Origin of the sequence: Arthrobacter sp. MA-N2 (genome assembly GCF_000517125.1) — a bacterium.
Classification (GTDB): domain Bacteria; phylum Actinomycetota; class Actinomycetes; order Actinomycetales; family Micrococcaceae; genus Arthrobacter; species Arthrobacter methylotrophus.
This window is the reverse complement of record NZ_KI912155.1, coordinates 1,426,694-1,542,036: the sequence shown is the minus strand read 5'-3', so window position 1 is coordinate 1,542,036 and position 115,343 is coordinate 1,426,694. Positions and strand designations below refer to the sequence as shown.

The 115,343-nt window shown below is 62.8% G+C and carries 93 protein-coding genes, 1 tRNA gene, 8 pseudogenes and 1 riboswitch (1 of these 103 cut by a window edge); of the genes and pseudogenes, 57 read left to right on the top strand and 45 right to left on the bottom strand.

The genetic code is table 11. The features are described from left to right. The 4 genes from A3M3_RS0107810 to A3M3_RS24220 all read right to left on the bottom strand — a co-directional run. Positions 1 to 265: the beginning of a winged helix-turn-helix domain-containing protein gene (locus A3M3_RS0107810; protein ID WP_028265872.1), read on the bottom strand. Its footprint begins 605 nt before the window's first position; 265 of the gene's 870 nt are visible here — the first part of the coding sequence; its start codon is at positions 263 to 265; its stop codon lies beyond the left edge, outside the window. Positions 266 to 814: 549 nt separating this feature from the next. Continuing rightward, a complete protein-coding gene (locus A3M3_RS24225) occupies positions 815 to 1,807 on the bottom strand; it encodes a sensor domain-containing protein (protein WP_051423012.1) in 993 nt (330 codons plus the stop codon). Then, complete coding sequence (locus A3M3_RS0107800; protein WP_197023150.1) at positions 1,804 to 2,622, bottom strand: alpha/beta fold hydrolase; 819 nt, start codon at positions 2,620 to 2,622, stop codon at positions 1,804 to 1,806. The genes A3M3_RS24225 and A3M3_RS0107800 overlap by 4 nt, the downstream gene beginning before the upstream one ends. A gap of 246 nt (positions 2,623 to 2,868) precedes the next feature. After that, on the bottom strand, positions 2,869 to 3,735 hold the full coding sequence (locus A3M3_RS24220) for a hypothetical protein (RefSeq protein ID WP_051423010.1): 867 nt from the start codon (positions 3,733 to 3,735) through the stop codon (positions 2,869 to 2,871). A 391-nt stretch (positions 3,736 to 4,126) separates the two neighbouring features. Here A3M3_RS24220 and A3M3_RS0107790 point away from each other — a divergent pair, with 391 nt between their 5' ends. From A3M3_RS0107790 to A3M3_RS24205, 6 genes are all read left to right on the top strand, one after another. Then, a complete protein-coding gene (locus A3M3_RS0107790; RefSeq protein ID WP_028265870.1) occupies positions 4,127 to 4,867 on the top strand; it encodes a response regulator transcription factor in 741 nt (246 codons plus the stop codon). 13 nt (positions 4,868 to 4,880) lie between these two features. Beyond that, positions 4,881 to 6,356 carry a sensor histidine kinase gene (locus A3M3_RS0107785; protein WP_028265869.1) on the top strand — a complete coding sequence of 492 codons (1,476 nt, stop codon included), beginning with the start codon at positions 4,881 to 4,883 and terminating at the stop codon, positions 6,354 to 6,356. Between the two features lie 162 nt (positions 6,357 to 6,518). Beyond that, a riboswitch (cyclic di-AMP (ydaO/yuaA leader) is annotated at positions 6,519 to 6,691 on the top strand. A 2-nt stretch (positions 6,692 to 6,693) separates the two neighbouring features. Further along, positions 6,694 to 7,431: a hypothetical protein gene (locus A3M3_RS27935; protein ID WP_028265868.1), complete on the top strand. Its 738-nt coding sequence runs from the start codon at positions 6,694 to 6,696 to the stop codon at positions 7,429 to 7,431. A 139-nt stretch (positions 7,432 to 7,570) separates the two neighbouring features. Next, entirely contained in the window at positions 7,571 to 8,998 is a 1,428-nt protein-coding gene (locus A3M3_RS24215; RefSeq protein WP_081736730.1) for a bifunctional glycosyltransferase family 2/GtrA family protein, read from the top strand. Next, complete coding sequence (locus tag A3M3_RS24210) at positions 8,995 to 11,052, top strand: ArnT family glycosyltransferase (RefSeq protein ID WP_035741498.1); 2,058 nt, start codon at positions 8,995 to 8,997, stop codon at positions 11,050 to 11,052. The genes A3M3_RS24215 and A3M3_RS24210 overlap by 4 nt, the downstream gene beginning before the upstream one ends. A gap of 6 nt (positions 11,053 to 11,058) precedes the next feature. Further along, entirely contained in the window at positions 11,059 to 13,128 is a 2,070-nt protein-coding gene (locus A3M3_RS24205) for an ArnT family glycosyltransferase (RefSeq protein WP_081736729.1), read from the top strand. 7 nt (positions 13,129 to 13,135) lie between these two features. Here the strand turns inward: A3M3_RS24205 and A3M3_RS0107760 are convergent, their stop codons facing one another. The 3 genes from A3M3_RS0107760 to upp form a co-directional block, all read right to left on the bottom strand. Beyond that, the gene (locus tag A3M3_RS0107760) at positions 13,136 to 13,813 is read right to left on the bottom strand and encodes an HAD-IA family hydrolase (RefSeq protein WP_028265867.1); all 678 of its coding nucleotides are present in this window, start codon (positions 13,811 to 13,813) and stop codon (positions 13,136 to 13,138) included. Positions 13,814 to 13,867: 54 nt separating this feature from the next. Beyond that, positions 13,868 to 14,245 (bottom strand): VOC family protein, encoded by a 378-nt coding sequence (locus A3M3_RS0107755; protein ID WP_028265866.1) that lies wholly within the window; start codon positions 14,243 to 14,245, stop codon positions 13,868 to 13,870. A gap of 116 nt (positions 14,246 to 14,361) precedes the next feature. After that, a complete protein-coding gene (gene upp, locus A3M3_RS0107750; RefSeq protein ID WP_028265865.1) occupies positions 14,362 to 14,997 on the bottom strand; it encodes a uracil phosphoribosyltransferase in 636 nt (211 codons plus the stop codon). Positions 14,998 to 15,020: 23 nt separating this feature from the next. Here upp and A3M3_RS0107745 point away from each other — a divergent pair, with 23 nt between their 5' ends. Beyond that, a complete protein-coding gene (locus A3M3_RS0107745; RefSeq protein ID WP_028265864.1) occupies positions 15,021 to 15,530 on the top strand; it encodes a nucleoside deaminase in 510 nt (169 codons plus the stop codon). Between the two features lie 17 nt (positions 15,531 to 15,547). Here A3M3_RS0107745 and A3M3_RS0107740 read toward each other — a convergent pair whose 3' ends face one another. Together A3M3_RS0107740 and A3M3_RS24200 are read right to left on the bottom strand one after the other, a co-directional pair. Continuing rightward, on the bottom strand, positions 15,548 to 16,522 hold the full coding sequence (locus A3M3_RS0107740) for an IS481 family transposase (RefSeq protein ID WP_028264771.1): 975 nt from the start codon (positions 16,520 to 16,522) through the stop codon (positions 15,548 to 15,550). A gap of 93 nt (positions 16,523 to 16,615) precedes the next feature. Beyond that, the gene (locus tag A3M3_RS24200; protein WP_231497206.1) at positions 16,616 to 17,743 is read right to left on the bottom strand and encodes a TDT family transporter; all 1,128 of its coding nucleotides are present in this window, start codon (positions 17,741 to 17,743) and stop codon (positions 16,616 to 16,618) included. Between the two features lie 119 nt (positions 17,744 to 17,862). Here A3M3_RS24200 and A3M3_RS24195 point away from each other — a divergent pair, with 119 nt between their 5' ends. The 3 genes from A3M3_RS24195 (at position 17,863) to A3M3_RS0107720 (ending at position 19,559) form a co-directional block, all read left to right on the top strand. Continuing rightward, positions 17,863 to 18,819, top strand: coding sequence for a LysR family transcriptional regulator (locus A3M3_RS24195; protein ID WP_155854314.1), 957 nt, complete (start codon positions 17,863 to 17,865; stop codon positions 18,817 to 18,819). A 78-nt stretch (positions 18,820 to 18,897) separates the two neighbouring features. After that, positions 18,898 to 19,284 (top strand): VOC family protein, encoded by a 387-nt coding sequence (locus A3M3_RS0107725; RefSeq protein ID WP_028265863.1) that lies wholly within the window; start codon positions 18,898 to 18,900, stop codon positions 19,282 to 19,284. Continuing rightward, complete coding sequence (locus A3M3_RS0107720) at positions 19,281 to 19,559, top strand: acylphosphatase (RefSeq protein WP_035741495.1); 279 nt, start codon at positions 19,281 to 19,283, stop codon at positions 19,557 to 19,559. The genes A3M3_RS0107725 and A3M3_RS0107720 overlap by 4 nt, the downstream gene beginning before the upstream one ends. Before the next feature lie 13 nt (positions 19,560 to 19,572). On the opposite strand, the gene A3M3_RS0107715 is transcribed toward A3M3_RS0107720, so the two are convergent. The 3 genes from A3M3_RS0107715 to A3M3_RS0107705 are packed head-to-tail and all read right to left on the bottom strand — an operon-like array spanning position 19,573 to position 22,269. Next, entirely contained in the window at positions 19,573 to 20,787 is a 1,215-nt protein-coding gene (locus A3M3_RS0107715; protein WP_035741493.1) for a DNA glycosylase AlkZ-like family protein, read from the bottom strand. Between the two features lie 58 nt (positions 20,788 to 20,845). Then, positions 20,846 to 21,241, bottom strand: coding sequence for a 6-pyruvoyl trahydropterin synthase family protein (locus A3M3_RS0107710; protein WP_028265860.1), 396 nt, complete (start codon positions 21,239 to 21,241; stop codon positions 20,846 to 20,848). Between the two features lie 2 nt (positions 21,242 to 21,243). Further along, positions 21,244 to 22,269: a zinc-dependent alcohol dehydrogenase gene (locus tag A3M3_RS0107705; RefSeq protein WP_028265859.1), complete on the bottom strand. Its 1,026-nt coding sequence runs from the start codon at positions 22,267 to 22,269 to the stop codon at positions 21,244 to 21,246. Positions 22,270 to 22,385: 116 nt separating this feature from the next. On the opposite strand from A3M3_RS0107705, the gene A3M3_RS0107700 reads away from it, so the two are divergent. After that, positions 22,386 to 22,475, top strand: a tRNA-Ser gene (locus tag A3M3_RS0107700). A 171-nt stretch (positions 22,476 to 22,646) separates the two neighbouring features. Here A3M3_RS0107700 and A3M3_RS24190 read toward each other — a convergent pair. Continuing rightward, positions 22,647 to 23,669 carry a tyrosine-type recombinase/integrase gene (locus A3M3_RS24190; protein ID WP_231497205.1) on the bottom strand — a complete coding sequence of 341 codons (1,023 nt, stop codon included), beginning with the start codon at positions 23,667 to 23,669 and terminating at the stop codon, positions 22,647 to 22,649. After that, positions 23,656 to 24,279, bottom strand: a complete 624-nt coding sequence (locus A3M3_RS27365) for a helix-turn-helix domain-containing protein (protein ID WP_081736727.1) — start codon at positions 24,277 to 24,279, stop codon at positions 23,656 to 23,658. The genes A3M3_RS24190 and A3M3_RS27365 overlap by 14 nt, the downstream gene beginning before the upstream one ends. Here A3M3_RS27365 and A3M3_RS0107685 point away from each other — a divergent pair. Together A3M3_RS0107685 and A3M3_RS0107680 are read left to right on the top strand one after the other, a co-directional pair. After that, positions 24,278 to 24,481: a helix-turn-helix transcriptional regulator gene (locus tag A3M3_RS0107685; RefSeq protein ID WP_028265857.1), complete on the top strand. Its 204-nt coding sequence runs from the start codon at positions 24,278 to 24,280 to the stop codon at positions 24,479 to 24,481. The genes A3M3_RS27365 and A3M3_RS0107685 overlap by 2 nt on opposite strands. A 93-nt stretch (positions 24,482 to 24,574) precedes the next feature. Then, positions 24,575 to 25,549 carry an IS481 family transposase gene (locus A3M3_RS0107680; protein WP_028264771.1) on the top strand — a complete coding sequence of 325 codons (975 nt, stop codon included), beginning with the start codon at positions 24,575 to 24,577 and terminating at the stop codon, positions 25,547 to 25,549. Positions 25,550 to 25,963: 414 nt separating this feature from the next. On the opposite strand, the gene A3M3_RS0107675 is transcribed toward A3M3_RS0107680, so the two are convergent. Further along, entirely contained in the window at positions 25,964 to 26,167 is a 204-nt protein-coding gene (locus A3M3_RS0107675; protein ID WP_028265856.1) for a hypothetical protein, read from the bottom strand. Positions 26,168 to 26,270: 103 nt separating this feature from the next. Between A3M3_RS0107675 and A3M3_RS0107670 the strand changes: the two genes are divergently transcribed. Beyond that, on the top strand, positions 26,271 to 29,918 hold the full coding sequence (locus A3M3_RS0107670) for a YobI family P-loop NTPase (protein ID WP_028265855.1): 3,648 nt from the start codon (positions 26,271 to 26,273) through the stop codon (positions 29,916 to 29,918). On the opposite strand, the gene A3M3_RS0107665 is transcribed toward A3M3_RS0107670, so the two are convergent. The 6 genes and pseudogenes from A3M3_RS0107665 to A3M3_RS0107640 all read right to left on the bottom strand — a co-directional run. Beyond that, complete coding sequence (locus A3M3_RS0107665) at positions 29,915 to 30,235, bottom strand: hypothetical protein (protein WP_155854313.1); 321 nt, start codon at positions 30,233 to 30,235, stop codon at positions 29,915 to 29,917. The genes A3M3_RS0107670 and A3M3_RS0107665 overlap by 4 nt on opposite strands. A gap of 424 nt (positions 30,236 to 30,659) precedes the next feature. Then, positions 30,660 to 31,282 (bottom strand): annotated as a pseudogene (locus A3M3_RS28795) (amylo-alpha-1,6-glucosidase); the annotation flags it as partial. A 39-nt stretch (positions 31,283 to 31,321) separates the two neighbouring features. After that, a pseudogene (locus tag A3M3_RS29240) lies at positions 31,322 to 31,429 on the bottom strand (DNA cytosine methyltransferase); the annotation flags it as partial. Between the two features lie 179 nt (positions 31,430 to 31,608). Beyond that, positions 31,609 to 35,181, bottom strand: a complete 3,573-nt coding sequence (locus A3M3_RS0107650; protein WP_155854312.1) for an ORC-CDC6 family AAA ATPase — start codon at positions 35,179 to 35,181, stop codon at positions 31,609 to 31,611. A 92-nt stretch (positions 35,182 to 35,273) separates the two neighbouring features. Beyond that, entirely contained in the window at positions 35,274 to 36,458 is a 1,185-nt protein-coding gene (locus A3M3_RS0107645; RefSeq protein WP_028265851.1) for a hypothetical protein, read from the bottom strand. Positions 36,459 to 36,872: 414 nt separating this feature from the next. Then, a pseudogene (locus A3M3_RS0107640) lies at positions 36,873 to 37,259 on the bottom strand (transposase); the annotation flags it as partial. 20 nt (positions 37,260 to 37,279) lie between these two features. Here A3M3_RS0107640 and A3M3_RS24185 point away from each other — a divergent pair. After that, positions 37,280 to 38,423 (top strand): annotated as a pseudogene (locus tag A3M3_RS24185) (IS3 family transposase). Between the two features lie 35 nt (positions 38,424 to 38,458). Here the strand turns inward: A3M3_RS24185 and A3M3_RS24180 are convergent. The 7 genes and pseudogenes from A3M3_RS24180 to A3M3_RS0107590 form a co-directional block, all read right to left on the bottom strand. Further along, a pseudogene (locus tag A3M3_RS24180) lies at positions 38,459 to 39,440 on the bottom strand (ISL3 family transposase); the annotation flags it as partial. A 274-nt stretch (positions 39,441 to 39,714) separates the two neighbouring features. Beyond that, complete coding sequence (locus tag A3M3_RS0107620; protein ID WP_028265848.1) at positions 39,715 to 42,807, bottom strand: Z1 domain-containing protein; 3,093 nt, start codon at positions 42,805 to 42,807, stop codon at positions 39,715 to 39,717. Next, a complete protein-coding gene (locus A3M3_RS24175; protein WP_081736726.1) occupies positions 42,807 to 43,805 on the bottom strand; it encodes a PD-(D/E)XK motif protein in 999 nt (332 codons plus the stop codon). The genes A3M3_RS0107620 and A3M3_RS24175 overlap by 1 nt, the downstream gene beginning before the upstream one ends. A gap of 3 nt (positions 43,806 to 43,808) precedes the next feature. Continuing rightward, a complete protein-coding gene (locus A3M3_RS0107610; protein ID WP_028265847.1) occupies positions 43,809 to 45,371 on the bottom strand; it encodes an ATP-binding protein in 1,563 nt (520 codons plus the stop codon). 2 nt (positions 45,372 to 45,373) lie between these two features. After that, the gene (locus A3M3_RS0107605; RefSeq protein ID WP_028265846.1) at positions 45,374 to 48,664 is read right to left on the bottom strand and encodes a sacsin N-terminal ATP-binding-like domain-containing protein; all 3,291 of its coding nucleotides are present in this window, start codon (positions 48,662 to 48,664) and stop codon (positions 45,374 to 45,376) included. Positions 48,665 to 48,823: 159 nt separating this feature from the next. Continuing rightward, a complete protein-coding gene (locus A3M3_RS24170; RefSeq protein ID WP_035741489.1) occupies positions 48,824 to 49,927 on the bottom strand; it encodes a DNA cytosine methyltransferase in 1,104 nt (367 codons plus the stop codon). A 527-nt stretch (positions 49,928 to 50,454) separates the two neighbouring features. Further along, positions 50,455 to 51,300 carry a DUF5677 domain-containing protein gene (locus A3M3_RS0107590; RefSeq protein WP_028265844.1) on the bottom strand — a complete coding sequence of 282 codons (846 nt, stop codon included), beginning with the start codon at positions 51,298 to 51,300 and terminating at the stop codon, positions 50,455 to 50,457. 853 nt (positions 51,301 to 52,153) lie between these two features. Between A3M3_RS0107590 and mobF the strand changes: the two genes are divergently transcribed. After that, positions 52,154 to 55,708, top strand: coding sequence for a MobF family relaxase (gene mobF / locus A3M3_RS24165; RefSeq protein WP_051423006.1), 3,555 nt, complete (start codon positions 52,154 to 52,156; stop codon positions 55,706 to 55,708). A gap of 515 nt (positions 55,709 to 56,223) precedes the next feature. Here the strand turns inward: mobF and A3M3_RS28445 are convergent. Continuing rightward, positions 56,224 to 56,580 (bottom strand): tyrosine-type recombinase/integrase, encoded by a 357-nt coding sequence (locus tag A3M3_RS28445; RefSeq protein WP_155854311.1) that lies wholly within the window; start codon positions 56,578 to 56,580, stop codon positions 56,224 to 56,226. Positions 56,581 to 56,735: 155 nt separating this feature from the next. Here A3M3_RS28445 and A3M3_RS24160 point away from each other — a divergent pair, with 155 nt between their 5' ends. Further along, complete coding sequence (locus tag A3M3_RS24160) at positions 56,736 to 56,966, top strand: hypothetical protein (RefSeq protein WP_035741487.1); 231 nt, start codon at positions 56,736 to 56,738, stop codon at positions 56,964 to 56,966. Between the two features lie 69 nt (positions 56,967 to 57,035). On the opposite strand, the gene A3M3_RS0107570 is transcribed toward A3M3_RS24160, so the two are convergent. From A3M3_RS0107570 to A3M3_RS24155, 3 genes are all read right to left on the bottom strand, one after another. Further along, complete coding sequence (locus A3M3_RS0107570; protein WP_028265841.1) at positions 57,036 to 58,190, bottom strand: ATP-binding protein; 1,155 nt, start codon at positions 58,188 to 58,190, stop codon at positions 57,036 to 57,038. A 345-nt stretch (positions 58,191 to 58,535) separates the two neighbouring features. Further along, on the bottom strand, positions 58,536 to 58,733 hold the full coding sequence (locus tag A3M3_RS0107565; protein ID WP_155854310.1) for a hypothetical protein: 198 nt from the start codon (positions 58,731 to 58,733) through the stop codon (positions 58,536 to 58,538). 369 nt (positions 58,734 to 59,102) lie between these two features. Further along, on the bottom strand, positions 59,103 to 59,504 hold the full coding sequence (locus tag A3M3_RS24155; protein ID WP_051423004.1) for a winged helix-turn-helix transcriptional regulator: 402 nt from the start codon (positions 59,502 to 59,504) through the stop codon (positions 59,103 to 59,105). A 119-nt stretch (positions 59,505 to 59,623) separates the two neighbouring features. On the opposite strand from A3M3_RS24155, the gene A3M3_RS0107555 reads away from it, so the two are divergent. The 10 genes from A3M3_RS0107555 (at position 59,624) to A3M3_RS0107510 (ending at position 70,152) form a co-directional block, all read left to right on the top strand. Then, the gene (locus A3M3_RS0107555) at positions 59,624 to 60,364 is read left to right on the top strand and encodes an SDR family NAD(P)-dependent oxidoreductase (RefSeq protein ID WP_231497204.1); all 741 of its coding nucleotides are present in this window, start codon (positions 59,624 to 59,626) and stop codon (positions 60,362 to 60,364) included. A gap of 490 nt (positions 60,365 to 60,854) precedes the next feature. Next, positions 60,855 to 61,919, top strand: a complete 1,065-nt coding sequence (gene moaA, locus A3M3_RS0107550; protein ID WP_028265838.1) for a GTP 3',8-cyclase MoaA — start codon at positions 60,855 to 60,857, stop codon at positions 61,917 to 61,919. 19 nt (positions 61,920 to 61,938) lie between these two features. Continuing rightward, positions 61,939 to 62,823, top strand: coding sequence for an AAA family ATPase (locus tag A3M3_RS0107545; protein WP_035741484.1), 885 nt, complete (start codon positions 61,939 to 61,941; stop codon positions 62,821 to 62,823). A 4-nt stretch (positions 62,824 to 62,827) separates the two neighbouring features. Continuing rightward, positions 62,828 to 63,982 (top strand): vWA domain-containing protein, encoded by a 1,155-nt coding sequence (locus A3M3_RS0107540; RefSeq protein WP_081736724.1) that lies wholly within the window; start codon positions 62,828 to 62,830, stop codon positions 63,980 to 63,982. Further along, a complete protein-coding gene (locus A3M3_RS0107535; RefSeq protein ID WP_028265835.1) occupies positions 63,975 to 65,141 on the top strand; it encodes an XdhC family protein in 1,167 nt (388 codons plus the stop codon). Before A3M3_RS0107540 ends, A3M3_RS0107535 begins: the two co-directional genes overlap by 8 nt. Positions 65,142 to 65,232: 91 nt before the next feature. Next, complete coding sequence (locus tag A3M3_RS0107530; protein ID WP_028265834.1) at positions 65,233 to 65,745, top strand: (2Fe-2S)-binding protein; 513 nt, start codon at positions 65,233 to 65,235, stop codon at positions 65,743 to 65,745. After that, a complete protein-coding gene (locus tag A3M3_RS0107525; RefSeq protein ID WP_028265833.1) occupies positions 65,742 to 68,111 on the top strand; it encodes a xanthine dehydrogenase family protein molybdopterin-binding subunit in 2,370 nt (789 codons plus the stop codon). Before A3M3_RS0107530 ends, A3M3_RS0107525 begins: the two co-directional genes overlap by 4 nt. Beyond that, positions 68,108 to 68,962, top strand: a complete 855-nt coding sequence (locus A3M3_RS0107520; protein ID WP_028265832.1) for an FAD binding domain-containing protein — start codon at positions 68,108 to 68,110, stop codon at positions 68,960 to 68,962. Before A3M3_RS0107525 ends, A3M3_RS0107520 begins: the two co-directional genes overlap by 4 nt. Before the next feature lie 21 nt (positions 68,963 to 68,983). Then, on the top strand, positions 68,984 to 69,736 hold the full coding sequence (locus tag A3M3_RS0107515) for an SRPBCC family protein (protein WP_028265831.1): 753 nt from the start codon (positions 68,984 to 68,986) through the stop codon (positions 69,734 to 69,736). Positions 69,737 to 69,873: 137 nt separating this feature from the next. Beyond that, positions 69,874 to 70,152 carry a hypothetical protein gene (locus A3M3_RS0107510; RefSeq protein WP_155854309.1) on the top strand — a complete coding sequence of 93 codons (279 nt, stop codon included), beginning with the start codon at positions 69,874 to 69,876 and terminating at the stop codon, positions 70,150 to 70,152. On the opposite strand, the gene A3M3_RS24150 is transcribed toward A3M3_RS0107510, so the two are convergent. The 4 genes from A3M3_RS24150 to A3M3_RS0107490 form a co-directional block, all read right to left on the bottom strand. Beyond that, positions 70,130 to 70,627: a MarR family winged helix-turn-helix transcriptional regulator gene (locus tag A3M3_RS24150; RefSeq protein WP_051423302.1), complete on the bottom strand. Its 498-nt coding sequence runs from the start codon at positions 70,625 to 70,627 to the stop codon at positions 70,130 to 70,132. The two genes, A3M3_RS0107510 and A3M3_RS24150, sit on opposite strands and share 23 nt — an antisense overlap. A 626-nt stretch (positions 70,628 to 71,253) precedes the next feature. After that, positions 71,254 to 72,450, bottom strand: a complete 1,197-nt coding sequence (locus A3M3_RS0107500) for an NAD(P)/FAD-dependent oxidoreductase (protein WP_028265829.1) — start codon at positions 72,448 to 72,450, stop codon at positions 71,254 to 71,256. 332 nt (positions 72,451 to 72,782) lie between these two features. Then, positions 72,783 to 74,576 carry an RICIN domain-containing protein gene (locus tag A3M3_RS0107495; RefSeq protein WP_155854308.1) on the bottom strand — a complete coding sequence of 598 codons (1,794 nt, stop codon included), beginning with the start codon at positions 74,574 to 74,576 and terminating at the stop codon, positions 72,783 to 72,785. A gap of 494 nt (positions 74,577 to 75,070) precedes the next feature. Continuing rightward, complete coding sequence (locus tag A3M3_RS0107490; RefSeq protein WP_028265827.1) at positions 75,071 to 76,000, bottom strand: LysR substrate-binding domain-containing protein; 930 nt, start codon at positions 75,998 to 76,000, stop codon at positions 75,071 to 75,073. 127 nt (positions 76,001 to 76,127) lie between these two features. On the opposite strand from A3M3_RS0107490, the gene A3M3_RS0107485 reads away from it, so the two are divergent. The 5 genes from A3M3_RS0107485 (at position 76,128) to A3M3_RS0107465 (ending at position 81,628) form a co-directional block, all read left to right on the top strand. Next, positions 76,128 to 77,267, top strand: a complete 1,140-nt coding sequence (locus A3M3_RS0107485; RefSeq protein WP_028265826.1) for a PrpF domain-containing protein — start codon at positions 76,128 to 76,130, stop codon at positions 77,265 to 77,267. Positions 77,268 to 77,326: 59 nt separating this feature from the next. Continuing rightward, complete coding sequence (gene dctA / locus A3M3_RS0107480) at positions 77,327 to 78,667, top strand: C4-dicarboxylate transporter DctA (protein WP_028265825.1); 1,341 nt, start codon at positions 77,327 to 77,329, stop codon at positions 78,665 to 78,667. 321 nt (positions 78,668 to 78,988) lie between these two features. Continuing rightward, positions 78,989 to 79,744, top strand: a complete 756-nt coding sequence (gene aqpZ, locus A3M3_RS0107475) for an aquaporin Z (protein ID WP_081736723.1) — start codon at positions 78,989 to 78,991, stop codon at positions 79,742 to 79,744. A gap of 168 nt (positions 79,745 to 79,912) precedes the next feature. Then, positions 79,913 to 80,830 (top strand): DsbA family protein, encoded by a 918-nt coding sequence (locus A3M3_RS24145; protein WP_051423002.1) that lies wholly within the window; start codon positions 79,913 to 79,915, stop codon positions 80,828 to 80,830. 156 nt (positions 80,831 to 80,986) lie between these two features. Next, positions 80,987 to 81,628, top strand: coding sequence for a dihydrofolate reductase family protein (locus A3M3_RS0107465; protein ID WP_028265823.1), 642 nt, complete (start codon positions 80,987 to 80,989; stop codon positions 81,626 to 81,628). Positions 81,629 to 81,644: 16 nt separating this feature from the next. On the opposite strand, the gene A3M3_RS0107460 is transcribed toward A3M3_RS0107465, so the two are convergent. Together A3M3_RS0107460 and A3M3_RS24140 are read right to left on the bottom strand one after the other, a co-directional pair. After that, positions 81,645 to 82,298: a DUF1254 domain-containing protein gene (locus tag A3M3_RS0107460; protein ID WP_081736722.1), complete on the bottom strand. Its 654-nt coding sequence runs from the start codon at positions 82,296 to 82,298 to the stop codon at positions 81,645 to 81,647. A gap of 1 nt (position 82,299) precedes the next feature. Next, complete coding sequence (locus A3M3_RS24140) at positions 82,300 to 82,902, bottom strand: DUF1214 domain-containing protein (RefSeq protein WP_051423000.1); 603 nt, start codon at positions 82,900 to 82,902, stop codon at positions 82,300 to 82,302. Between the two features lie 333 nt (positions 82,903 to 83,235). On the opposite strand from A3M3_RS24140, the gene A3M3_RS24135 reads away from it, so the two are divergent. The 9 genes from A3M3_RS24135 (at position 83,236) to A3M3_RS0107410 (ending at position 94,869) form a co-directional block, all read left to right on the top strand. Next, positions 83,236 to 84,390, top strand: coding sequence for a sulfite oxidase (locus A3M3_RS24135; protein WP_035741482.1), 1,155 nt, complete (start codon positions 83,236 to 83,238; stop codon positions 84,388 to 84,390). 6 nt (positions 84,391 to 84,396) lie between these two features. Next, on the top strand, positions 84,397 to 84,969 hold the full coding sequence (locus A3M3_RS0107445) for an SRPBCC family protein (protein WP_028265821.1): 573 nt from the start codon (positions 84,397 to 84,399) through the stop codon (positions 84,967 to 84,969). After that, positions 84,962 to 85,354 carry a hypothetical protein gene (locus A3M3_RS0107440; RefSeq protein ID WP_028265820.1) on the top strand — a complete coding sequence of 131 codons (393 nt, stop codon included), beginning with the start codon at positions 84,962 to 84,964 and terminating at the stop codon, positions 85,352 to 85,354. Before A3M3_RS0107445 ends, A3M3_RS0107440 begins: the two co-directional genes overlap by 8 nt. Positions 85,355 to 85,390: 36 nt before the next feature. Further along, positions 85,391 to 86,566 (top strand): cation:proton antiporter, encoded by a 1,176-nt coding sequence (locus tag A3M3_RS0107435; RefSeq protein ID WP_028265819.1) that lies wholly within the window; start codon positions 85,391 to 85,393, stop codon positions 86,564 to 86,566. 103 nt (positions 86,567 to 86,669) lie between these two features. After that, positions 86,670 to 87,293, top strand: coding sequence for a hypothetical protein (locus A3M3_RS0107430; RefSeq protein ID WP_028265818.1), 624 nt, complete (start codon positions 86,670 to 86,672; stop codon positions 87,291 to 87,293). Between the two features lie 85 nt (positions 87,294 to 87,378). Then, a complete protein-coding gene (locus tag A3M3_RS0107425; protein WP_028265817.1) occupies positions 87,379 to 88,107 on the top strand; it encodes a YcnI family copper-binding membrane protein in 729 nt (242 codons plus the stop codon). Between the two features lie 105 nt (positions 88,108 to 88,212). Then, positions 88,213 to 88,863, top strand: a complete 651-nt coding sequence (locus A3M3_RS27350) for a DUF4232 domain-containing protein (protein WP_028265816.1) — start codon at positions 88,213 to 88,215, stop codon at positions 88,861 to 88,863. A 76-nt stretch (positions 88,864 to 88,939) separates the two neighbouring features. Beyond that, a complete protein-coding gene (locus tag A3M3_RS0107415) occupies positions 88,940 to 93,934 on the top strand; it encodes an ATP-dependent helicase (RefSeq protein ID WP_028265815.1) in 4,995 nt (1,664 codons plus the stop codon). Between the two features lie 11 nt (positions 93,935 to 93,945). Further along, positions 93,946 to 94,869 carry an Fpg/Nei family DNA glycosylase gene (locus A3M3_RS0107410; protein ID WP_028265814.1) on the top strand — a complete coding sequence of 308 codons (924 nt, stop codon included), beginning with the start codon at positions 93,946 to 93,948 and terminating at the stop codon, positions 94,867 to 94,869. Positions 94,870 to 94,964: 95 nt separating this feature from the next. Here the strand turns inward: A3M3_RS0107410 and yczE are convergent, their stop codons facing one another. After that, positions 94,965 to 95,585, bottom strand: a complete 621-nt coding sequence (yczE, locus tag A3M3_RS24125; protein ID WP_035742385.1) for a membrane protein YczE — start codon at positions 95,583 to 95,585, stop codon at positions 94,965 to 94,967. Between the two features lie 59 nt (positions 95,586 to 95,644). Between yczE and yczR the strand changes: the two genes are divergently transcribed. Continuing rightward, positions 95,645 to 97,108, top strand: coding sequence for a MocR-like transcription factor YczR (gene yczR, locus A3M3_RS0107400; protein ID WP_028265813.1), 1,464 nt, complete (start codon positions 95,645 to 95,647; stop codon positions 97,106 to 97,108). Positions 97,109 to 97,232: 124 nt separating this feature from the next. Here the strand turns inward: yczR and A3M3_RS0107395 are convergent, their stop codons facing one another. Together A3M3_RS0107395 and A3M3_RS0107390 are read right to left on the bottom strand one after the other, a co-directional pair. Then, complete coding sequence (locus tag A3M3_RS0107395) at positions 97,233 to 97,925, bottom strand: SRPBCC family protein (protein WP_028265812.1); 693 nt, start codon at positions 97,923 to 97,925, stop codon at positions 97,233 to 97,235. After that, positions 97,918 to 98,559: an ArsR/SmtB family transcription factor gene (locus A3M3_RS0107390; RefSeq protein ID WP_028265811.1), complete on the bottom strand. Its 642-nt coding sequence runs from the start codon at positions 98,557 to 98,559 to the stop codon at positions 97,918 to 97,920. The genes A3M3_RS0107395 and A3M3_RS0107390 overlap by 8 nt, the downstream gene beginning before the upstream one ends. A gap of 150 nt (positions 98,560 to 98,709) precedes the next feature. Between A3M3_RS0107390 and A3M3_RS24120 the strand changes: the two genes are divergently transcribed. Further along, positions 98,710 to 100,464: an alkaline phosphatase family protein gene (locus tag A3M3_RS24120; RefSeq protein WP_081736721.1), complete on the top strand. Its 1,755-nt coding sequence runs from the start codon at positions 98,710 to 98,712 to the stop codon at positions 100,462 to 100,464. Positions 100,465 to 100,552: 88 nt separating this feature from the next. Next, positions 100,553 to 101,485, top strand: a complete 933-nt coding sequence (locus A3M3_RS0107380) for an RluA family pseudouridine synthase (protein WP_028265810.1) — start codon at positions 100,553 to 100,555, stop codon at positions 101,483 to 101,485. 148 nt (positions 101,486 to 101,633) lie between these two features. Here A3M3_RS0107380 and A3M3_RS0107375 read toward each other — a convergent pair. Together A3M3_RS0107375 and A3M3_RS0107370 are read right to left on the bottom strand one after the other, a co-directional pair. Then, positions 101,634 to 102,897 (bottom strand): annotated as a pseudogene (locus A3M3_RS0107375) (IS110 family transposase). Between the two features lie 221 nt (positions 102,898 to 103,118). Further along, on the bottom strand, positions 103,119 to 103,646 hold the full coding sequence (locus A3M3_RS0107370) for an O-acetyl-ADP-ribose deacetylase (protein WP_028265809.1): 528 nt from the start codon (positions 103,644 to 103,646) through the stop codon (positions 103,119 to 103,121). A 57-nt stretch (positions 103,647 to 103,703) separates the two neighbouring features. Here A3M3_RS0107370 and A3M3_RS0107365 point away from each other — a divergent pair, with 57 nt between their 5' ends. Continuing rightward, the gene (locus A3M3_RS0107365) at positions 103,704 to 104,327 is read left to right on the top strand and encodes a DedA family protein (protein WP_028265808.1); all 624 of its coding nucleotides are present in this window, start codon (positions 103,704 to 103,706) and stop codon (positions 104,325 to 104,327) included. Between the two features lie 141 nt (positions 104,328 to 104,468). Here A3M3_RS0107365 and A3M3_RS0107360 read toward each other — a convergent pair whose 3' ends face one another. Continuing rightward, entirely contained in the window at positions 104,469 to 104,774 is a 306-nt protein-coding gene (locus tag A3M3_RS0107360; RefSeq protein ID WP_028265807.1) for a hypothetical protein, read from the bottom strand. A 93-nt stretch (positions 104,775 to 104,867) separates the two neighbouring features. Here A3M3_RS0107360 and A3M3_RS0107355 point away from each other — a divergent pair, with 93 nt between their 5' ends. Genes A3M3_RS0107355 through A3M3_RS0107305 form a run of 11 tightly spaced genes read left to right on the top strand, consistent with a single transcriptional unit; the run spans position 104,868 to position 113,617 of the window. Then, complete coding sequence (locus tag A3M3_RS0107355) at positions 104,868 to 105,197, top strand: hydrogenase maturation nickel metallochaperone HypA/HybF (protein ID WP_028265806.1); 330 nt, start codon at positions 104,868 to 104,870, stop codon at positions 105,195 to 105,197. A 3-nt stretch (positions 105,198 to 105,200) separates the two neighbouring features. Beyond that, complete coding sequence (gene hypB, locus A3M3_RS0107350) at positions 105,201 to 106,013, top strand: hydrogenase nickel incorporation protein HypB (RefSeq protein WP_028265805.1); 813 nt, start codon at positions 105,201 to 105,203, stop codon at positions 106,011 to 106,013. Between the two features lie 30 nt (positions 106,014 to 106,043). Further along, a complete protein-coding gene (locus A3M3_RS0107345; RefSeq protein ID WP_028265804.1) occupies positions 106,044 to 107,102 on the top strand; it encodes a hydrogenase expression protein HypE in 1,059 nt (352 codons plus the stop codon). A 30-nt stretch (positions 107,103 to 107,132) separates the two neighbouring features. Further along, positions 107,133 to 108,926 (top strand): nickel-dependent hydrogenase large subunit, encoded by a 1,794-nt coding sequence (locus A3M3_RS0107340; RefSeq protein ID WP_028265803.1) that lies wholly within the window; start codon positions 107,133 to 107,135, stop codon positions 108,924 to 108,926. Between the two features lie 7 nt (positions 108,927 to 108,933). Next, positions 108,934 to 109,878, top strand: coding sequence for a NifU family protein (locus A3M3_RS0107335; RefSeq protein ID WP_035741479.1), 945 nt, complete (start codon positions 108,934 to 108,936; stop codon positions 109,876 to 109,878). Between the two features lies 1 nt (position 109,879). After that, a complete protein-coding gene (locus tag A3M3_RS24115) occupies positions 109,880 to 110,578 on the top strand; it encodes a DUF5947 family protein (RefSeq protein WP_051422995.1) in 699 nt (232 codons plus the stop codon). Continuing rightward, entirely contained in the window at positions 110,575 to 111,228 is a 654-nt protein-coding gene (locus tag A3M3_RS0107325) for a DUF6084 family protein (RefSeq protein WP_028265801.1), read from the top strand. The genes A3M3_RS24115 and A3M3_RS0107325 overlap by 4 nt, the downstream gene beginning before the upstream one ends. Further along, positions 111,225 to 112,652 carry a hypothetical protein gene (locus A3M3_RS24110; RefSeq protein WP_051422993.1) on the top strand — a complete coding sequence of 476 codons (1,428 nt, stop codon included), beginning with the start codon at positions 111,225 to 111,227 and terminating at the stop codon, positions 112,650 to 112,652. The genes A3M3_RS0107325 and A3M3_RS24110 overlap by 4 nt, the downstream gene beginning before the upstream one ends. Continuing rightward, complete coding sequence (locus A3M3_RS29235; RefSeq protein WP_028265800.1) at positions 112,652 to 112,771, top strand: DUF6893 family small protein; 120 nt, start codon at positions 112,652 to 112,654, stop codon at positions 112,769 to 112,771. Before A3M3_RS24110 ends, A3M3_RS29235 begins: the two co-directional genes overlap by 1 nt. After that, on the top strand, positions 112,768 to 113,328 hold the full coding sequence (locus A3M3_RS0107310) for a hydrogenase maturation protease (RefSeq protein WP_231497203.1): 561 nt from the start codon (positions 112,768 to 112,770) through the stop codon (positions 113,326 to 113,328). Before A3M3_RS29235 ends, A3M3_RS0107310 begins: the two co-directional genes overlap by 4 nt. A 13-nt stretch (positions 113,329 to 113,341) precedes the next feature. Next, the gene (locus A3M3_RS0107305) at positions 113,342 to 113,617 is read left to right on the top strand and encodes a HypC/HybG/HupF family hydrogenase formation chaperone (RefSeq protein WP_028265798.1); all 276 of its coding nucleotides are present in this window, start codon (positions 113,342 to 113,344) and stop codon (positions 113,615 to 113,617) included. 1,108 nt (positions 113,618 to 114,725) lie between these two features. On the opposite strand, the pseudogene A3M3_RS28785 reads toward A3M3_RS0107305, so the two are convergent. Further along, positions 114,726 to 114,848, bottom strand: a pseudogene (locus A3M3_RS28785) (recombinase family protein); the annotation flags it as partial. A gap of 5 nt (positions 114,849 to 114,853) precedes the next feature. On the opposite strand from A3M3_RS28785, the pseudogene A3M3_RS24105 reads away from it, so the two are divergent. Then, positions 114,854 to 115,252, top strand: a pseudogene (locus tag A3M3_RS24105) (IS21 family transposase); the annotation flags it as partial. Positions 115,253 to 115,343: the final 91 nt, after the last annotated feature.

The following is a 115,343-nucleotide window of genomic DNA, read 5'->3' as shown; positions in this document are numbered from 1 at the left end:
CAGGGCGGATGGAGCGGTCCGCGGGGGCCAGAACAGGCGTGGGCGCAGTCATCGGCGCGGCCTCGTTGGCAGGAACGGCCCGGAGCTGGCCGTAGGAGTTGGGGTTGTAGCCCTGGGGCACGTAGCCGGGTGCCTGGTTACCGCCCTGCGGTGCGGGCTGCGCGTAGGCCGGGCGGTTGCCGAAGCCGGGACGAAGACCGGCGTTCGACGCGGCCTTATTGGCGTTACGGACAGAGATGTGGACGTATCCGGATGCAACTGACATGGATTGCTTACCTCAGGGTGAATAGCCGTCATCGCGGCTTCGAATGCTGATCTAGTCCCCGCAATGAGATGGGGAGGGGCGCCCGACGCTGGGCAGTGGGCGAATGCCTGAAACTTTTTGGGGTTGAAAGTTAGGCATGCATTCGACAACAGCCCATCGAAGAACCAGCGGGTGCGCTGGCTTCGATCGCTGCGGCTGCAGATGCTGTTGAGTTCTTGTTCACATTTGAAGTGTGCAACGTAACAAAGGGAACATGCAAGTAACAATGGACCAAATGGTCCACATTTTGAGACGAATCGCACTATTGTGCCGCACATCACAATTCACATATTGCTAAATGTGAGCCATCCTCGTTCGTCACAGTGGACGTCTTGACGGCAATATTCGAAGATAATTTTACCAGAATGGCATTTTTTGAATATTAAGTTACGTCACGCGCTTGCCCTTGAATCTCGCGATATGAAACAACCCTTGTCCAATCCTGGAACGGTGTCTCATGAAAATTCCCTGGTAAATCGTCTGCTAGGGCCTTTACAAACGCCCCCAGCCTCACGCCGCGTCGGTGGTTTCCAGCTTCGACCCAGGCCTTGGCTTGGACCGGTACATGTCGGCATCGGCCTCCATGAGGAGCTGCCGCGCCAATTCTTCCCGTGCGTCGGGGAGCATCGGTCTCATCTCGGCTGTCACCGATTGGCCTACCGCGACCTCGACACGCAGCTTGGACTCCCCCACCAGGCACTCCGGATTGAAGCTGTTCAAGATGCGGGAAGCGACCACGGCGATTTCCTCGGGCGGTTCCAGGGCCGGAAGAAGGATGACGAATTCGTCACCGCTGTAGCGCGCGACGGTATCGACGCCGCGGACCGCCCCGGCGAGGCGTCCGGCGACATGGCCGAGGACTTGGTCCCCTGCGGCGTGGCCATAGGTGTCATTGATGTCCTTGAAGCGGTTGATGTCGCAGAACAGCACTCCAACGTACAGGCCGTGCATTCCGGCCCGCTCCAAAGCTTCGTCAAGGCGCGAAGCCAACAACATCCGGTTCGGCAACCGGGTCAGGGCATCGTGCATGGCCTGGTGCCTGGCCTCTTCAAGGAGCTTGGCCCGTTCGGACTCCGATTCTTCAAGCCTACGCAACGTAGCGGCCAGTTCCCGCTCATAGAGTCGCCTTTCGTGAACGCCAAAAACGACGACGACGTTTAGTTCGGGGCCCACCGTTTCCGGGGCATCCGGGGATTCCCGCATTCGGGACACCGCAAGCAGTACCGGCAGCCTTTCCCCGGTGGCGGCGAGAATCTCAACGGCGAGCTCTTTTACCGAGCCCTGGGATTCGATGGCCGGCATGGCATGGGTCAGGAACATGATCCTGTCCCCGGCGGGCAAGAGCGCGAGCAGGTTCATCCCGAGCAACTCCTCCTGCCCGCGTCCGGTCCACCCATACATCGTCCGATTTGCATCGACGATAGTCCCGTCGGGCTGGGTAAGCAGGTAACCGGCTGGGGCTGCCTCGAATATCTGCCGATAGTCCACAGTCCGATCGGTCATGCCGAAGCGCCGAGGTAGTCAAGTAGGGCGTTGGCTGTTTCTTCCGGGGCACTTGTCTGCGGGAAATGGCCGGTCGCGGCAAGCCTGACAAGGACACTCGTGGGCATGCGTTCCTGAAGGTAGGTACCGACGTGTTCGGGAGTGACGACGTCATCGGTGCCTTGGAGGATCAGCACGGGCAATTCGACGTTGGACAACAAATGCCGCACGTCGGAGAGGAAAGCGACGCGGGCAAAGTCGCGCGCAACCTTGGGGTTGATCCGACGGAAGCTGCCCTGCAATTCCCGCCCCAAGTGGGGTGAGGAGGGGACATTCATGAACACAGGGGCCATGGCCTCGGCCCAGACAAGATAGTTGGCGTCCAACGATTCAAAGAGCTCGTCCAGCTCGTGGCTGGAATAACCGCCGAAGTAGCCGTCATCCGGGTGATTCATATAGCTGGGCGAAGCCGTCACCAGAACGAGCCGGGCGATACGCGACTGATGGTCGGCGGTGGCCGCCGCAATGGCCATCATGGCGCCGACGCTGTGGCCGATCAGCGTCACGCCAGTGAGGTCCAGCTCGGCGCAGATCTCCAGGAGGTCGGAAACGTAGGCGTTAAGGCTGGAATAACGGGACGATTCATAAAATGCCTGATCGGACCCTCCCGAACCCATGTGGTCGAAGAGAACCAAGCGATATTGCGCCGTCAGGAAAGGGAGGATCCTGTCCCACATCTTCTGGTCCGTGCCAAAACCGTGGGCGAACATCAGGACCTGGCCGTCCAAGGCCCCCAAGACCGTGACGTTGTGCCGCTCAACCATCGACACGGTCATGGGACCCCCCCCTTTTTCTGTGCTACCGGGCTGACCCGCTTCCGCACTATCCGCACTATCCGCACCGGGATCATCCATGAGCCCACGTCCAGCCTCCTGTCATCCCACTGCGGCATGTTGCCCGAAGCAAGGACAGACTATGAAGGCCTGTGGACAATGCAAGTCACATCGTATCCGGCCTCCGACCTCAGCGCACCATCTCTCCTGGCCGGCCGCCGTAACGCTGTCAACTACGCTCAGTGAGGGTTAGTTGGTGGTGCCCGATCCTTGGGAACTTGATGCGGTGGCAGTCACGATCTGAATGGACTGGGCCGTGTACTTGTCGGATTCCTTGAGCGCAGTAACCCTCACGTTGGATCCGGACTTCACATCGGCAAGGGTCAGAGTCGTGCCAGTGCTTCCGCCTCCGCGTTGCCGCATGCCTTCCGCCACCACGACGTCCGTTCCCAGAGCATAGCTGCGGGTGAATCCATCTCCGCTCTTGACTGTCATGGAGCTTGCCGAAATATCAGTGACCGTACCCAGCTGGCCCGCCATGGTGACGTAGCTGCCGTTCTGGAGGACCACATATTCCGAGTGGACTGCAGCGTTCAGGCCGCCCATGCCCACCCCGAGGCCGCCCGGACCTGCGTTCGTCCCACCTGGGCCACCGAATCCGCTCTGGCCGCCCTGGCCGTTCTGCCCGGCGCCCGGCCCCTGCGCGTTGGTGGTATCAGCTGCCGCGGTCCCGTTTCCTGCAGCATATGCACCTGCTCCTGCCGCCGCAGCGACCACCACCGCGACGCCGCCAACGACGAGCCCCTTCTTCAGGCTCCAACTCTTGAAGAACGAAGGCCGGGGTTGCCCGGGGTTGTGTTGCTGCGGCGCACCCCACCCCACGGCAGGCTGCTGGTTCACCGGCCGCTGCGGCGCACCCCACCCCACGGCAGGCTGCTGGTTCACCGGCCGCTGCGGCGCACCCCACCCCGCGGAAGGCTGCTGGTTCACCGGCGGCTGCGGCGCACCCCACCCCGCGGCAGGCTGCCCAGAATCATCAAGGGGGCGAATCACCGGCTGCGGGTGCCCATTCTCCGGATCGGAGCCAGGTACGGAGGGGTTGTTTTGCTGATCCATGGTGTTCTCCATCGAAGTCGAGATTGTTTGGTGGTGCTTGTTGCTGTCCCCAACAGCGTCGGCCGTTTTGCTGTGCGTTGGCTGTGTCGAACGGCAGGCTTGCCTGTGACCTGCAGCAACGTTGCGTCGGATTCTGCTGGATCATTAGCGGCGAGCGAGCGTCGGGGCCCGCAATCATGCGGATCGCCCGTCTGGGCTGAGGAATGATCCAGCAGAATCCGCCGCAGGCCCAGCTGCAATCCAGCCCGGCCCGCTCCGTATGGCCCCGTAAGAACGCCATCACAGCGCGTTGGACGTACCGTGCCTCTGGACAGCTCGCTAGGCTGGGACTCACAGGGTGCTCACAGCATCGGCTCAGCACTGGCAAAACGGCAGATTGGAGAGTTGTCTCATGGCATCCTCGCACTCCATGACCAACAACCTCCCGCAGCTCAGCCACCCGGACGGTTCCCCCATCCGCGCCCTGGTGGTGGATGACGAACCCAGCCTCGCCGAACTCATGAGCATGGGCCTGCGCATGGCAGGCTGGTCGGTAGCCGTGGCGGGCGACGGTCCTGCTGCGGTCAAGCTCGCCAAGGACTTCCGGCCGGATGTCCTGGTGCTCGATGTGATGCTTCCCGGGTTCGACGGCGTTGAACTGTTGGGCAGGATCCGCGCCTTTGCGCCTGAGGTTCCCGCGCTCTTCCTTACCGCGAAGGACGACGTCCAGGACCGCATCCTTGGACTAGCCGCCGGCGGGGACGATTATGTCACCAAGCCGTTCAGCATGGAGGAAGTCCTGTTGCGCCTGCACCGGCTGGTCCAGCGCTCGGGCGTGGCCGCGATGGACACGGCCGAGCTGGTAGTGGGCGACCTGACCCTCAATGTAGATACCCGCGAGGTCACCCGAGGAGGCGAAGACATCCCGCTCACGGCAACCCAGTTCGAGCTCTTGCGCTACCTCATGGAGAATCCCAAGCGAGTGGTCAGCAAAGCCCAGATCCTGGACCGCGTCTGGGACTACGACTTTGGCGGCCAAGCCAACATCGTTGAGCTCTACATCTCTTATCTGCGCAAGAAGATCGAGGCCAACCACCCGCCCATGATCCACACAGTGCGCGGGGCCGGTTACGTCATCAAGCCGGCCGAATAGCCCGGAGCGCCGTATGTCCGCACTCTCGGGTATCCCCCGCCAATCCGATCATCAGTGGTTCAACCCTTCAACCTGGCATTTGCGCACGCGCCTGATCCTGGTCTCGATGGCGCTCCTCGTCGCCATTTGTGGAGCCGTGGGCGTGGTCAGTTACGCCTCCATGGACCTGTTCCTCACCAAGCAGCTTGACCAGCAACTCGTGCAGGCCTCACATGGCCGGCCGCCCGCTGGTGATCCGAATGGGCGGCCGGATCCTTTGGATGCCCGCGGCCAAAGCATCGGCACGCTGAACGCACGCATTGTCGGCGGGCAAGTGAGCAGCGCCGGGTTCTTGTCCTCCGATGCCACCCGCACGGACTTGTCACTCAACGACGCCGCAGTCCTGTTGGCGCTCCCCCATGATGGGCGCCCGGTGGACCGTACCCTTTCCAATGGTGGCTACCGGCTGGTGGCAACCACTACCCCGTACGGCGACGTGATCATCACGGGACTGCCGCTCGCTTCGAAGGAGGACACCGAGGCTTCGCTCGTGTGGACCATGGTGTTCGTGTCCTTGGGCGGCTTGGTGTTGATCGGGCTCGCGGGAACTGTTCTGATCCGCCGCACCATGCGTCCTCTGGAGCAGCTTTCCGACGTCGCCACGAAAGTGTCTAAGCTTCCGCTCGACGCCGGCGAGGTGGCGCTCGCGGTGCGCGTTCCGGCGTCGGCGGCTCACCCGGGAACCGAGGTGGGCAGCGTCGGCCACGCTTTGAACCTCATGTTGGACAACGTCTCCAATGCGCTCGAGGCCCGGCAGCAAAGCGAAACCAAGGTGCGCCAGTTCGTGGCCGACGCCTCGCACGAGCTGCGCACTCCGCTGACCGCCATCCGCGGCTACACCGAACTCTTGCGCATGACCGAAACGTTCACCGAAGACGGCCGCAAGTCGCTGGCCCGGGTGCAAAGCCAGTCCGAACGCATGACCACCCTCGTGGAGGACCTCCTTCTGCTGGCCCGGCTTGATGAAGGCAAGGCCCCGGTGTTCACCGATGTGGACCTCACGCAGTTGGTGGTGGAGACCGTCAGCGATGAGAAGGTCATGGCTCCCGAGCACGTCTGGCAGCTCAAGTTACCGGACGAGCCCCTCACCGTCCGCGGCGATACCACGCAACTCCACCAAGTCCTGGCCAATCTGCTCTCCAACGCCCGCAAACACACGGAGGCCGGAACCACCGTTGTCACAGGGGTCATGCGCTCGGCCGATGGGAGTGCCGTGGTTACCGTGACCGATAACGGACCAGGCATCCCGCGCGAATTCCAGGGCAGGATCTTCTCGCGCTTTGCCCGTGCCGATGCGGCCCGCTCCGGCTCCGAGGGCACGTCAGGGCTCGGCTTGTCGATTGTGGAATCCATCGTCCAGGCCCACGGGGGTACCGTTGAAGTGACCTCCCGGCCAGGCCGGACGGAATTTGCCGTGCGTCTTCCAGCGGTCAGGACCGCCCTGGCCTGAAGAGAATACAGAAGCGTTCGACGACGGGCGTCCGCGAGCGCAAGTCGACTCACCGGCGTCGTGATCTCCGTTACCCAAATGTGACTTAAGCGGAATCCTCCTGTACCGTCGATGGGTGCGCGGGATCGTTCCTGCCACCGCCGGGTTGGCGCCGAGCTCTGCCCCTCCCCGGTGCCATCAGTCCAGGCAGAGACGGGGGACCCAGGTCTCCGGGCAAGCGCTCATGTTGAGCCGGCCCTAGGGGTGAAGCCGTACCGCCACGATTCCCAGTGGCCACGGCCGGATGACCTCATCCGAATCCGACAGCTAACTCCGCAGGCGTTGAGAGGCAATCATCATGTCTGGTTCCAAGAATCAGTCGCGCCCTGTTGCGCGCCACCGCGGCGAACCTGCCGGAAAAAACAAGTCACGGACCACTTTGCGGCGAGTCGCGGCAAACCTCGGCACCGGCCAGCGGATGGCCGTTGTGGCTGGCGTTGTTGCCGTGTTCATTGGCGCAGGTGCGGCCACCCAAGCCGCCGGTCAAGCCCTCAATGCCCAGGACATGAGCCGGGCTTCCGAATCACGCACGGTACAGCCCTCAGCCACCGCGTCGGCGGCAGCCACGCCGTCGGCGAGCGCTAGCTCCAAGCCGAGCGCCGCCCCGACGCAGTCGCCTTCTGCGGCTCCGAGCACCGGAGCACCCCAAGCACCCGCACCCGCCGCGCCAGCGCCCGCCGCTCCAGCACCGGCCGCACCAGCTGCTCCGGCCGCTCCTGTGGCCGTCGATGACCCCGCCGGTGCCCAGGCCTACGCCGCGAGCGTGCTCTCTTCCTACGGTTGGGGCCCGGGCGAAATGTCCGCCTTGACCACCCTGTGGAACAAGGAATCCGATTGGCGGACCACCGCCACCAACGCCTCGAGCGGCGCGTACGGCATTGTGCAGTCGCTTCCGGGCGAAAAGATGGCTTCCGAAGGCGCCGACTGGCAGAGCAACTACCAGACGCAGATCCGTTGGGGCCTGAACTACATCAAGGAACGTTACGGATCACCGTCTGCGGCTTGGGCCTTCCACTTGGCCCACAACTGGTACTAGACCGGCAATCAGGCACCGATGCGCGCGAGGTCCGTCCCGCCAAGGGGCGGACCTCTGCGCCTTTGACCAGGCACATATCCACAGCCACGTCACAGGTTCCGCCTAAAGCCTTCATATTCGGCCACGGCACTCTGGATACATGACGCTCATCGAATCCACCACAGGAACCTTGAAGGACCCCGCGGTGGTGCCGCCGCGCCTTCCCCACCAACCAAGCACCCCTGCTCACCGTTTCCCCCTCCAACAAGGTGCTGTGCGACGCGCCCCCGTGGACACCCACACCACCATCCCCGTCCTCGATGTCACCATCCCGGTCTTCAATGAGGAGCGCGACCTCGAAGAGTGCCTGCGCAGGCTCCACGACCACTTGCGCGAGTCCTTCCCGCACGGCTTCCGCATCACCGTGGCGGACAACGCCAGCACGGACAGCACCTTGAAAATCGCCGAGCGCGTGGCCAGGGAACTTCCGGAACTAGCGGTGGTCCATCTTGAGGAGAAGGGACGCGGCAACGCCTTGCGCAAGGTGTGGCTCGCCTCGCCGTCGCCGGTCCTGGCCTACATGGACGTGGATCTGTCCACGGATCTCGCCGCACTGGCGCCCCTCTTGGCGCCGCTGATCTCCGGCCATTCAGACCTTGCCATCGGCACCAGGCTGACGCGTAACTCCCGGGTTGTCCGCGGGCCTAAGCGCGAATTCATCTCGCGCAGCTACAACCTGATGCTGCACTCGTTCATGGGAGCCCGCTTCAGCGATGCCCAATGCGGCTTCAAAGCGATCCGGGCCGATGTGGCACAACAGATCCTCCCCCACACCATGGACAACTCGTGGTTCTTCGACACTGAGCTCCTGGTCCTTGCCGAACGGTGCGGTCTCCGTGTCCATGAGGTTCCCGTCGACTGGATCGACGATCCCCACTCCAGCGTGGACGTGGTGCGCACCGCTTTGGCCGACATACGCGGCATGGTCCGGCTCACCCGGGACCTGCTCTCCGGACGTATTCCCGTCCCGGAACTGCGTGCGGCCCTTGCGCGTGGGCCACTCCCGGCGTCGTCGCGTACGGCGGAGCAGAATCCGCGCAGCAGCCTCTTCGGGCAATTGGTGCGTTTCGCCGCCATTGGTGCTGTATCGACCCTCGCCTATGTACTGATCTTCCTGTTGTGCCGTGGCTTTATGGATCCGCAGCTCGCCAACTTCCTTGCCTTGCTCGTCACGGCCATTGCCAACACGGGCGCTAACCGGCGCTTCACTTTCGGCATCCAGGGCGGCAACCCCGCACGGCACCATTTCGAGGGATTGATCGTCTTCGGCATCGGCCTTGCGCTCACTTCAGGAGCGCTCGCGTTAGTGCACAGTACGACGACGCCGGACCGTTGGGGCGAGCTCCTCACAGTAGTCGCAGCGAACCTCGCCGCCACCGCAGTGCGCTTCCTCCTGTTCCGGCTCTGGGTCTTCCGGCAGCCAGCCCGGCCAACAGCGCCAGAGCAGCCAACAGCGCCGGAGCAGCCGGCACCCACCGCACAAGCCACCGCACAAGCCACCGCGCACACAGAAACGGCAGCATCATGACCTCCACGATTACTCCCGCAAGCACGGGAGCCGCCGAGATTCCTGCCGACGAGGCACACGGCCGCCATTCGATAGGACCATCAGCTCCCGGCGGCACTCCGCGCTGGACCCGATACGCTTTTGGCGGGCAACCTCGTTGGGTACGGCCGTCCGCCGCGGGGCTCCTCATAGCTACCGCGTTCCTCTATCTCTGGAATCTCGCGGCCACGGGCTACGGAAACTCCTTCTACGCCGCCGCCATCCAGGCCGGCACCAAGAGCTGGACGGCTTTGCTGTTCGGTTCGCTCGACGCCGGGAATGCCATCACCGTGGACAAGCCGCCGGCCGCCCTGTGGATCCCTGCGCTGGCGGGCCGGATTTTCGGCTTCTCGCCCCTGAGCATGCTGGTTCCCGAGGCGCTCATGGGAGTGGCCGCCGTCGGGCTCCTCTATTTGACGGTCAAGCGCGTATCCGGGCCGGGCGCGGGTTTGCTGGCCGGCGGCGCCTTGGCGCTGACTCCGGTGGCGGCGCTCATGTTCCGGTTCAACAATCCCGACGCCATGCTGACCCTGTGCTTGGTGCTCGCAGCGTACTTCACCACCCGTGCCATCGAACGCGCGGGCTGGAAGTGGCTCGCCGCGGCAGGCGCAGTGGTGGGCCTGGCGTTCCTGAGCAAGATGCTGCAGGGATTTCTGATTGTTCCTGGGCTGGGGCTCGCTTATCTCTGGGCCGCCCCCACCCCGTTGCGGCGCAGGCTGCTGCACCTGCTCGGCGCTTTGGCCGGTATTGCAGTGGTAGCCGGCAGCTACGTCGCCCTCTTCCAGCTCACTCCGGCTTCGGCACGGCCTTACATGGCGGGATCGCAAACCAACAGCTTCCTTGAGCTCACTTTCGGCTACAACGGGCTGTCCCGCATCACCGGCTCGGGTGAAGGCGGCCCTGGCGGCGGTGGCGCTGGAGCACCTGTGGGCGCCTTTGGTGGCGGTGGTGGCGGCAACGCCGGCTTCGGCGGAACTGCCGGGATCACCCGCATGTTTGGCACGAGCTTCGGCGCCGAGGTCTCCTGGCTCCTGCCTGCCGCGCTGATCCTGCTGGCCGCCGGCCTGTGGTTCACCCGCCGGGAAGCGCGTGCATCGCGTACCCGGGCCGCGCTCCTCCTGTGGGGTGGCTGGTTCGTGGTGACCGCGGGAATCCTCAGCTTCATGAGCGGCATCGTCCACCCGTACTACGCGGTGGCGCTCGCACCGGCCATCGCCGCCTTGGTGGGCATTGGCAGCGTTGAGCTGTGGCGTGGCCGCGGGTATTGGCCGGCCAGGATTGTCTTGTCCGTGGTGATCCTCGGTAGTTCAGCGTGGTCCGCGGTTCTCTTGGGCCGTGACGCCTCATGGCTTCCATGGTTGCGCGTCGCGATAGTCGTCCTAGGCGTGGTGGCGGCCGCGGCAATCCTGCTTCGCGTCGACTCGCTGCGCTTTGTCGGTCAGAACTCTGTCGCTCAGAACACGGCCGGCCGGTTCCGGAACGCGGCTGCCGCGGCCGTCGTCGTCGTTTCGCTTCTGGCCGGCGGACTCGGTACTGCGGCGTGGACGCTCGCGACGGAGGCGACCGCGCACTCCGGTTCCATCCCGACGTCGGGTCCCTCCGGTTCCGCCACGGGCGGCTTCGGAAACCGCGCCAGGGGCTTTGGCGGCGGCACTGCGGGCCAATCCGCGGGGCAGGCCGCAGGCGGCCCCGGTTCCGAGGGAACGGCCGACGCCGGGTTGACCGCGCTGCTGACGTCCACCACCACGAAGTGGTCCGCGATCGTCTCCGGCGCCACACAGGCAGCCAGCCTTGAGCTCGCCACGAACACCAACGTGATTGCGCTCGGTGGCTGGAATGGCGGCGATCCCTACCCGACACTGGCACAATTTCAAGACATGGTGACCAAGGGACAAATCGGCTACTACATCGCCGGTGGCGGCATGGGCGGTGGATTCGGCCGGCAAGGCGGAAATTCCGAGGTAGCCGCTTGGGTGCAAGCCAACTTCCAAGCCCAGACAGTGGGCAACTCCACCGTCTACAAGCTGACAAAGTAGATTCCGATGACCACTTCCTCTTCCACAGACACCGGTTCCAAGCCAGGACAGCCCGCTCAGCCGTCGCGATTGCTTGAGCCGGCGCTCCCGGAAGGGCCCGCTCCCCGGGAACCTGGCAGCCTCGGAACAAAGGGCGGACGCCGGAAGCGGGGCCCGCATGCCCTGCGACACCGTCTGGAGCTCGCTATCGTGCTCCTCGCGACGGCGGTCCTGTACCTCTGGAACCTTGGCGCCTCCGGCTGGGCCAACCCGTTCTATTCCGCGGCAGCCCAGGCCGGTTCGCAGAATTGGGCAGCCTGGTTCTTCGGATCGTCCGACGCCGCCAACTCCATCACCGTGGACAAGCCGCCGGCGTCGCTGTGGATCATGGGCCTCTCAGTGCGGATTTTCGGGCTAAGCTCCTGGAGCATCCTGGTTCCCGAGGCACTCATGGGTGTCGCCACCGTATGGCTGCTGTACGTGGCGGTCCGGCGCGCGGCGGCCCCTGCTCTGGGCGATCCGCGGCTCGCGCACCGGGCGGGGCTGCTGGCCGCCGTCGTCATGGCCATCACCCCGGTGGCAACCCTCATGTTCCGTTTCAACAATCCCGACGCCCTGCTGGTGCTGCTCATGACGGCCGCCGGCTACGCCACGCTCCGGTCCATCCAGGAGAACAAGCTCCGCTGGATCCTGTTGGCCGGGGTGTTCCTGGGCTTTGGCTTCCTCACCAAACAACTCCAGGTGCTCCTGGTGGTTCCGGGTTTTGCCGTGGCGTACGTGGTTGCAGCCCAAGGTGGAGTAGGCCGTCGCCTGCTTCGGCTGCTCGGCGCAGGAGCAGCCATGGTGGTCTCGGCAGGATGGTGGCTCGCCGTCGTCGAACTCATTCCCGCGAATATGCGGCCATACATTGGCGGTTCACAGAACAACTCGATCCTGGAACTGACGCTCGGCTATAACGGCTTGGGCAGGCTCAGCGGCGACGAGACCGGCAGTGTTGGCGGGGGCAACGGCTGGGGAGTTCCCGGGCTGCTCCGGATGTTCAACAGCGAGTTCGGCGGCCAGATTGCCTGGTTGCTGCCGTCCGTGCTGCTCCTCGCGGGAGGGCTGCTGTGGCTGGGTCGGCACGCCCCGCGCACTGACGGCGTCCGAGCCTCGGTGATCGTGTGGGGTTCGTGGGTGCTGGTCACCGGACTGGTTTTCAGCTTCATGGCGGGCATCATCCACCCCTACTACGCGGTAGCGCTGGCTCCGGGGATCGCGGGACTCGCCGGTTTGGGCGGGGCGCTTTTGTGGCAGCACCGCGCGCAGCTCGTGGCTGCGGTTCTGCTTGCCGCAGCCGTGACCGCTGCCGGATTGATGGCGTTCGGCCTCCTGGGCAACACCCCGACCTTCGTGCCGTGGTTGCGGTGGCTGGTGTTGTTTGGTGGTTTCGCCGCCGCAGCCGGGCTGCTCGCGGGACGCTTCGGCTCGCCTTTCCTCCAACGCACGACGGCGCTGCTCGCCCTCGCGGCCTCGCTCGCCGGCCCTCTGGCGTACTCCATTTCAACGGCATCCGTACCGCACAGTGGCGCAATCGTCAGCGCCGGTCCCGCCACCGGATTCGGTGGCTTCGGTGCAGGCGGCTTCGGTGGCGGGAATGGTTTCGGTGGTGGGAATGGTTTCGGCCAGAACACGCCGCCTCGACCCCTCCAGCAGCCGGGCACCCAAGGCGGCTTTGGTGGCGCTCGGCAAGGCGGCATGGGCGGATTGCTCGGCGCCAGCACGCCGTCGTCGGAATTGGTTTCCGCGCTGAAAACCGGCGCTGCGAACTACACTTGGGCGGCCGCCGTCGTTGGCTCCAACAATGCGGCCGGTTACCAGCTGACCACCGAGCTGCCGGTCATGGCAGTGGGCGGCTTCAACGGCACGGACCCTGCCCCCACGCTCCAGCAGTTTGAACAGCTCGTGGCGCAGGGCAAGATCCACTACTTCATTGCCAGCGGGACCATGCAAGCCAACAGCGGATCGACCGATCCGGCCCAGATCGCGCAATGGGTGGCTGCGAACTTCCAGGCACAGACCATTGGCGGGACCACGGTGTACGCGCTGGCGGGCTAAGGGGCGGCTAGAACCGGAGCTGGATGACCCGTCGGCCCGAAGCGTCCAGACGGGCTGCGGCAGTAACGGCGGAGTAATCCGCAATCTGCCACAGCCCTTCCGCTGCCTCGCCGCCGGCGTCGCCCACCACCACTGTGGTCATTCCGGCGGCCCGGGCGGCAGCGATCCCAGCCGGGGCATCCTCGAAAACGACGACGTCGGCAGGCTCGGCACCCAACAGCGCGGCTGCCATGAGGTAGCCTTCGGGGTCCGGCTTGCCGCGCGTCACTGCCTCAGCGGTAACAGTGGTCGCTGGCATCTGGAGTCCTGCGGCCTGCATGCGCGCGCCAGCGAGGATGCGATCGGCCGAAGTGACCAGGGCGACGGCGTCGGAAGGCAGGGACTCCAGCAAGTCCGCGGCCCCCGGCAACGCCACTATCCCATCCGTCCGGGTCCGTTCCATCTCCCCGAGTTCCTCGGCGAGCGCATCGAGGTCAGCGCCCTCTGGGGCGAAGCGACGCACCGTGTCCTTGGCCTGGATCCCGTGCGAAGTCCGCAGGATCTCTTCGATGTCCAGGCCATACCGGCCCGCGAATTCGCTCCATACTTGCTCCACGATCGCGGTGGAATCCACCAGGGTGCCGTCCATATCGAAGAGGACTGCCCGGACAGCCAGGGTTTTCACGGCTTCAGCAGAAAAGTTCATGCATCCATCCTGCCTGCCCTGCGGCTCCGCTGCCCAACTCTTACAGTGTGAGTCCTAACCGTTGGGCCGGTGCGGGATGTATTGGACGGCCCATTTGTTGCCGTCCGGATCGGCGAAGTAGACGAAGTGACCCCAGTCCTGGACATCGATGTCGCTGACGTCCACGCCATTGGCCTTGAGCTGGCTGTGGGCCTCATGGATGTCCCCCACCACCATCTGCAGGCTCGGGGCAGTGCCTGGAGGTGCGTCGTTGAGGCCCTCCCCGATGCAGATGGAGCAGGCCGAGCCCGGTGGCGTCAATTGGACAAAGCGGATGCCGTCCATGGGCCGCTCGTCGTAATCGGCGTTGAAGCCCACCTTGTTGACGTAGAAATCCTTGGCGCGGTCCACATCGGACACAGGGACAAACACAAGTTCAAGTTTCCAGTCCATGCGCCAAAGGCTATCCGCGGAGCCCGGAAACCGGTAGGGGCGGTGCACAACGCGGGGTCACTTACGGCCCATGTTGCTGCTCGAATTGGGCCGTAAGTGACCCCGCGTTGACGAGGTTAGCCCGCCACGCCGTACAGGCGGTCTCCCGCGTCGCCCAGGCCCGGCACGATGTAGGCCTTCTCGTTGAGTTTCTCGTCGATCGAGGCGAGGACGATCTTGACGTTGGCTTCGGAAAGCTCTTCTTCCAGCTTGGCCAGGCCCTCCGGGGCGGCGAGCAGGCAGATGCACGTCACGTCCGAGGCACCGCGTTTGAAGAGGAACTTGATGGCCTCGCGAAGGGTGCCGCCGGTGGCAAGCATGGGGTCCAGGACGAAGATCTGGCGGCCGGTGAGGTCCTCGGGCAGGCGCTCGGCGTAGGTGATGATGTCCAGGGTTTCTTCGTCGCGGGCCATGCCCAGGAAGCCCACTTCGGCGGTGGGAACCAGCTTGGTCATGCCCTCCAGCATGCCGAGGCCTGCGCGCAGGATGGGGACCACCAGGGGCGTGGGCTTGGTGAAGGCGGTACCGATCGCCTTGGTGACGGGAGTTTCGATTTCAACCGGCTCGGTCCTGACCTCGCGGGTAGCCTCGTAGGCCAGGAGGGTGACGAGTTCTTCGGTGAGTTGCCGGAAGACCGGTGAAGGAGTGTTCTTGTCCCGCAGAACGGTGAGCTTGTGAGCGACCAGCGGGTGGTCCACGACGAGTGTGCGCATGACTCCAAAACTATCATTGAGGCATGAGCACCAACGAGCCTTATCACGCAGAGCATGCGGCCTGGATGGGCCTGGCCTTGGTCGAGGCCCGCCGTGCCCTCGACACGGAGGATGTCCCGATCGGTGCTGTTGTTCTAGGGCCCGACGGCGGTGTGCTGGGTGCCGGCCGGAACGAACGGGAAGCGCTCGGCGACCCGACGGCGCACGCGGAGATCGTCGCCATCCGTGAGGCGGCTGCTGCGCTGCAGCGCCACGCCCTTGAACTCGGCGAAGGTGGAGACGGTTGGCGGCTGGAGGACTGCACGTTGGTGGTGACATTGGAGCCGTGCGCGATGTGCGCCGGAGCCATCGTGCTGGCCCGGATTCCCCGGGTGGTGTTCGGCGCCTGGGATGAAAAGGCCGGTGCCGCCGGATCGGTGTTCGACATCCTGCGGGAACGCCGGCTCAACCACTGGGTGGAGGTCTATCCAGGCGTACGCGAGGAGGAATGTTCCGAGTTGCTGCGCGACTTCTTCGCGGCCCACCGAAAGTAGCAGCCGTCTAGGTGTACTCAGCCAGTAGGTTGGTTGCACCTGCTGATGGGTGGTTTGCCTCCGAGGCTGCCGTGTGGCCGGTGGTTGTTGTAGAAGTTTAGCCATGGCTGCAGAGCATCCGTGCGCGCTTGGTTGGACGTGAAGGGTTGCCGGTAGGCCCAGCCTTCCTGCAGGGTTCGGTTGAAGCGTTCGGCTTTGCCGTTTTGCCAGGGGTGGCGGGGTTTGATCAGGATGTGCTTCGCCCCCAGTGCGGCCAGCGCCTCCTGGAAGTCGCGGGAGAGCCGGTAGGCAAATGCGTTGTCAGTCATGACCCGTTTCACCGGTGCTCCCTGGGCTGCCATGGCCGTCGCGGCCCGGGTGAGGAATCCGGCGCAGGTAGGGCCTTTCTCATCCGGCAGGACCTCGGCGTAGGCGAAGCGGGTGTAGTCATCCACGGCGACATGGACGTAGTCAAAACCAAGCTTCTGGTCTGAGGAGCGGTGGTTGGCCGGGCTTTGGGACGGGTCGGCCCGCCAGCCCCCGCCGTCCGGGATCCTGCCTAGTTTCTTGACGTCGATGTGGATCATGTCGCCGGGAGCGTCTCGTTCGTAGCGGCGGTCGGTGGCCCGGGAAGCCCGAATCCGTTCCCCGGTCACCGGGTCCAGGTCCCACAACCTGGGCATGGCCGCCCTGGCCAAAATCCGGGAGACCGTCCTGGCGCTCGTGCCGCAGCGCAAGGCCAGGCCCGTTGGCCCTTCACGGCGTTCCACGCGCTGGATAAGGACATCGGCAACGACTTTCGCTGAGGTGGCGTGGGGGCACGACCTGGGACGAGAGCTGCGGTCCTCGAGTCCGTCCCAGCCGTGGGTCCGGTACCTGCTGATCCAACGGTGCGCGCAGGTCCTCGAGATGCCCATTTCCTTGGCCACATGGGCCACTGGACGGCCGGCGAGGACGCGCTCGATGATGATCCGCCTACCGTTGGGAGTCAGGCGGGCATTACGGTGGGACATGAAGACCTCTTAGTCGTTGGCTGTGTGTGGTAACCACCAACCTAAGAGGTCTTCACCTATTCACGATGTAACCAACGTCCTGACTCAGTACATCTAGGCCGCGGCGGCCGCACCCGAAACATTCGCACCGGAAGAAGTCGCACCGAGCGGCGCCTGGAAGAGAACCCCTTTGACGAAACTTCCGTGGAACGTCCTCGCGGCGACCACGGCCCAAGCGGCAAGCAACAACGCGTAGCCCCCGACGGCCATCGCCTCAAAGACGGCCAGATGGGTGTGCGCAGCGAGTCCGTTCAAGCCCGTGACGCACGTCCCAATCGGGAAGGTGAAGGACCACCAGGCCAAGGAGAACGGCAGGCCCCTACGCGCGGTCCGCACCGTGATGACCGTTGCAAGGGCCGCCCACATCAGGGCGAATCCCAAAACAGGCACCCCGTAGAGGACCCCGAACACTTCCAGGGCCGATCCCAGTGGCCCGGATGCCGCCAAGTGCGCATTGGAGCCCAGCAGGTTCGCAGCGGTGATGGACTGGCCCAGCGGTCCCAAGACGATCCACAGGGTAGGAACGGCGGAGGGCGCCAGGTTCTTGTGGACGGCCAGCCGGTACCAAATCAAGGGAATGATGATCAGCGAGGCCATGAGGCTGAGGCCGAACATCGCATAGCAGGCCATGAGCATCGTCAACCGCAGTTGCCCCGAAGGAATGTACGGCAGCAGCAAAGCCCCGGTGGACGCCGAGACCATGGGAGGAACCACCGGCATCAGCCAGCCGCCGAAGGCGTCCGCCGCAGTGACGTTGTGCCGAGTGAACTGCAGGTACGGCACGGCAACAGCGCATGCCAGCCCAAGAACGGTGCCGAGCGCCCACAGTCCGGCATCGATGCCCAGAGCCAGCCGCTCGCCGATTACGTCCTTGCCCAGCAACAAGGTGGCAGCGCCGATGGTGAGCATGGCCATGGGCGGTGCTCCGTAGAAGTGCGCCATGACGGGGTTGTTGTGGTGTTTGCGTGCCGTTTCGCGGTGCCGGACCCAGTGCACCACGGTGGCGGCCGTCAGGAGGATCAAGAGGAGAAAGACCACGCCCCATATGACCGTTGCCGCAACGCGCAAACCGGGGATCTGCACAGGCAGGGTTACGGCTGCAGTGGCGACAATTCCGGTGCCCATGATGCTGGCAAACCAGTTCGGCGTCAGGTTGGCGAAGAGCTCAGAAGGTTTTCCCATGTCATCCATGTTTCCGGTTCCCGGTCCCCCGCAGTAGTGGGCATAGACTTGGCAGGGTACAAGCCGCACTTGTATCTGAACGGTCAATTCTGAATGGTCAATGCCCCAGGAGGGAAGCTGTGCTCAGCCCCAGTGTCCCCGAGCTGTCGGCCCTCGAAATGCTCGCCACGGTGCACGAACTGGGGAGCCTCTCGGCGGCCGGAAAGCAGCTGGGGCTTTCCCAACAGGCGGTCTCTTCGCGCATGCGGGCCCTCGAGGCGCAGATCGGCGCCGCGTTGCTGAACCGCACGCCCCGCGGCTCCACGCTCACAGAATCCGGCGTCTTGGTGGCCGGCTGGGCGGCCGAGGTTCTCGCCGCCGCAGAACGTCTCGACGCCGGAATCGCCTCGATCCGCTCGGACAGTCTCCGCCAGCTGCGCGTCGCAGCGAGCCAGACCATCGCCGAGCACCTCCTGCCCCACTGGCTGGTTGCCTTGCGGCGACAACAGGAGGGCGCCGGCTCCACACCCACCGTCGTTGAACTGACGGTATCCAACAGCGAGACCGCAGCGGCCCACGTCCGTTCCGGCGACGCCGATATCGCGTTCATCGAAAGTCCGCATCTGCCGCCAGGCCTCAGCACGGCCAGCGTCCAAGAGGACGAGTTGGTCCTGGTAGTTTCGCCGCACCATCCATGGGCCAGGCGAAAAACAGCTGTGACCGCCGTCGAACTGGCCGGTACCGGGCTGGTCACCAGGGAACACGGCAGCGGGACGAGGGACGCTTTGGAGCATGTACTTACGGCGGCCGGGGCACCGCCGTCGGCCCCTCCCTTGGTGGAGCTGCCGACGACGGCGGCCGTTCGTTCCGCGGTGGCCGCCGGAACGGCGCCTGCCGTACTGAGTGCGCTGGCGGTACGGGACGACGTCACCCTTCAGCGCTTGGTCGTCGTACCGGTGCGCGGGGTGTTGTTGCGCCGCACGCTGACGGCCGTCTGGCTGGGCGGAAGGATCCCGCCTGCCGGTCCCGCGCGCGACCTCGCGGCGATCGCCGCCCGGCCGCTTCCCGGCGCGACCCCGGCACGGCCACGGACCTAGCCGGCGCTCCGTAGCTCTTGAAATCGCGGGGTGTTGGACGTCAGATGGTCTCAGAAAGCACACCCCACGGAGGTCACCATGACGGTCTCTTTCAACCACACCATCGTCTATGCAACGGACAAGCGCCGCTCGGCGGAGTTCCTGGCCAAGGTGCTCGGACTGCCGGAACCTGAGCCCATGTGGTCCTTCATGACTGTGTCCCTTGACCATGGAGTGGCGCTCGATTTTGCCACGGCGGACCGGCCCATCTCCCCGCAGCACTACGCTTTCTTGGTCAGCGAGGAGGACTTCGACGGAATCTTCGCCCGGATCCAGGCCGGGGGCGTCTCCTACTGGGCGGACCCGGCGCGGACCCGCCCGCAACAGATCAACCACAACGACGGCGGCCGCGGCGTCTATTTCGCGGATCCGGACGGGCATTTCCTCGAAGCGATCACGCGTCCGTATGGATCGGGTTCCGCATGAATTCGCTAGTACGCGTCACGGCCACGGTGACTGGTCGCGTCCAAGGCGTGGGATTCCGCTACTCGACGCTGCACCAAGCCCGGCGGCTCGGGCTGACAGGTGAAGCGAGCAACCTCATGGACGGCTCGGTGCAGGTGATCGCAGAGGGTGACCGTGACGCCGTCGACTCCTTGCTGGGATGGCTGCAGTCCCGCAACGCCCCCGGCCGGGTGAGGCACGTGGATGCGGTTTTCACTCCGGCCACCGGGGAGTTCTCCGGCTTCGATGTGGGCTGAACCCTAGGGAGGCCTAGCCCGCGTTCGCCTCGTCCAGGGCATCGATGCGTTTCTGCCGTGACGCCGGCGAATCCAGGCTGAACGAGCGGAAATCACCCAGGTCCTCGCGGATCCAGGCCTCCACCTCACGGATCCGCTGTGTGACGGCAGCGCTTGGCTTGGCGAAGGTCCAAGCTGCGATCCGTTCCTTGCCCGGATCGTATTGCCACAGACCGATGATCCGCCCCCGATCCAGGATCGGGTGGTCCGACAGGTCTGCCTGCAACGCGAGCGTCGTGTCCAAGACTTTCCTGCCGCGGTCCTCATCGGCCAGCATGTCGGCGGAGTTCCGGCGCAACAGCACCAGGGAGTCCGTCCCGGCCAAGAGGTGAATCTGTTCCTCCTGCGGTGCCTTGAATGCGGAAAGGCGTTCGACGTCGTCGGGCAGCATCCACAGCGGCTCGCCGGCCGCCGTGGTCACTTCGACGGCGTCGACGGCGGTCAACGCTGCCTTGCTCTGGGCGACCGTGAAGCCCGTGAACCATTGGCTCTGCTTGAACGTCGCACCGCCGGTCCACCGCAGATACCGTTCGATCAAGCGTGTGCGGGCGGCGTCGTCGTCGATGGTGCTGGGCGGCAGCGCCCAAGAGGTGTAGGCGTAGCGCTGCTGGTCGAGACGGCCGTTGACGGGGACGCGGCGGATGCGGCCATCGGCTTGCAGGAGGCCTAAAGCGGTGGGCAGGGTGGTTGCCGCACCCTTTTTCTTGCCTTCTTCGCCGAGGCTTCGGACGGATTCGCCGAGCTCGTCCTTGAGCTGTTTGGGGTCCATGGGGTCGCTGGACTCGGTGAGGGTGTGCAGCACTTGCTCTTCGAGCAGGGTGATCTCACCGCGTTCGACGCCGAGCCGTGCCAGGACCCTGAAGGGCGCCACCGCGGCTTCCCGGCCCACTTGCAGACCCCAGGCGAAATCGTTCCGACCGAGGACATAGGTGCATCCGCGGGCCGTGGGGAGTTCGTGGATTTTCAAGTCCGCTACGTCCTGGTCCGCTTCTTCGCGCCCGATCCCGGCGCGGGCGAAGAGCGTCAGGTACGGGTTGGCGCCGCCCACGGATCGGGCCCAGCCGGCGTGGTCCAGGACTTCTTCGGAGGACTTGCCGGCGAGTGAGCCGTCGAGTCCCTGCCTATGCCAGGCCCAGGCGCGGAGCAGTTCCGGGGTGAGCGTTTGTGTGGAAAGCACGGCGGACGTCATGGCCCCATTCTGCACTGTTTGGCCGCCATTTATCGCTGGGTTAGATCGTGCGGAGGAACTACCGTTCGAAAGCCAGGGAATAGCCTGCCCACGCGTCGGGATGTTCGCGGAGAAGGACATCGACGCCGGCGAGCGCACCGCCGTCGTCGCTCTCGCGGACTTTTGCGGCGACCGCCTCGGCGATGAAGCAGGCCAGTACTTCCGTCGTCGTGAGCTGCCCTTCGAAGTCGGGATGCTCGTCAAGGTTCTTGTAATTCAGCCGCTCAAGCACATCGTCCAGGAGGGTTCCGGCAGCTCCGATGTCCAGGACGATGGCGTCGTCGTTCAACTCCGCCCGACGGAACGTCACCTCTGCCACGAGGGTGGCTCCGTGGAGTCCCTGGGCCGGGCCGAACGACTCCCGCGGAAGGCTGTGGGCAATCATGAAGTGCCTGCGCACGGTGAGGCTGAACATCGTTAGTCCTGGTTTCCTTCGCGGGTCGGGGGGTAGTTGATAACACGGCAAAGATCGTCCAATTCGCCATTCTCCAAGCCATCGAAGACCGCGGGTAGCTCCTCGAACGGCGATTCCCCTGTGAGGAAGGCGTCGAACACGGGGTCCCGCAGCAAGGAGACTGCCAACTCGAGCCGCTCGCTTGTGGTCCTACGGTGCCTGCGCGAACGCGCAACCACCCCCACCTGGCTGGCGCGGATGGATAGCCGCCGGGCATGGAAGTCCTCGCCCAATGGCAGGGAAACCGGCCGGTCCCCGTACCAGGACATCTCGATGATCTCGCCTTCGTCGCCCGCCAGCTCCAAACTACGGGCCAGACCTTCGTCCGTGGCCGAGCAATGGAACACAATGTCGCAGTCTTGGCTCGCTTCGCCCGGCAGCACGAAGTCCACGCCCAGGGATTCCACGAACCCGCGCTTCCCCGGATCCGTCTCCACCAGTTGCAAGCGCTCCAGCGGGAAGCCGCGCAGGAGCGCCGCGGTCATCCCGCCCACCAGGCCGGCGCCGACGACGGCGATCCTGTCACCGAGGCGGGGCCCGGCTTCCCAGAGGGCGTTGAGGGCGATCTCGGCGATGCCGGTGAGCACAGCGCGGCGTGCCGGCACGCCGACGGGAATTCGGGTGAGCGATGTGAGCGGCACGACGTAGCGGTCCTGATGCGGGTGCAGGCAGAAGACCTTCTGGCCGATCCAGTCTCGGGGGCCCTCTTCGACAATGCCGACCGACAAATAGCCGAACTTGACCGGGGATGGGAAATCGCCGCTTTGATGGGGTGCGCGCATCTCCTTGGCAATACGCGGAGGAACGCGGGCTCCATGGACCACAAGTTCGGTGCCCCGGCTGACCCCGGAGCACAGGGCCCGGACCAAAGCCTCGCCTTCTCTCGGTGCAGGGAGCTCCTCGCTCCGCAGTTCACCTCGGCAGGGGCCAACCGTCCAGTAGGCCAATGCCGCATGTGTGTCCGCGTTCGCTTGCCGTGTGAAAGTCATCGTGTTTGCGAATCTAGCCCGGCAACTGCGATTGCGGAAGGGAAGCCTACTTATAAGGCGTCTGCCACCCGACCGTTTTGGGGAACGGGCCCCTACTCCGGTACCCTATTTCAGTTGGTGACGTGTCCGAGCGGCCGAAGGTGCAACACTCGAAATGTTGTTTGGTGTAAAAGCCAACGTGGGTTCAAATCCCACCGTCACCGCCACTTGAAAGGCCCCTGCTTCCCTTTGTTTACAAGGGATCGGGGGCCTTTTGCTTTGCCGGAATCAGGGTTTTGGGCACATTTTGCCCACATTCGCCAGGGACACTGCATGGTCCAGGGCGTCCGAAACGCTGTCCAGATCCCCGTCGAACAGGTCCGCGTAGATGTCCAGGGTCATGGCCGCCGAGCTGTGACCGAGCATTCTTTGCACCGCTTTGACGTTCGCGCCGGCTGATACAGCAAAGCTCGCGGCTGATGCCGGAGGTCGTGAGATGTGATTCGTGGCACCCCTGCTCTCTTCACGGCCCCTGCGAACCAGCTCATGTTGTCATCGTGCACGCGTGCGAGGCGGAGGTGATGGCCATTCTCGCCGGGAAACACGAGATCATTTCTGTCCTTGTTCTCACACTGCTGGGCCAGGGGCTCAGCGAGGAATCGCGGGAACGGCACGGTTCGTTTCTTGTGGTTCTTGGGCGTACCTACTTCGATGATCGAACCGACCTGGACCGCGTTTTCTTCGATCACGAATCGCCGCCGCAACATGTCCAGATGTTTGACTCGCAGTCCAGTCGCCTCACCCCATCGCAACCCGCAGTAGGCAAGCACGAGAACCAGAGTCGGATATTTACTGGCTGCGGCGAGTGCATGCACTTGCTCGTGACTCAGGTAGACGTGCGGCTTCTTGATCTTGCGCGGCAAGGTTACGCCCCGTGCTGGATTACTCAATGTTCGACGGTCGCTCACGGCGTCATCCAGAATGGCCGCCAAGACTCCGTAAGCGCGGATTACAAGCGTTGCCCCCTTCGGTTTCCGGGGCGGGATAGCGCTCTGATCCCCCTTCGTCAAGCCTGAGACCCACTGCTGCACATCTGTCTTTCGGATATCAGAGACTGCCGTACCGCCCCACACCGGCAGCACATGATTACGCCAAGCCGACTCCACCGGGCGCAATGAAGATGGCTTCAAATGAGTCTGTCGCGACAACCACGCTTCCCCAAGCGGACCGATCAGGGCCTTTGCGGCTGCCGCATCTATGAACTCCCCGCGGGCCTTGGATACCTCAACGCTGGCGAGGAAGAGCTCGGCATCCCTCTTTGTCCTGAATCCACGTTTCTTGGTCTGTACCCGGTCGGGTTTCCGGTAGCGAACCTGATACCGGCGCCCGGCCCGTGTCTCATAGGGTTCAATCGTTGCCATCGCCGGATTGTTCTTTCGCTGCGTTCTGATCAACCAGAGTCTTGATGATCGCGCTGAGCTCGTCCACTCGTAAATTGAGGTCTTCGAATGTCACGGGACCAATTTTCGTATTCCCTGCCGGGATGAAGTCGGGGCGCAGCCCCCGTACGTAGTCATCACTGCCCACGTCGCCTTCGATCGGCGTTATGCCATCCGCCCATTCCCAAACCCGTACCAGGTCAGCCGGATCAGCTCCGGTGACGGCCACCGGCTCGTCGAGCGACTTGGGAAACAACAGTGCATTTGGGTTCACGCCCAGGACTACCGCCAGGGCCACGAGATCATCAACATCAACCCGCCTAACGCCGGCCTCGATCTTCTGTATTCCGCTCGCGGAAATTTCGTGCCCGACGCCCCTAAGCCTTTGCTGAAGCTCCCGCAGAGTGACATTCCCCCGCAAACGCCTCAGGTTCCGAGCGACGGTCTTGCCGGTTGGACCAATGTCATGTCCTCGCAGCCGCTCTCCGCTATGTACCATATAAGAAACGATACACGCCATATAGACAACAAGCTTAATTAGCCACTTTGCATCTAATATGACGAGGCGTTCACGGAAGGAATGAGGCTTCATGGAATCGGAACTGCTGACCCCGGCAGAGCTGGCAGCCAAGCTTCACAAGACGGCGCCCGCGTTGGCGCAATGGCGCTATAGAGGGATGGGCCCTAAGTTCGTGAAATTGGGCAGCGGCGTCCGCTATCGCGCCAGCGATGTAGAGGCATGGCTCGACGCACAGACACGCTCTCAGACGGGCCAGGTAATCCCTAGCGTCTAGTTGTACTGAGTCAGGACGTTGGTTACATCGTGAATAGGTGAAGACCTCTTAGGTTGGTGGTTACCACACACAGCCAACGACTAAGAGGTCTTCATGTCCCACCGTAATGCCCGCCTGACTCCCAACGGTAGGCGGATCATCATCGAGCGCGTCCTCGCCGGCCGTCCAGTGGCCCATGTGGCCAAGGAAATGGGCATCTCGAGGACCTGCGCGCACCGTTGGATCAGCAGGTACCGGACCCACGGCTGGGACGGACTCGAGGACCGCAGCTCTCGTCCCAGGTCGTGCCCCCACGCCACCTCAGCGAAAGTCGTTGCCGATGTCCTTATCCAGCGCGTGGAACGCCGTGAAGGGCCAACGGGCCTGGCCTTGCGCTGCGGCACGAGCGCCAGGACGGTCTCCCGGATTTTGGCCAGGGCGGCCATGCCCAGGTTGTGGGACCTGGACCCGGTGACCGGGGAACGGATTCGGGCTTCCCGGGCCACCGACCGCCGCTACGAACGAGACGCTCCCGGCGACATGATCCACATCGACGTCAAGAAACTAGGCAGGATCCCGGACGGCGGGGGCTGGCGGGCCGACCCGTCCCAAAGCCCGGCCAACCACCGCTCCTCAGACCAGAAGCTTGGTTTTGACTACGTCCATGTCGCCGTGGATGACTACACCCGCTTCGCCTACGCCGAGGTCCTGCCGGATGAGAAAGGCCCTACCTGCGCCGGATTCCTCACCCGGGCCGCGACGGCCATGGCAGCCCAGGGAGCACCGGTGAAACGGGTCATGACTGACAACGCATTTGCCTACCGGCTCTCCCGCGACTTCCAGGAGGCGCTGGCCGCACTGGGGGCGAAGCACATCCTGATCAAACCCCGCCACCCCTGGCAAAACGGCAAAGCCGAACGCTTCAACCGAACCCTGCAGGAAGGCTGGGCCTACCGGCAACCCTTCACGTCCAACCAAGCGCGCACGGATGCTCTGCAGCCATGGCTAAACTTCTACAACAACCACCGGCCACACGGCAGCCTCGGAGGCAAACCACCCATCAGCAGGTGCAACCAACCTACTGGCTGAGTACATCTAGTCGGCACCGCTCGCGGCCGACCCGATGGGCGCGCCATTGATGCGGACATAGATGCCCGGTTGGGAGACCACCACCATGAACGGCGTCCCCGCGTACGCGCGTCATCGACGTTTAGCTGTATGAACAGACCTCCTTGGGTTGGGATCGCATCCCGGCCTCTCATGCTCGCCGTCCACGCCGCTCAGTCAAGGGCGCGTCCGCGTCACTGCGTGATGGGCCTTCGGCCCACCCTTGACGGTGCGTCAAGGACGGACATAACCGGCCTTTATCGGGATGCGGGCAAGACTGAAATGGTCTAGCGGGCGTACAACTGGATCCGAGCGGAGCGGCCTGCGCGATAGCCAGTTTGTCCGCGATGACCAGCGGATCGGAGGCTCGCCGGCCACAGGGCGGGCCGATCTGTTTCACTGCCCGACGCCAGCGTTGACCCGCTCGGTGATGAGTTCGCGGTCGTATTCGTCGAGGGTGGCGATCCGCGCGGATGGCTGAACGTGCCGAAAGCGTGCGGCCCGAGCTGAGCCTGACGGCGCTGCGGTAAAGGAACGACAGCTTTGGACCGAGCTCGTCAGCGCATGCAGGAACTCGTGGGCGCCAATGTCCTGCAGCAAGACATTCGATCCGTCCTGATCCGTGTCCGCTCGTCCGCCACTTCTTCATGCTGTATGTCGTGACCCCCGGGTAGCATCAGCCATGAATGGGGAAGGAATTTAATTGAATCGTGAAACCTTTGCGGATGGGACGCTAGCACTGCGGAGTCTAGCTCCGGAGTTTGAGGACCAGCACAAGCTGTATGTCGATCTGCTGGTCGATGCGATCGAGAAAATGCCCGCGGTGCGGAACATCGCTTTGACCGGCCCATACGGTACTGGAAAGAGCAGCATCTTGGGAGAGATTGCCAGAAAATACCCGAAACGGGTTGTCGAACTTTCGTTCTCCACGGTTGGCAAGGTACCTGTCAAGGAGCCCGGTAACGAACCCGCTGGAGCGCCGGCGGCTGATGCTGCGAAAACAGCGGACGCAACGCCGACAAATCGGATCGAGAAGGAGATCGTGAAGCAGATCCTCTACAAGGAGGATCCGTCCAGGACCCGGGGGTCGAGATTCCGCCGTATCACCCGTTTCCAGTGGGGACGGCAAGTAGTGTTCGGGCTGACGGTCGGGTTACTTGCTCTGGGTGTGCTGTTCCTGACCGGCCTCGACAAACCGTTCATGACAATAGCGGGCGCCGACACTGCCCTGCTGTGGCTCGCCCATGGCATGCTCTTCCTCCTCCTGTCCGGGTCGGTGGTAGTCATCCGTTGGCTCACCCACAACAGGGTGTTCCTCGATAAGTTCACCGCAGGGCCGGCCACGGTCTCTCTGTCGTCTCAATCATCCAGCTATTTTGACCAGTACCTCGATGAGATCGTCTATTACTTCGAGGTGAGCAAGCGAGACATCGTGGTCTTCGAGGACATCGACAGGTTCAACGATGTGCATATCTTCGAAGCACTCAAGGCGCTGAACACTCTCCTTAACGGCGCAAAGCAGGTCAAACGCCGGCGGCCGCTGAAGTTCATCTACGCTTTGCGGGACAGTGTCTTCGAGAAGATCGGTGAAAGCTCCGGGGACGAAGGTCAAGCGGACGAAGCGAGGGAAGAAATCGAGCGGGCCAACCGGACGAAGTTTTTCGACCTGGTCGTACCCGTTGTACCGTTCATCACCCACCGAAATGCCCGCGACCTCATGGCAGATGACATGAAGGGCACCGGCGTCTCCCGAGACCTAATCAACCTGGCTGCGCGGCACGTTGCAGATATGCGCCTCATCCACAATATGCGCAACGAATACGACGTGTTCGCCAGCAAGCTCCTGAGCTCCACTGAGGACAAGCGCCTCAGCGGTCTCGACGCGGATCGACTCTTTTCCATGATCGTGTATAAGAACGTCCACATGGCCGATTTCGAGAAGATCCGCTTCGGCGATAGTCAACTCGATATGCTGCACGGGGAATGGCGGAAGCTGGTCAGGGAGAACATCGCGCACGAGACGAGCACGGCCCGCGACGCCGCTTCACGGCTGGAAACCCTCAACGCCATTGCTGCTCGGAGCGAACAGTTGGGCGAGCGACTGGAACAGCTCGCCCAAGTGTTGGGCCGGCGCCACCCGAACGGGGAGGCGCGGGCGACGGTCTTGATGGGTGGAGTCGTAGTAGACAGCGCCGGCATCCGTGACGGATCAACATGGACAAGACTGATCACCGAACGCGGCCCGGTGGGGATCCAATTCAACCCTGGCTACCCCGCATACTCCGTGCCCTTCGAACAACTCTCCTCCTTCCTCGGGATCGAGATCGTCCCTGAAGCCTGGAACGAAGCGGACCGGACCGAGTTGAATCGCATCAAAGATGATGCGATTCAACGAACTGACTTCCTCCGCCACAACACGTGGCAGGAGCTCGCAGCGCGACCAGAGTTTACTCTTCCCGCCCGTTCGAATGAAGGGGAGACCTTCCGCGGCATCAGCAAGCGGCTGCTCGGATCAGAACTCGCCCGCCAGCTCGTCGCCAACGGCTACATCAACGACTACTTCGCCCTCTATGTCTCGGTCTACTACGGCAAGCACCTACGCCTCGATGCTCAGAACTACATCGTCCAGCACATCGACAAAGGACAGGCCGACCCTGTATATGTCCTTCTCGGAGATGATGTGGATGCCATCATCGCCGAGAAGGGAGAGGGGGTCCTCCGCGATCCGAGCATGTATAACTGCTCCGTCATGGACCACCTTCTCGAGAATAAGCCAAAGCTCGTCAAGCATCTGTTCGGCCAAATGGGCGCCTGGGGAGAGGCCGAAAAAGCCTTTGGTAGCGAATACCTCGCCCACGGACAACAGCGCCGAAAGTTCATCGAGGGGCTAGTGCCCCTCGTGCCGGCGATCTTCGAATGGCTGGTCGCCGAGGAAGGCGAGCTGACCGTCGTCCTGATCGATGAAGCTCTGCGCAACTGGAGCCCAGGCCTCACCTACAACCTCGGTGGAGCAGTCCGCTCCTACTTCGAAGATCACGCCGCAGAAATCGCCTCCCTCACCGCCGACAAAAAACAGGATGACGCCGCAAAGGCCATGGCGCTGATCGCTGAGAGCGAAGCCGCACTGCCATCACTGAGGGCACTGAGCCCTGCAGCGCTCGAGGTCGCCGCCGACCTAAGTTGCTACAGGATCACTGCCGAGAACCTCCGGTTCCTCGCCGGAGGTCAGGACATTGCGTTGGACCGCCTCCGCGAAACCGCAGAGAACGTCTACCGACACGTGTTGGAGGAGCTCGACCAGTACCTCGCAGTCGTTCACGACGGAGATCGGACCGTTTCTCACCCGGAAGCATTCGCGCAGATCATTCAGGACGTTCACGCGGCCCAGATAGACCAGGACCTTCTCGCAGCGGTCATCCAAGGTGCCGCGGAAGACTGCTTCGTTCCGGACCTGAAGACCGTGCCTGCTGCGGCCTGGGACGCCCTTGCCGGGGATCACAGGACCACGGCAACTTTCGAGAACGTCACCGCCTGTATCGACAATCTGGGCGAAGTCGGTCCCGGGCTCGCGATCCTTCTTCGAAAAGATGTGGCGATTGCCGCGGTTGACGGCACAGACGGCTCCAAGCGAATTGCTCTGGCCATCACGCTGCTGGCTTCGCGGGAGGCCCTTTCGGATCCGGAGCTGCGCGTAGGGCTCGCGAGTAGTCTTGTCGATCCAGGTCTTCACGTCCCGGCAGAAAACATCCAGCCCGAATCAGGAGAACTGATCGGCCATCTCCTTGAACGAGGCGTCATCGCCGACGGACCATCGGCATTCTCCAATGCATTAATGCTCGACTGGTCAACTCGTGAGTCCGCGATCGAAGGCTCGGAGCATTTCGCTGATTACATGAGCCCCGCGATACTCCCCGCCGCCGACCTGCCTTCGCTTTTCGCCAGTGCCCGGATCTCGCCAAACGTGAAGGCCGCTGTACTCGAAAGTCTTGCTGAGTATGCAATGGGCGATGACGGCACAGGGGTCCGCGCTGCTGCTCGATATGCGGAACAGGATCAGGATATCCAGCTCGACTACCCGCAGATCCAACTGGCCACCCGGTCTGGGGTGGAGGACAACACTTTGGTGCGGCTGATGGCTCATTCTCCCGCCCTCACGGAACCGGAGATGCGCGACCTCCTCCGCGGGATGGGCGGAGACTACCCCCTCATCGCCGACCCTGGCAGGGAACGCCCCCTCTTGCCGGACGATTCAGCCCACCTGACGATTCTCAGACGCCTGAAAGACGCCGGAGTTGTCAGCAGCTACCCCCAAGAGGGGGGCCGCCGGAGGGTCCATCGGTTCCACAGCTAGCCAGCACGCCGACGAGAGTCGAATGGTTTTTCTCCGGCACGCCAAGCAGCAATCATAGGCGATTTCCCCCGCGTCTCGTCGATGAGCTGTCCCTCACCGGCCGGACGGCCCAGCGAGACGTGGAAGACATGCTTACTGCCCTCCTTCCCCGCACCGAAGGCAGACCTGGGAATGTCCAGCTCGCTGATGATCGACTCTGAAGCAGCAACAACCTTTTCGCGGAGAAGATGGGATTTACCGGCAGCGACGGGAAGCCGCGGTGCCGGTGGGTTGCCATCCACCACGGGTCCAGCAAGTCGGGCAATGACCACATTCACCTTGCGTGTCGATGGTCCGCGAGGACGGCACCCGGTGGAGCCAGCACAAGGAGTTTAAGTGCGCCCAAGATGTCGGTGCGAGCTGGAGGAGAAGCACGGACTGCGGGTTGCTCGTTCTCCTCACGCCAAGCGCGGCTACAACCCCAAAGAGCGTGAACGCGCCGTCGCCGTTGGTTCGTAAGACGTCTGTGTCGGCCCGTGGATGGGGATTGAGTGCGCTGGCGCCGCCAGTGCGGTCGAGCTGATGCCAGTGTTAAAGTGTGCGGAGACTGACGCTGGTCTCGCGGGCGCGGGCGGCAAGCGGGATCCGGCCCTCGACGTGAAGTCGGCTAACCCTCCAGCGCTCGTGGCCGTTCAGATGGCCTACCGTCGCTGCCACTAGCAGTGCAACACCCTCTAGGGCCCGCAGCCCAAGCTGGATATCCTATTGCTGAGACCGCCCCTGTTCCATAAGATCTGCCACCCATGGCAGGTAACCTCGGCGAGCTGTCATTCCGTCTGGCAATCCCTTGACAGAAAATCCGGACCCGGAAATGTCGATAGTGATTCGGGAGTCGCCCATCGTTGCGTTGGTGATGTGCAGATCTCCATAGGACTCCGGGGAGTACCGGATCCATCCATATTCCGCGCAGGGATACGTCCGGGTCGTATCGCATCAACGTTGTAACAAGCATGATCGGTGCGGTCGCTGCCCAGGCCTGCGGTGAGCACGCCGTAGGATAAGCTACGGGCTCGGTGAACTCCTCCCGACTGAATCCGCAGAACAATTCGGGAAGTCGCTCGTCCGAGAATTCCGCAGCTTCAAGCAACGCCGTGGAGACCCGCTGAGCCTCCGCCTAGTTGATCGCGTTGTCGTGCGGCCACACCGAACCGTTGTGGTAGCTAGCCGGATGGTAGGCCCCATATCGGTAGCAAGTGTGCGCACTCCCCAACCGCTGAACATCTCCGGGGACATTAGTCGCTCGACCACGACTGCGCCTTGTCCTTATCAACGATGCCCGTTGTCAAGCAGTGGCCCATGTTAGAGGCGCATGCATCGAGCGGTCGCACGTCCGGACGGTACGTGTCGAAGACGGCATCAAGCAGCCCCCGGACATTTTCAAGTATCACAGCCTTGGGGCGAATCTCGTCGACAAGATGGATTGCCTTGGGGAAAAGGTTGCGCTCGTCCTCGGCCCCGAGCTGCTTCCCGGCCTTGGAGAAGTGCGGGGTGCACTGACACTGTTACTCACGAACCCGCGACTGAGCGGTCGCTCGCGGCGTACCCCGGAAGGGCCGCCATACGGACACGAAACGTCGGTTATCAAGCGGCGGCTGGAGCAGCGCCCCGCGGTTCCAAGACTCGGGCTCTGACAACTACCGATTCAAGCAAATCAGTGCGCGAGCCGAGTAGAGAGTTCAAAGAGACGCGTCTGTCCTGTTCCATGCGTGAAACGAGACGTGTCTCGATTTAGCGGGATGGAATATAGCACATTCGCGACTCTCGCAACCGAGGCGAATGCTGCGGCGCCTACCGTCTGCATTTTGGTGCCCGTCAGGGCCAGCTCTATGCGATATGCATTGTCGAGGACGTACTGGTCATAGTACTCCATAAGCAGATCATAAGTGGCGGCGGCGTCCATTGCGCTGACCGAACGGAGTTCACCATTCTGGCTCGCAACCAGGTAGTCGCTGATCAAACCCACCGCCCTGCTCTCGATACCCTTCGGCGTGCTGGAATGGGTGGTCCTGACGCCGATGATTTTGTCTGTTGCGATACTCTCGAGTAGCGAGTCGAGCCTACGGTACTTGAGAGTGACGAACGCGACAAGAATTGATCGGAGGGAAGCATCGAGCCATGGCTCACCCACGGATAGCGGGACGAATTCGGTTCCTTCCCCTGGTGTGATCGCATCGAGGTGCTTGAGTGCGTCCGGGAACTTTCCTTCCCCGAGGAGGTCCATTACGGGCTGCAATTCTTCTGGTCGCGGATCGTATGTTTTCGCTGCGCTGTGGACAATGAATACTTGGCGGCGCGTGCTGAGCAGCTCTTTCGTGAAGCAATAGATAAGGGGCTTTGTGAGCGCCGAAACATCTAGGATTACGGGTCCCGGCTGGAGCGATTTCACTGCATCACATACAGCTTCGCTCGGATCAATACGCGAATCGGCGTCGAAGAAGTCAATTTGGTCTGTAAGGGCCCCAACGGCTGCAGCAACGTCAGCTGCATTTCCCTCATCTGCGTACCGTACTAGAAGGAATCGGTTCACCTGAGCGACTCCACCTATGTTGAGCGCGCCTATAGAGCCGGCGGCGCGGTCTTCGAATCCGACGCCAGCGATTATGGTGGCCGATTGCCAGCTAAGCGTGTCGGGTCCAATGGGGAGCTCGTCTATGCTGACCTTGAGAGCTGTCCGCGGCAGATCGGCAGGGGGGTTGGGCATGAGGAGGTCCTCATCGAACAACGCCAGTTGTGTCTGATCATCGCCCACTGGGGGATCAATCGATTCTTCGTCGTTCTCGTCGTCTTCACTGAGGTCACGCAGCCAGCTTTTACCTTTGTCACTCCCCGACTCCGGGAGTGGTGTGAGACCCTCTGAACGGGGTTCCTCAAGCCATCCCGCGACAGAAGCGCCCGTTAGTTCAAATCGATCCCTATTGCTCAATGGTATTTGGAAGTTCAGCCCGAAGAGTTTTCGAAATCGAAGGGCGAACTGGTAGATCGGGGCTCCGTCGACCGCCTTTGACCTTTGCCTAAAGCCGATGATGACATACACACCGTTGTCAACGAGGTTCATGAGCTTTCTAAATGCGGCATTGTCGCTGCTATCGACTTCGACGAAGATGTCGGAGTACTGGCGCAGTCGTTCTCTCTGTTCGAGTTCGCGGTGGCTTGCGTTTGCGAACGCTGCGCTGTGGTTGAAATACCAGGCGTCATCTACATCCAGCTTTACCAGTGACAGGAGGCGCAACCGACTTTCGGACACGAGCACCTCATGCTGCCGTCGCTGGCTGATTACACTGCCGGGTTGGGTGCCGAGTGTCATCTTGTGAAAGATCTGAAGGACATCGCCGATGTCGCCCACGCAGACGGCAGCGAGGGCGCTCAATCCGTAGTACGGATACCTGTCCATATGCCCGCTCTGCCCGGCCGAGTTCTTGATTGACTCCGCAATGCTCCGCAGGCTCCGGTTCCCCAGACGCTTCCGTGCAGGGACCGCGGCGCTGCCGCTCACAATCTGCTGGCGGCGATCCAGGATCTGCTCAAGGAATCGCCCACCGGCCGTTCCCTTCAGAGCCTCCAGGACGTGTTCGCCAAGATGGAAGACCTGGTAATCGCGGCCTTCGAGCGCCCTTTCTCCGCTCGGTGAATGAAGCACTTGAGATTGCGTCTCTGTGCTGATCTTGAATCCGAATGTCTCGCTCTTGAGGCAGAACTGTGTCAGCAGATCCGTGAGGTCGTCTTCGCTCACGAACCGTTTGCTTACATCGTCGAGAAGAAAAAGGACGGTCTTGCCTGCCCAGATGTCGATGAGCGACCGGATGCCCTTTGCGAGCTCCGTGAAGGCCTCTAGCGGAACGAAGGCGCGCCGGACGTCGTAGGGCACGTCACGCTGTATCGCTTTGCTAAGCTCGAGCTCGATGCGGGGGAGGGCAGCAGCCTGCTCACCGTGCTCGAACGTTGGAACGGTGGCAGATATGAGTTCGCAGAACCGGTCAATCGCTTCCGGCCGTAGGTCGCCAAGACCATGAACATCGAACGTCTGCACGGCTCTGATTGCTTCCCGTGCATAAGCGAGATAGAGACGCTGGAGGGCGCCTTCACCAACGCGTTCCCGGGGAGCCCGGCGTAGATGTGCGCAAGACACGAAAAGACCCAAGTAACTCTGATCCGAGATCCGCGCAACGGCTTGAGCTCGATCTTCCTCCGGGGATACCACGGCGTGTGCCGACCACTCGAGTGAACGAAGTAGCATTGTCTTCCCGCAGCCGCGCATGCCGACGACAAGTTGAGGCCCGGCGGAAGTCATTGCCCTTGTCCATTGCCCGTCAGGGTCATAGATCAAGGTCCTTGCGAACGCCGATGGGAGTGTCTGGGCATTGTAGTGATCTTGAATGGATTGGAACTCGATCGGACGGTATTGTTCCGGGTGCACCGCCACCTCGTACGCACGCCGCACTTCCCCGAGCATGTCTGTTGCAGTCACGCGCCGCGATTCCCAGTCGATTTGGGCATGTGCCTGCGCCACCCGTCGCAATTGCGCAGAGAGCCTCACATCACTGGCGATGATTGCTGACGACGAAGCGGACTGATCGAAACGGTCCAACAGCCGGTGAATCTGCAGGGAAATCTGCTCCAGATCACCTAGCCGGGACGAATTGAGGTCCGCTTTATCGTCTTTCGCCGCGCTGCCAAGATCGAAGACCCTCACCGCCACCCCCGGATCGATGGCACGTCGTCGGTGCTTTTCCGGTGGGAGATTAACGATGACCGCGTTGCCGCCATGCAGGTCGTTATGAAATATGCTCTGTGATTTTAGCTTGTCGCTCAAGGTCAAGAGATCCTCGGCAACTTGTGCGATCGCACGTGGCATCAAAACGCTACCTTGAGCGAAATAGTGCTCTATGGTTTCGCCTCGCACGAGTTCCATCTGGGTCCAGTACACATCAAGCGGTGTTCCTGCCAGATCGACGCAAGCCTCACCCCAGTTGGCGATTCGCGCAATCTCGGGGATGTCTTCAAGGGAAGCGTGAAGACGGCATTCGCTTTCGAAGTCGCGCCGATTTCCGTAACCACCGACTGTTTTGTCATTCGGATCGGGAAGCTCATATACCGCTTTGGGAGTCACCTTCATCACGAACGAAATGCCGGTCCGCGGGTGCCTCACCCTGTAGGCGACTGCATAGAAGCCTCGTCCGAGTTCGTGCTCAACATCGAACCCGGCAATTGCCGAGGGCGGATTCATGCTCGGAAAGTCGAAACGCCTACTACACGCGCCGCACAGCTGGTCGGGAGCCGTTCCCTTGACTCGCGGGTGAAAGAAGCAAATGTACTCCATCAGATTGAACCCCCATCGTTAACCTTATGATTCGGCGCGGTCACTGTCAGGGATAGCCCAACAGCCTCGAGTGCCTTCCGCAGAATTGCTGAGTTCTTACCACGCACCCGGGCGACTGGATCACCTGCATCCACGCGAGCCCCAGTGCCGCAGAAAAGCTCCACGCCGCACGTATCAGGGAACCTGCCATTGGCAGGGATCTCAGCGCTTTGATTGGAAACAACCGCTGCCCGCAGCTGGGCCATGTCCCACGACAGGTGCCCCCCTGCCGGGGCGTAGAGAAGCGCGGTCTGGTGCGTACGTTCGACTTCCTCGAGATATTCCTCGGCCGCGGAGAGGCCCTTCGCTCCTTGGACTTGAAGATGGAGGTCTAGCACGGCACGCATCTTCTCTCGGTCGGGCTGCTCATCAGTTGATCTGGCTTGCGCAAAGTCGGTTAGCGCAGTACAGCTCACGAAGTGCCGCTCCAGCCAAGGTGACGCACTGTAGTCAAGAAGGGCAAGGAGGCCCCGAAGCGCCTCGGCGCGCCCCACCATTGGTTGAGACGGCACTTGCCCATCTGTTACCACACAGTGAGCGGTGATGCCCACCAGCGCCGCTGTTTCTTTCAAGAGCTGGATGTTGGCGTGCGCCTCAGCGGTGTTCTGCCCGAAGTTGCCGCCGACCATCGTGCGGACGTCGAACATTACGCGTGTAAGCCCCGCGGCCAACTTCTTTGATAGCAGGCTTGCTATGACTAGGGCGGGCACGCTCTGCATGCCGAGTTGCTGGCGCGCTCTGAACAGAACACTATCCTCCGGCGCGAAAACTCCGGTTGAAAGGGTATTCCCAAAGCCAGATGCTCGAATCGCATCCTGGAGCTCGGCCCGGGAGAGAGCCGTCTTATAGCCTGGTAGCGTGCCGAGTGTGTCAATCACCCCCGCCGGCCTTCCAGGCACCCCGATCTTCGGCACCCGGATTCCGTTCGACGCAAGGATCAACGGGGGGACGAATGTAGTCAGGCTTGCTGGACCTCCTGTCGACGCGACATCGGCCGCCGCCCGATCCTTCTCTAAAATCTCTCCGGACTCCGCCAACCGTTGCGTCAACGCAGCGATCCTCTGAGGTGACTGCGCGTCGCGCCCACGGAACGTGTCGATGATGTCGATACACCACCGGGGCGGTTGGTCCTTGAACGCAGTCATGGTGCAATCGTATCGAGGAGCCTCGATGACAGACGCGCAACACAGTTAGCTTAGTGTTGAAGTTGTTCCAGGGACACAATCTGTGCGCGACGCGACAGCAAAATTGAATATCGAGATTCCCTGTCTTCTGGGTGATGAAACCGGGATTGCGGCCAGAGGCAGAGCTCTGGAGAAGTCGCCGTGATGGGCTCGCATCCGCGCCTAAGGGCGTTCCGGTTCAGACACACCGCAGCCCTGGCGTATTGATGCGTTACGTTCTGGAGACTCGGCGACCCGTACCAAGGCCTGTTCGAGTCCAGGTAAGGATCCCACGTGCCTCGCTCGCCTGAGCCGTTGAGCAGCGGATTGAGGCCGATCCCGACATATTCCAGGGCGGCGTCGATGGTGTGGAGCGCCTTGGCTACCTTTGGTGGCTCATCGCATTTGAGGGTGTAATCGCGGTCTGAATCCGCCGGTCTCAAGGAGCGACCGGGCGATGTAGTTGGCTAGGTTGCGGAAGCCGAGGGCGGAGCCGCGGAGGTGTTCGAGCCGGCCATTGAGTGCTTCCGTGGGCCCATTGCTGGTGCCGGGCCGGTCGAAGTACGCGAGCACGTCCCCTGCGCGGCGTTCCAGCGTCCGGCCCAGCGTAATGACCTCGGTCAGCGCAGCGGGAACGCCGGCACTGATCGCGCCGATCAGCGCTTGCATGAGCTGTTTGCCCCGGGTGCCGTCAGGGTCGCGGTAGGCGGCGATGACGCGCTGGTAGATGCCCCAGGGGACTGCCCCGGGTTTGCTTGACTCCTGACTTGTGAGGATTCTGTCCTTGCAGCAAGGATGTTCATATGCCCAAGCCTTTCCCCGCTCGGTTCCGCCGTGACGTGGTCGCGGTGGCGCGCAAGCATGAAGCCCCGATCTCGCAGATCGCCAAAGACTTTGGGATTTCCGAAGCAACCCTGCATAACTGGCTCAAGAAGGCCGACATTGAGGACGGCGCCCGTCCCGGCGTGACGCAGAAGGAAGCCGCAGAGCTCAGGGATGCCAGGAAGCGGATCCGGCTGCTGGAACAGGAGAACGAGATCCTGCGCCGGGCGGAGGCCTTCCTCGCGCGGGAGCTGCCCCCAAAATGAGGTTTCCGCTGGTCCTTGACCTTGCCGCGGACGGGATTCCCGTCGCGGTGGCCTGCCGGGTGCTGGGTTTCTCCAAACAGGCCTTCTACGCATGGAAGGGGGCGCCGGTCACGGAGCGCGATTGGTCTGATGCGCACCTGATCAACGCGGCCCTGGACGTTCACCGGGACGATCCGGCGTTCGGGTACCGGTTCATCGCCGACGAGCTCGAAGACCAGGGATTCAGCGCCGGCGAGAACCGGATGGCACGGCTGTGCAGCAGCCAGCGGATCTGGTCCGTCTTTGCCAAGAAGCGCGGCCTGACCCGCAAAGCCGGCCCGCCCGTGCATGATGACCACGTCCGGCGGGATTTCACCGCGACCGCACCCATCGGCTGTGGCTGACGGACATCACCGAGCACCGGACCGACGAGGGCAAGCTCTACCTGTGCGCCATCAAAGACGTCTATTCCAACCGGATCGTGGGCTACTCCATCGATTCCCGGATGAAAGCGTCTCTGGCCGTCTCGGCACTCCACAACGCGATAGCGCTCAGGGAGCCGGCAGGAACCGTGGTCCATAGCGACCGTGGTTCGCAATTCCGTTCCAACGCCTTCGTCAGGGCGCTGAAGGGCAACGGGCTGAAAGGCTCGATGGGGCGGGTGGGCGCGTGTGCCGACAATGCCGCCATGGAATCGTTCTTTTCACTCCTGCATAAGAACGTGCTGGATCGCCACCGCTGGTCCACACGGGCTGATCTTCGCTTGGCCATCGTGACCTGGATCGAGAAAACCTACCACCGGAAACGCCGCCAGCGGCGCCTCGGACGGCTAACGCCCGTCGAGTTTGAGACAATCAATACCGGCCTCAAAGCCGCCTAGCAACACTCAACCCCGAGAGTCAACGAAATCCGGGGCAGTCCCCAGGTCGCTTCGACCTCGGCATGGTTGTCCGCAACGAACAGGGCCTTCAGCCTGTCCTTCTGCTTCTCGGTGAGCAGATCGTGCCCGGTATGCAGGGTCCGGCGGGCTGCGTAGAGCGGGTCCCCGGACCGTCCGCGGTGACCAATGGTCTGCTGCTGAACGCGCTGGCGGCACCTGTCCAGGGCATCGCCGGCAAGCCGGACGACGTGGAAAGGATCCATGACCTCGACCGCGTCCGGGAGCTCCTCGGCGGCCGCAGTCTTGAACCCGGTGACCCCGTCCATCGCAACGACCTCGATCCCGTCCCGCCAGACCTTGGGCCGCTCGGCGAGCCAGGACTTGAAGACCTGTTTCGAGCGGCCCTCGATCATGTCCAGCAACCGTGCCGGGCCGGTCCTGTCACGGACCGGGGTGAGGTCGATGATCACGGTGACGTACTTGTCCCCGCGCCGGGTGTGCCGCCAGACGTGCTCGTCGACGCCGAGCACGGCCACCCCGTTGAACCGGGCCGGGTCCTCGATCAACACCCGCTTGCCCTCGGCAAGGATCGCGCTGTTCGCTGTATGCCAGGACACGCCCAGGCCTTCTGCGACGCGGGCGACGGTCAGGTGCTGGCACACGATGCCCTCCAGCGCCCACCGCAGCCCGCGGCGGGAGATCTTCGCCCGGGGCTGCGCGGCTTTGGAGATGTCCTGCCGCCACACCCGGCCGCACCCGGTGCACTTGTAGCGGCGGACCCTCACCAGCAGCGTCGTCGGCCGCCACCCCCAGCGGTTCGTGCGCGAGCGGCCGTGTGACCGTGCCGCGGGCGATGCCGTGGCCACCACACGAATGGCACCAGTCGTCCGGATCAACGGCCCGGCATTCCAGCACCGCACGGCCAGGGGCGAGACGCTGCCCGGCGGCTTCGAGCCCAAGCTCATCGAGCCGGCAGAACGTAGTCAGGTCAGGAGGCAGGAAGGTAGCGTGGGACACGGCGAGGTCTTCCGGATACGCAGTGTAGGAACTTCCATCATCGGAAGACCTCGACCTCTATCCGGCCACCGACGCGCCCACCCCCGCTACACCCTCAAATGCGATGAGCCCCTTTGGTCTTGCGCGCAATGGCGCGCTGTAGCCAGCCGACCACTGCGGGCCAGACAGCCCTAACCACGCTCATCTGCGAAGGGCCGCTCTAACTCACCTACGACGATCCGCAGCTGGCTCGGGAAAGCACCGAGTCCGCTCCTTGCGTTGTCTGCTCTGGTGCCTATGAAACCTCGATCGTAAGTGCGTCAGGGCGGTCGGGAGCTCGCACGCTGAAGCCTGCCTTTCCCTTTGGTGCAGCGGCGTGGGGAAGGGCCCACGAGAAGAGCGTGGCTATGTCCTCCGGATTTACTACGTCGGCAGGCAGAGATGTGGGCTCCGAGAATGCGGCTTGGCCGTTCCATTGATCAGCGGCGAGGGTGAGTATGATGGCCCCCGTTGTGCGGGAGGAAGGATCGTTCGCCTCCTTCTTCGTGGTGAATTCGTCTTCAAGGGGCTGTCGGGTCCATCGAGACGACCCAGAAAAGTCTCCGCGTTCGCGCCTGTTCCGTTCGATGATGGGGAACTGGGTAGCCCCCGTCTCATCGAGATCAATCATCCTGATCAGTGGGTCTCTTGAAGGAATTGCCATGACAACTTTGAAGTTTGTAATGCTTCCCTTGCTGATGGCTTCTTTGACGAATTGAATGTCCGCGTCAGCGAGACCCGGTTTGCTCCACTCAAATAGAGATAGTGCATCGATAACGACTTGTGCAGGCACGAGACCTGTTTTGGCTGCGTAGGAAGAGAGGTTCTTGGTGGCCGTTGTGTAGTGGAGCGTTTCCATGTCGGTGAGACGGTTGAGCACGGGGGCCATTGCTATCAGGTTTTCGCGGTTCTTGCTTTGCTTCGGATCCCGGGGCGGCAGATAGAAGAAGTCCTTAAAGCGGTCGCCCTTGGCGTACTGGACGATCTGGGCGTTGTACATGCGGCTGCGCGCGGTTGGCCTAAGCCAAGGCAAGCTCTGTGATACGAGCGGCGGAATATCGATGGGGCGCACCTGCGGCTGTCCGTTTTCATCCAGTTCAGCGAACTGTTCGAGCTGGTCCCGAAACTCTTCCTCGTCGCCGATCATCGATTCAAAGGCTTCATAAAGATCGTATGGCTTAGGGTTTCTGGCCGAGGCCGGGACATTTCGTCCGATGTATAGCCGCACTAGGTCCCGGTAGCCGGGTCGGTACCCGAACCAGCGGCCCATCTGCATCAGGGTGTCCGCTGCTAGTGCTCTTCGTGAGTACCAGGTCACTGTGAGGCCTTCAATAGTGTAGCCACGGGAGAGCTTTGCCCCGCCTACCAGCATTTTCCACACCGGACCTTTCTGGAAGTCGGCCCCAGCCTGGGTGTATTCGCTGTCTTTGTCACCGTTTACGACCGCGATTGGGCGGACGCCGTCCTCGACACGTTTCACGACTTCGGGGAGGTATACCGCGACGTCGTCGAAGGAAGAAGGGATCTGGTGTGTCCGTGGATCGGGAAGTTCAGAATCGGTCCTCTGCGTCAGCTCGTGCATGACCACAGCAAAGTCGTTTGCCCATAGTTCTGCCATTCGGTCATATCCGTCGAAGCCCAGATAGTCTGCCCGCTTCCATAGCAGGTGGATTTCGTCCGCCAGAGCGTTGTGCTCGGATTGCTTGACGGATTCATGGAAGAGCATCGTGTGGTGCTTGAAGTCGCCCTTACTGCCTCGGGCCTGGCGCCACAGCTTGATTGCTCCCGAGAGAACAAAGGAATCCATGGCTCTTTGCATTTCACGCTGCCTGAGCTCAAGGGTGTGCGGCGTTGAGAATATGTTTCTTACATACGCTGCTTGGTTGCTCGTTGCAGGGGTCTTGGGCTCGTCGGGTGCAAGGAGTAGATGACGGTCGTGGAAGGATCGGCCTCCCATGTAGGCGTCGGGCGGAGTCAGGCTGAAAATGAAGTCCTTGGGGTAGATGTCATCAACGTCTGAGGCATCAATGAAGACGTTAGCGAACGGAGTCGCCGTGTATCCCACATACTGGGCGCGTGGCAAAATCCCCAAGAGTTCGGACAAGAGTTTGTTGATGGCTGTTCGCTCGCGGGCCTCCTTATTTTCTTCGTCCTGTTCTTCTTTGGTGAGCTTCACAGGGGGTTTTTTGGTATTGATTCCGGCCTGATCGGCTTCATCGTCGATAATCAGCGCTGGATAGTCCTGGGTGTTGCCCCGAATCTGTTTGAGGTCTTTGATGAGCTTGCGTAGGACTGTTGCGTTCTTCTTAATCACAACAAGCCGGACAGGTGTGTCCCACAGATTGTCCGGGTGGTAAATCTTCTGTTGGTTACGTATGTTCGATTTGTAGTCGAGAGTACTGAGGCCGGCTCTGAGCGACTTATAGTCGTCGGTGCTTTTCGTAAGGCGGATAATGTGGGGGACGCCCGGCACGCTCTCTGGGTCGTAGCCGAATTTTACGAACCTGTCGCCTGCCAGCCAGTCTGCATCCTGGTTCGCTATGTAGTCGATGTTTTCTCGCGCGAGTGCTTCGTCTGAGAGGTCAATTCCGCCGACGATGTTTTCGAAGCCAACGAGTTCCTTGTCCAGGCGCCGTTGAGTCTGACTTCGAAGAAGCTCAAGGGTTCCGGTCAGTACGATGATGAGTCGGTAGCCGGCATCAATCGCTTTGGCCACAGTGCCGGTAAAGTTGGCCGTCTTCCCACTTTGGACATGTCCGACGACAAGGCCCTTGGTCTGGTAGGTTTCGTCCCACGTTGGGTCTGCGAACCGGCTAACGATTTCTGTGGTTGATTCATCCAACGCCACGATTGCATCCGAATCGAAGCCACGGCGTTTGAGTATCCCTTGGTAGACGTCCCAGTAGTGGCTGCGCGTCCGCCTCTCCGATGAGTACCACGGCCATCGGCCGTCGTCGGTGACGTTCGCGACGATCGTGCCGGCTTTGATAATCGGATAGAAAGAGTTGATGGCGGCAAATACGTGCTCGGAAAAGCCTAGTTTCCCGAGCACGTAGGCGCGTCGTTCTGGGCCCTTCGGATGGGTAGCGGGTTTGGGCGCCTCGCTGAGCCACTGTGCATCCGTGGTCTGGTCCCATCTGGACAATGCCAAACGGAATTCGACCTGGGCGGGATCGTTCGGATCCCCTTCCCGAGTCAGGAGATCGGTCAACTCCGAAGGTGTGATCGTCTCGACGCCGTCTTCCTCGAGCGAGAAGTTGACACGGTTGAGGAGTAGCTTCGGGCCCTTCTCGGCAATCATCGCGATGGCACTCGTGATTGCGTCGCTTCTGGTTTCTGTAATGGGCATCAAGACCTCCGAAGTCGCGAATTCGCGTAGACCGCAAACCCGTTTAGTGCGTCTGGGACCCGAACCGGCTGTAGGTGTGAGACGTCGGTCCGATAAGAAACTTCTGATAGATGCTCGTAGTTGGGGATCGTCTGCCGTAGAACGGAGTTCTGCAGCGAGGGGAATTGTTCATCTACGGGGTAAAAAGCTGGGCGGGAACGGAGTACGTACTTGGCGCGGTATGAGTCCACGTCGGCCGACCTCCATCCGAGTCTGGCCAGGTATTCGTTGAATAGCAGAGCATGCGGTCCAAGGAGATTTTGAATTTTGTCTACCAGCCCCACCAGGCTGAATGCGTTATCTGCACCGCCGGCCGCAGTGAGCTGAATGGAGAGAAACAAGAGGGAACGGTTCTCGGAAGGTTCAAGCTGGGTGGCTGATCCGATACGGTGTGTTCGTCGTTCCGATTTCGTCGTCTTGACTTCGAGGTCGAATGTGTCGAACGAGAAGTCGTGTTGTTCCGATTCCGGCCCCAGCCACGATGTTATGGCCGAGACCGGGTCGATACTGCAGAGATACGTCAGCAGCAGCAGCTCTCCTAAGAGTCCGGTCTGCTTCTCGGAGCTTAGTAGCCTGCGGCTTTGGATCAGCAGCTCGTATTCTTTGAGGCTGTGGGAGACTGCGCTGGAAAAGAAGTGGCCCTGCTGCAGTTCCTCGACGATCTTGGCTATGAACGAGTACGCCGCGTAGTGCATTCCACCGGCAGCGAGCCTCAGTACGAAGCAGTCCTGATCCGGGTCGGTCGCGTAGTCAATTTCAATGTTCTCGAACGGACTGAGATCGGGATTCGAACCGTCATTCGGAACGCGGAGCTCCATGCTCTCGGTGGCGGGTTCGATGCGAAGCTCACATCGAGGAACTTGTGAAAGCAGATGCACGACAGTGTTTGGTGACTTGAAATACCGTTCTATGGTTTCGGGTTCAAGTCTACGAACCTCGCCGGGTGAATCTTGGGCCATCTGCTAGGCACCGCCGTTCTTCTCGTGTGCCTGGTCTTTTTGCACGTTCGGCTGGATAAAATCTTCGGCAAAGGCGGCCAACAGCACGTCATTGAGGATGCGATGCCTGTCCTCCCGAATGACGTTCCATCGTTGTTCAACTTTGAAGTCGCTTTCGAGGAGGAAGTAAAGGAAGGCCTTGAGCAGTTGGCCGTCTCGGTTGCTCAAGCGGCCTTCTGATCCATAGATCCTTCGGACGAGCTCTACGTTGACGTCGATGCGTCGTGCTGTCCGATCAGCCCGAAATAGTTCTGTGGATGGGAGGGTAACGAAGCGCAGATCGAGGGGATCGAAGTCAGCAAAATCCTGGAGGTCAGTGAGGCGGGAAAGGACTGCGGGGTTCAACCCAACGGCGGGTTCAACCAGCCGTATTTCCTGACGCTTCGTCTTTTTGGATTCCTTGTGGGCTCTCTGAAGGTCAGTAAAGTATGAATCGAGGCTGGACGATGAAGGACCTGGTGCATGGGCCCGCGCCATCGCCCGGGTGAAGTCCTCGGAGTATACGGGGGTGACTTTCTCCGCATTGAGTGCTATGTAGTGCTCGTTTGCTGAATCAAGATCGATTTTGATTCGGCCGAGTCCCAACTCTTTCTTGGGGAGACGCAGCCCTGCCCAGTTTTTCCCACCCGATAGGAGCCGGCCCCGTCGATATAAGTAGATTCCCTGCCTCGCTTCTCCGGGTTCCCCGTATAAATCGAAAGCTGCCGAGTTCAGACGAGGAGGAAACAGGTGCGCCTCGATCGTGCACGATGCTCCGTCCGGAAGATCGACGACAAAGGTCCGGGGGTAGCCGTCCTGTTGCAAGGAGCCCTCGAAGGGGTCGATGGGATCAACTTTGAGGGGAGGGAGGGTTCTGTTTCGCTCAACGTCGAATGTGTCTATGTCCATTTCCACGGTGCCAAGTCGCAGTTGACGATGAAAGGTAACACCCAAGTGCTCGCGAATAGAGCGAAGCTTGGCTGATCTCCATTCGGTGAGTTCCCCATGGTCGGATGTGTGTATTACGTCCTTCAGGCCTCGCCACTCCACCAAGGTGCCACTTGGTACTTCCATGCCTGCAACGCTGTCAAGCCGCTCATTTGCGGCTCCTGGCTCCATTACTCCGACGCTGAAGTCCTGACTTACTGTTTGATCCATCCGGCGGCCGACTGCAGGTCCCCATTTTTGGCGAGAATAGATCTCGAAGGAGGTGGCCTGAGATAGAGAGGCCGCCTTAAGGCCGAGCCCAAAATGCCCAAGATCTTCAGCCCCGTACTCACGCCGCGCTCCGAAGGTCATCGCCTGCTTTAGCCCCTCAGCAGTCATGCCTCGCCCATTATCAATGATTTGGAGCCCAAGTATGGTGGTCCCGCGCTGCACGAAACGGATCCGGATGTGGCTGGCCGTAGCATCAATGGAGTTATCAACGAGGTCTGCCAGGGCGCTCGTGAGGTTGTGGTGTATTCCGATAGCCGCAATGGTTGAGGGGTCCGGCAAAACGGTTTCAGTAGACCATTGCCGTTCGTCGAGTTCATATCTGGCGGGCATCTTTAGTCCTCGAACCTAGCTTGACCACCGAGCTTCGACACATTTTCTGTGACCTTGCTGGCTGCCTCATTTGTGATGCCTTGGGAGACATCGACCTCGAAGTTGAGCCTGAGGTCGAAAACATTTGCATCAGGGGTGTCCAGGTAACGAAGAACTGCTCGTTCGATTAGCGTGATCTGTTCGCTGAGGTTCCTGGTTGCGTCAATCGGGATGAATCCGCTGGCATGTGTCTTGAGGTGTTCAGGCTCTGGGGCCGGCTCGGGATCGGCTCCCGGAAGCGTGCGTTCTACCTTGGCCAGCCGTCTCATCTCTGCTTCGACATCGGCGGCGCGGCGGGAGCTGCCAGCATCCTGGAGCAAGGCGGTGAGTAGCCTTCTGCTGGACAAGATGGAGGCATAGTAGAAATTTGAGCCGTCACGGAACGTCTCGTGATGTTCCAGATCTTGCTCTTCGTTATAGCTGTTTGAACGGACAGTGCTCAGGGACAGACACGGGATGCACTTGGTGCTTCGCCTAATTTTCGACTCGATCTGGTGAAGGAATGGATACAGGGAGCTGATTGTCTCCGTATCCAAGTCTTCATCTTTCACATGTTCGAAGGCGCTAAAAAACTCAACTTTGACTGTCTGGAGTTTCCATCGCTCAGAGAGGGGTTCAGTCAGCTCTGGATTCCCGGTGTAAAGTGCCGCGACTTTGCCGGACCGCAAAAGGAACTGATAGGTGTCATCATCTTCGGCAACGGCTACGAACTCTGCAGGGTATCGCGTAGTGGTGCCGTCCGCCTGCTGGACTAATAGTTCCGTGGGTCGACGAACGCCAAGTTTTGCCAGGAGTCCATACAGTTCATGAACGCGCCCGTATGGAAGTTTCTGCTCGGCCAACGGCAGCGCGTAACCCCAGTTGACCCCGTCGACGGAGTCTGGAAGCTCTAGCTTTTCGGCGTGGGATGGCCCAGGGTAGGGAAGGAACCCCACGGGAATCCCCTCAACGGCCCCAGCACAGTACTTCACGTCCACCAAGTCGAGCCGGGTTTGCAGGACACCATAGTTCCGCACCCACCACATATCCGGCCCATCAATAATTTGCGCGCTCTTGTAGGTGCTGCTGAATTCGACTTTTGTCTTGTATTGAGTGTCAGAGAGGATCCTCTGAGTGACTTTTTCCCGAGTGCGCATGGATGCCTTGCACAGGAGGTGAAGGTCCGAGGTGGCCAATACCGGGCTGAAGCGAAGGGATGCTTCCGACACTGGAACAGGTGAAGTTCTTGATTCAGCAGAAATTCTTGCAGCTTCCGAGGACTTCCACAGGTCATAGGAAGGCCCACTTTTCACCGTGGCGGGCTCCGCTAACGTGCTCTTCACTTCTAGGTTCTTCATCAGGTTGAGGTCTTGCCGATGAAAAAGCTCATCAACGAGAAGGTGTTCGTCGCCGACGCTGTTAGTCGGGATGAGACCATTAGGCAGCCAGACGTCGGCGGTCGGACGCCACCGGCCGTCCTTTGACCTAACGCGGAGCTTACCGATATCAAGGCGGTCACCGATAATGGCAAGCATTTCCGGAATTGGCAGGGCTCGAGAAAGCCGCCAAAGAGATTCGGCTGCACTTTCGTCCTCGTAGTCTTTTGCGACTTGGCGGGCGATGCGGTCAACTTTTCCTCTGTCATCAAGTGCCTGGAAATCCAGGGCCTTGAGGAGGGTGCTGACGTCACCGTGATGCAGAAACTCATAAGAGACGAGGTTATCTCCTTCATCCTCTTCATCTATGGGGAGGAACACTTTTGAAATAATCGGCGGCCGGGCACTACTGTCCTGCATGAGCACGATGCGACTCCGGCGCATCGCGGCCCGATGGTCCGGGTGGCGCTTGTCGATCTCGACCGCCATCCGAAGAGCATTTTCGAAATCGTCCAGACGGCGGCCGTAGGTGATCTCTTCGAGCCATACTTCAACCGGGGCTCTCCCCTTGTTGGCAAGACCCAAGAGACGTCGAACCATAAGCCGCCGTTCCTTGGTCGTGGAAGCTGAACGATGCAACCACGGCCGGTCAAGCCCAACCCAGCTATCCCACATCTCCTCAAGGTGAGTGGCTTCTTCCATATCTGGCGGGAACAAGAGATCCGAAATGAGCTGAAGCTCCCCGGCTCGGTCGGGCAGGCACGGGATCCCCGATAGCGCTGCGAAGATGGGTTCATTGATGACAGAGTCGGCCCATGAAGGGGCTTCCCGGCCACGTGCGGGCAATAAGTCCAGGAAACCGGCGGGGTCCGCGTCGTCCCGGAAAGATGCCAACGCCCCAGCAACCATCATCGGGACGGCTTTCTGCAGAATTTCCTTGTTATACAGCGTGTGAAGCATGCTGTGGCGGTCTTCGTTCATCTTGAAGGCCGCGTTCACAATTCCTCTTAGGGAAGTCGTGTGACTTGTTGGGAAGTAGTTCCAAAATGAACCACGTTGACGGCGGGGGTTGCCCTTGATGGGTACTGCCCAAGTGACGTCCACCGTTTCCCTGGCTGCGATTGATCCTGCCTCAACGGCCGCCTGGGGACTGACATGATGCTTGGCTCGGAAAATCCGCCATTCCTCCTGCAAATCATCGTTTTCGAGGAGGACGTCGGAGCCATCACGGCGTGCCGACCAGGCAGTAAGAGTGCCTTCTATTCTGTTGTCGAACTCAAAGAGGCCTATGTTTTGGGAAAATAGCAAAAACTCGTGGGGAAACTTCCGCATCTCCTCGCTTAGCCATGCAGCCTGCTGAACCAAGGGGAGCTTCACAACGGTAGTAGCCCATGACATGAGTTCGTCAAGAATGGGATCCGAGCTGGCAGCAGCGACAGGATCGACCGGTGTGGCGATTCGCAAGACTGGGTACGAAGGCAGCCCCGGCCTCAGCGGTTCAAGGAGTTCGGTGCTTTGCCAGCGGTCCCACTTGACAGAACCGCTCTTACTGAATATCTGAGGGGAGTCGGAAATCTGAATGACGGACTTGAATCCAAGCCCGAACCGCCCGATCTGGTCATCCCTCTTCTCAGAGGAATGCGAAAGCATCAGGGTGCGGTAGCCCGCCTCAGTGAACGGTGATCCCTCGTTGGCGCAATACAACGTTCCGTCGGTCAGCACGATGCGAATTCGGCCGTTTGGAAGATCGATGGCGTCTGCCGCGTTCTGAATCAGCTCATTCAGCTGTTTGCGGCCGTAGCCGCTCTGGGTGATTGCCTGTTCAATATTGCTGTGTTCGCGGATCAAGTCTGGGCGGGCTTTATACGCGTCCAGCGCTTGAAGTGTCTCGCTTGCCACGAAGCGACTCAGATCGCTATCTGTGTCCGCCCAAAAATCGTATGGCAAGTTGCTCCCCCGCAAGATCGATGTTTGTCAGTAACCACGCTGTTGTAAGACAGTTCTATCAGGCCGGATGCCCCAGCCAAGCCGGTGATACCGAAGCCGTGACTGTTGAGCTTAAATGGACTCCTTGCCGGACACGACGACTTCGGCATGAAATTGAGCGGCAACCAGGTTCGCTAGGTGGTTCGCAAGCTGCACCGGCACCGCGTTACCAATCTGACGCGCTATGGAAGTCTTCGATCCTGCCCACTTGTAGTCGTCTGGAAAGCCTTGGAGCCTTGCTGCCTCGTAGTGCGTAATTGCCCGGTGCACGCTCGGGTTGGGGTGAAGATACCTGCCCTTTTCAGGTTTAAAGAATTCTGTTCGAATGGTCACTGAAGGGCGGTCATTGCGCAACCGTCCCATCACGTCTCCTGAACCGGTCGTGTGATTCTTCCAGCAGTTAGCCAGCAAGTCCGTAGGAATGTTGAACCTGTTTCCACCAGCTGGGATTTGCTTAAACCTGTCGAGCGACAGCTGCGTATAGTTCCTAGTGACGTGCAGATCCTGCGTGCTATACGGTCCCGGAATTCGCTGCCCGTTATACTCGAAGGAGACCTCCGGGAAGGTGGTTTCGACTACGTGCGCCTCAATTGAGGCAAAGGCTTCTCCGACAGTCCGATGGCAGCCGCTGTAAGCGCCTTCGGGTTCGGGCACCTCAGGAAGCTCTCTCAAGCGACCGATCACGATACTCCGCACACGCGACTGATAGGCACCAAAGTCGGCCGCGTTTAGCAGGTACGGCTGAAGAACATACTTCTCCAGGGGGTTCCCGGGTCGAGTCCAGCGTTCAAATTCTTCATACTGATCGGACTTCAAGAATTGGCGCACATTCTCGACAACAAAGTACTTTGGCTTCGCCGCTAATATGGTTTCCGCATATTTCTGCCAAAGAAAGTTTCGCTCATCCAGTACGTTTTGCTTGCCCAAAGCCGAAAACCCTTGGCAGGGAGGTCCTCCGATGATCACATCAGCTTCAGGCACCCGCCCCTCCTCGAGCCAATCCTCGATTTTGCCCGCGTACACGCGCTCAGCCTGGTGATTCAGTGCATAGGTGGCAGCGGCATGCTGGTCATGTTCAACTGCGACAATCGTCTTAAACTTGCCAGTGGACTCAAACCCTTCCGTCATCCCGCCTGCACCAGCGAAAAGATCAATGAGTCGTAGTGGTTTGGCCATGCCTAGGATTCTAGCCGGCCCCAGGCCGTAACCCGTAATAGGGCGAGGATCCGCAGGGCGAGTCGCAATGTTTGAGGGCCTGAGCCTTCTGTGCCTTTGGCTTTCCGGATCGCAAGCCGCGGTGGGTTCAGCTAACGACCCCCGGTTACGACTTCTCAGGGCTGCCAACGGCTGCCAACTCACTAGCTGCCCATCATCAAAGCCTTACTCCGCGAGGGCTAGGAGGGGCAGACCGCAACTGGCAGGATTCCTACGGCTCACGGCGTAAAAGATCGCTTTCGACCGCGAGCATCCACTCACCGTCGCCGAAACGGATTTCGTACATCATGACTCCAGTCTGATCTGTGCCTCTTGGATTTGCCTCAAAGTAGGGCCACCCGTCGCGGGTTTGAGCCACGGCATCTCGTGTCTTAACGGCGTGAAACCATCCCAGAGGCGCACCCTGATCATTCGTCATGTTTCCCTTTCCCCAAGTTCCTCTCGTGTTCGGCAACGAAACCAAAGGTCGTACAACGGGTCCTCCGAACCTAAAATTCCATCTCGATCAGCAGGGGGCCACCGTCGGCCCGGCGTATAGCCATCAAAGCCTGCAAGCGGATGAGCCATTCGCTGCGGACAGATTCTTCCAATTCAGGGGCTTGTGGCAGGAGCTTCCATAGCTCGAGGAATTGGACGATGCTCATCGCCACAACAGCTTCAGTCTCCGCCGCTTCGTCACTTAGGTATGGACGCTCGGGGAACACACTCGAGATGATGCCGCGTACCAGAGCGCCTGGGGCAGCGTGCGCCTGCTCCGACCAGGTGGAGAACAAGGTCTGGTAGTTGACCATTCGCAGTTCGCTCGGAGATGCGGCAGATAACTCACGAATATTCTTGCCGCTCCATGACTTCGCCCATCTTGTCTGCCCGTTCGCGCCGGTGGTCTTGAACTGTGCATAATCCGGGTTGTCCAAAGCAGATTTTGCCTGCAACAGGCGGGCCACAGGTATCTTCCTGCCCCTGGCGTGTGCGAGCTCCAGCTCTCCGAGAATGCCGAGGGCCTCCTGCAGGGATCCGAACTGCATGAACCTGATAGCCGCTAACTCCCGGTCCGGGCATGAAACTAAATACTCCATGTTGACCAACAATTCGAACAGCTGGCGCACGGGCGCGTTGGCCGTTTCCCAGTGCCCTGCTGCAGCTAGTACGTAGACGGCATGAAGAACCGAGACCGCACGCTCAAAAACAGCACGGTCAAACCTGCCCAGTTCAGATGGAGGGTTATGACGCAACGTATCCCGCCGGGCGCGCTCAATGACTTGAGCCTGGAGTTCAATTAGTTTGCCGACGGCTGTCATCGAAGCCTTCGCTTCTTCACTGAGGCGAGGTGACATCTTTCTAGTCGTTGTTTGCCTCTTCTTTGGTCGAACCACATGTCCCCCTGTTCAAATAGGCGCCGCAATCCACCGGCACGGAACCGATAATTGGCGCACAGCAATCGCTCTAAGGCTCTGCCGAGGCTTACCAGGCACCCGGCCCTACCCTAAGGCATCGCCACGGCTACGCCGCAGACTTTCACCGTGGACTCCTGGCCGCGAAAAGCAAACCCGACCAGGAGTCCCCACCCGAAATGAGGGGCGGGCGTGCACCGCATACCAGCCCACATCCACCGGGTTGGAGCTGGCGTTGCCTCAAGAGGCGTAACGACACCGGTTCCTCTCGTATACCTTCCCGTCTCGCTCACCGGACCCGACCCATCCGGCAGTCCTGAATCGGCCCGACTTTGTCGAGGCTGCTCCCACCGGCTCTCGGTGATCCCCGAGAACGGCTGCCTCCAGCTTCACCCCGCCGCTACGACGGCGAAGCGACGAAGGTCTCCCACCTCCATTCGTAACAAACAGCGCCTCGTGGCGCACTGCTCTACGGCAACAATCCGGCTCACCCACGGACCCCGCGTCATACACGTCTACGGGCTCACCCGCACCAATGTGAATAGACGTCACCAAGCGGCACCCCAATTCTCACCCCTCGGCCCGCGGAAGATACTCCCGCATGAGCTACACGTCTGGCATCCAAGCGGGTGCCACCTGTTGACGGAAAGGTGACAGACCGCCGGTAGTCATGTCCCCGAGCCCGTTGCGGACGATGAAGGGGGGTGAAGCAACGACGAAACAACATCACCACCTCATGCCCCGAGTTCGGTGCCTGCCCGCATTGCGCGGGTGTTCCCGTGGCATTGCGGTGACGATGTCCATTGCCCGGCTGTCTGCGGATGCCGGGGTGAAGTACCTGCTGAAGACCACGGCGCATGGTGATGTGACCGTGCGCGATCTGACGGACTACTACACGAAGTCCGGGAACCCGGCCGGGACCTGGCTGGGCAGCGGCATCGACGGTATTGGCCTTTTCCCCGGCACTGTCCTGACGGATGATTCGGCGAAGTCAGTCTTCGAAGGAGCACTGCATCCGGTCACCGGTGAGCCGCTGGGCCGCCGGCACGGGCGGCGGGCCACCGCCCCGGCAGGGCCCGGCAGGGACGGAACATCAACGCGTCACCCAGTCGCCGGGTTCGACCTGACATTCAGCGTTCCGAAGTCAGTCTCGGTCCTGTGGGCCCTCAGCCCACAAGACGTCCGGGATCAGGTGTTGGCGGCGCATCACCGCGCCATGCAGGACACCCTGATCTGGCTCGAGCGCCGGGCCATCGGCACCCGGACCGGCCGCAGCGGCGTGGCGCACGTCCCGGTCCGCGGAGCCATCGCCGCAGCGTTTGATCATTGGGAATCCCGGGCCGGCGATCCGCAACTGCACACCCACCTGGTCGTCGCCAACCGCGTTCAACGAACGAGCGACGGGGCGTGGGCCACTCTCGATTCCCGAACCCTATACAAGGCGGTGGTCGCGGCCAGTGAGCACTACAACGGCCTGCTCTTCGACGAGCTGCGGCGCAGCCTGGGAACCGAGACCGAGCTGCGGGCACCGGCCTCGGTCGAACGCAACCCCAGCCGCGAGCTATCCGGGATCGATGCCGGGCTGATCACGGAGTTCTCCGCCCGGGCACGGATCATCGAACTCGAGAAGGACCGGCTAGTCCGGCTCTGGAATCTCGAACACGGGACCAATCCCTCCGACGCCACCGTCCTGAAGCTGCGGCAGCAGGCCACCCTCTCCACCCCGACGGCCAAGGACGCCCAACCCGTACCATTGACCGAGCGGCTTACGTCCTGGCGCCGCCGGGCCGAAAGCCTTGGCTGCACGCCGGAACGCTTGATAACCGCCACTGTCCACCAGTCCCGCACCCGACCCCTCACGAGTGCGGACCTGTCCGCGGAATGGCGGCACGTCACCGGGCAGCTGGTCATGGACCTCCTCGCCCAAAAACGCGCCACCTGGAACCGGTGGAATCTGCTCGCCGAGGCCGAACGCGTCTGCGCCGACATCCGGATGGCCAGCCCCGCCGAACGCACAGCGATGATCGAAGCCCTTGCCGACGACGCCCAGACGTTCTCCGTCCCCCTCAACGACCACCGGTACATCGCCCCGGAGAACGCCTTGGCTGATCTCGCCACGGACGGGCACACGGTTTTCGACCCGGTCACCGGAACGGTCTTCACCAACACCCGCATCCTCGCCGACGAGGAAGCCATCATGGCCGCCAGCCACGCCACCGACGCGCCCGGTCTGGAGCCCTGGGACGCCGTCGACGCCGTCACCGCCACGCCCCGCAGTGCCGGGTCCGTCCTGTTCGCGGACCAGCAGGACGCCGCCCTCCAGATCCTGACCAGCTGGCGCCGCCTGGACGCGGTCACCGGCCCGGCCGGGGCAGGGAAGACCGCCACCATGAAAGCCGTCAGCGACGGCTGGCAACAGGTCCACGGCCCCCGCAGCGTGGTCGCCCTCGCCCCGGCCGCCGTGTCCGCCGACGTCCTCGGCGACGCGCTGGGACTCGAAGCGGAGAACGTGACGAAATGGCTCTACGAATCCAACGGCCCCGGAGCAGCCAACCGCGCCCGCCGCTACCTCCTCGCCGAACACGCCCTGGAACACCCCCTGGTCAGTGGCCCGACTCAGAAGCGGCGGCGGCAGGCGGCGCAGGTCCTCGCCACCGTCGCCGCCGAACACGCCCGCTGGCAGCTCCACCCCGGCCAGCTCGTCATCATCGACGAAGCGTCGATGGTCCCCACCTACCAGCTCGCCGCCCTCACCGCGATGGCGTCCGCGGCCGGGGCGAAACTGGTGCTGGTCGGTGACCCTGCCCAGCTGGACTCCATCGACGCCGGCGGGATGCTCGGCTGGTTAGACCGCACCGGCCGGGCCGTGCGGCTGACCTCACTGCACCGCTTCACCCACGCCTGGGAAAGCGCCGCATCGCTCCACCTGCGGGCAGGGAACTGGGACGGGATCCTGGAGTACCAGCGACACGGCCGGATCCAGGCGGGAAACGAGCACCGGATGATGGAGGCAGCCTACGCGGGATGGGCCGCCGACGAGAAAGCAGGGCTGGCCTCCATCCTCATCGCCGCGGACAATGACACCGTGACCGTCCTCAACCGGCGCGCCCAGGAAGACCGGGCCGCCACTGGAGCCGTTGACACCCGCCACACCGTGCCCCTGGCCGACGGCCTCACTGCCGGGTGCGGGGACGTGATCCTGGCCCGTCGCAACGACCGAAGGATCAGGGACAGCCTGGGCGGGTTCATCCGCAACGGCACCCTCCTGACCATCACCGCACCCCCCACCGAAGCCGGCAGCGTGCCCTGCGTCAGAAAAGACACCGGCGCCACCATCAACCTTGACCGGAACTATCTCTCCGGGTTTACGGAATTGGGGTACGCAACCACAGCGCACCGGGCGCAGGGAATCACCGTCGACACCGGGCACATCGTCGTCACCGAAGGCAGGCTCACCCGCGAACTGTTCTACGTCGGCATGACCCGCGGCCGGACCACCAACACCGCCTACATCGTCGAACCCGATACCGACGCGGACGAACGGATTGATCCGGCCGGCCTGCCTGGCTGGCCGGAGATCCTCGGCCAGGTCCTCGCCACAGAGGGCGCCGAACACACCGCACACGAAACCCGGCAGGAACTCCAGGACAGCACCGATACCCTCCACCAGCTCGCCGCCGAGCACGACTACCTCACCCAACTCGCCGCCGACGACGACCTCACCGATTTCCTCACCACCAACTCCCCCGGTCCGGCCGGGGATCTGCGGCGCTCCCCGGCATGGGGCCCCGCCGTCGCCGCCTGGAAGCGTCTGGTAGCACATGACCGGAACATGGCCGAGCACGAAGTGCTCAACGCAATGACGCCCCACGGCGAAGTCCGCGACCTCACGGCCATCATCCACCACCGGCTACGCACCGCCGCCAACCTCCACGCAGCACCCGAAGGGCTCGTCCGGTGCCCCAGCAACCGGCCAGACCTGAGCAACCTCATTACCCAAGTCGAACAACGCATCCGCCACCGCGCCAGACTCGTGGCCGCACGCATCCCCACCAGCCAAGAACCATGGGTGCAAGACCTGGCATCGCAACTCCAGAAGATCCCGGACCCGGACCGGCGACGGCGAGCGCTGCAGGAGGTCCTCATCTACCGGGATCGCTGGGCCATCACCGACAACGCCAACCCGCTCGGAACCCCAGTCAGCTGGGAGGAACCAGACAGGCAAAACCAGCGCCAACGGCTCCAGACGAAACTCTCCACTGTTATCCACTCCCGCACCAGCCCCGCCACGGCAGCGGTGGACCCTTACCAGCCGTCCCCTTCGACACGGGACATGGGACTGCGGATCTAAAGTTAGAAGTCATACTTCCCATCGCTGGCCGAAGATGCCGACCCGCTCAGAAAGTGGAATCCTTTCAATAACGAGAAGCGAAGGAATCTCACGTCAGCGGAAATGACCGTGCTCAGAGTCGATGCTTTGGAGCCCATCGGTCGTATCCCATTTGATGCCTCTTACAAAAGCCCACGTGGACGGCACGCACGAGATATCGGGGCTCGCTCCGCGGGAACGGCAGCTATTGGCGAAGCCCTTCCCTTTCGAACGTGATCCGTCGGTTTGGAAGCGGTGCGATTCAGCGCCGCTGGGGCCTCCATCAAAGCCCACGGCCGTGGGCACTTTTTGGGCACATTTTGGGCACATCCGATGTAAAAACGGGTGATTTGAGGTAACCAAAATCCTTGAATTCTAAGGATTTTTCATGCCCTGATTAGGACTGAAAAGGTTTCAAATCCCACCGTCACCGCCACTTGAAAGGCCCCTGCTTCCCTTTGTTTACAAGGGAACGGGGGCCTTTTGCTTTGGCCAAATCAGGGTTTTGCCCACATTTTGCCCACACTTGCCAGAGAGACGGCGTGATCCAGAGCGTCTGAAACTGAGTCCAGATCCCCGTCGAACAGGTCCGCATAGATGTCCAGGGTCATCGCTGCCGAGCTGTGACCGAGCATTCTTTGCACCGCTTTGACGTTCGCCCCGGCTGATACAGCAAAGCTCGCGGCTGAATGCCGGAGGTCGTGAGGCGTGATTCGTGGCACTCCCGCTCTCTTCACGGCCCCTGCGAACCAGCTCATGTTGTCATCGTGCACGCGTGCGAGGCGGAGGTGATGGCCATTCTCGCCGGGAAACACGAGATCATTTCTGTCCTTGTTCTCACACTGCTGGGGCAGGGGCTCCTATTGGTCTCGCCGGAGGCGTTGCCTTCCTCGCCGCGGGCCTCCTGGTCATCCGGTCCGAGAAGTCCTTGCGGCGCGCTGGCGTTCTTGGCAGGAAGGGTCTCCCCTGGCTGCAGCTGACGGCCACCGTCAGGGGCCACAAGTCGGGGATGTTCCACGAAGTGTTCACCCTCGAAGGCAAAAGCACCAAAGGACAATTGGTCGCCTTCCGGATCAAGGTACCTGCGTGGGCCAGAATGCCGAAGCCGGACCAGGAGCTCACCTTCCATTTGCTCTCCGACTGCGGCCCGGCTGTCATCCTCGCCGTGGGAGAGCGCCCCTGGTATCGGCTGGCAACCCTCTCAACCCCACTCGTTGCATCACGGTCTCTTTCGGGTTGATGAACCCGTCTCGCAGAGCCATCCGTTACCGGGCGCCAAGGATGGCGACCGGTTGGGGGGTAGGGGTGCCTAGTCCTGTCCGAGGTCGCGGACGAACCGGGCGAATCCGGGAATGGTGAATTCGAGCGTGCCGCGTCCGCTGGCTTGGAGGAACCCCTTGTCGATCAGCCTCGCGCGGGGCACGGAGAGGCTTTCGCTACTCACACCAAGGATCCTTGCAACGTCGGTGCGGCGGACGGCGTCGTCACCGTTCGAGGCCATTGCAGCCATGAAGTCGCGTTCCCCGCTTGAGGCGTTAGCCCATCGCGCTCGGAAGAGGGCCTCCAAGTCTGCCTCCATGGCGTCGCGTCCGATGCGCACGTGTGCCGCGGTGATGGTCATGCCCGGGTCCGGGCGTCCGGCCGCCGCCCAAGCAGCGTCTCCGATGAGCTGGACCATGTAGGGATAGCCGCTTGCGACCGTGACGGCTTCCTGAAGCGCATCCCGTTCCCAGTGCACCCCGAGCTCTTGCGCAGGGACAGCGAGAGCAAGCTCTTCAGCAGCAGGCTCGAGCGATGGAAGCGGCCGGTAGGCGAATCGTTCGCTGAACGTGACCGCCGCGGCGACAGCGTCTGAAACATTTGGAAGCCCGGCGGTGAGGACCGCCGCGGGCACATCCGCCCCTTCAGCCTGCAGATGCTGCCATGTGTACGCGAGCGTGCGAAGGCCCTCCGGATCTGCTGATTGAATCTCGTCGATGAGAATCACCAGTCCGCTGTGTCCGTCACCGGCGGCCGCGGCTCGTACCAGCGCTTCGAAGGCTAGGCTATCCGCCGGAGCCGATGCGTCCTCTGCGGCGCGAAGGGTCGCGTCCGCTCCGGCAATACCAGGCAGGCCGATGCGTACAGTGAGGCTCTCGAGTCTCGACCGGACGGCCTTGCGGGCCTCTTCGCGCCATCCTGCCGTCGCCCGCGAGATCTCGGCGGCAAGCTGAGGAATGAGGCCGGAACTTTCTCCTGCCGTGACCCAGATTGTGAGTACGCCGCGCTCCTGCGCGCGGCGCTGGTATTGGCGCAGAAGGGACGTCTTCCCAAAGCCCCGGGGAGCATGGTCGACGCGAATCCTGCCTACAAGCCGCCGCAGGTCCACCAGGTAGGAAAGCCGTTCGTCGAAGTCGGCCAACTGCTGGACCCGGCCGGGGATCGTGCGCGCGATCTCACCAGGGGTGTAGGGACTCGGCTGCATAAGCACCTCTCATATCGTTTGTTATAAATCTGCCGCTCTGTAACAAACGATAAGCGCCAAAGCCTCTTCCACGGAAACGAACACGCAGCGTCCGTGCCGCTTTGTCCGGTGGCCGCGGAATGATTGGCAGGAGAGTCCTACATAGGTGGGCAGGTCTCTCCGATCTTCATAGTCGAGGCGAACTGCGGAGGATCGGCTTACGGGCGAGTCGAGTCACCGTAACTGAGGGAAGAATTCGCTATTCCGCCTTCGGTGTGAGCCTCAGGTACGAAAGATCCCGGCTCCCTGAAGGGCACCACCGTCCGGCCTCAAAGCAGCTCGAACGTGAGCTGCTGCCCTCCCAACTCACTGACTGTCACTCCGCACGTCCCGATCCCTCTTGCCTTTCTCCCTCAACCATACGAACGCGGAGGCCACGATCACGATGACCCCGATGACGATGCCGCCAGGGCTCGAGCCGATAATCGAAAGAATCAGGCCGACCCCTCCGAGAACAACCGCAATGGCGATTAGCCAGCGCAAAGAACGATCAAAGGAAGACATTCTCAAGTACCTCATCACCGGAGATTGGACGGCTGCCAGCATGGATGCGCTCGGGCGTGGGCTCCCGCAATAAGAGAATCGGGGCTAACACCATGACGGGCACTACTACTGGGATGTGAATTCCCCAATAGATCCTGGAACGTCTCTCTTGTGGGTGAACCCACAGCTTCATGGTCAACGCTCTCGTCATCGGTTGTGCCGTTGTGTCGACAGCGTAGCAGCAGGTCCGATAAGGGATCGCCTACCGGGACGGGTGGCTCCCGGTTGAGAGGCTTATTCGCACATGGCGTCCTTGCCTATGTTCCGTCGTATTCTTCCGTCAGCGGGCGTTCCTTGATTGCTATAGGGAGCCATCGAATTAGACGTTAATTATTGGTGTGAAGCGGATTTTGGGGAGCTTTCGGTCGGCTGGGTGAGCTCTGTGAGTTCCCCGGTATGGAAGGCGATACGTTCAAAGAGCGGGACGAGGAGTTCCGTGATTTCTCGTCCTACTTTGGTCAGCGAGTATTCTACGTGCGGTGGCATGGTGGGCTTCTGTTCTCGAAGTATGAAGCCGTCTGAAATCAAGGATTGCAGGCACTGGGACAGCATCTTCTCACTGACACCGTCCAAGGCGCGCCTGAGCTCATTCCACCGAAGAGTACCGTCCGATAAGGCGAGCAGGATAAGCGTGCCCCACCTGTTCGTCACGTGACCCAGGACAGCGCGGGTGGCGCAGTCGGCCGGGATAGACAGCGTGGAACGGTGAGGGTTTTCTCCTGTTTGAGGCATGCCCTCATCATACTTACTAAATAGTGGGTACCGTATGTTTGGAATACTTCGATTCCTGGCGTCCTTTTACCTGGTGCGCTCACAACAGTGAGCGTGTCGCTGTCCTTCGGAGAATATATATGTCATCCAACATGTCACCCGTCATTGTCATCTTCGGAGCCGGACCCGGCCTGGGAGCTTCGGTAGCCCGCCGCTTCGGTCGGGAAGGTTTCCGGGTGGCCCTTGTCGGGAGGCGCCAAGACCCCCTTCTAGAGTTCGCCGAGTTGCTGAAGGCCGAAGGCATCGAAGCCGCACCGTTCGCCGCCGACCTGTCCGACCCTGCACGGGTTCCCGCTCTGGTTGCCGGCATTCGTGAGCGGTTCGGCCGTATCGACGTCATTGAATATGGTCCTGCCAGTGCAGCGGACCAAGGGTTTGTCCCAGCTGCGCAGCTGGATGTTGTAGCTCTGGAAAAATACATGCGCCTCTTCCTGCTCACTCCCGTGGAAATCGTTCGTGAGGTTCTCCCCGAGCTCATCGACCGTGACAGCGGTGCGATCCTTGTAACCCATGGGTCTTCGTCCGCCACAGGGATACCCTTCCTTAGCGGTGTCGGGCCGGCCATGGCGGCCATGCGCAACTATCTTTATTCGCTCAACGGCGAGCTTGAAGGCACCGGGGTCTACGCAGGTACCCTCACCATCGGAGCCCTCATTAGCAGTGGCGACTCCCTCACTGACCAGGCCTTCCCCGGTGACGCCGAGGCTGCCACCACGTTCCCGACTGTTCACCCCGATACTCTCGCTGGACTCTACTGGGATATGTATGTTCAGCGCCGTGCCGTCGAACAGGCCTACCCGGAGCTGGTCGCCGCGGTATGAACACCACTCACCGGTAAGTGAGTGGACGACACCGCCGAGTTCGATCAGGTGAGAATGTGGTCGGGCTCGGTGGTGCGCTAGCCAAATTGTCCCCCAGACGAGACCTTCGGCAGCCAATCAAATCGCATCTAGTAGCAGCGGAACGAGAATGATTGGGCCCTCCGCACAGAAACCAGATAGGGCACTTCCTTTTGGTATCGAGTCGATGGCATCGTCCCGTTAGGGGTCCGTCCGGAATAGCATCTAAGACCGTCCCGTTAGCCGGTGAGCCCACGGACCGCCCGGCCATTAAGGTTCGTTCAAAGACAAGGGGAACTGCGTCAACGGTTTCTAGACATGATGTAAATTTACTAGGCGTTTCGCCAAGCGAGTAGAGATGCCCGTCCTGACCTTGTTTGCCGCGTCAAAGTCCATTGTGGGCGCTCGGGACCGGGCATACGCTGGGAGAGGCACAGGCGGTGGGCATTTCCACCGCGTTGAGGGGCGCTGTATGGACACCAACTCCATCATCACCGACACCTTCCACCGGCCCCTGCGGGACCTGCGGATTTCCGTCACGGACCGGTGCAATTTCCGTTGCGTCTACTGCATGCCCAAGGAGATCTTCGGCCGGGACTTTGTTTTCATGCCGCGGGACCAGTTGCTGACCTTCGAGGAAATCACCCGTTTGGCCTCGATCGCGGTCGGGCATGGTGTGCGGAAGATCCGGCTGACCGGCGGGGAACCCCTCCTCCGGAAGGACATCGAGGAACTGGTCCGGATGCTGGCGAGCTTGCGTACCCCTGACGGGCTCGCACCGGATCTGGCCATGACCACCAACGGCTCGGTTCTGGCGCAGAAGGCTCAGGCCCTCAAGGATGCCGGGTTGAATCGGGTGACGGTGTCCTTGGATTCCCTCCGCGAGGAGACCTTCCAAGCCATGAACGACGTCGGTTATCCCGTGGCGAAGGTCCTGCATGCCCTGGAGGTCGCCCAAGCGGCAGGGCTAGGGCCGGTGAAGATCAACATGGTAGTGAAGCGCGGGATCAATGACCAGGACATCCTCGGCATGGCACGCCATTTCAAGGGAACTGGATTCATACTGCGCTTCATCGAATACATGGATGTGGGTGCATCCAATGGATGGAGAATGGATGAGGTGGTTCCGTCCGCCGAGGTCCTGGCCCGCATCGGCGCGATGTTCCCGCTGGAGCCGGTGGAGCCCAACTATCCGGGTGAAACCTCAGGCCGCTGGCGCTATGCGGACGGCAGCGGCGAAATCGGGGTCATCTCCAGCGTGACCCAGGCCTTTTGCCGAGGGTGCACCCGGGCCAGGCTTTCCGCCGACGGCAAGTTGTTCACTTGTCTCTTTGCCACAACCGGTACGGACCTGAGGGCACTCCTCAGGGGAGGCGCGTCCGACGTCGAGCTCTCGACGGCGTTGTCCGCCCTCTGGGGTGCGCGGACAGACCGCTATTCGGAACTGCGCAGTGCCCACACCTCCCAAGACAGTGCCCATACACCTAAGGACCCCGCCGCGGTACACAAAATCGAGATGTCATACATCGGTGGATAGCCGCCCCTATGCTGGTGCCATGACGCAGACGTCGATCAGCTCCGCCGCAGCGCTGGCCGAAATGCTGGCCGCCACCGGCTACCTCGCCGATGAGGGCTTGGCCACCATCGGATACCTGGCCCTGAGCATGGAACGGCCGCTGCTTCTGGAGGGGGAACCAGGAACCGGCAAGACCTCACTGGCCGAGGCCCTCGCAGAAGGATTCAAGCTGCCGCTCATCCGCTTGCAGTGCTACGAGGGAATCGACGCCACGCAGGCGTTGTATGACTGGGACTTCACCGCCCAGATCCTGCATCTGCGCAGCGTGGAGGCCAGCGGCGGTGCCGGAATGAGCGTGGCCGAATTGGAAAGCTCCCTGTACGACAAACGGTTCTTGCTGGCACGGCCCATCCTCAAAGCGCTGCAGGAAAGCCCCGCGGTGTTGCTGATCGACGAAATCGACCGGGCCGACGACGAGTTCGAGGCGTTCCTGCTGGAAGTTCTCTCCACCTACCAGGTCTCCATCCCCGAGTTCGGCACAGTCAAGGCGGACACCGCGCCCATTGTGGTACTCACCTCCAACCGGACGCGCGACCTTCACGATGCGCTCAAACGTCGCTGCCTCTACCACTGGATCGACCACCCGGGGCTAGCCCGGGAAGTCGAAATCGTACGAACCCGGCTCCCCGAGGTGCCCGCGCTGCTGGCGGAACAGGTGGTGCGCGTCGTCCAACAAATCCGGGCCACCGACGAGGTGCTCAAGCCCCCCGGCGTCGCCGAAACCCTGGATTGGGCCCGTGCGCTGCATCAGCTCGGCCGGGCCGAGTTGGACCTGGCCTCGGCCGCGGCCAGCATCGGTGCATTGTGCAAGTACCGCGAAGACACCGAGCGGGTCTCGGCAGCCCTGTCCCGGATGCTCGGCTGAGCCCATGCCCCCGGCAGGACAGCGCACCCCGGCAGGACAGAGCACCCCGGCAGGGCAGAAACCAGAGCAGCACAGTGCCGAAGAGATCCTGCTGGCCTTTGCATCCGCGGTGCGAGCGGCCGGCGTGAAAGTGACCGCGGATCGGGCACGCAGCTTTGTCGACGCCGTTGGCAGGCTCGCCCTGGACCGCCGCTCGGACGTCTTCTGGGCGGGCCGTGCCACGATGTGCGCCTCGCCGGAGGACCTGCCGGCTTACCAACGGGCCTTTGAGTCCTGGTTCGCGGCGGAACATTCAGCGGCCCAGCGTCTCGAGTCGTCCGCGACCTCCGTCACCGCTGCCGCTTTGGACAACGACGACGGCGGCGGGGAGGGCGGGCGCGAACAGTTGGCGGCGCTCGCCAGCCGTCGGGAACGGCTAAGGCATCGCGACGTTGCCGTCCTGGACGACTCCGAACGGGCCCTGCTGCACCGCATGTTCGAGGAACTCCCGGTGCGCTTGCCCACCCGGCAGACCCGGCGCAGACACTTGGACCGGCACGGCGACGTCGACCGGGTGCGGACCCTGCGTGACCAGCTCCGCCGCGGCGGGGAACCGGGGCCGTTGCGCCGTGCCCGGGCGCCGCGCAAACCCCGCCGGCTGGTGTGGCTGATCGATGTTTCGGGCTCGATGGCGCCCTACGCGGACAGTCTGCTCAGATTGGCCCACCGGGTGGTGGAAGCCGCCCCGCGCCAAGTGGAAGTGTTCACCCTGGGCACCCGGCTGACCCGGGTGACCGCGGCACTGCGGGTCCCGGACGCCGACGCTGCGTTGGCTCTCGCGGGCCGCACTGTCCCGGACTGGTCCGGGGGAACCCGGCTTGGCGAGGTGCTGCGCGCGTTCAATGACCGCTGGGGCCAGCGCGTGATGGTGCGTGGCGCCGTCGTCGTCATTTTGAGCGACGGATGGGAGCGGGGCGACCCTGCCCTGTTGGGACGCCAAGCCGAGCGACTGCACCATCTGGCCCGGAGGATCATTTGGTCCAATCCGCACCGTGGCAAAGCGGGATACCAGCCGCTACAGCAGGGAATCAGGGCAGTACTGCCGCACGTTGACTACTTTATAGGGGGGCACTCAATGCAGAGCTTCGAGGAATTATTGGACGTGGTTGCCCATGCGTGAAGTCTTGGACGATCTGGTGGCAGCCATAACGGCCGGCCACACAGTGGGACTCGGAACGGTGGTGCGCACGTTCCGTTCCGCACCGCGGCCCGCGGGGGCCGCGATGATGGTCGACGCCGACGGCAGCGCGGTGGGCTCGGTGTCCGGCGGCTGTGTCGAAGGCGCGCTCTACGAATTGGCCACCAAGGTGGTCCAGTCCGGCAAGCCGGTACTCCAGCGCTACGGCATCAGTGACGACGCCGCGTTCGAGGTTGGCCTGACCTGCGGCGGGATCCTGGACATTTTTGTCGAGCCGGTTTCCACTGGGATCTTTCCGGAATTGCCGCAAGTAGCGGACGACGTCGGCGCCGGCCGGCCAGTGGCCGTCGTCACCGTGATCGAACACCCCGATCCAGCTTGGCTGGGCCGTCATTTGGTGGTCCGTCCGGAAGGGTTCGTCGGCTCCCTGGGCAGCGAGCGCGCCAACCATGCGGTCTGCGACGACGTCCAGGGCCTGCTGGCCGCAGGCCGCAATGCCACGCTGATGTACGGACCTGACGGGCAACGCCGCGGGGAGGGCATGCGCGTGTTCGCCCTCAGTTTCGCTCCCCAGCCGCGGATGCTGGTGTTCGGCGCGATTGACTTCGCCGCCGCCGTCGCCAAGCAGGGCAGCTTCCTCGGCTACCGGGTGACGGTGTGCGACGCACGCGCGGTGTTCGCGACGGCGGCCCGGTTCCCGCAGGCGGACGAGGTAGTGGTGGAATGGCCGCACCGCTATTTGCAAGCGCAGATCGCTGCCGGCCAGGTGGATGAGCGCACGGTGATCTGCGTGCTGACGCATGATCCGAAATTCGATGTCCCGTTGCTGGAGTTGGCGTTGCGCCACGAGGTTGCCTACGTCGGGGCGATGGGGTCCCGACGCACGCACCACGACCGTTTGGAACGGCTGCGCGAAGCGGGCCTGACCGATGCCGAGTTGGCCCGGCTTTCCAGCCCGATCGGCCTGGACCTGGGGTCCCGCACGCCAGAGGAAACCGCCGTGTCCATCGCCGCCGAAATCATTGCGCTGCATTGGGGTGGCGGCGGTCAGCGTTTGAGCACCATGGAAGAACGGATCCACCACGAACCCACGGCCGACTCGGACCACGAGGATGCCGGGTACGAACTCAAGTCGAGCTAAGGCGCTTGCCCGCTCCGAGGAGTAACCTGTGTCACATCAGGACTGGATGCCGGGCCGTCGTGCTCGTCCTCCAAGACGACAGGAGATCCCCATGGCGAGTTCCAAGACGATCACCGTCCACGTCGATGATGTGAGCTACACCGATAATGTCGAGCCACGATTGCTGCTGGTCCAATACCTGCGCGAACGGCTCGGCAAGACCGGCACATTGATCGGCTGCGACACCACCAACTGCGGCGCCTGCACCGTCCATCTGGACGGAGTCAGCGTCAAATCCTGCACCGTGTTCGCGGTCCAGGCAGACGGCCACAGCATCACCACCATCGAAGGCCTGGCCCGGGACGGCAAACTCGCCCCACTCCAGCAGGCGTTCCACCAATGCCACGCGCTGCAATGCGGTTTCTGCACGCCTGGAATGATCATGCAATCCGCGTCCCTGCTGAACGAAAACCCGCACCCCACCGAGCAGGAAATCCGGGACGGCCTGGAAGGAAACCTGTGCCGGTGCACCGGGTATCAAAACATTGTCGCAGCGGTCCAGGCCGCCGCAGACGGTACGGTTTCCGCGGACAGCGACGAAACGGAAACGGCAGGTGTGGCATGACCACCACTGAAGTCGGCCGGGCGCGCCTCCGCAAGGAAGACGCGCACCTCATCACGGGACGTTCCAGATACACCGACAACATCACGCTCCCGGGCATGCTGCACCTGGCCATGGTACGCAGTCCGTTCGCCCACGCGAAGATCATTTCTATCGACGCCTCCGGCGCGAAGTCTTCGCCCGGCGTCGTTGCCGTGCTTACCGGAACCGATGTGGCCGAGCTACAGGGAAGCCTGCCTAACGCCTGGCCGATCACGCCGGAGCAAAAGGCTCCGGCCCACCCGGCGATCGCCGTCGATACCGTGGCTTTTGCGGGCGAAGTGGTGGCGTGCATCGTTGCGCGCACCGCGGCCGCCGCACGTGACGCCGTCGAACTGGTGGATGTCAGCTACGAGGAGCTGCCCGTCGTCTTGGACCTCGAGGAAGCGCTGAAGGATGAGGTGCTGGCCCACCCGGACCTGGGGACCAACAAATCGGCTACCTGGATCTTTGACTCGGGCGAGGCCGGGACCGGCACGCCGGTCGCCGAGGCGCTGGAGGCCGCCGAAGTCCTCATTGAGCGCACGTTCTACCAGCAGCGGCTCATCCCCGCTTTCATGGAACCCCGATCGACCCTGGTTGACCCCACGGGTGAGCAGATCACAGTGTGGTCGGCCACCCAGATACCGCATATTCTGCGGCTCATGCTGGCTCTGACGCTGGGCATTCCGGAAAGCAAAGTGCGCGTGATCGCCCCCGATGTGGGCGGCGGCTTCGGCGGAAAACTTCAGGTGACCCCGGAAGAAGCCATCACCGTGCTGGCCGCCCGGCACACCGGCAAGCCCTGCAAATACACCGAGACCCGCAGCGAGTCCCTCATGGCGGCGCACCACGGCCGTGCCCAAGTGCAGAAGCTGAAGCTCTCGGCCACCAAGGACGGAATCGTCACCGGACTGGACGTGCATCTGCTGGCGGACATGGGCGCCTACCTGGGCCTGGTCACCTCCGGAATCCCGATCCTGGGCGCCTTCATGTACAACTCCATCTACAAGTTCCCGGCCTACCGCTTCGAATGCACCAACCTCTTCACCAACAAGGCATGGACCGACGCGTACCGCGGTGCGGGTCGACCGGAAGCTACCTTCGCGATCGAGCGTTTGATGGACGAACTCGCCGTCGAACTGGACATGGATCCCCTGGAGCTGCGGGAAAAGAACTGGATCAAGCACGAGGAATTCCCCTTCACCACCGTCGCCGGGCTCGAATACGACACCGGCAACTATGAGGCGGCCACGGCGAAGGCCGTGGAACTCTTTGGCTACGACGAGCTCCGGGCCGAACAAGCGCGGCGCCGCGAAAGCAACGATCCCGTCCAGCTCGGCATCGGCATCTCCACCTTCACCGAAATGTGCGGGCTGGCTCCCTCCCGGGTGCTCGGCGCGCTCAGCTACGCAGCCGGCGGCTGGGAGCACGCCCAGGTGCGGGTGCTGCCCACGGGCAATATCGAGGTGGTCACCGGTTCCTCAGCCCACGGCCAAGGCCACGAAACCGCATGGAGCCAGCTCGTGGCGGACAGGCTGGGCGTACCCTTCGAAAATGTCGAGGTACTGCACGGGGACACCCAAACCTCCCAACGGGGCCTGGACACCTATGGCTCCCGCTCGCTGACCGTCGGCGGCATGGCTGTGCTCGCTGCCGCGGACAAAGTGATCGAGAAGGCCAAAGTTGTTGCCGCGCACATGATGGAGGCCAGCGAAGAAGACATCGAGTTCACGGACGGCAAGTTCAGCGTCAAGGGCACTGAACAGTCCACGGCACTCGGTGAAATTGCTTTCGCCGCCTTCTCGGCGCACAACCTGCCGGACGGGTTCGAGCCCAATCTGGATTCGGATGCCACGTTCGATCCGCAGAACTTCTCCTTCCCGCACGGCACCCACCTGACCGCCATGGAAGTAGACACTGAGACCGGACAAGTCACCGTCCGCAAGTACGTTTGCGTGGACGATGTGGGCGTGGTGGTCAATCCGCTGATTGTGGAGGGCCAGGTCCACGGCGGCCTGGCGCAGGGAATCGCGCAGGCCCTTTATGAGGAGGCCGTACATGACGACGCCGGCACCCTGGTCACGGGCTCGTTTGTGGACTACCTGGTGCCCGGCGCACCGGACCTCCCACACTTCACGACGGGGCGCACCGAGACCCCTTCGACCACCAACCAGCTCGGTGCCAAGGGAGTCGGCGAGGCCGGGACCATCGCCTCGACGCCCGCCATTGTCAACGGCATCCTCGACGCAGTGCGGCATCTGGGCGTGAATGACATCAAGATGCCCTGTTCGCCCTCGCGTGTGTGGGCCGCCCTTGCAGAAGCCAAGATGACCGGAGGTGTGCGATGATTCCGAGCGCATTCGATTACGCCGCGCCCACGACGGTCGCTGAGGCACTGGAAGCGCTGGCCGGCGCCGGCGACGACGTGAAGCTGCTGGCCGGAGGGCAAAGCCTCATCCCCGTGATGAAGCTACGCCTGGCCGACCCGGCGATGGTGGTCGACTTAGGCCGGATCGGCGAGCTGTCCGGCGTGAGCGACGACGGCGATGCCCTGCTGATCGGAGCCATGACAACGCACCACCAGATCGCCACCGACCCGCTCATTGCCGCACATGTGCCCTTGTTGGCCCAGGCCGCGGCGACGGTCGCGGATCCGCAGGTCCGCCACCGCGGCACTTTCGGGGGCGCTTTGGTGCACGCCGACCCGGCGGGCGACATGCCGGCGCCGGTACTGGCCACAGAGGCAACGTTCATCCTTAGCGGACCGGATGGGGAACGCCGCGTAGCAGCGGCGGACTTCTTCCAGGGCTACTTCACCACCGCCGTCGACGACGGCGAGATCCTCACCCACGTCCGGGTGCCGAAGTACACCGCTTGGGGTTCCCACTATGAGAAGTTCACGCGGGTCGCCCAGCAATGGTCCATCGTCGCGGTGGCCGCGATGGTCCGGGTCGAGGGCGGCACCATCGCCGAAGCCCGGATCGGACTGACCAACATGGCCAGCACGCCTTTGCGGGCCACCGCCGTCGAACAGGCACTGATCGGTGCCTCATTGACCCGGGAAGCGATCGCCGCCGCCAGCTCGCATGCTGCCGATGGCACCGATCCGGCCAGTGATCTCAACGGGGACGCGAGCTACCGACGCCACTTGGCCGAGGTCTTGACGAAGCGGGCCGTTATCGCGGCCACCGGGCTCTAACGGATACGGCGAGAGGAAGACGTGGAACTCAAACATCACTTCGTGGTTCCCAGTTCGCTGGAGGACACGTGGAATTCCTTCAACCAATTGGAAGAAATAGCGCCCTGTTTCCCGGGAGCGACTCTCACGTCCGTGGACGGCGACCAGTTCACCGGCACGGTCAAGGTCAAACTCGGGCCCATAGCGATGATCTACACGGGAACCGGCGAATTTCTCGAGAGAAACCAAGAAACGCACACGGTGGTCATTTCGGCCACGGGGAAGGACAAGCGCGGCAACGGCACCGCAGGCGCCACGATAACTGCAGTGCTGAGCCCCGACGGTGACGGCACCTCGGTAGACGTCACCACCGACATGAACGTCACCGGTAAGCCGGCCCAATTCGGCCGGGGCGTCATCCAGGACATTTCGGACAAGTTGTTGGCGCAGTTTGTCCAGTGCGTGATCGGGAAGGCGCGCGGCGGGGCCACCGAGGATGCCGAGCCCGACGGCGGAGACTTGGCGGCGCCTGCCGAGTCCGGGACGGTTGGGGGCGAGGTGGCGGAGCCCCTGGAGCCCGCCGCCGGACCCACCACCGCGAGTCCCGCGGTACCGGTGGCTGCGCCTCCGGCTGTGTCTGCGTCTGTGACTGCGCCGCTGTCCGCGCCGTCGTCGGAATTGGATCTGGGTTCGGCCATGTGGCCGGTCCTGGTTCGCCGTTTCGGCCCGGTGTTTTGCGTCGCCGCTGTGCTGGTCCTGGTCGCCTGGCTTGTCCGGCGGTGTGGAAAGGACTGAACGCACCACTGAGCCCGTGCCGATGCCGGCTTCGCTTGATGCTGGCTTCGGACGGCGCGGCGGTCTTGCTGCGCGCCTCAAGGCGTCGATATCATCAGGGTGGGTTATGCAGCCGGCCCTCGGAACTTTGCCATGGAGTGACCCATGATTCGCCGGACCCCCGCCTCCCCGAAGATCCGCACGGCTGGAACTGCGCTGTGAACGCGCTCTTAGCCTCATGCCTGGAGGGTGAACTGGATCCAGTCGGGGGGCTTGCCAGTCTGTCCATCGCCGAACTTAATTTCCTAGCGGACGCTCTCTTCAGGCTTCTCGACATCGGGAAGCCTGAGTTCGGGATCAAGTCCTGGTACGACGGGGTCCTGGACGAGTTGGCTGCCCGCGGCGAGGTGACGGCTACCCACTCGCGCGGGGACTAATCCTCGGGTCCTGCGGAAGCAAAGGCCTCGAAGCGGGATCTCCCTTGGTCTCAAATTGTTGATTGTTTGCCAGTTCCCGGACCAGCACTTTCAATTCCTGCCTGAACATCGACGTATCGATGGACACCTTGGCCAGGACTTGCTGTTCCGATTCCTGAGCCTGCTCCAGGGCTTCCTTGCCGGCACTGGTCAACGAGACGACGTGTACCCTGCGGTCCTCGGAACTTCGACGGCGGGCCACATGGCCGTGGGCTTCGAGCCTATTGAGGGTTTGGCCCATGGTTTGGGCCTGGACCCGCACGATCTGCGCCAGCGTGGTCTGGGTGATGGGGCCCGTGGCTGCAAGGACTTCCAGGGCGATGACTCCGGCGTGGGTAAGGCCGATCGACCTGAGATTCTCATCCCAAGCGTGTTCCACCAGCCGGGCCGCTGTCGACAACAAGCGCCCGGTAGGCCAACGCTCAATGTCCGGCATGTTTCCCATTGTAACCGTGAGGGGATTCATGGGGCTTGGGGGTTAGCCGGGCGGAGGACGAGCTTCGTTCGACCGCTCTAGAGAGCTCGGATGCAGGCCGCCACTCTTCTATGTTGAATTCCGGCCACGTTGAATTCCGGCCACGCGAGCCGGTCCGCACATTCGGATCGAACAAGTCTTCAGTAATACCGCGGCGGTGGGGGCTGATCCTACCGCCCCTTTTCTTCTAGGCCGTGACCCGGGCGCTGTGGATCATCATGCGCGGCGGGGCAAATATCGGCCGCGCGCGGTTATGTCACCGGAGCTGGGTACGCCTCATTGTTCGTGCTCTCCCTCTCCCCGGGAGGTCCTGCTGGACCAATACGAACCCGACGCCGACATCGCCGGTCTCTTGCAAATCAACGGCCGGGCCCACTTGCCGCATAGCGCACCAAAACGAAAATTGTCAGGAGTCTGCAAATGCAGAGGTCTGGTCGCTTTCTGCTTTGCGGTTTCGCTTTGGAAGTTCGTCCGCGAGGCCAAGACATCGAGGGACGACAGAAACAGTCTCTGACACCCGCGCTTCAGCCGAATATGTCCTCCAAGGAGTCTCCGCAATTGTCATGGCGCTTCCCCCTACGTCCTGTTCAGGCGTGGCCTTTGAGTATCAGATTCCAGTACATGAACGGCAAGCCGTAGCGTTTTAACAGCCACATGTCACGGCGTTCCTTCGTTGTGTCAATAAAGGGAAAGCTGGGGGCCGGCTGAAGTGAATAATCAAATTCAGCCAGCAGCATCTTGCCTCGCGCTGTCGTCAGCGGACAGGAGGAGTAGCCTTCGTACCGGGCCACCGGGATCGCACCGTTGATCGCAGCCAGGAGATTCTTCACCAGCACCGGGGCCTGCTTGCGGATAGCCGCACCGGTTTTTGAGTTCGGAGTGGATCCGGCGTCACCCAGGGCAAAAATTTCCGGGTAGCGGACATGTTGCATAGTGTTTTTGTCCACCTCCACGTACCCGGCAGGGCTGGCAGGATCGGCCAACGGCGTGCGCTTGAGCCAGTCGGGGGCCGACTGCGGCGGCACGGCGTGCAGCAGGTCGTAATGCAGCGATTCCCTGGACCCCTCTTTGCCGTCCGCGATGACAGCGGTCCGGGAAGAATGGTCCACTTCGACCATTTCACTGTTGAAGCGCACCTCGATTCCGTATTCGGCCACCACGCGCTCGAGTTCATTGGAGAAGACCTTGACCCCGAACATGCCCGGCGTGGGAAGAACCATCACCACCCGGATGTCCTCCAGCACCCCCTGGCTGCGCCAGTAATCTGCCGCAAGGTAGGCAATCTTCTGTGGAGCTCCGGCGCATTTGATCGGCCCGGACGGCTGGGTAAAGACGGCCGTGCCGGAGGTCAGGTTCTTGATCATGTTCCAGGTCTTGGGGGCGAGGTCGTAGCGGTAATTGCTTGAGGCCGCAGGCGACTCGATAGCCGCGGCCATGCCGGGGACCTTGTCCCAGTCGAGCTGAATACCCGGGCTGACAACGAGATAGTCGTACGTAACCGTCCCGCCCGAGGCGAGAGCGACGCTGTGCCCTTCCGGATCAATGTTCGCGGCAGCATCCTTGATCCAGGCAACCCCTTGGGGAATGACCGAGGACTGGGGGCGGACGGATTCCTCCTGATAGGCGCAGCCTCCCCCGACCAAGGTCCACAAGGGCTGGTAATAGTGCACCCCCTTGGGCTCGATCAGGCCGATGTCCGTCCGTCCGGAATGACGGAGTCTCGCTGCGACACTCACACCAGCGTTGCCGCCGCCAATGATCAGAATCTCGTGGTGGATGCTCATGTGTAAACCCTTTCGATGAACCGAGCGCTGCGCCTATGGGGCTAAACAACGGTCGCCGTGTTCCAGAGCCTACGTGGGCGGCAAGAGGCAGTGGCTTAAGGTGAAGAAGTCGCCACTGGGTCAAGGACTCTCAGCTCGTCGGGAGGGGCGGCAGCCCCGCAGTAGTCCTGAGTTCCTTTCCTGGGCGGGCGTGCCGTCGTCGACCATAGGCGCCTTTGGCGCATCCCCCTTCATGACCGGGCGCAGAGAGCCACTGAATCTGTGAAGGCTCGCACTGACGCAGCAGTCCCGCGCTCTAGGCCTTGGTCCGATTCTGGCCAGTCAGCTGATCATTACCGTTCGCAGAGGGTGGAGTCGTAACTTTGCATGAGGCAGATCTGCCACTGCTGAGTGTCGGCACCATACTGATTGCCCAGACCATAGCGCCGGGCGTTGACGACTGTCCCGATTGCGGTGCTGGAAGTCGTGAGTGCGTACACTTCTACGCTTGTTAATCCGAATGTCTTTGGCATGTCGTAGTTGAGGAACTCGTAGAACCCGGTCGGGTTCTTTCTGACGATCCAGTACTGGTCGTCGTGCCCACCGTCCCACATCTCAACAGTGGTTCCCGGATACAGAGTGCTCCTCCGAGCGAGGTTGAGCCACCGTCCTGGCACGGTGGTGCTCGCGTAGTTTCCCAAGATGTATGCACCACGGTGCGGGTCGTAGGTGTAGCGCCACCTTTGCGTGGAGCCGGGGTTGTTGAAAGGTGCTTGAACGGTCACGGAGGAACCGCCCGGGACTCCCGGCGGGGCTCCGAGCGCCCGAGTCATCGGCTGGGCACTAGGCGAAATACGATCGTAATTGAGCGGTTCGCCACCGATGCGAGCGATATTCCACTGGTCCTGATCCCGCACCCCGCCCGTGGAATCGACCACGAACACCGAGTTCGAGTCGGTTACCGGCCGGGTCAGGAATCGGCCGTCCTTACTGATAATCCGGAACCAGCCATCACCCGTGCGCTCGAATCTCCACATCGCGCGATCCGAATCACTATAGAGAACACCTAGGAGATTGGTGCCATCGTGTATTAGATACTGATTGGTAATAACATTCTTGAGGCGGTAGTAGCCTGGGCTCGCGCTGACACGCTCAGGGATGAAGATCTGGTGGGGATTCTCATTCGCGGGCCAGGTCGTCACCTCTTTGTTCATGTCCAATGCCCTGTTATGGAACAACTTCGGCCGCATCGCGAACGATTGCCCGTCATACGGGTCGGGTACAGACCCGAATTTGACGCTACCTGCCCCTGCCTGAAGTATGCATTGCGAGCCTGCCGAATCGGCAGCCCTAGCTGCACGGTCCGACCTCAACTCGGCTACACAGTATTGAGGCAATCGAGCACCCGCGGGGACAGGCGTCGTGAAGCTCGGCCCGCCATGACCATCGAAGAAGGGCGGCGTGTAAGACACCGAAGCGTTGCCAAAAGGATGACCGCTGTGCCAACGTTCGACCGGCAGGTTCTCCGGGTTTACAACCGGGGGCATCTGAACAATGGAATTTCGGTTCTCCCATGCTCGAACGGGGGCGCGATCATTGTATTGAATAGCCCCGGCAATGAACTCTGACCGGACTCCCCCAATATAGCCGACCGAATGTTCAGCAAGCTGTCCGGGAAGCGGAACCGCGCCGGCCGTAGCGCGAAGGTCGATACCGCCTGGCGCTCGAACCACATAGGCATAGAGGGCTGCATTAGGGCCGACATCTTCCAGTACCCCCAGGTATGGATTGATCGTGTTGATGGGGGCAGCGAAAACAAAGTTTCCAATGTTTTCTCCAGAGAGAGAGCCGGCCAAATTCCAAGGCTGGTCTCCGAACGGACGGTTACCCCCATTATCCGAAATCCCATTGACGAAGACATCATTCGGCGGCCGGTAACTAAAAGCGACCACCATGTCATTCCAGTAGTAATCCGATCGGGGTACCACGCTTTGAATGGTGGGGCCGGAAGTCCTGAGGATCTCCTGCACCAGATTTTGCACAGCCGCATCGGACATGTTCCGCACATCCGGGTTCGCGGCCGCACTCACGTTCGGGCCACCGAAGTCAACAGCATAAGCAGCAGTCGAAGTAATCGGGACAGCCATGCCTCCCAGAAGGACCATAAGCGCAAAATAAGCCAGCCCAAAGCGCCATCGACGCATGCGAGCCCTCTTGACGCTCCCAGCACGACGCAAACCATCACCAAACCGCCTCGACATGACCAAAACCACGCCCCTCCCCCCTTCAAATCAGCAATGATCCACACTCTGTGTGGTGTTTATAGCCAGACAACGTCTTATAGTGATGGGCTGGTCATGATGACTCGGAACTCGAAGTCGGCCACCGCACTCACTATGCAAGCGAAACGAAACCCGAGGTTCAGATGGCTGCTGCCTATGGTCCCCACCGACGAGCAGCAGCCATCTACTAGTACAGACCAACTGCCAAACTGTGACGAGTCTGCGGCTGCGTGCTCCGACAGCACCCTAGGGTGTGCATGGTCGCCGGACTACTGGCCATCGTCAACACGCATGGATGGCCGGACGGCTGTCATTGGGTTCCGCTTTGTGACTCGCCGGTGCGGCCGTGACGATTTGGTTCAGGTAGTCCTTGTGGATCTGCCGGGGATTTGCAGCCTCTTGGCCGTAGACCGGAACACGGATGCTGCCTGTTGCCCGGCGGGGCTGAGCCTGCGGTTCGCGAGGTGGGCGAGGAGGATCCTGCGTGTCGGGGAGTCGGCGAGAGGTACGGCGATGATGTCCGGGCGCAGCGCACTGAGAGCGAGCTGAGGGGCCAGTGCGATGCCGATGCCGGCGGCGACCATGCCCTGCGTTTCCTGATAGTCGTTGGCGGCGAAGGCGATGCGCGGCTCGAAGCCGGCATCGCGGCAGACCCGTCGGAGGACGTCGGCCACGGGGTGTTCGTCGCGGACGATCCACTCCTGGTCTCTCAGCGTGTCGACCCCCACCGAGCGGTGTGCCGCGACAGGGTGGTCGCTCGGTACGAGCAGCATGGTGGGGTCGTTCATAAGGCGAATGAGAGTCAGGTCTTCGTCCTCGATGCGTTCCCATGGGTAGTCCCACAGCAGGGTGAGTTCGATGTCCCTCCGCCGCAGCCGATCGAGCAGGCCGTCGCGGCGCGCGCTGACTACCGTGACGGCGACCTCGGGGTGGCGGGCGCGGAAGGCCAGCACGACGTCGGGCATGAGGGATGCGCCGACGGTGGGGAACGTGCCCATGCGTAGTTGGCCTCGCCGTAGCCCGGCGAACTCGCCCATCTCGGCCCGGGCGGCCTCGATTGTCCTGTCAATGTCGTCTGCGTAGCGCAGGAGTGCCTGGCCTGCGTCGGTGAGCACGACGCCCCGTGGATGCCGGTCGATCAGCGCGACGCCCACTTCGTGTTCGAGCTTCGCGATCTGCTGGGAGACGGCTGACGTCGTGAAAGAGAGGGCCGTCGCGGCGGACGTGAGGGAGCCTGAACGGCTTACTTCACGGAGCAGGTGGAGCCGGTGCAGGTCAAGGTCGGCCATGCATTGAGTTTAGCGAAAGTGAACGGTAGTCGAGAATCCTGCGATTGTGCTGAAGTCTGGCTCCGTGGATCGTAGAAGGAGCAGGCGCCGTGAGGCGCGACACAACGACACCTGAAGGAAGAAGACCATGCAACTCCGCGGTCACTGGTACCGGGGCGGCACTAGCAAGTGCTGGCTCTTCGACGCCAAAGACGTAGCCCCGCATGCTGCAGGCCATGAGGAGATCCGCGGGCTGCTGGCAAATGCTTTCGGCGCCGCGGATGCCCGTCAGCTCGATGGTGTCGGCGGCGGGACGTCGACGACGTCCAAGGCAGCTGTGGTCTGGGCCACACCTGATGGACCCGCAGACCTCGACTATCTCTTCGCCCAGGTCGGGATCGGAGACCCGACCGTGGAGCTCGGTTCCAATTGCGGGAACTGCGCCACTGCGATCGCCCTCTACGCGGTCCAGTCAGGTGTCGTTCCTCCCGGGGAGGGAACAACGCGGGTCAGCATGCGCAACCTCAACACCGGGGCAGTGCTCAGTGGCACGATCGCGACCCCGGGCGGCAGCATTCCGACGTCGGGTCTTGCCACGGTTCCCGGCAGCAGCGCACCAGGGGTCCCCGTGAGCCTCTCCTTCCACGCCCCATGGGGCAGGACCACCGGCGCTGTCCTGCCCACGGGAAACGTGACCGACGAAATCGCCGTCGGCGGCCTCACGCTCACAGCGACTCTGGTCGACGCGGGGGCCCCGGCAGCCCTTATCCTGGCGGATGAGGCAGGCATCGACCTGTCGTCGATGACCGGCAACCTCGCCGAGCACCTGCCCCGTCTCCTGAAGGCCCGTGCCTCGGCCAGTCTCGCGATGGGGCTCAGGAAGCCCGAAGATCCTCCGCAGAATGCTGTTCCGAAGGTTGGTGTTGTGGCAGCGCCTTGCGACTATACCGCAGCCGACGGAACGAGGATCACGGCGGAAAGCCATGATCTGCGGGTCCGCATGCTCTCGATGCTGACGCCGCACCCAGCCATCGGCCTCACCTCCGCGGTGGCAGTCTCCGTCGCTGCTGCGCTGCCGGGATCGGTGGTAGCCAAGGTGCTGCCTTCCGCAGGCAGGGTTCACCAGGGACCCCGTCTGTTGCGGATCGGAACACCTGCCGGTGTCATCACCACCGAAGTCGTCACCGACAACAACGGCAACGTCACCGAGGTAGTGCTGCATCGGGCGGCCCGCCATCTCGCCGCGGCCGACATCAACGTCGCACAACCTGTCGCGCAGACGGCCTAGCCCTTCCCACCATGCCCCTGCCATCACGGATTTGGGGCACTCACCCAGGAAGTTGTTCAATGAAGATCAAATCCATCCTCGGCCACCTGTATGTCCAGGTACTCATCGGGGTCGGGCTCGGCATCCTCGTCGGCGCATTGTGGCCTGACCTCGGTTCCTCCCTCAAGCCGCTCGGCGACGGCTTCGTGAAGCTAGTTAAGTTCATGATCGCGCCGATCGTCTTCTGCACCATCGTCAGCGGCATCACTTCCCTGACCGACACCAAGAAGATCGGCCCGACCCTGCTTCGTTCACTCGGACTGTTCTACGCCCTCACAGGCGTAGCCCTGGCCTTGGGCTTGGCTGCGGTCATGCTTTTCCAGCCGGGAGCGGGCATGCACATCAACCCCGCCCACCTCGATACTTCGGTCGCCTCGAAGTACACAACCCAGCTGCCCAGCAGCAACCCGGTGGACTTCTTCCTGAACCTCATCCCCACAACCTTCGTCGGAGCCTTCGCCGACGGCGACGTCCTGCCCGTGCTCCTCATCGCCATGCTCTGCGGCTTCGCTTTCACCAAACTCGGCGTACCAGGCCAGCTGGCCCTCCACGTGGTCAACAGCTTCAACAAGCTGCTGTTTGTCGTGTTCGGCTACCTCATGAAGGTCGCTCCGATCGGAGCGTTCGGCGCCATGGCATTCACAGTGGGCAAGTACGGAGCCCACTCGATCGGCAACCTCGGGATGCTGATCCTCGCCTTCTACACCGCGTGCATCATCTTCGTGGTCGTCGCACTCGGCATCCTGGCCAAGCTCACCGGCTTCAGTCTCTGGCGGATCCTGCGCTATTTCCGCGACGAGTTCCTCATCGTCCTCGCCACGTCCTCAAGCGAACCAGTCCTTCCGCGCCTGCTCTCCAAGCTCGAGCGCATCGGCTGCGACCGCGGAGTCGTCGGCCTCGTAGTCCCGACCGGCTACTCCTTCAACCTCACCGGTACCGCGGTCTATCTCACGCTCTCTTCGATGTTCATCGCCCAAGCCTGCGACATCCACCTCAGCTGGGACCAAATCCTCCTCATGCTCGGAATGATGCTCCTGACCTCCAAAGGCGCAGCGGGCGTGACAGGCAGCGGCTTCGTCGCCCTCGTCGCGACCCTGACGATCATGCCTACACTTCCCGTTGCCGGCGTGGCCCTCATCGTCGGCATCGACCGCTTCATGAGCGAAGCCCGCGCCCTCACCAGCACCGTCGCCAACATCGTCTCGTGCGTCGCCATCGCCAAGTGGCAGCACGCGCTCGACACCGAGAAGCTCCAATCCGAGCTTAAATCCGGCTTCGTGCCTACCGAGGCGGAAAATCTCCAGCTGACCGAACCAGCCTTGGCCTATGCAGCCAAGGAACCCTTCGAAATCAGGAACTAACGAATCGGCGGGTCCTTAATAAGGCCGCACGCGACACCAGACCGCCGGCTCTCGGCGGGACGCTTCGCCGCCTCTAGTCCGGTCAACATATCCCCATGCCACGAGCTGTCTTCGAACTTGCTGGCCCCGGTAGTCGGTACACGGCCTGACCGTACACTTTCCCGACGCGGTCAGTGGTGCTCGTGGCCGCGACGACCACAAGCTCTCCACACAGGTGCTATCTCTCAATTTCCAGGGGCAGACGGTTCCGTCACTTTGTCCTGTTACGTGGCTAACAAATAGCGTTCGGCCTTCCCCTGAAATCCACCCGAAAGGCGCACTATGGCTGAGGACAGCATCCAGACCACAGCACCTACGGCAACGCTCGACACCGGCCCGGCGTTGCTTTCACGACTCGGCGCGGAAGCCGTCGGCACGTTCATACTGGTCTTTGGAGGCGTGGGGGCGGCATTGTTCGCCGCACGGAGCATCGGATATGTGGGAGTGGCACTGGCATTCGGTCTGGCGGTCGTCGCCGGCGGCTACGCTTTCGGCCACATCTCCGGAGCACATTTCAACCCTGCTGTGACTATCGGCCTAACAGCAGCAGGGCGCTTTCCCTTGAAGGACGTCCCAGCTTATGTCCTGGCCCAAATGGTGGGCGGCATATTCGCTTCGAGCTTACTGGCGGCAATCGCGTCAGGCGGTCCCGATGGGTTCTTCAGTGCCGCCCGCGCCAAGGGGTTCGCGTCCACTGGTTTCGGAGAGCACTCCCCTGGAGGATTCGGGCTAGCCGCAGCGCTTGGCATCGAATTCATCCTGACGGCAATCTTCCTGCTGGTCATTCTGGGCGTCACGGACCGGCGCCCGACAAGGGGCTTCGCGGCCATCGCCATTGGCCTTAGTCTGACGCTGATCCACCTCATCAGCATTCCGGTAACCAATACCTCGGTGAACCCGGCCCGCTCCGTCGCCACTGCAATCTACTCAGAAGGTTGGGCCATCGGCCAACTTTGGGTCTTCATAGCGGCACCCATAGCAGGAGCCATCACAGCGGCCTTGCTCCACAGGCTGATATTCGAACCGAAGCGGGCCTGAATGGAAAGGCCCTTCCTCCCAGAGCAGCAAGTCTCTGGTGCCGGGGCGTAGTCCCGCTTAGCGGGTCAACGCCGCGCGATATCTGCCGACGGCCCTGCCCTCCGAAGGTGACACAGCGCCCCGCTGCCCTAGCTTTTCAATGATGCCGTCGACTATCCCGAGGAACTGATGAGCCCCGCAAACGAATCCCCCCTGTCCAAGGCTGAACGCACCACCCAGATGCGGGAAAAAGCGCGCGCAATCCGCGAAGAACAGTTGAGGAGGGAGAAGCGCAACACGCTTCTGGTCGGCTGGGGAATTGTGGTTGCCATCGCCGTCATCATCGCGGTGGTGGCATTCGTGGTTGTTGGTAACGTTCAGAACAACGCACCCATTGCCGACCAAGGTCCCACGCCGGCTAACGCTAATGTGCACGGCGGCGTGACGCTTCTGGCGAACACCGAAGTTGTGAAGTCAGAATCGGCCACCGTCAATGCTGCCGACGTACCGGCCCCGGCGGCCACCAAACCGGCCACTGTGACAGTTCCGGGTTCCGAGGCCGAGGCCGGCAAGCCCGTCAAGGTTATTGCCTATGTCGACTTCATCTGCCCAAACTGCAAGCGCTTCGAAACCACCTACGGAGAGTCCCTGACCAACCTCCGCAACGAAGGAAGAATCTCCCTCGAATACCGCTCGCTGGGCTTGCTGGACCAGAGCGCCGCCACCAACTACTCCTCACGCGCAGCCAATGCAGCTGCTTGCGTGGTGAATTCCTCGCCTGAGAAGTACGCCGAATTCTTCAACCTGCTCTTTGAGCGCCAGCCGGCTGAAGGCAGCGCCGGGATCTCCGACAAGGACTTGAAGGCAATGGCCACCGAAGTTGGAGCGGCGAAAATCGACTTCTGTGTCGACAGCAAGCAGTTCCGACCATGGGTCAAGATCGCCACCCAGCAAGCGACAGCGACCGGCATCACGAGCACGCCCACCGTGTTCATTGATGGCAAGCAGTGGAACGGCAAGACCGACCTGAACGTCGACATCCAGACAGCGATCAACAGCCTCGATCGACCATTATTCAAGCCTGCTGATACACAGGGCCGCCGATAGCTCCACCGTTGACTATTGATGCCCGGTGCAAGCTCCGGCCGACTGCCGAAGGTGTTAGTGAGACTGCACCGTTCGCACCCGAACTCCCCAAAGGTGATCTCGCCACCAAGTATGGTGATTGCACAAGGCAACCACTGATCTGAGGGGACCTACACCATGGCTGTTCGAGTTGACCTGAATATCTCGCTGGATGGTTTCGCCACCACCACCGACGCAACTCCGGAGAATCCGTTTGGCCTGGATTGGGGCCGTCTGGTTGAGGCATACACGTCCACCCGCACGTTCCGTGAGCGGGTCTTGCATGACACCAGCGGAGAAGGAACGTCCGGCGTCGACGACAAATACGCAGAGGCCTACTTCGAGGGGGTCGGAGCAGAGATCATGGGTGCCGGCATGTTCGGGTTCCATAACTTCCCCGATGACCCCGATTGGAATGGCTGGTGGGGTGACGAGCCGCCCTTCCGCGTCCCCGTCTTCGTCCTCACTCACACGCCCCGCCCTGCCCTCACGATGACTGGCGATACAACCTTCCACTTCGTGGATGCCAGCCCGGAAGACGTGCTTGAACGAGCGCGCCGTGAGGCGGGCGAAAAGGACGTGCGTATTGGCGGGGGCCCCACGGTCGTGCGCGACTACCTCAGGGCCGGGCTTGTCGATCAGCTGCATGTCGGGATCACCCCGATCCTGCTAGGCCGTGGAATACGGCTTTGGGACGATCTCCGGGGGTTGGAAAGCGAATACACCGTCACGTCAGAGACCGCCGAAAGCGGCATCATCCACGTCACCTTTCGCCGATAACCCTCACACGGGATGACTACTGTTTCAGCGGCGCGAGCTGTATTTGCTGCGCAAGCGCGTAGGCGATCGGAAGATCGCTCTCGCTTTCGACGAAGACACGGCCAATGACGAGCGCGGAGTGGGTTGGCGAAGAAATCTGCGTCATGCCGTTCGGCACGTTTCCCTTCCAGCCCGGCCCGCTGAGGACGTAGTCCCCGGCTTTGGTTCCCGTGGTGCGTTTGCCGACGTAGGCAAAATTTGTGCTCTTCGACGGGTCGGTGAACTGCACGCTGAAGTAGCGCCCGGCCATGTCCGGTACGTGCAGGACTTGCGGCCCGTTGCTCAAGTCGAGCCAGCCGCCGACGTAGAGCAAATCATCGGCTCCGGTTGCCATAAGGCTCCCGCGCGACGCCGACGGGGACGAGGTGCCGGGCACGGCGTACAGCGTGTTGACGGGGACCGGGCCGTCACCGAACCCATGCTTGGTAATCGCCCTCTTGTATCCATTGACCGTGAGTCGCGGCCAGAGATAAATGAAAGCGGGCGCCCCTAGTGCCCATACGATGACTGCCGCTATGGCTAGTGGAATGATCCCATCCCCGCTGGAGATCCGCCGGTAGATGACCCAAGCGAAGACCGCCAGAATCACGGCTGTAAGGGAACGCCCGTACTTCAAGATGAGGCGGTTCATCTCAATGCGCCCTGACAATGCGCGGCAATTGGTACGTGCCGTCGAGAATCGCGGCCCCGGGCAGATACACGCGGAACGTCAGCTTGAACTTCCCGGAAGGAGTTGGCAGCCAGTTCTGCTCTTGCCCGCTCGGAGCCTGATGCTGGAGATAGATATCGACTGAACCGTCGGCATTCTGCGCGAGGGTCGAACGGTCACCAACGCTGTAGCGATGAGTCGGATGGTCCACCATATACCCGACCGTATCGGTCGGCGTGAGCGACCAGAAGGCGTCATTCGGCGGGAGCTTCCCGGCCGCAAAATGCAGGACGTACCCATGCCGGCCGCTCAGCGTTTGCCCTGAGCCATCCACAGTAGCCGTCCAGTACGCGGCTTCCTCAAACACATTGACGACCGGCAAGGCTTTGGCGCACGCGGCCCGCACGAGGACTCCGTTGCCCGGCTGGCCACATTGGCGGATGGCACTCCACCCGTTGACAGTGGTTGTGACCGTCCTGCCCACGGCATTCATCACGAGGATCGCCGTCAAGAACGCCAGCACGGCACCGAGAATCAATCCTTGCACCACACCGGACTGCGAGAACCACGCGAGGGCATTTACCATGATCGCAAGCTACCGCCCCTGCGTAAGACGACGCCGGTACCATCCAACAAAGCCCCACAGCGCAACGACCAAACATACGGCAGCGACAATCCCCCGCCACCATATAAAAGGTTGCCACAGCCCGAATATCAGGGCCCAAACAACGAGAACGCCACTCACGTCGAGTCGCGGGGCTCGGATCTTCATGGAGGCCCTCCTTCTTTCATCTGTCCCGATCCACGGGCGGGAGACCCAAAGACCAACTCAATGAAGAATACTTTCCCAACAGCCCGGCGTCGGACAGGGAATCCAAATGCCAGTGACACCGCCATTCCGGACGCCCATACTGGGATCATGAGCGTCAAGACCCGCCGCACAGCGGAGGGCACCGCTGTTGCCAGCTCGGCCGCCACAGCCACCGCAACCGCCCCGGCCCCCGGAACCGCACCGGGTACTCCAAGCACCGGTCCCATCACCCGCGAAGAACTGCAACTGGCTTCGCGCAACCATGCCATGCCCCTGGAGATGCTCCGATGGCCCGTCACCCCCGTTGGCATGCACTATCTCTTGGTCCATTTCGATGTCCCCCGGATTGATCCCGTGTCCTGGCGACTGAACATCGCTGGCCTGGTGGACCACCCTCACGAGTACACCCTGCCTGACCTCCAGCAGCGCGAGCGCCGCACCCAGGCCGTCACAATGGAATGCGCCGGCAACGGCCGCTCTCGGCTCGAGCCGCGGCCCATGAGCCAGCCGTGGGACCAGGGCGGCGTGGGCACCGCCGAGTGGACCGGTACCCCACTCGCTCCCTTGCTGCTCGACGCCGGGGTCTCACCGGACGCCGTCGAACTCGTCTTCACGGGGGCGGACCGCGGGATTCAGGGCGGAGTGGAGCATCAGTACGCGCGGAGCCTGACCCTGGCGGAAGCAATGTCCGACGACGTATTGCTCGCCTATGAGGTCAACGGTCAAACCTTGCCACCGCAGCACGGCTACCCTGTCCGGCTGCTGGTCCCGGGCTGGTACGGGATGACCAGCGTCAAATGGCTGCAATCAATCACGGCAATAGACCACACCTTCGATGGTTTCCAACAGCTCGCCTCCTACCGCTACACCCAAAACGCCGACGATCCCGGCGAACCCGTTCAGCGCATCAAAGTCCGCTCCCTCATGGTTCCCCCCGGCATCCCTGACTTCTTCACGCGCCAACGCACCGTCGGGGCCGGGCCCGTCCAGCTGAGCGGCCGCGCCTGGTCCGGTCATGGAACCGTGGCGAACGTGGAAGTCGGTGTGGACGGGGCGTGGGAGCAAGCCCACCTCGAACCGCCCGGGGGTCGGTACGCGTGGCGCGGATGGACGTTCACCTGGATTGCTACACCAGGCTCCCATGAGTTGGCGTGCCGGGCCACGGACTCCACCGGCCGGACCCAGCCGGAGACCGCGGAGTGGAACTACCAAGGCATGGGTAATAACGACGTCCAGCGGCTGACCGTCACGGTGGAGGAGTAGACAGCAATGGGCGGCGCTTCCAAGAACAGGGCCGGCTACGAGTTCCTCACCGTCTGGCGCGTTGCGGGGACCCCGCATGAGGTCATGGATATTTTGGGCGACGCCGCAACGCTACCCCGCTGGTGGCCTTCGGTGTACTTGAGGGTTCTTCCGCTCGACCCGGGAAATGCCGACGGCACGGGGAGGGCTTTCTCCCTGCACTCCAAGGGTTGGCTGCCGTACACCCTGCGCTGGAGGTTCACGGTCACCGAACCCATCACGGAGCGAGGCTTCGCAATCTCAGCAAGCGGTGACCTGAGTGGTACCGGGCGCTGGACTTTCGAACAGGATGGACCGGAAACGGTGGTCACCTATGATTGGCGTGTCAGCACATCCAAACCGCTGCTCCGGCGGCTAAGCTGGCTGCTCAAGCCCGCTTTTGCGGCGAATCACCGTTGGGCGATGGCGCGCGGCCAAGAAAGCCTCGCCCTGGAATTACGACGACGACGTCCCGGTACGGACCGCGCTAAGGTCCCCCGTCCGGCGCCGCCGACGTTTGCAAGCCGTTACCGCTGGCCGAGGAGTACAACGCATGCCTGATGACAAAGGCGAAGTCCGCTGGTTGCCGCAGCCTGAGGACCAGGACTACCCAAGCGCGGCCGACTATTTGTCCCTGTTGGAATCCGACGACGTCGTTGCCTCCGTGGTCGCGGCGCTCAAGGATGCACCCATTAAGCATCGCAAGGCCAAGGACATCCTCCGGGCCGCCCGGCTGGTGCTGTTGCCCGAGGACAACGCCCACGTGGCGTCGGACCTCAAGAAGATCAAGGAGGGCAAGAAGCTCTCGCCTGTCCTCATGGTCAAGGGCGACCTTGCCCGGGGCATTCCCGCGCAGGTGGCAGATGGCTACCATCGGGTGTGCGCAAGTTACTATACAAACGAAAACACTGACATTCCGCTCAAACTGGCTGACGCGCCCCGGTAAACCACCGCCGACCAACGCCGGTAGAAGGAGGAACGTGTGTCGTTCTTTCAGCTTTCGCTGATCGCAGCGGTCGCGCTCCTCGGACCACTGCTGGCGCTGCCTCGGAAGTGGCACCTTCCCGTGGTGCTGGGACAGTTACTGGCCGGCATTGCCATTGGGCGCACGGGCCTGGGCCTGGTTGACTCCTCGGATCCCACGTTCACTTTCGTTGCCGACGTCGGGTTCGCCCTCATCATGTTCGTCGCCGGGACCCATGTTCCCGTGCGTGACAAGGCCATCCGTCCCGCACTGGGCGGCGGGGCCCTGCGTACCGGTATCGCCGCAGTGCTGGCCGCCGTCGTCGGAATCGCCATTGCCATGGCCTTCGGCACCGGACATGCCCCCCTCTACATCGTGCTGCTCGCTTCCTCCTCGGCGGCGCTGGTCTTGCCGATCGTCGACTCGCTACGGCTGAGAGGACCGAAGGTGCTGGCGACGACGGCGCAAGTGGCGATCGCCGACATTGCGTGCATTGTGGCGCTTCCGTTGGCCGTTGACCCACCAAACGCGGGCCGGGCAGCCGTGGGTGCGGCCGTCGTCGCTGCTTGCGCGATGGTCTTGTTCCTCTTACTCCGCTGGCTGGAGAACAGCGGCAACCGCGGACGGCTGCATGACATGTCCGAAGACCGGAAGTTCGCCTTGGAGCTGCGGATCCAGTTGGCCTTGCTGTTCGCGCTTTCGGGGCTGGCAGTCCTTGGCCATGTCTCCATCATGCTTGCGGGATTCTCCTTCGGCCTGGTGGTTGCCGCGGTGGGTGAACCTCGGCGCCTTGCCCATCAACTCTTCGCCGTCAGCGATGGATTCCTGGGGCCGGTGTTTTTCGTTTGGCTCGGCGCATCACTCGACCTCCGGACCCTCGCGGGGAGTCCCGGAATGGTTCTTCTTGGCATCTGCCTTGGCCTGGGAACCCTGGTGGTGCATGGAAGTCTTCGGATCCTCGGGCAGCCCTTTCCGCTCGCGGTGCTGGCGGCATCCCAGCTGGGCGTGCCCGTTGCCGCCGCAACCATCGGGACCCAATTACATTTGCTTGAACCGGGCGAAGCCGCCGCCATGATCCTTGGAGCCCTCGTCAGCATCGGGGCAAGCACCATCGCAGGTTCGAGGGCGGCACGCGCTTTTTCGGAACCCGCGCCCAACGAGCCCTCCAAGGGCAGGCCGACCCACCCCGCCTAGCGGACCATTCGCCGTGGCGTTTCGACATGTTTTGTCCATTGGATGGTGAAGTAGCCAAGAACCAGTACACTGACGTGATTGGACTCAACCGAGGGAGGAACCCGTGCGCATATCGCCTGTCCGGACACCCTTCCATGCGATGCGTTCAAGCGCCCTGGCGGTCGCCATTGTGGCCCTTGCCGCCGGTGCCCACGTCCTCTCCGGCGGCGAGCTTCCCGTAGCCCCGGTCCTGCTCGCGGTCCTCGCGTTGACGGGCCTCGCCACGACTCTCGCCACGCGGTTCAAACTCGGTTTCCCGGCCATCGCCATGCTTCTGGGAGCCGGTCAGCTCGCCTTGCACGAAGCATTCACGGCTTTCGGCCCACTCACCGGCCTGGCTCCGAGGTCACCGGAACACCATTTAGCCGCCGAGCACTTTTCCGCGCCGCTGGGGGCCGAAACAACGCATCTCCATGAGACCGACACTCCCCTGAGCTGGTTGATGCTCATGGGACACGCCGTCGCTACGGCCGCCTCGGCAATGCTCCTGGCCAAGGGCGAGCAGGCCCTGTGGCAGCTCGCAGCGTGGCTCCGTCCGCTCCTGCAGCTCATCCGCCTGATCTTCCGGCCCGACGCCGGCAACTCGGCCCAAGCTTTCAGCGCACCGACCGTATTCCTCCCCCGCCCGTGGCGGAACCTCAGGCAAGACAGCAGGCGCGGCCCGCCCGCCGTCGTCGTACTTTCCTGACTCCGCCCGGCACCGCCTTCACCTGGTGACGGGCTTATCCCCGCACTTTGGCGCGCTTTCGCGTGCCCGTTGAAAGGCAACACCCATGAAAAAGTCCTCGCTTCGCAGCGCCCTCTCCGCCACTGCAATCGCGGGAGGCACCGCCGCCCTGATGATGGCCGGCCTCGCCGGCGCCTCGGCCCACGTCTCCATCAACCCGGACAAGACCACGGCCAACTCGTACTCACTGCTGACCTTCGGCGTGCCCCACGGTTGCGACACCTCAGGAACCACCAAGCTGACCATCAACCTCCCTGAGGACCTGATGGACGCGACGCCCACCGTGAACCCCAACTGGACCGTCGAGAAAGTGACGCAGACGCTGCCCGAGCCCAAGAAGCTGGCAGACGGCACGTCCATCACCAAGCGCACGAGCCAGATCGTCTACACGGCCAAGGCCCCGCTGGACCCGCACTTGCGCGACGCCTTGGTCCTGTCCGTGAAGCTTCCCGACACCGCTGGCAAGACGCTCTACTTCCCCACCCTCCAGAATTGTGAGCAAGGGCAGACCAACTGGGCTGAAATCCCCAAGGACGGCCAGGACCCGCACACCTTGAAGGCGCCGGCACCGTCGGTGGCCGTCACGGCCGCGAACGCTACCGCAGATAGTGGTCACCTGGCTGCTGCCATCTCCACAGAGCAAGCAGCTTCCGTGACCGACGACGGTTCGCAGGCGCGCAGCTGGGCCGGCTTGATTGCCGGTGTGGCAGGGCTGGGGCTGGGTGCAGCGGCGTTCTTCCGCAGGCGCTCCGCCAAGGCTTCCGTGTCCCAGTAGCGAGTCCGCTGGGTTGGCGTCCGGAACATTACGATCCGGACGCCAATCCGGCGCCACTGCCGCGCCGCAGTTGACTCGGGCAAATGACGACGAAAGGCTTTGCGCATGACGAACATGCGAGTCAAGAACGGTCTCCTGCTCATGGTGGCAGCGGCCTCGATATTCCTGCTCCCGGGCTGCGCCCAGGGCCAGACCCAAAGCCAAAGCACAAGCACAAGCTCGGCGAGCGGGACGCCTTCGGCCTCGTCTTCGGACTCAGCCTCGACTGCTCCCAGTGCCAGTTCCAGCGCCAGTGGCAGTTCCACACCGTCAAGCACCGCGACGACGACGTCCGGCGTCGCCCTCTGCAAAGCGGCCTCGCTGATGGCTTCCGTCGATTCCACGGGCGGCGGTGCGGCAGGCAGCGTCTACATGAAGCTCATCCTCACGAATTCGGGGACGGAATCCTGTGTTCTGAGGGGCTTCCCTGGCGTGTCCCTCGTCGCGGGACCCACCGGAGATCCGATCGGCGCGGCCGCCGCGCGCGATGACACCCAGCCGGTGGCAGAAGTCGTCCTCGCTCCCGGGAAAGCCGGATTCGCCCAGCTACGGTACACCCAGGCCGGCAACTACATGGACTGCACCCAGGTTCCTGCCGCCGGGTTCCGGGTGTACCCGCCCGAGGACACCGCGTCGCTCTTCGTTCCGCAGCCATATACGGCCTGCAGCAATACCAACATCAACCTCTTGAGCGTCCAGGCTTTCCAAGCAGGGTAGGGCGTCGGGGCTTAGCCCCTGAACCTTATCTTGCGCTGTTCCTTATTGTGTCGGTGCCGTGAGGCATGATGGAGGAATGCAGGAGCAGGAGCTAACGGGCGGTCCTGGCACTACGGCCATGGACCGCTTCAGCCGTGCCACGCGCGAGTGGTTCCTCGGTGCGTTCTCGGCACCCACACCTGCCCAGGATGGCGCGTGGAAGGCCATTTCTTCGGGCTCGCATGCTCTAGTGGTGGCTCCTACCGGCTCCGGCAAGACGCTCGCCGCGTTCCTGTGGGCGCTGGACCGGCTCTTGTCCGTTTCCCCGGTTGCCTCGGTCGACGCCCTTCCGGGACTTGAAGAAACACCCGGCCGTACCCGCCCCAAGGCCCCCCGACGCAAGACCCGCGTACTGTACATCTCACCGCTGAAAGCACTCGGCGTCGATGTCGAGCGCAACCTCCGCTCGCCGTTGATCGGCATTACCCAAACCGCCAAGCGGCTCGGTTTGCCAGCTCCCTTGGTCAGCGTCGGCGTCCGTTCGGGGGATACGACGACGGCGGACCGCCGCGCGCTGCTCAGCCACCCGCCGGACATCCTGATCACCACGCCCGAGTCCCTTTTCCTCATGCTGACTTCGAAGGCCAGGGAGACACTCAGCGAGGTGGACACTGTGATCGTGGACGAGGTCCACGCGGTTGCCGGCACCAAGCGTGGAGCCCACCTTGCCGTGTCATTGGAACGGCTCGATGCGCTCCTGCCCCAGCCCGCTCAACGGATCGGACTCTCGGCCACCGTGGAGCCACGGGAGTTGGTGGCGCAGTTCCTGGCGGGCTCGGCTCCCGTGGAAATCGTCGCACCGCCATCCCGCAAGAACTGGAACCTCACCGTCAGCGTTCCTGTGGAGGACATGTCGGACCTGGCAGGAGCTGCAGGCGCCTTCGACTCCGGGCCGGCCTCCGGGCTCCAACCGCAAGCGTCCATCTGGCCGCATGTGGAGGAGAAAATCGTCGATCTCGTCCTCTCGAAACAGTCCACTATTGTGTTTGCCAACTCCCGGCGCCTGGCGGAGCGGCTCACGGCCCGGCTGAACGAGATCTACGCCGAGCGCCAGCTCATGGCGGTGGACGTCTTCTCCGGGGCCGGGCTGGATTCACCCGCCCCTGATTTCGGATTGCCATCCACGGGATTGCCGTCCTCGACGGCGACGCCCGCGCACATGATGGCCCAGGCGGGAAGCACTAGCGGCGCGGATCCAGTCTTGGCAAGGGCGCACCACGGTTCCGTCTCCAAGGACCAGCGGGCACTCATCGAAGACGATCTCAAATCCGGCCGGCTGCGCTGCGTCGTGGCCACGTCATCGCTGGAACTCGGCATCGACATGGGGGCCGTGGACTTGGTCGTCCAGGTCGAGTCTCCGCCGTCGGTGGCCAGCGGACTGCAGCGGGTGGGACGCGCGGGCCACCAGGTGGGTGAGATTTCCGAGGGCGTGCTCTTCCCCAAGCACCGGGCCGACCTCGTCCACACTGCCATCACCGTGGAACGGATGCTGGGCGGGAAGATCGAGCGCCTCCATGTTCCGGCCAACCCCTTGGACATCCTTGCCCAACAGACAGTCGCCGCAACGGCACTCGGAAGCATCGAAGTTGAGGAATGGTTCGCTACCGTGCGCCGCTCCGCCCCGTTTGCTACGTTGCCCCGTTCCGCTTTCGAAGCCACCTTGGACCTCTTGGCCGGCCGGTATCCCTCGGACGAGTTCGCCGAGCTCCGGCCGCGCATCGTATGGGACCGTAACGCCGGCACCATCGAAGGCCGGCCGGGGGCACAGCGCCTTGCCGTGACCTCGGGCGGAACCATCCCGGACCGCGGGCTCTTTGGCGTGTACATCATCGGCACAGAAACCGAAGGCTCCGGCTCTCGCTCCGGCAACGCCGGCGACACGTCCGCGCAGGAGCCCAGTCCGGCGTCGCGCGCTGCCAAAGGTGGACGACGCGTCGGCGAGCTCGACGAAGAAATGGTCTACGAATCACGCGTCGGGGACGTCTTCGCCTTGGGCGCCACCAGCTGGAAGATCGAAGACATCACCCACGACCGTGTCCTGGTCTCGCCTGCCTTCGGCCAGCCAGGAAAACTCCCCTTCTGGAAAGGCGATTCCCTGGGCCGGCCAGTGGATCTCGGCCGGGCACTCGGAGCATTCGTGCGCGAACTCTCCGCCTCGGATCAAGGTCCAGCGCTGGAACGCTGCAAGGCCAGCGGGCTGGACGACTACGCCGCCGGCAACCTGATCCAGTATTTGAGCGAACAGAAGCAGGCCACGGAAGTGGTCCCCAATGACCGGACGCTCGTCGTCGAGCGCTTCCATGACGAACTCGGCGACTGGCGCGTAGTGCTGCACAGCCCCTTCGGCATGCCGGTCCACGCTCCTTGGGCACTCGCCGTCGGGCAGCGGCTCCAGCAGCGCTACGGGCTGGACGGTTCCGCGATGGCCGCCGACGACGGCATCGTGCTTCGAGTGCCGATGATGGAGGACGAGCCTCCCGGGGCTGAGTTGTTCCTCTTCGACCCGGAGGAACTTGAGCAGATCGTGACGGCGGAGGTTGGCGGCAGCGCATTGTTCGCCTCGCGCTTCCGCGAATGCGCCGCGCGCGCCCTCTTGTTGCCACGGCAAAATCCGGGAAAGAGGCAGCCGCTCTGGCAACAACGGCAACGATCCGCGCAATTGCTGGATGTCGCCAAGAAATACCCGTCCTTCCCGATCGTGCTCGAAACCGTGCGTGAATGTCTCCAGGATGTCTACGATCTGCCCGCACTGAAAGACATTGCCGCCTCGATCGAGCGCCGGGAACTGCGCTTGGTACAGACCACCACGCAACAGCCCTCACCATTCGCCAAGTCGCTGCTCTTTGGCTACGTAGCGCAGTACCTGTACGAAGGCGATTCGCCGCTCGCCGAGCGAAGGGCCGCGGCCTTGGCCCTCGACTCCACGCTCTTGAACGAACTCCTCGGCCGGGTGGAACTACGCGAACTCCTCGACGCAAAAGTCGTAGATGCCACCGAACTCGAGCTTCAGCGGCTAGCACCGGACCGGCGTGTCCGTGGCATGGAAGGCGTCGCTGACTTGCTGCGCTTGTTGGGGCCGTTGAACGTGGAAGAAGTCGCCGCCAGGTTGCAGCCCGGGGAAGGGGAGGATGTCGCCGCAGATCTGCCCGCCATGCACCTAGTTGCTGCATCGCATCTGGCTGCTTTGCGGAAGGCCAATCGCGCCCTCACCGTCACCCTCGGCGGAACGGAACGATTCGCGGCAATCGAGGACGCGTCCCGGCTGCGGGATGCCATTGGCGTTCCGTTGCCCATGGGGGTGCCGCTTGCCTTCATCGAACCAGTCCACGATCCGCTCGGGGACCTGGTCTCCCGTTACGCAAGAACCCACGGACCGTTCACGGCCGAGGAGGCCGCGGCCCGGCTGGGACTGGGTGTCGCCGTCGTAAGCACTGCCCTGAAACGTTTGGCGGCGGACGGAAGGGTGGTGGAGGGCGAGTTCCGCCCGCACCCCACCGTGCCGGCGGCGCTGCCCGAGGCAGGGGCAGAGCCCGTTGCGGTGCCGGAGGTTCCTACCATTCCCCTCCGCGGAGTCCCATCCAGCAGCGAATGGTGCGACTCCGAAGTACTACGCAAGCTCCGGCGTCGTTCCCTTGCCGCGCTGCGTGCTGAAGTAGAACCGGTGGACGCTGCCGCGTATGGCCGCTTCCTGCCCGCCTGGCAGAACGTGTCCGTGCCCGTTGCCGGCCGTTCCCGTGGTGCCCAGGCACTGCGTGGGTTGGACGGCATCATGACCGCCGTCGACCAGCTCTCCGGCGTGCCGGTTCCCGCGTCGGCGTGGGAGCCTTTGGTGCTTGCCAGCCGGATCTCCGATTACCAGCCAGCCATGTTGGATGAGCTCATGGCCGCCGGTGAAGTCTTGTGGTCCGGGGCGGGATCGTTGCCCGGAAACGACGGTTGGATCAGCCTCCATGTGGCGGAAGCCGCGGAACTGACGCTCAACCCGGACCTTGATTCCGAGCCCGGCGATGCCCAGCTCCGCCTCTTGGAGTACTTGCAGACCGGTGGAGGCGCCTATTTCTTCCGGCAACTCACGGAGGTTGCGGGCGGCATGGACGCGGTACTGAGCGACGACGCCGTGGTGGCCGCCCTGTGGGATCTCGTCTGGGCCGGCCGCATCACAGGCGACACCTTCGCCCCCGTTCGGGCAATGATTGCCGGCGGCCGCACGGCGCACAAGCAGGTTGCCCGCCCTCCACGTGCCAGGTCCTTGCGGATGAGCAGGCTCGGCCGCTCGCATGGCACGGGTCTGATGGGATCCCCGGGACTCACGGGCGGGCGTTATGGTTCAGTCACCGGCACAGCTCCCACTCCCCCGCTGGCCGTGGGGCGCTGGTCAGCCCTGCCCGCACCCGAGCTCGATCCCACTATCCATGCGCGAGGCACCGCCGAGCTCCTTCTCGACAGGTACGGCGTAGTGACCCGCGGCTCAGTCATGGTGGAGAACATCGTGGGCGGATTCGGCCTGATGTACAAGGTCCTGGCGCGCCTCGAAGAAGCCGGGCGGTGCCGCCGGGGCTACTTCATCGAGCACCTCGGAGCAGCCCAGTTTGCCGTTCCCGCCACGGTGGATCGCTTGCGCTCCTTCACGGAGGACGCCCAACTCGCCAAGGCCGAGCCAGTCGCTCTGGCCCTTGCCAGCACGGATCCCGCCAACCCATATGGCGCGGCCCTCCCGTGGCCCGCCCTCGCCGTCGATGCTGGATCGGGTCACCGTCCCGGACGCAAGGCCGGAGCATTGGTGGTGATGGTCGACGGCGCCTTGGTTCTGTACGTTGAGCGCGGCGGGAAGACCCTGCTCACCTTCAGCCATGACGACGCCGTCCTGGCGGCCGCCGCTGCGGCGCTCGTAGGCGTGGTGCGCCGGGGAGCCGTGGACAAATTGATCATGGAGAAAGTCAATGGCCATGACCTTCTGGACACTCCCGTGGCTTCTGCCCTTGCCGCCGCGGGCGCGTACTCCACACCGAAGGGATTGCGGATCCGTGCCTGAAATGAGGATCCATGCCTGAGGGCGACTCGGTCTGGCGGGCAGCCGCGGAGCTTCACAAGGCCCTGGGTGGTCAGGTGCTCACCTCCTCGGACTTCCGCGTGCCCAGATTCGCCACCCTGAACCTGGCCGGATGGACCGTGTCCGAGGTAGTGCCGAGGGGAAAGCATTTGCTCATGCGCGTGCTGGAGCCGGCGGGGGCTGGATCGGAGGCGCCCGGATCGGCTCCCCCCGGTTCGGCTCCCCCTGGTTCGGCGGCGGCTTCGCCGAATGCCCGTGCGGCGGATGCCGGGCCGCCGCGGCGCGCCCTGACGATCCATTCGCATTTGAAAATGGAAGGAAGCTGGCAGGTCTATGCCCCCGGCGGCCGTTGGAGGAAACCGGGCCACACGGCCAGGTGCGTGCTCCGCACGGCGACGGCCGACGTCGTCGGCTTCTCTTTGGGGATCCTGGATGTGATCCCTACGCCGGAAGAGCACCGCGTGGTGGGCCATCTTGGCCCGGATCTCCTCGGGCCGGATTGGGACACTGAAGAAGCCGTGCGCCGGTTGCGAGGCGCACCGGAAACGCCGATTGGTTTGGCACTCCTGGACCAACGGAACGTGGCCGGTATTGGCAACATCTACCGCTGCGAGGCGTGCTTCCTTGCGGGAGTGCATCCTGCCGCGCCGGTATCCGCGGTGCCGGATCTGACGGGGATGCTCGCAGAATCCAAGGCGCTGCTTGAAGCCAACTTGGGACCGGGGCGAAGGATCACTCGTGGTTCCATGCTCCCTGGTATCCGGGGGGTTCCTCGTCCTGGATATTGGGTCTACGGCCGCGAGAACCAGCCGTGCCTGCGCTGTGGCACACCCATTCGCCGCGCAATGCTGGGCCCGGCATCAGGTCTGGAAGACCGGAACATCTACTTCTGTCCGAAGTGCCAGCCCACTCATTGACGACAACCAAATTGCCTGGCGACGCGGAGATTCCCTGGGGACGCCCGAATACGAGTGTCGTGCGGAAATTTGCGAGTCGCCAGGACGAAGCCGAGTCACGGAGCGGCCGGAACCTCTTGCTGAACACTTCGCGGAGCCTGCATCGGAACCGTGAACATGGGCAGCAACAGTTGGACCACTGGCCCAATGGCCAAGGCGTAGACGACGGTTCCGACGCCGAGCGATCCGCCAAGCAGCCAACCCACCCCCAGCACCACCACCTCGATCAAAGTCCGGGACAGACGCACCGACCAGCCTGTGCGCCGGGCAAGTCCAGTCATCAGTCCATCGCGAGCACCAGGGCCAAGGCGTGCCCCGATGTAGCAAGCGGAGGCGATGCCATTGAGGACCACGGCACCGGCGAGCATGGCGATCTGGCCCTCCAAGTGCGAGAAGGCAGGGATCAGGGACAGACCGATGTCCGCGAAGACGCCCACCAACACGGCGTTGGCTAGGGTTCCGAAGCCGGGCATTTGCCGCAGCGGTATCCAGAGGAGCAGCACGAGGAAGCTGACCACCACCACCACGGTACCGATGCTCCACCCGATCTTTCCCGAGACGCCCTGGTGGAACACATCCCAGGGATCCAAGCCAAGACCGGCCCGGATGAACATGGCCAGGGAAATCCCATACATTGCGAGGCCGATCAGGAGCTGGGTGATTCTGCGGGTCATCATGAAACCATGCTCCCGAAAACTGGCATTGCTTTCCATAGCCAGTTTGCGATACTGGTCTCATGTCCGGATCCCTGAACCCCCCAGCCATGGCCCGTCTCCTCGGGGCGTGGAACACTGGCGCCGCGCCCGCCTACCGCGAGCTTGCCGACGTCGTACGCCTTTTGGTGATGGACGGACGCATCCCGCTGGACGTCGCACTGCCCAGCGAACGCGCGCTGGCGAGCACCTTGGGCGTCAGCCGGACCACGGTCACCGCCGCCTACGCGAGCCTGCGCGAGCAAGGCTTTCTCAGTGGTAGCCAAGGGAGCCGGGGCCGGACGGGCATTCCGCACCGGACGGTTCCCGTCAGCGGGCCTGGCCTCGCCGTTCCGGCAGGGATTCTCGACCTCGCCTATGCTTCACTGCCGGCCACCGGCGAGGTTGTGCACCGGGCATTTGCCGATGCATTGATTGACCTTCCGGCGCTGTTGCCCGGTTTTGGCTACGACGCCGTCGGTCTCCCACCCCTCCGGGAAGCCATCGCGGAACGTTACACCGCAGCAGGCATCCCCACCACGGCCGCTCAGATCCTGGTGACTTCCGGGGCCCAACACGCCCTGAACATCATCCTGCGGACACTCGCCGGCAGGCAGCAGAAGGTCCTCGTGGAACACCCCAGCTACCCCAACGCGCTCGACGCCATCCGCGCTTCAGGCTCCCGCACGGTGCCGGTGCCCATGCCACCGGCCGTTGAGCCGGCGACCGGTGCTGGCTGGGATATCGAGGAAATGGTGGCGGCGATGCGACACCAACGTCCGTCCATGGCCTACCTCGTACCAGACTTCCACAACCCCACAGGGCGGGTCATGTCCAATCTCCAGCGCCGCCGCTTGGTCCGCGAAGCGGCGGGCACGGGCACTGTCCTGGTGGTGGACGAGACCCTTCGGGAGTTAAACCTCGACGCCGTTGAAACCTCGCCGCTCGCAGCCTTCAGTCCAGCGGTGGTGACCATCGGTTCGCTCAGCAAATCACATTGGGCTGGGCTCCGAACCGGGTGGATCCGCGCCGAGGAGGAGTTGATCAGCCGCTTCGTGGCAACGCGGACCACCACTGACTTGGGCGGACCCGTCGTCGAGCAATTAGCGGCAGCGCGGCTGGTCCGGGCGTTCACGGAACCGCTGGACGCGAGGCTCGCGGAACTACGGCGGAACCGCGAGTCGCTCCTGGGACTTCTGGCCGAGCACCTGCCCGAGTGGCACGTGGAACGTCCGCGGGGCGGGCTGACTGCATGGTGCAGGCTGCCCACGCCGTCGAGCACTGCGCTCACTGTCATCGCTCCGGAGTTCGGTCTTCGGCTGGCAGCCGGGCCGCGTTTTGGGCTCGGTGGAGCTTTCGAGCACTTCATGCGCGTCCCGTACACCCTTCCGCCGGCCCAGCTCGAAACCGCGGTACTGGCACTGCGCGATGCCCAAGCGAAGCTCGACGCTTCTCCCCAGCTCCGCAGAACCCTTAAGGCACCCAAGGAGCCGGCCGCCGTCGCGTAGCCGGCCTGAACTCCGCCTCCCCCACCCAACTAACTCGCATTAGATGTCGTTCTGAGGCGTTTTAGCGACAACAAGTGCGAGCTAGTTGGGCAGGGCGGGGCAGTTGGGTGGGTCCTGCAGGGTTTTACGAGTACACCTTTTCCAGAAATCCGCCCCAGGCCTTCGCGGTCACCCCGGAATCACCCCTGCCGCTGAAGTCGTGCACCGTCATGCCCACCGGGGCTCCAAAGGAGTTTCGGCCGAAGAAGCGGTACAGCGTATCCGACGTCCGCAGGCCGAGGAAGTGCTGGTTGGAGAAGTCAACCACCCCGCTCAGCCGCCCGACGCCGTCGACGTCCACCTCAACCGCTGAACCTTCCGCAATACCATCTACGCCGAGCGCCTTCTTCAGTTGCACGAAGCCCTCGGGCGTCTGGGACGACCCCGGACCTTGGATATCAGTGAAGACCACGGGCTTGCCGTCGAAGTATTGAAGGTACTGGCCCAAGGTATGCAGGTAGAACTCGGTGTGCTTGCTGGCGCCATCGTACTGGTCCTCCCAGTTGTCGGCGAAGATGCCGCTGTGGACATAGTGCAGCTTGGCCCGGCCGCCGTCGAGTGGTTCGAGTACGTGCTCGAGCTGGTTGAACCAGCCGTCCGGCCCGTCCATCCGGGTCACGAGGTGGCTGGGGTATTCGTCCACGGTCTTCACGGCGGGCCATTGATCGGTCGGAAACATCCAGGCCGAGGTGTCCTTGGTGACAGCCTGCCAGACCCGTTCAGGAGTGCCGGGCAGTTCAGTGTCGGCCACGATTTCGAATTCACGGTTGTCAGTCATTGTCCTGTTCCTTTTCTGGAGAGTGCCGTGTGTTTGTCTTGAGTGCGGGATGAAGTACGACGACGAGCCGATGCTTGCGTGCGCCGCTCGCCGTTTCGCTCGAAGCACCAGGGCCGCCGCGGTGGTACTTGTCGACGAGTCGGGTCACCGCGACGCCGAGCTCCTCGGCAAAGGCGGCGCGGTCCGCTGCGGAGCGGAAGGTGATCTCGCCGTCGATCGCAAAGCTCGCAAGCTTCTTCTTGTCCGCGGCCGCGCCCGCTATCAACTTGCCCATCTCCTGGACCGTCCGGGCCGCGAGCGCCAGGAGCCAGAAAGCGGAAAAGCGGTCCGAAAAGCGTCGGGGATCCGGCGCCACGGACGCGAGTGCCACAGGCGAGATCAGGTATGACGCCGCCGTCGCACGCAAGACGCGTTCGGTGACGTTGCCCTTCTTGCGCTCCTCCACCAGCTCCACCAGCCCGTGACGCTCCAGGGCTTTCAGGTGGTAGTTGATCTTCTGCCGGGGCAGGCCCACCTTGACCGCCAGCTGCGTGGCAGAACCAGGCTCGGCCAGTTCCTGCAGAATACGGGTGCGGATCGGGTCCAGCGACGCTTCCGCCGCGGCGGGATCCTCGATCACTTCGATGTCCAACATGCTTCCATTCTGCCTACCGACAACTTTTCTTGTCAAGAACTTTTTTCTCGTCGGAGGTTGCGGGACACCGTCAGAAGGAGCCCTGCCGGCCTGTACCGCTGCGGTCGGTGAAGGAGTACCCTGCGGGTATCACTGTCCGTGAGGTGCAAGATGAGGTCCAATAGTCCGCCCGCTGAGTCCGGAGCAAATCGGCCGCTCAGGCGTCGGAGGGGGCGGGTCCGGGACTGGGCGTTACGGCGTCCGGCCCTCGCTGCCTTGTCCATCGTCGCGATCATCGCATTTGTCGGTGCCGCCGTCTTTTTCGGCGTTTCCTGGTCCCGGTCCTTGGTGGCTGCGGGCACCCCCGCTGCAGCCGGCGCCTCGGCAGGGAATGCCGGCGCACCTGCGGGGGAAGCAGGGATTTCGAAGATCCAACACATCATTGTCATCATGCAAGAGAACCGTTCGTTCGACAGCTACTTCGGCACCTTCCCGGGAGCGGACGGGATACCGATGCAGAACGGCTCCCCCGCGGTGTGCGTTCCCGATCCGGCCCACGGCTCCTGCGCGAAACCGTATTACGATCCTTCGGACCGGAACTCCGGCGGACCGCACAGCCAGGTCAATGCGACGGCGGACATTGACGGCGGAAAAATGGACGGTTTCATCGCACAAGCCGAGAAAGCCTCAAGCAACTGCGCACCGAACGCCCCAGCCTGCGCGGGCGGCAACCGAAGCGACGTGATGGGCTACCACGATGGGAGTGACCTACCCAACTACTGGGCATATGCGAAGGACTTCACGCTTCAGGACCACATGTTCGAGCCCAACGCTTCGTGGAGTCTACCCGCCCACCTGTATATGGTCTCGGAATGGTCGGCCAAATGCAGCCGCTCGGGAGACCCGCAGTCCTGCGTCAACGCCCTTCAGAATCCCGGCAATCCGCCGGACTTTACCTCCGCGATCCAGTCCACCCTCATCGGCAAATGCCGGGCCGGCCTGCAGAACAAAGCCTGCCAGGACGCCCTCTCCGCGGCCGGGATCACCCCGGACATGGCCGCGCAACTACACACCCTCATCGTGCAGAACTGTGCCGGCGCGGATTCCTACACGAGCTGCCAGGCCGCAATCGACAAGGCGGCCTTCCCCGAGGCCCTCAAACAGAGACTGCTGGCCGCCGCCAAACTGCTGGCACCCCCTGACTACGCCTGGACGGACCTCACCTACCTGCTGCACCGGCAGAACGTGCCTTGGGCCTATTACGTCTTCAACGGCACCGAGCCCGACTGCCAGGACGACGCAGCAATGTCATGCGCTCCAGTAGCTCAGAACGCCAAAACACCGGGCATTTGGAATCCGCTCCCCTACTTCGACACCGTGAAGCAGGATGGCCAGCTCGGCAATATCCAGTCCCTGACCAACTTCTATACAGCCGCCAGCAAGGGTACCCTGCCTGCCGTGAGTTGGATCGACCCGACAGGAGCCGTCAGCGAACATCCCCCGGCACTGATCAGCACCGGACAGGCGTACGTCACGGGCCTGATCAACGCGGTCATGGCGGGTCCGGAGTGGAACAGCACAGCCATCTTCCTCTCGTGGGATGACTGGGGTGGCTTCTACGACCACGTGGCCCCGCCCACGGTGGACCAAGACGGGTACGGCCTTCGGGTTCCCGGAATCGTCATCAGCCCCTACGCCAAACGAGGCAACATTGACCACCAGATCCTCAGCCACGATGCCTATGCCAAGTTCATCGAAGACGATTTCCTGCATGGCCAACGCCTCGACCCCGCCACGGACGGACGCCCCGACCCCCGGCCCGACGTCCGTGAGAACAACCCCCAGCTCGGGAATCTGGTGAATGACTTCAACTTCAACCAGCAGCCGATCAAACCCGTCATCCTTTCGGGGGGCGCCACGTACTAGGCGCATACCGGACGCGGTCCCGGCAGGGGCGCCCGGGGCGCCCGGTCCGGCAGGGGCGCCCCGGGCGCGCCGGTAGAATAGACCGGTGATGCAATCCCCCCTTCCAGTGCGCGACGGCGTGAACGCCACCCGCCTGCGCCTCCCGGATGAGGGACCTTGGGACACTGCCATGGATTACATGATGCATCGCTGGGGACATATCGACCCGCAGGGTATCGAGGACAGGTTCGACGCCGGCGAGATTGTCGGCGAGAGCGGTGCGCCCCTTGACCGCCGCACCCCTCTCCAAGAACACACCTTCATCTGGTACTACCGCACCCTCCCCCCGGAGACGCGCATGCCAGTGGAGATCAGCATCCTGCATCAGGACGAGCACCTCCTGGTCGTCGACAAGCCCCACTTCCTGCCCACCACCCCGGGCGGGACCTACATTCAGGAATCGGCACTCGTCCGGCTCCGGAACCAGCTGGACCTGCCGGACCTCGTCCCGATGCACCGCCTCGACCGCATGACCGCCGGAGTCCTGCTGCTCTCCACGAACCCGGAGACCCGAGGAAAGTACCAGGTGCTCTTCGAGAAGCGTCAAGTGCAAAAAGAGTACGAGTGCGTCTCTGCCGCGGCACCCGCCGCAGGCTTTCCCGCCGTCGAGCTCCCGGCCGTTGTGCGCAACCGCATGACCAAGTCCCGCAGCTATCTCCTCGCCGAAGTGATCGACGGCGAACCCAACGCGGAAACCCGCATTGAGCTGCTGAGAACGTTCGACGGCGGCATGGCTCGCCGCGCGCTGTACCGGCTGGAGCCCCACACCGGCAAGACCCACCAGCTTCGGGTGCATATGGCATCGCTCGGGCTGGGAATCGTGAACGACGCGTTCTATCCCGAGCTCCTGGACAAGGCCCCGGACGACTACTCCAAGCCCTTGCAATTGCTGGCCCGCGGCATCCGCTTCGTTGACCCCATCACTGGGCGAGCCGTGGAATACCGGAGCGGCCTCGAGTTGGACGAAGCCCACCCCGCCTGACGGCCTCCCCCAACCCTCACCCGCGTATGTGAAGGAACATTGTCCACTTGAGGGCCATATCTGCAGGAGGGTTGGCCATGCAGCGGTCATACGTGAGCGAGCGTCCGGGCAAACACCCGCATACGTGAGCGTGCCCCTATGTTTTTTGTCAAGCTGCTGTGGGTGTTCGTGCTTGGTAGAGGGTTCCGTCTCGGAGCATGGCGTAGAGGGTGTCGCAGCGGCGTCTGGCGAGGGCGATGAGGGCTTGGTTGTGTCGTTTTCCTTCGGCTCGTTTGCGGTCGTAGTAGGCGCGCGAGAGCGGGTCTTTCAGTGCGGCGAAGGCGGAGAGGTAGAGGGCGCGTTTGAGGACTTTGTTGCCTTTCCGGGAGGCGCGGTCGGCACGGATGGAGGTCCCGGATCGCCAGGTCACCGGTGTCAGGCCTGCGTAAGATGCCAGGTGCGCCGCTGAGGCGAAGTCTTTCCCGACGACTTCGGTGAGGATCCGTGCTGCTGTCCTGACGCCGACCGCCGGCAGTGACGTCAGGACGTGGTGAAGAGGGTGGGCCTCCACGAGGGCTTCGACCTGGGCATAAACGGTAGCGCGGGCTTCGTGGAACGCGGCGAGCATGCCCGCGAGCTGGGGCAGCACGATCGTGGCGGCGTTCGTGCCGACCACGACCACGGTTTGCTTGCCCAAGGCCTCGATGATCTCATCGGCGAGGCGTTCGCCCATCCGGGGCGCGAGCTTTCCCAGCCGGTTCCCGATCCGGCGCCGGCCGGCATGACGCAAGGCCTCCGGGGTGGGCCAGGTCCGCAGCAGGTCCAGCACGGCAGGGTGGTCCAGGCGCGGGCCAAGAACACGCTCCAGTGCCGGGTGGATCTGGGTGAGCAGACCGCGGATCCGGTTGGAAGTCGCAGTGATCTGTTTGGCCAGGTCATCGTCGAAACCGCAGAGCATGCTCAGCTCGGCGAGCTGGGTGTCGGCGAGTTGGACCGAGCGCAGGGCGTGGGGCATGGTGCGTGCGGCGTCGGCGATGATGAACGCGTCCCGGGCATCGGTCTTCGCCTCTCCCGGGTGCAGATCCGCGATCCGCCGCATCGCCAGGCCCGGCAGGTAACCGACGGGCATGCCGGCGGCCTGGGCCACGGCCACCGGGAGCGCCCCGATCGTCGCGGGCTGATCGACGACCAGCAACGCCTGTCCGTGGCCTTGAAACTCGGCCAGGATCTCACGGATCCGGGCCTCGTCATTGGGCAATGCCCGGTCCAGCAGCTTCTTCCCGGCCCGGTCCAAGGCAACGGCGTGGTGTTCGCCCTTGCCGACGTCCAAGCCAATGAAAACGTCAACGGTTTCGTGGTTTCTGATCACCTGGCACCTCCAGTCGCGGGTCATCCTCCAGTGCCGGCCCGTCAGCGGTGTCAGGGCCCGGCATCCACGTTACGCACGACGATCCCAAACTGTCCTGCCCCTATTAGCGGTCTCCCTGGCACCTGCCAAGCCCCGGTGACAACACGCTCAGGATCATGCATCGACAGAGCGTCACAATCATGCCGGGACGGCAGGCCAACACACCCATATCCTGCACCAGGAAAGGGCTACGAAAAAGGTAACGAGCGTCCGACGAGCCGCCGAACACGGGGCGCTCGGGTTCGATCAGCCCTCCGGAACCCCAAACACATCCCGGAACACGTCGGTCATTTCTGCGCTGAACAACACAAACTCGACCAGGTCCAGCGCACCGGGACGGTCCGCGTCGAAGCGCCGGACGGCGTCGAGCGCTACAGTGGCGACTTCGCGCGCGCCCCAACCGTAGATCCCCGCGCTGATCGCAGGGAAGGCAATGGACCCCGCAGCGAGCGATTCGGCTACCCGCAAGCTCTCGCGGAAACACGAAGCCAGCAGTTCCGGGTCGCTCTGCCCCGCGTGCCGGTTGGGACCAACTGTGTGGATCACCCACCGCGCCGGCAATCTGAATCCAGGGGTGTGCACGGCCTGCCCCACGGGCAAACCGCCCGGATAATGCTCGCGAACCTCCATGCACGCCGCCAGGAGCTCCCGGCCTGCGGCCTGGTGGATGGCGCCGTCCACTCCGCCGCCACCCATCAAAGATGAGTTGGCCGCGTTGACGATCGCATCGACGTCGCGCGTGGTGATGTCGCCTTGCAGGATTTCGAGCCGCATGGCGCCAGTCTTGCACGACGCTCCGGCGGATGCACCAGAGTGCGGTACTTTGTGCCCATGGACATCACCACCGCCGATGGCTGGGGAGCCGCGATCTATGTCTGGATCATCCCCATGGTGGTGGGCGATGCCTTCTTCCCGCCCATCCCTTCGGAGATGCTGGTGATCACGGGTGGCGCACTTGCCGCGCAGGGCCAGGCCAATCTGTGGCTGGTGGGTTCGTTGGCCGCCGTCGCCTCTTGGCTGGGCGACATGATGGTTTTTCAACTCTTCAAACGCCGCTTGGGCCATATCCTGGACCGCTGGGTCTGGGGCCGCCGAGTCCATCAGGGCATCCACCGGGCCATCGCCAGGGCCGGCCGTTCCTCCACCTACGGCGCGATTATCGGCGCTCGGTTCATCCCGGGTGGCCGGCTTGCGGCGTCGGCCGCTTCGGGAATTGCCGAGGTTTCCTCCCGCGGTTTCAGTCTGTGCGCGGGCTTGGGCGGCCTGTTGTGGGCTACGTGGCAGGTCGGGCTGGGTTACTTTGCCGGCTCGACGACGAAGCTTCCGTTCTGGGCGAGCGCACTGATCGGCGTCGGCATGGGGTTGCTGATCGGCGTCGTGGTGGGTCTGATCGTGACGCGCCGCCGGGGAGACCGTTCGCCGGTTGACGAGCCGGGCCAGCCGCCCCATCTTTAGCTGCCCTTTCGACGGGCAGCGCCGTCACGCTGAGCGACTTTTTGGGGTGCCGCGCGTCGTTGTGCCGCGAATTTCAGGGGGCGTGCGCCGTCGACGTCCGCGAAAAGCTGCCGGGCGTGACGCGCTCCCCCGACGTCTGGCTCAGACCGGCGACCATTTCCCCCGCATACGGCGCAGCACGTAAAGGTTCCCTGTGAGGGCCACGCGTTCGACGGCGTCGCGCATCATGGCTGCCGACGCGCGGGCCTCGCTGTTCTCGCCCGGATAGTCGCGCGGCTCCACGAGGAAACGAAGGCTGATCTGGGGGACGCCGCCAACGATGTCCAATTGATTGGATTCGACGTGGTGTCGTGTTTCCATGGCCTTAACCGCCGCGGCCATCACCGATTCCGGTGGATTGCCCGGCTTGAGCCCGGTGATCTTCAACTTGGTTTGGAACGACGGCATCCCTCAACCCTAAACGCTCACTCACTTATGAACCCAGGTGGGTGGTTGCGCTTTGTCCTGAGCAAGCCTATCTTGGCAGGAAGGAGTGCCAGCATGCACGAACTCTCAATCACGCAGAGCCTTGTTGATGCCGTTCTGGAACGTACCGGAGAACGGACAGTCACCGGCGTGAATCTTAGAATTGGACCGCTTTCTGGCGTGCTGCCTGACGCCATGCGTTTTTGCTTCGACATTGTTTGCGCAGATACCCCGCTCGCCGGAGCACAACTGAAGATCGATGAACCACGAGGCCTGGCTCGATGCAGAAACTGCCGCACGGAATTTGAACTAAACGACCTGATCCTGCTTTGTCCATGCGGAAGCGCCGACGTCGAAGTGCTCAGCGGCCGCGAACTCATGGTGATGTCTGTGGAGGTGGCTTGAGAAATGTGTACAACATGCGGATGCGGCGACGAGACGAACACCAGGGTCTCTGCCCTCGATGGAGCAACGTTGGACCACCCGCACGAACACCCCCACAAACACCCGCATGACCATGACCACGAGCACCACCCCGAAACCATCACGCTCGAGCAAAACCTGCTCGCCAAAAACGACCTGCTCGCGGCGAGGAACCGCGGTTGGTTGGCCGGCCGCGGAATCCAGGCGCTGAACGTGATGAGTTCCCCCGGAGCGGGCAAGACCACCCTCCTTGTCCGGACGCTCACCGACCTCGGCGCGAAACTGCAGGCCGGCGTCATCGAGGGCGACCAGGAGACCTCCCTCGATGCAGACCGCATCCGGGCCGTTGGCCGTCCGGTCATCCAAATCAACACGGGAGCCGGCTGCCACCTCGACGCCGATATGCTGCAGCGAGGACTCGACGCCTTGGACCCGCAGCCGGGATCCACGGTCTTCGTCGAGAACGTCGGCAACCTCGTGTGTCCTGCACTCTTTGACCTCGGCGAAAATGCCAAGGTCGTCATCATTTCGGTGACGGAAGGCGATGATAAACCGCAGAAATACCCGCACATGTTCATGGCAGCCGATCTGGTGATCGTCAACAAATCCGACCTGCTCCCCTATGTTGATTTCGACGTCGACGATTGCTTGCGGCAGATCCGGCAGATCAACCCGCGCACCGATTTCCTGGTTCTCTCCGCCACTGCAGGTGACGGCCTTGCCGCTTGGTATGACTGGCTAGACGGCTCCACATCCCGGTCAGATTCCTTGACTGAATCTCTATCAGACGCACATTGAGCCCGGTTCGGGCCACTGAAAGAGGCAACGATGCCTACCGAAACTTCCCTCAAGGCCGAAGAAGCCCTTATTCACGTGCTGTGGATCAACGCCGGACTCAGTTGCGACGGCGATTCGGTCGCCTTGACGGCGGCCACCCAACCAAGCGTCGAGGAGATCGCGCTCGGCGCCCTGCCCGGCTTGCCACGCATCGCCATGCACTGGCCACTGATCGATTTCGAGTGCGGCCCCCAGGAGGGAGCCGATGACTTCCTCGAGTGGTTCCGGAAGGCTGACCGCGGTGAGCTGGAGCCTTTTGTCCTGGTGGTTGAGGGGTCCATCCCCAATGAAAAACTGCACGACGACGGCGGCTACTGGTGCGGATTCGGCAACGACGTCAACACCGGTCAACCGATAACTACGAGCGAGTGGTTGGACCGCCTCGCGCCAAAGGCCACCGCGATCATCGCCGCAGGAACATGCGCAACGTACGGCGGCATCCATGCGATGGCCGGCAATCCGACGGGCGCCATGGGAGTCCCCGACTACTTAGGCTACGACTGGAAGTCCAAGGCCGGCATCCCGATCGTCTGCGTGCCTGGCTGCCCCATCCAGCCGGACAACCTCTCCGAAACCATGACCTACCTGTTGTACCAGGCGACTGGGCAAGCCCCCATGATTCCGCTGGATGACGCACTGCGGCCAACGTGGTTGTTCGGCAAGACGGTCCATGAAGGCTGCGACCGTGCGGGCTATTACGAACAGGGCGATTTCGCCACCGAATACGGCTCGCCGAAGTGCATCGTCAAGCTCGGCTGCTGGGGTCCGGTGGTCAAGTGCAACGTCCCCAAGCGCGGCTGGATGAACGGCATCGGCGGTTGCCCGAACGTCGGCGGGATCTGCATCGGCTGCACCATGCCCGGCTTCCCGGACAAGTTCATGCCGTTCATGGACGAGCCTCCCGGAGGCAAGCTGTCCACCAACTCGATCAAGCCCTACGGCTCCGCGATCAGGGCACTGCGGAACATCACCACCCACACCCTGGACCAGGAGCCCAAGTGGCGCCGGCCCGGAAGCGAACTCCTTACTGGCGCGAAGCGCACTTGGTAACCACCCCCTCTTCCAGACAGGCGAAGCACAATGACCTCCACTATTCCGATGAATTCCGGGAGCGAAACGGGCAACAACAAGCTGGTGGAGATGAACTGGGACCCCATCACCAGGATCGTCGGCAGCCTCGGCATCTACACCAAGATCGATTTCGCGAACAACCAGGTTGTGGAATGCAAGAGCACGTCCTCAATCTTCCGGGGTTACTCCATCTTCATGAAGGGCAAGGACCCGCGGGACGCCCATTTCATCACCAGCCGGATCTGCGGGATCTGCGGCGACAACCACGCCACGTGTTCCTGTTACGCACAAAACATGGCCTATGGCGTGAAGCCGCCGAACCTCGGTGAATGGATTGTGAACCTGGGCGAGGCGGCCGAATACATGTTCGACCACAACATTTTCCAGGAAAACCTGGTGGGCGTGGACTACTGCGAAAAGATGGTGTCCGAAACCAACCCCGGCGTCCTGGCCAAGGCTGAGAACACCCGCGCACCGCACGAGGCCGAACACGGCTACCGCACCATCGCAGACATCATGCGCTCGTTGAACCCGTTCACGGGCGAGTTCTACCGTGAAGCCTTGCAGGTCAGCCGTGCCACACGTGAAATGTTCTGCCTCATGGAAGGCCGCCATGTGCACCCTTCCACGCTCTACCCGGGCGGCGTAGGAACGGTGGCCACCATCCAGTTGATGACGGACTACATCACGCGGCTCATGCGCTACGTCGAGTTCATGAAGAAGGTCGTCCCCATGCACGACGACCTGTTCGACTTCTTCTACGAAGCACTCCCTGGCTACGAACAAGTAGGCCTGCGCCGCACGCTGCTTGGTTGCTGGGGCTCCCTCCAGGATCCGGACTATTGCAATTTCGAATACAAGGACATGACGCAGTGGGGCCGGAAGATGTTCGTCACCCCGGGAGTGGTGGTGGACGGCAAGCTCGTCACCACAGACCTGGTTCGCATCAACCTGGGCATCCGGATCATGCTCGGGTCCTCCTATTACGAGGACTGGGAAGATCAGGAAATGTTCGTCACCCGCGATCCCCTGGGCAACCCGGTGGACCGCAGGCACCCGTGGAACCAGCACACCAACCCGAGGCCGCAAAAGCGGGATCTCTCGGAGAAGTACAGCTGGGTGATGTCTCCGCGGTGGTTCGACGGTCAGGACAACCTTGCACTGGACACGGGCGGCGGACCGCTGGCCCGGCTCTGGGCGACTGCGCTGGCCGGACTGGTGGATATCGGCTACATCAAGGCCACCGGAACCAGCGTGCAAATCAACCTGCCGAAGACCGCGTTGAAGGGTCCAGTGTCCTTCGAGTGGAAAGTTCCGCAGTGGAGCAACACCATCGAACGCAACCGGGCCCGGACCTACTTCCAGGCCTACGCCGCCGCGGCAGCCTTGCACTTCGCGGAAAAGGCTTTGGAGGAGATCCGTGCCGGGCGCACCAAGACCTGGGAAACCTTCACGGTCCCGGACGAAGCCATCAGCTGCGGTTTCACCGAGGCGGTGCGGGGCGTCCTGTCCCACCACATGGTGATCCGCGACGGCAAGATCGCCAACTACCACCCGTATCCCCCGACCCCATGGAACGCGAGCCCCACGGATTCGTCCGGAACCGCAGGACCTTACGAGGATGCCGTGCAAGGACAACCGATCTTCGAGGAGAATGATCGGGAGCATTTCAAAGGCATCGACATCATGCGCACGGTCCGCAGCTTCGACCCCTGCCTTCCTTGCGGCGTCCACATGTACCTGGGCAACGGCCAGACCTTGGAGAAGCTGCACTCCCCCACCCAGACCCTGACTGGGGAGTAAGAGCGCCATGCACGGCGGGGACCGGGCGCAGCAGGCGGGCGACAGAATCAGCACCCTCCTCGATGCCCTCGGCGCCGGCGGAGCAGTTGCCCGCGGACGCGCCGAGGACCTCGTGCGGGAGGTGACCGATCTCTACGGCGCCGGGCTCGAGCGGATCTTGGAAATCCTCGATGACCAAGGAAAGCTCGACGACGACACTCTCGGCGCGCTGGCCGCGGATGGGCTCGTGTCGGGCTTGTTGATCATCCACGGGCTGCACCCGCACAACCTGGAACAAAGAGTGGCCGCGGCGCTCGACAGTGTGAGGCCGTATCTCGGATCGCATGGCGGCGACGTGGAATTGTTGGACACCAGCCCGGAGGGCGTGGTGCGGTTGAAGCTGCTCGGCACGTGCCAGGGCTGCCCGTCGTCGTCGGTCACGCTCAAGTACGCCGTCGAGGAGGCGATCGAAACCGCAGCCCCTGAAGTGACTTCGATCGAAGTGGTCGAAGAGGAAAAGCATGCCGCCACGCCTGCGCTTATCCCCGTGGAAGCGCTCATGGTGCGGGTCGCCGATCTCGGGACGGCCGCCGTCGGGCCCCCGTCCCGAGAGCTTTCCGGATCGTGGGAGCCGGTGCCCGAGCTCGCGGGCCTTGAACCCGGCGAGGTGGCGGGCTTCCTCGTGGGCGATTACCCGGTGTTGGCCTGCCGGACGGGCCAGGACGTCTACGCTTACCGCGATTATTGCCCACGCTGCATGGGCTCCATGAAAGGGGCGGCCCTCCAACGGGCCCTCGCGGCTCCCACTGGCGGAGGCCTCTTGCGTTGTCCCAGCTGCCGCAGCCACTTCGACGTGCGTCGGGCCGGCGCCTGCCTTGAGGACAAGGCCGTGCATCTGGATCCCCTGCCCTTGTTGGTTCGCGACGGCGTGATGTCAGTGGCCGTCCCGGCGACCTCCGGGCATGGGAGCTGAGATGGCCGGCACGAGCGCAAACGGCCTGCCGCTTGCCTTGCTGCGCCGGATCGCCTCCGTGAGGCCGGCTCCGGCAGCCGGCGAGCGCTGCGAGATGTGCGGGGAGCCTATCCCCGACGAGCACCAGCACGTAGTGGACATCGAGAGCCATGCCATGATGTGCACCTGCCGGCCCTGCTATCTCCTGTTCACCGACAGTACCGCCCACTTGCGTTACCGTTCCGTTCCGGACAGGTACCTCTCCTTCCCGGACTTCGAGCTTGGTCCAGGCCAGTGGGATGAGCTGGAGATTCCCGTGGGCTTGGCCTTCTTCTTCCGGAGTTCCACGCTTGATCGGACGGTCGCGTTCTATCCCGGTCCCGCAGGCGCGACCGAATCCGAACTCCCCCTCGACGCCTGGGACGCCGTGTTGGCACGCAATCCCGCGCTTTCCGTGGCTGCTCCGGACACCGAGGCGCTCCTGATCCGGGGCCCCGGCGCCGATCGTCCGCAGGCGGATTGCCATCTGGTCCCCGTGGACGCCTGTTACGAACTGGTCGGGCAGCTCCGGCGCGTCTGGCGAGGGTTCGACGGCGGACAAGAGGCCCGCGATCAGCTCGCCGAATTCTTCGCGCGGGTCGGCTCGCGAAGCAAGCCCCTTCGCGAGGACAACCGCGGCCACGACGACAGCCGCATGTCCGTGCCGGGAGGCCCGCAATGACAATGCTCGCCTTCACTGTGCTGGATGTCCACCCCGAGCCATACGCTGCTGCCCCGCAGCTAACGGCCCGGCTGCGGGTGACGGAGTCCACCGGCGCCCAGGTGCACGCCATCGCGCTGCGCTGCCAAGTGCGCATCCTCCCCCAGCGCCGCGGCTACGCTCCGGAGGAGGAACCGGGCCTGCTTGACCTGTTTGGCGAGCGCGGCCGGTGGCCGTCCACCCTGAAGTCTTTCCTGTGGTTGCAGTGCAGCACCATGGTGCAGGGGTTCACTGGTGCCGCCGACGTCGACCTCGCGCTGCCGTGCACCTTCGACTTCGACGTCGCGGCCTCTAAGTACCTCCACGCCCTGCGCGAGGGCGAGATCCCGCTTGAGTTCCTGTTCTCCGGCACCGTCTTCACGAAGGGCCTGACAGGGTTCGGTGTGGAACAAGTGCCGTGGGACCTTGAGGCGTCCTACCGCCTTCCTGTCGCTGCGTGGCACCAGTTGATGGACCTCTATTTTCCCAACACCGGGTGGATCCGCCTGGACCGGGAGGTGCTCGCGGCGCTGTCGCGGTACAAATCGGCGCGGGGCCTCACCTCATGGGACGAGACCGTGGAGGCGTTGCTTTCCGGCAACACCGCGGTGGCGGGAGAGGCGTTGCCATGAACATGAGCCTGAGCCTTGCACGCGCCGTCGCGGACGCCGTCCTCTACGAGGGCTATCTGCTGTACCCCTACCGCGCATCCTCGCAGAAGAACCAGTCCCGCTGGCAGTTCGGGATCCTGGGTCCGCCGGGGGCGGCTCTGGCAGGGGCGGGGGAAGAGCCGGACATGTTCGCCGATTGCCTCCTCAACCCGGGTCCGCAGGCCGCAGTGGAGGTCCACCTCCGCTTCCTGCAGCTTCAGAGCCGCACGGTGGAAAAAGCGGTCGACGGCGGAGGGTTCAGTCCCGTGGACGAGCTCACCATCGGGGCCAGGCGTTGGCTGAGCTGGGACGAAGCGATCGAGCAGGAAGTCACGTTGGGGCCGTTTTCCGTGGCTGATTTGATGGCAGCGGGCGGGCTCTTGCTTGTACCGGTCGAGATCGCCGGCGGCACCGACGTCGAGGATTTGGACTCGGACGCCGCGGACCCTGAGGCCGCGGGTGCGGCGACGCTGGCCGGCCGCCTGGTGCGCCGCCGTCGTGCGCTCCACGGTGACGTCCAGCTGGAAGCCGCCCGCGTCGACAACGGACTGGTCCGATTGCGCGTGACCGCCGTCAACACCGCCAGTGCGCTGCCGGAACCGGTGGGCAAACAGGACGCCATAGCCCTCTCGTTCATCGGAACGCACGTGCTTTTGAGTGCACATGATGCCGATTTTGTTTCGCTTCTCGACCCCCCGGACGCGGCGCTTGGAGCCGTTCAATCGTGTGCCCAGCACCGTTGCTGGCCTGTGCTTGCCGGTCCGGAGGGGCAATGTGATGTGCTTCTGGTCTCGCCGATCATCCTGTACGACCACCCCGTGGTAGCCCCGGAAAGTTCAGTGGCCTTGTACGACTCCACCGAGATCGACGAGATCCTGACGCTGCGGGTGTTGACGCTCACTGAAGAAGAGAAGGCCGAGGCCCGGGCCACCGACCCGCGCGCGGCGGCGATCATCGACCGCTGCGAGGCCATGTCCCCCGAAGAACTGCAGCAGCTTCACGGAATCCTGCGCAACCCGCATTCCTTAGCCCCCGATACCGCCGAGGAGCTGCCCTGGTGGGAACCCGAGGCGGAGGCAAGGGTCCATCCGGAAGTGGACTCCGTCGTGATCAAAGGTGTTCCGGTGGCGCGCGGCAGCCGGGTGCGGGTCAATCCCCGGAGGCGGGCGGATGCGCAGGACCTGTTCTTCGCCGGCCAGACAGGAAGGGTCACCAGCGTACATTTCGACGTCGACGGCAGCACCCACGTTGGTTTGGTGCTCGAGCAGGACCCGGCAGCGGACCTCCATGAAGGCTACGGCAGGTCCTTCTACTACGCGCCCGATGAGCTTGAACCATTGGAACCGCTTGGATCGGTGCTGCCCGGCAACGATTCGACAATGCAGGAAGGAAAGGAAGGTCCGTGATGAGGGTTATAGGAATGGCGACCGTCTGGCTGCTTGCCGCTGTGGGTCTTGGCGCGGTCTATGTGGGACTTCGTTCAATCCCGGACATCCAGCGCTACATGAAGGTGCGCCGGATGTGAACGCCGTGCCTGCTGAAGTGCCTGCCGTGCCTGCGCTGAAAGCGGCAGCCCGCGTCTTGGTGGCAGGCGTGGGCAATATTTTCCTGCGCGACGACGGCTTCGGCCCCGAGGTGGCACAGCAATTGGCGTCCGATTCCCGGCTGTCGGGGTCCAAGGTCCGGGTGGTGGATTACGGGATCCGGGGGATGCATTTGGCCTACGATCTGCTCGACGGAGTGGAGGTCCTGGTCCTCGTGGACGCGGTGCCGGCCGAGGAAAATGGGGAGCGGACGGGTTCCCCGGCGGGGAGCGTTCGGGTGATGGGAATCCGTTCTGAGCATCTCGACGGGCGCGCGGCTTTGGACCCGCACGGTATGAATCCCGCAGCAGTGCTGGGGCGGCTTCGCACGCTCGGCGGGGAATTGCCCACCACGTACGTCGTGGGCTGCGTGCCCGCGGATGTGAGCGAGGGAATCGGATTGTCAGACCCGGTGTCCGCCGCCGTGCCCGGGGCCGTTTCCGCCGTCGTGTCCCTCCTCGCCCGCCATGTCCTCGTCAACCCATCCTTTACGGCTTGAAGGAGCGTCCATCATGTGCCTTGGAATACCGGGCCAGGTAATCGAGCTTCTCGACGGTTATGGCAACCAGCTCGCGCTTGTGGACGTGGCGGGGGTACACCGGAAAATCAACATCGGGCTCCTGGACGACGGTCCGCTGGAGCCCGGCAGCTGGGTCCTCATTCATATGGGATTCGCCTTGGAGCGCGTGGATGCCGAAGGCGCAGAACGTGCCCTCAGCGGTTTGGAGTTGATGGGGCAGTCACGGGAACCGCAAGCGGAAGCCGGGGAGGCCGCCGTCGAGAGGTGACATGCCAGGGCATTATCTGGTCATTGCGTACGAGACAACGGCCATGGTGGCTGTCGCGAGCACCCCGAGCAGCACATATGAGACGATCCTGAACCGGCGGGTGCGCCGGCGCTCCTTCTCTAAGTATCGGTATCGCATTGAATTTCTATTTCCATCCCCATCGTGCCCAATGTCGAGAGCTCTTTCGAGACCACCCTAAAGGTTCGGGTGGTTTGACAAGGTTAGTAATGAATAATGTCGTCCTGCTGAGGTCTTAATACGGCAGGTAGATTCATCACTTCGCGATTTTGGGGCGCAGGGAGGAGATCTCCTGCTAATCTACTTCTGCGCCCTTGAAATTCTTTATTGGGGGGCAGTTTCCGGGGGAGGCCCCTCTTTTGATCCCCCCTGGTCGAAGAAGCGGGCCTCCCCTGGTTAATTCCGTCATGCAGACCAGCGGGCCGCGGCGCAGCCCACATCTTATTCAATGGCCCGACTTCGAGCGGGATCTGGTTAGTTGAATCAACCGAGATTATTCGATCACTTCTTCCGTTTCCTAATTACTAAGATGCCTGATTAATTCTTGCGCAGGTGGTTTTCCCTTGAGATCGCTCCCTTTCCTGTTCACCGTGGCTGCCATGATTGCATGGGCAGGCCTTGGAGTTGGGAGCAATGTTCCGGACGGGGTTTCCGACGGGGCATTTCCGGCGGGGGGTGTAATTCTCCGCGGTATTTGGCGTGTATTTCGCGGCGTTATATGGCGCGGTCGCTGCGTTCGCGCAGGGTTTCGCGGGCTGCTTCGACGCTTCCTTGGTGATGCTGTTGAGCTGGCCTCCTCGATGATGAGGAGTTCGGTCAGGCCGGATGCCCGGGAGTCGCGGTGCTCGAAGACGTCGATGTTGCCTTCCCAGGCGTTCGACGGCAAATGAGAGCTTCTGGCACGTCCGGGGTAGTTGCCGGTCGATCTCTCGGGGGCTGATGGTCACGGTGAGGTCCAGAATGCCGTTCTGGCTTCGAGCACGCGGGCAGGGACGGGCTCGGCGTTGGTTTGCCCGGTCCGTTGCCATTGTTCCCATTCGGTCGCGCTGCCGGAGCAGTGCCGCGCGGTCTTCGGCCGACAGCCGATCCTTCATGACCAGGCAGCCGCCTGCTGGTGGCGGTAGAGCACCGCGCGGCTCCAGCCGACGAGCCGGGCCGCGTCCTCAGCGGAGCGTCCCTTCGCGCGGGCGTCCGACGCGATCGCGAGCTTGTCGGGGGTCGTATTCGACCGTGCGAGACTACGTGCGGGTCCGACGGGCGCAGATCGATGTAGAAGCCGGCCGCCGGGTGGAGGTGTTTGTCCCGCAGGAACACGCCCCGGGCGCGGAGGCCGAGGTGGACTTCGGTGAACTCTGGGTCGTCCTGAACGGGGTGAAGACGAAGTGCTGCATGTTCGTCTTTCGGCTCTCCCACTCCGGCAAGGCCATCAACCGGATCTCCCCGACGCAGGCCCGGGAAGCCTTTCTGGAAGGCCATATTGTGGCGTTCAGCGAGATCGGTAGCGTGCCGGTCAGGCAAATCCGCTATAACAATCTCACCAGCGCCGTCACCGCCGTGGTGTTTGGGCAGGGCCAGCAGCGGCAGGAGAACGACCGGTGGGTGCTGTTCCGCTCCCACTACCCGTTTACTGAACTACGACACGCGTTTGTGCTGGTTGACGCCTAGATTCTGGTTCGCTGACTACGGTCTGTCTTGTGATGAGCGAAGA

Coding starts and splice junctions, on each gene's coding strand:
- A3M3_RS0107565 (WP_155854310.1), bottom strand. CDS start 58,733: ATGTCTTCCTTTGATCGTTCTTTGCGCTGGCTAATCGCCATTGCGGTT.
- A3M3_RS0107715 (WP_035741493.1), bottom strand. CDS start 20,787: ATGACGTCCGCCGTGCTTTCCACACAAACGCTCACCCCGGAACTGCTC.
- dctA (WP_028265825.1), top strand. CDS start 77,327: ATGAAGATCAAATCCATCCTCGGCCACCTGTATGTCCAGGTACTCATC.
- A3M3_RS0107620 (WP_028265848.1), bottom strand. CDS start 42,807: ATGCCCATTACAGAAACCAGAAGCGACGCAATCACGAGTGCCATCGCG.
- A3M3_RS0107545 (WP_035741484.1), top strand. CDS start 61,939: ATGACGCAGACGTCGATCAGCTCCGCCGCAGCGCTGGCCGAAATGCTG.
- A3M3_RS0107440 (WP_028265820.1), top strand. CDS start 84,962: ATGCCTGATGACAAAGGCGAAGTCCGCTGGTTGCCGCAGCCTGAGGAC.
- A3M3_RS24155 (WP_051423004.1), bottom strand. CDS start 59,504: ATGCCTCAAACAGGAGAAAACCCTCACCGTTCCACGCTGTCTATCCCG.
- A3M3_RS0107345 (WP_028265804.1), top strand. CDS start 106,044: ATGCCTACCGAAACTTCCCTCAAGGCCGAAGAAGCCCTTATTCACGTG.
- A3M3_RS0107525 (WP_028265833.1), top strand. CDS start 65,742: ATGACCACCACTGAAGTCGGCCGGGCGCGCCTCCGCAAGGAAGACGCG.
- A3M3_RS24145 (WP_051423002.1), top strand. CDS start 79,913: ATGAGCCCCGCAAACGAATCCCCCCTGTCCAAGGCTGAACGCACCACC.
- A3M3_RS27350 (WP_028265816.1), top strand. CDS start 88,213: ATGACGAACATGCGAGTCAAGAACGGTCTCCTGCTCATGGTGGCAGCG.
- A3M3_RS0107325 (WP_028265801.1), top strand. CDS start 110,575: ATGACAATGCTCGCCTTCACTGTGCTGGATGTCCACCCCGAGCCATAC.
- A3M3_RS24110 (WP_051422993.1), top strand. CDS start 111,225: ATGAACATGAGCCTGAGCCTTGCACGCGCCGTCGCGGACGCCGTCCTC.
- A3M3_RS27365 (WP_081736727.1), bottom strand. CDS start 24,279: ATGAAGCCTCATTCCTTCCGTGAACGCCTCGTCATATTAGATGCAAAG.
- A3M3_RS24115 (WP_051422995.1), top strand. CDS start 109,880: ATGGCCGGCACGAGCGCAAACGGCCTGCCGCTTGCCTTGCTGCGCCGG.
- yczE (WP_035742385.1), bottom strand. CDS start 95,585: ATGATGACCCGCAGAATCACCCAGCTCCTGATCGGCCTCGCAATGTAT.
- A3M3_RS24190 (WP_231497205.1), bottom strand. CDS start 23,669: ATGGCAACGATTGAACCCTATGAGACACGGGCCGGGCGCCGGTATCAG.
- A3M3_RS0107530 (WP_028265834.1), top strand. CDS start 65,233: ATGGCGAGTTCCAAGACGATCACCGTCCACGTCGATGATGTGAGCTAC.
- A3M3_RS0107490 (WP_028265827.1), bottom strand. CDS start 76,000: ATGGCCGACCTTGACCTGCACCGGCTCCACCTGCTCCGTGAAGTAAGC.
- A3M3_RS0107570 (WP_028265841.1), bottom strand. CDS start 58,190: ATGCAGCCGAGTCCCTACACCCCTGGTGAGATCGCGCGCACGATCCCC.
- A3M3_RS0107360 (WP_028265807.1), bottom strand. CDS start 104,774: ATGCCGTCGTTCCAAACCAAGTTGAAGATCACCGGGCTCAAGCCGGGC.
- A3M3_RS24200 (WP_231497206.1), bottom strand. CDS start 17,743: ATGGGAAAACCTTCTGAGCTCTTCGCCAACCTGACGCCGAACTGGTTT.
- aqpZ (WP_081736723.1), top strand. CDS start 78,989: ATGGCTGAGGACAGCATCCAGACCACAGCACCTACGGCAACGCTCGAC.
- A3M3_RS0107745 (WP_028265864.1), top strand. CDS start 15,021: ATGAGCACCAACGAGCCTTATCACGCAGAGCATGCGGCCTGGATGGGC.
- A3M3_RS0107355 (WP_028265806.1), top strand. CDS start 104,868: ATGCACGAACTCTCAATCACGCAGAGCCTTGTTGATGCCGTTCTGGAA.
- A3M3_RS0107340 (WP_028265803.1), top strand. CDS start 107,133: ATGACCTCCACTATTCCGATGAATTCCGGGAGCGAAACGGGCAACAAC.
- A3M3_RS0107710 (WP_028265860.1), bottom strand. CDS start 21,241: ATGTTCAGCCTCACCGTGCGCAGGCACTTCATGATTGCCCACAGCCTT.
- moaA (WP_028265838.1), top strand. CDS start 60,855: ATGGACACCAACTCCATCATCACCGACACCTTCCACCGGCCCCTGCGG.
- A3M3_RS0107685 (WP_028265857.1), top strand. CDS start 24,278: ATGGAATCGGAACTGCTGACCCCGGCAGAGCTGGCAGCCAAGCTTCAC.
- A3M3_RS24135 (WP_035741482.1), top strand. CDS start 83,236: ATGAGCGTCAAGACCCGCCGCACAGCGGAGGGCACCGCTGTTGCCAGC.
- A3M3_RS0107590 (WP_028265844.1), bottom strand. CDS start 51,300: ATGTCACCTCGCCTCAGTGAAGAAGCGAAGGCTTCGATGACAGCCGTC.
- A3M3_RS0107395 (WP_028265812.1), bottom strand. CDS start 97,925: ATGACTGACAACCGTGAATTCGAAATCGTGGCCGACACTGAACTGCCC.
- A3M3_RS0107720 (WP_035741495.1), top strand. CDS start 19,281: ATGAATTCGCTAGTACGCGTCACGGCCACGGTGACTGGTCGCGTCCAA.
- A3M3_RS0107760 (WP_028265867.1), bottom strand. CDS start 13,813: ATGAACTTTTCTGCTGAAGCCGTGAAAACCCTGGCTGTCCGGGCAGTC.
- A3M3_RS0107305 (WP_028265798.1), top strand. CDS start 113,342: ATGTGCCTTGGAATACCGGGCCAGGTAATCGAGCTTCTCGACGGTTAT.
- A3M3_RS0107800 (WP_197023150.1), bottom strand. CDS start 2,622: ATGACCGTGTCGATGGTTGAGCGGCACAACGTCACGGTCTTGGGGGCC.
- A3M3_RS0107555 (WP_231497204.1), top strand. CDS start 59,624: ATGTCATCCAACATGTCACCCGTCATTGTCATCTTCGGAGCCGGACCC.
- A3M3_RS0107415 (WP_028265815.1), top strand. CDS start 88,940: ATGCAGGAGCAGGAGCTAACGGGCGGTCCTGGCACTACGGCCATGGAC.
- A3M3_RS24210 (WP_035741498.1), top strand. CDS start 8,995: ATGACCTCCACGATTACTCCCGCAAGCACGGGAGCCGCCGAGATTCCT.
- A3M3_RS0107790 (WP_028265870.1), top strand. CDS start 4,127: ATGGCATCCTCGCACTCCATGACCAACAACCTCCCGCAGCTCAGCCAC.
- A3M3_RS0107535 (WP_028265835.1), top strand. CDS start 63,975: ATGCGTGAAGTCTTGGACGATCTGGTGGCAGCCATAACGGCCGGCCAC.
- upp (WP_028265865.1), bottom strand. CDS start 14,997: ATGCGCACACTCGTCGTGGACCACCCGCTGGTCGCTCACAAGCTCACC.
- yczR (WP_028265813.1), top strand. CDS start 95,645: ATGTCCGGATCCCTGAACCCCCCAGCCATGGCCCGTCTCCTCGGGGCG.
- A3M3_RS0107465 (WP_028265823.1), top strand. CDS start 80,987: ATGGCTGTTCGAGTTGACCTGAATATCTCGCTGGATGGTTTCGCCACC.
- A3M3_RS29235 (WP_028265800.1), top strand. CDS start 112,652: ATGAGGGTTATAGGAATGGCGACCGTCTGGCTGCTTGCCGCTGTGGGT.
- A3M3_RS0107610 (WP_028265847.1), bottom strand. CDS start 45,371: ATGCCCGCCAGATATGAACTCGACGAACGGCAATGGTCTACTGAAACC.
- A3M3_RS0107495 (WP_155854308.1), bottom strand. CDS start 74,576: ATGGCTGTCCCGATTACTTCGACTGCTGCTTATGCTGTTGACTTCGGT.
- A3M3_RS0107755 (WP_028265866.1), bottom strand. CDS start 14,245: ATGGACTGGAAACTTGAACTTGTGTTTGTCCCTGTGTCCGATGTGGAC.
- A3M3_RS24140 (WP_051423000.1), bottom strand. CDS start 82,902: ATGGTAAATGCCCTCGCGTGGTTCTCGCAGTCCGGTGTGGTGCAAGGA.
- A3M3_RS24215 (WP_081736730.1), top strand. CDS start 7,571: ATGACGCTCATCGAATCCACCACAGGAACCTTGAAGGACCCCGCGGTG.
- A3M3_RS27935 (WP_028265868.1), top strand. CDS start 6,694: ATGTCTGGTTCCAAGAATCAGTCGCGCCCTGTTGCGCGCCACCGCGGC.
- A3M3_RS0107425 (WP_028265817.1), top strand. CDS start 87,379: ATGAAAAAGTCCTCGCTTCGCAGCGCCCTCTCCGCCACTGCAATCGCG.
- A3M3_RS24120 (WP_081736721.1), top strand. CDS start 98,710: ATGAGGTCCAATAGTCCGCCCGCTGAGTCCGGAGCAAATCGGCCGCTC.
- A3M3_RS0107705 (WP_028265859.1), bottom strand. CDS start 22,269: ATGACTTTCACACGGCAAGCGAACGCGGACACACATGCGGCATTGGCC.
- A3M3_RS24175 (WP_081736726.1), bottom strand. CDS start 43,805: ATGGCCCAAGATTCACCCGGCGAGGTTCGTAGACTTGAACCCGAAACC.
- A3M3_RS0107520 (WP_028265832.1), top strand. CDS start 68,108: ATGATTCCGAGCGCATTCGATTACGCCGCGCCCACGACGGTCGCTGAG.
- hypB (WP_028265805.1), top strand. CDS start 105,201: ATGTGTACAACATGCGGATGCGGCGACGAGACGAACACCAGGGTCTCT.
- A3M3_RS0107380 (WP_028265810.1), top strand. CDS start 100,553: ATGCAATCCCCCCTTCCAGTGCGCGACGGCGTGAACGCCACCCGCCTG.
- mobF (WP_051423006.1), top strand. CDS start 52,154: ATGTCCATTGCCCGGCTGTCTGCGGATGCCGGGGTGAAGTACCTGCTG.
- A3M3_RS0107365 (WP_028265808.1), top strand. CDS start 103,704: ATGGACATCACCACCGCCGATGGCTGGGGAGCCGCGATCTATGTCTGG.
- A3M3_RS0107500 (WP_028265829.1), bottom strand. CDS start 72,450: ATGAGCATCCACCACGAGATTCTGATCATTGGCGGCGGCAACGCTGGT.
- A3M3_RS24225 (WP_051423012.1), bottom strand. CDS start 1,807: ATGACCGATCGGACTGTGGACTATCGGCAGATATTCGAGGCAGCCCCA.
- A3M3_RS24220 (WP_051423010.1), bottom strand. CDS start 3,735: ATGGATCAGCAAAACAACCCCTCCGTACCTGGCTCCGATCCGGAGAAT.
- A3M3_RS0107485 (WP_028265826.1), top strand. CDS start 76,128: ATGCAACTCCGCGGTCACTGGTACCGGGGCGGCACTAGCAAGTGCTGG.
- A3M3_RS24160 (WP_035741487.1), top strand. CDS start 56,736: ATGTTCCACGAAGTGTTCACCCTCGAAGGCAAAAGCACCAAAGGACAA.
- A3M3_RS0107390 (WP_028265811.1), bottom strand. CDS start 98,559: ATGTTGGACATCGAAGTGATCGAGGATCCCGCCGCGGCGGAAGCGTCG.
- A3M3_RS0107650 (WP_155854312.1), bottom strand. CDS start 35,181: ATGAATCCGCCCTCGGCAATTGCCGGGTTCGATGTTGAGCACGAACTC.
- A3M3_RS0107785 (WP_028265869.1), top strand. CDS start 4,881: ATGTCCGCACTCTCGGGTATCCCCCGCCAATCCGATCATCAGTGGTTC.
- A3M3_RS24170 (WP_035741489.1), bottom strand. CDS start 49,927: ATGGCCAAACCACTACGACTCATTGATCTTTTCGCTGGTGCAGGCGGG.
- A3M3_RS0107645 (WP_028265851.1), bottom strand. CDS start 36,458: ATGACTGCGTTCAAGGACCAACCGCCCCGGTGGTGTATCGACATCATC.
- A3M3_RS0107445 (WP_028265821.1), top strand. CDS start 84,397: ATGGGCGGCGCTTCCAAGAACAGGGCCGGCTACGAGTTCCTCACCGTC.
- A3M3_RS24150 (WP_051423302.1), bottom strand. CDS start 70,627: ATGCCGGACATTGAGCGTTGGCCTACCGGGCGCTTGTTGTCGACAGCG.
- A3M3_RS0107410 (WP_028265814.1), top strand. CDS start 93,946: ATGCCTGAGGGCGACTCGGTCTGGCGGGCAGCCGCGGAGCTTCACAAG.
- A3M3_RS0107370 (WP_028265809.1), bottom strand. CDS start 103,646: ATGCGGCTCGAAATCCTGCAAGGCGACATCACCACGCGCGACGTCGAT.
- A3M3_RS0107540 (WP_081736724.1), top strand. CDS start 62,828: ATGCCCCCGGCAGGACAGCGCACCCCGGCAGGACAGAGCACCCCGGCA.
- A3M3_RS0107335 (WP_035741479.1), top strand. CDS start 108,934: ATGCACGGCGGGGACCGGGCGCAGCAGGCGGGCGACAGAATCAGCACC.
- A3M3_RS0107680 (WP_028264771.1), top strand. CDS start 24,575: ATGTCCCACCGTAATGCCCGCCTGACTCCCAACGGTAGGCGGATCATC.
- A3M3_RS0107740 (WP_028264771.1), bottom strand. CDS start 16,522: ATGTCCCACCGTAATGCCCGCCTGACTCCCAACGGTAGGCGGATCATC.
- A3M3_RS0107725 (WP_028265863.1), top strand. CDS start 18,898: ATGACGGTCTCTTTCAACCACACCATCGTCTATGCAACGGACAAGCGC.
- A3M3_RS24205 (WP_081736729.1), top strand. CDS start 11,059: ATGACCACTTCCTCTTCCACAGACACCGGTTCCAAGCCAGGACAGCCC.
- A3M3_RS0107460 (WP_081736722.1), bottom strand. CDS start 82,298: ATGAACCGCCTCATCTTGAAGTACGGGCGTTCCCTTACAGCCGTGATT.